The sequence below is a fragment of the Vibrio halioticoli NBRC 102217 genome (assembly GCF_000496695.1).
Classification (GTDB): Bacteria; Pseudomonadota; Gammaproteobacteria; order Enterobacterales; family Vibrionaceae; genus Vibrio; species Vibrio halioticoli.
The window spans coordinates 115,343-210,026 of record NZ_BAUJ01000005.1 but is presented as its reverse complement, the minus strand read 5'-3'; the positions used below and the strand labels follow the sequence as shown (position 1 = coordinate 210,026).

General features: G+C 41.9%; 81 protein-coding genes and 2 tRNA genes (1 of these 83 only partly in view). 43 read left to right on the top strand and 40 right to left on the bottom strand.

Annotation, left to right across the window (positions count from 1 at the left end; all coding sequences use genetic code 11):
- Positions 1-39: 39 nt before the first annotated feature.
- From VHA01S_RS03475 to lolB, 6 genes are all read right to left on the bottom strand, one after another.
- Positions 40-116: transfer RNA gene (locus VHA01S_RS03475), tRNA-Met, on the bottom strand.
- A gap of 384 nt (positions 117-500) precedes the next feature.
- Positions 501-1,592: a redox-regulated ATPase YchF gene (gene ychF / locus VHA01S_RS03470; protein ID WP_023402963.1), complete on the bottom strand. Its 1,092-nt coding sequence runs from the start codon at positions 1,590-1,592 to the stop codon at positions 501-503.
- A gap of 10 nt (positions 1,593-1,602) precedes the next feature.
- Positions 1,603-2,193 carry an aminoacyl-tRNA hydrolase gene (pth, locus tag VHA01S_RS03465; protein WP_023402962.1) on the bottom strand — a complete coding sequence of 197 codons (591 nt, stop codon included), beginning with the start codon at positions 2,191-2,193 and terminating at the stop codon, positions 1,603-1,605.
- Positions 2,194-2,424: 231 nt separating this feature from the next.
- Positions 2,425-3,372: a ribose-phosphate pyrophosphokinase gene (locus tag VHA01S_RS03460; RefSeq protein ID WP_023402961.1), complete on the bottom strand. Its 948-nt coding sequence runs from the start codon at positions 3,370-3,372 to the stop codon at positions 2,425-2,427.
- A 26-nt stretch (positions 3,373-3,398) separates the two neighbouring features.
- Positions 3,399-4,292 carry a 4-(cytidine 5'-diphospho)-2-C-methyl-D-erythritol kinase gene (gene ispE / locus VHA01S_RS03455; protein WP_023402960.1) on the bottom strand — a complete coding sequence of 298 codons (894 nt, stop codon included), beginning with the start codon at positions 4,290-4,292 and terminating at the stop codon, positions 3,399-3,401.
- A complete protein-coding gene (gene lolB, locus VHA01S_RS03450; protein WP_039970049.1) occupies positions 4,289-4,915 on the bottom strand; it encodes a lipoprotein insertase outer membrane protein LolB in 627 nt (208 codons plus the stop codon). The genes ispE and lolB overlap by 4 nt, the downstream gene beginning before the upstream one ends.
- A 114-nt stretch (positions 4,916-5,029) precedes the next feature.
- Here lolB and hemA point away from each other — a divergent pair, with 114 nt between their 5' ends.
- The 8 genes from hemA (at position 5,030) to ybaK (ending at position 12,568) form a co-directional block, all read left to right on the top strand.
- Positions 5,030-6,280, top strand: coding sequence for a glutamyl-tRNA reductase (hemA, locus tag VHA01S_RS03445; RefSeq protein ID WP_023402958.1), 1,251 nt, complete (start codon positions 5,030-5,032; stop codon positions 6,278-6,280).
- A gap of 17 nt (positions 6,281-6,297) precedes the next feature.
- Complete coding sequence (gene prfA / locus VHA01S_RS03440) at positions 6,298-7,386, top strand: peptide chain release factor 1 (protein WP_023402957.1); 1,089 nt, start codon at positions 6,298-6,300, stop codon at positions 7,384-7,386.
- 3 nt (positions 7,387-7,389) lie between these two features.
- The gene (gene prmC, locus VHA01S_RS03435) at positions 7,390-8,256 is read left to right on the top strand and encodes a peptide chain release factor N(5)-glutamine methyltransferase (protein WP_023402956.1); all 867 of its coding nucleotides are present in this window, start codon (positions 7,390-7,392) and stop codon (positions 8,254-8,256) included.
- Positions 8,247-8,630: a SirB2 family protein gene (locus VHA01S_RS03430; RefSeq protein WP_023402955.1), complete on the top strand. Its 384-nt coding sequence runs from the start codon at positions 8,247-8,249 to the stop codon at positions 8,628-8,630. Before prmC ends, VHA01S_RS03430 begins: the two co-directional genes overlap by 10 nt.
- Positions 8,631-8,633: 3 nt before the next feature.
- Entirely contained in the window at positions 8,634-9,443 is an 810-nt protein-coding gene (locus VHA01S_RS03425; protein ID WP_023402954.1) for a SirB1 family protein, read from the top strand.
- A gap of 24 nt (positions 9,444-9,467) precedes the next feature.
- Complete coding sequence (gene kdsA, locus VHA01S_RS03420) at positions 9,468-10,319, top strand: 3-deoxy-8-phosphooctulonate synthase (RefSeq protein ID WP_039970047.1); 852 nt, start codon at positions 9,468-9,470, stop codon at positions 10,317-10,319.
- A 115-nt stretch (positions 10,320-10,434) separates the two neighbouring features.
- Positions 10,435-12,081 (top strand): bifunctional UDP-sugar hydrolase/5'-nucleotidase UshA, encoded by a 1,647-nt coding sequence (gene ushA, locus VHA01S_RS03415; protein ID WP_023402953.1) that lies wholly within the window; start codon positions 10,435-10,437, stop codon positions 12,079-12,081.
- 13 nt (positions 12,082-12,094) lie between these two features.
- Positions 12,095-12,568 (top strand): Cys-tRNA(Pro) deacylase, encoded by a 474-nt coding sequence (gene ybaK, locus VHA01S_RS03410; RefSeq protein ID WP_023402952.1) that lies wholly within the window; start codon positions 12,095-12,097, stop codon positions 12,566-12,568.
- 127 nt (positions 12,569-12,695) lie between these two features.
- Here ybaK and rluF read toward each other — a convergent pair whose 3' ends face one another.
- Together rluF and smrA are read right to left on the bottom strand one after the other, a co-directional pair.
- Positions 12,696-13,718, bottom strand: a complete 1,023-nt coding sequence (rluF, locus tag VHA01S_RS03405; RefSeq protein ID WP_023402951.1) for a 23S rRNA pseudouridine(2604) synthase RluF — start codon at positions 13,716-13,718, stop codon at positions 12,696-12,698.
- Positions 13,719-13,735: 17 nt separating this feature from the next.
- The gene (gene smrA, locus VHA01S_RS03400) at positions 13,736-14,326 is read right to left on the bottom strand and encodes a DNA endonuclease SmrA (protein ID WP_373277880.1); all 591 of its coding nucleotides are present in this window, start codon (positions 14,324-14,326) and stop codon (positions 13,736-13,738) included.
- 409 nt (positions 14,327-14,735) lie between these two features.
- On the opposite strand from smrA, the gene VHA01S_RS03395 reads away from it, so the two are divergent.
- Positions 14,736-14,812 (top strand) — tRNA-Pro (locus tag VHA01S_RS03395).
- Positions 14,813-15,060: 248 nt separating this feature from the next.
- Entirely contained in the window at positions 15,061-16,056 is a 996-nt protein-coding gene (locus VHA01S_RS03390) for a transporter (RefSeq protein WP_023402949.1), read from the top strand.
- Between the two features lie 321 nt (positions 16,057-16,377).
- Here the strand turns inward: VHA01S_RS03390 and VHA01S_RS03385 are convergent, their stop codons facing one another.
- From VHA01S_RS03385 to VHA01S_RS03370, 4 genes are read right to left on the bottom strand one after another with little or no spacing between them, the layout of a single operon-like run.
- On the bottom strand, positions 16,378-16,920 hold the full coding sequence (locus VHA01S_RS03385) for a hypothetical protein (protein WP_023402948.1): 543 nt from the start codon (positions 16,918-16,920) through the stop codon (positions 16,378-16,380).
- 8 nt (positions 16,921-16,928) lie between these two features.
- Positions 16,929-17,612, bottom strand: a complete 684-nt coding sequence (locus VHA01S_RS03380) for a C39 family peptidase (RefSeq protein WP_023402947.1) — start codon at positions 17,610-17,612, stop codon at positions 16,929-16,931.
- An 8-nt stretch (positions 17,613-17,620) separates the two neighbouring features.
- Positions 17,621-17,944, bottom strand: coding sequence for a hypothetical protein (locus tag VHA01S_RS03375; RefSeq protein ID WP_023402946.1), 324 nt, complete (start codon positions 17,942-17,944; stop codon positions 17,621-17,623).
- 23 nt (positions 17,945-17,967) lie between these two features.
- On the bottom strand, positions 17,968-18,708 hold the full coding sequence (locus VHA01S_RS03370; RefSeq protein ID WP_023402945.1) for a hypothetical protein: 741 nt from the start codon (positions 18,706-18,708) through the stop codon (positions 17,968-17,970).
- A gap of 535 nt (positions 18,709-19,243) precedes the next feature.
- Here VHA01S_RS03370 and VHA01S_RS03365 point away from each other — a divergent pair.
- The 3 genes from VHA01S_RS03365 to VHA01S_RS03355 all read left to right on the top strand — a co-directional run bounded on the left by VHA01S_RS03365 (position 19,244) and on the right by VHA01S_RS03355 (position 23,997).
- Entirely contained in the window at positions 19,244-19,888 is a 645-nt protein-coding gene (locus tag VHA01S_RS03365; RefSeq protein ID WP_023402944.1) for a helix-turn-helix transcriptional regulator, read from the top strand.
- Between the two features lie 206 nt (positions 19,889-20,094).
- Positions 20,095-20,655: an outer membrane beta-barrel protein gene (locus VHA01S_RS03360; protein WP_023402943.1), complete on the top strand. Its 561-nt coding sequence runs from the start codon at positions 20,095-20,097 to the stop codon at positions 20,653-20,655.
- Positions 20,656-21,345: 690 nt separating this feature from the next.
- Complete coding sequence (locus tag VHA01S_RS03355) at positions 21,346-23,997, top strand: beta-N-acetylhexosaminidase (protein WP_023402942.1); 2,652 nt, start codon at positions 21,346-21,348, stop codon at positions 23,995-23,997.
- A 154-nt stretch (positions 23,998-24,151) separates the two neighbouring features.
- On the opposite strand, the gene VHA01S_RS03350 is transcribed toward VHA01S_RS03355, so the two are convergent.
- The 6 genes from VHA01S_RS03350 to VHA01S_RS03325 form a co-directional block, all read right to left on the bottom strand.
- Positions 24,152-25,474: a dipeptidase gene (locus tag VHA01S_RS03350; protein WP_023402941.1), complete on the bottom strand. Its 1,323-nt coding sequence runs from the start codon at positions 25,472-25,474 to the stop codon at positions 24,152-24,154.
- 107 nt (positions 25,475-25,581) lie between these two features.
- Positions 25,582-26,580, bottom strand: coding sequence for a helix-turn-helix domain-containing protein (locus VHA01S_RS03345; RefSeq protein ID WP_023402940.1), 999 nt, complete (start codon positions 26,578-26,580; stop codon positions 25,582-25,584).
- Between the two features lie 322 nt (positions 26,581-26,902).
- The gene (locus VHA01S_RS03340; protein ID WP_023402939.1) at positions 26,903-27,766 is read right to left on the bottom strand and encodes a hypothetical protein; all 864 of its coding nucleotides are present in this window, start codon (positions 27,764-27,766) and stop codon (positions 26,903-26,905) included.
- The gene (locus VHA01S_RS03335) at positions 27,763-29,430 is read right to left on the bottom strand and encodes an ATP-dependent nuclease (RefSeq protein ID WP_023402938.1); all 1,668 of its coding nucleotides are present in this window, start codon (positions 29,428-29,430) and stop codon (positions 27,763-27,765) included. Before VHA01S_RS03335 ends, VHA01S_RS03340 begins: the two co-directional genes overlap by 4 nt.
- 602 nt (positions 29,431-30,032) lie before the next feature.
- Positions 30,033-30,845 carry a DUF2057 domain-containing protein gene (locus VHA01S_RS03330; protein ID WP_023402936.1) on the bottom strand — a complete coding sequence of 271 codons (813 nt, stop codon included), beginning with the start codon at positions 30,843-30,845 and terminating at the stop codon, positions 30,033-30,035.
- A 264-nt stretch (positions 30,846-31,109) separates the two neighbouring features.
- Positions 31,110-32,162 carry a porin gene (locus VHA01S_RS03325; protein ID WP_023402935.1) on the bottom strand — a complete coding sequence of 351 codons (1,053 nt, stop codon included), beginning with the start codon at positions 32,160-32,162 and terminating at the stop codon, positions 31,110-31,112.
- Between the two features lie 1,168 nt (positions 32,163-33,330).
- Between VHA01S_RS03325 and VHA01S_RS03320 the strand changes: the two genes are divergently transcribed.
- Entirely contained in the window at positions 33,331-34,023 is a 693-nt protein-coding gene (locus VHA01S_RS03320) for an oligogalacturonate-specific porin KdgM family protein (RefSeq protein ID WP_023402933.1), read from the top strand.
- A gap of 100 nt (positions 34,024-34,123) precedes the next feature.
- Here VHA01S_RS03320 and VHA01S_RS03315 read toward each other — a convergent pair whose 3' ends face one another.
- Positions 34,124-34,948 (bottom strand): DUF2797 domain-containing protein, encoded by an 825-nt coding sequence (locus tag VHA01S_RS03315; RefSeq protein ID WP_023402932.1) that lies wholly within the window; start codon positions 34,946-34,948, stop codon positions 34,124-34,126.
- A gap of 624 nt (positions 34,949-35,572) precedes the next feature.
- Here VHA01S_RS03315 and gltX point away from each other — a divergent pair.
- The 8 genes from gltX to VHA01S_RS03275 all read left to right on the top strand — a co-directional run bounded on the left by gltX (position 35,573) and on the right by VHA01S_RS03275 (position 46,386).
- Positions 35,573-37,000 carry a glutamate--tRNA ligase gene (gltX, locus tag VHA01S_RS03310; protein ID WP_023402931.1) on the top strand — a complete coding sequence of 476 codons (1,428 nt, stop codon included), beginning with the start codon at positions 35,573-35,575 and terminating at the stop codon, positions 36,998-37,000.
- A gap of 463 nt (positions 37,001-37,463) precedes the next feature.
- A complete protein-coding gene (tig, locus tag VHA01S_RS03305) occupies positions 37,464-38,765 on the top strand; it encodes a trigger factor (RefSeq protein WP_023402930.1) in 1,302 nt (433 codons plus the stop codon).
- A gap of 111 nt (positions 38,766-38,876) precedes the next feature.
- Entirely contained in the window at positions 38,877-39,500 is a 624-nt protein-coding gene (gene clpP, locus VHA01S_RS03300; RefSeq protein WP_023402929.1) for an ATP-dependent Clp endopeptidase proteolytic subunit ClpP, read from the top strand.
- 71 nt (positions 39,501-39,571) lie between these two features.
- The gene (gene clpX, locus VHA01S_RS03295; RefSeq protein WP_023402928.1) at positions 39,572-40,849 is read left to right on the top strand and encodes an ATP-dependent protease ATP-binding subunit ClpX; all 1,278 of its coding nucleotides are present in this window, start codon (positions 39,572-39,574) and stop codon (positions 40,847-40,849) included.
- Between the two features lie 245 nt (positions 40,850-41,094).
- On the top strand, positions 41,095-43,446 hold the full coding sequence (gene lon, locus VHA01S_RS03290; protein ID WP_023402927.1) for an endopeptidase La: 2,352 nt from the start codon (positions 41,095-41,097) through the stop codon (positions 43,444-43,446).
- A 184-nt stretch (positions 43,447-43,630) separates the two neighbouring features.
- Positions 43,631-43,906, top strand: coding sequence for a non-specific DNA-binding protein Hbs (gene hbs / locus VHA01S_RS03285; protein WP_021714028.1), 276 nt, complete (start codon positions 43,631-43,633; stop codon positions 43,904-43,906).
- Between the two features lie 156 nt (positions 43,907-44,062).
- Positions 44,063-45,919, top strand: coding sequence for a peptidylprolyl isomerase (ppiD, locus tag VHA01S_RS03280; RefSeq protein ID WP_023402926.1), 1,857 nt, complete (start codon positions 44,063-44,065; stop codon positions 45,917-45,919).
- Between the two features lie 158 nt (positions 45,920-46,077).
- The gene (locus VHA01S_RS03275; RefSeq protein ID WP_023402925.1) at positions 46,078-46,386 is read left to right on the top strand and encodes a ComEA family DNA-binding protein; all 309 of its coding nucleotides are present in this window, start codon (positions 46,078-46,080) and stop codon (positions 46,384-46,386) included.
- Here VHA01S_RS03275 and rrtA read toward each other — a convergent pair.
- Entirely contained in the window at positions 46,381-46,926 is a 546-nt protein-coding gene (rrtA, locus tag VHA01S_RS03270; protein ID WP_023402924.1) for a rhombosortase, read from the bottom strand. The genes VHA01S_RS03275 and rrtA overlap by 6 nt on opposite strands.
- Positions 46,927-46,931: 5 nt before the next feature.
- Here rrtA and VHA01S_RS03265 point away from each other — a divergent pair, with 5 nt between their 5' ends.
- The gene (locus VHA01S_RS03265) at positions 46,932-47,594 is read left to right on the top strand and encodes a tRNA-uridine aminocarboxypropyltransferase (protein ID WP_023402923.1); all 663 of its coding nucleotides are present in this window, start codon (positions 46,932-46,934) and stop codon (positions 47,592-47,594) included.
- Here the strand turns inward: VHA01S_RS03265 and VHA01S_RS03260 are convergent.
- Genes VHA01S_RS03260 through VHA01S_RS03250 form a run of 3 tightly spaced genes read right to left on the bottom strand, consistent with a single transcriptional unit; the run spans position 47,591 to position 50,801 of the window.
- The gene (locus tag VHA01S_RS03260) at positions 47,591-48,904 is read right to left on the bottom strand and encodes an anti-phage deoxyguanosine triphosphatase (RefSeq protein ID WP_023402922.1); all 1,314 of its coding nucleotides are present in this window, start codon (positions 48,902-48,904) and stop codon (positions 47,591-47,593) included. The two genes, VHA01S_RS03265 and VHA01S_RS03260, sit on opposite strands and share 4 nt — an antisense overlap.
- 40 nt (positions 48,905-48,944) lie before the next feature.
- Entirely contained in the window at positions 48,945-49,532 is a 588-nt protein-coding gene (gene yfbR, locus VHA01S_RS03255; RefSeq protein WP_023402921.1) for a 5'-deoxynucleotidase, read from the bottom strand.
- A 54-nt stretch (positions 49,533-49,586) separates the two neighbouring features.
- Entirely contained in the window at positions 49,587-50,801 is a 1,215-nt protein-coding gene (locus VHA01S_RS03250) for a pyridoxal phosphate-dependent aminotransferase (RefSeq protein ID WP_023402920.1), read from the bottom strand.
- A gap of 225 nt (positions 50,802-51,026) precedes the next feature.
- On the opposite strand from VHA01S_RS03250, the gene VHA01S_RS03245 reads away from it, so the two are divergent.
- The 6 genes from VHA01S_RS03245 (at position 51,027) to VHA01S_RS03220 (ending at position 57,862) form a co-directional block, all read left to right on the top strand.
- On the top strand, positions 51,027-52,331 hold the full coding sequence (locus tag VHA01S_RS03245) for an isochorismate synthase (RefSeq protein ID WP_023402919.1): 1,305 nt from the start codon (positions 51,027-51,029) through the stop codon (positions 52,329-52,331).
- On the top strand, positions 52,328-54,058 hold the full coding sequence (gene menD / locus VHA01S_RS03240) for a 2-succinyl-5-enolpyruvyl-6-hydroxy-3-cyclohexene-1-carboxylic-acid synthase (protein ID WP_023402918.1): 1,731 nt from the start codon (positions 52,328-52,330) through the stop codon (positions 54,056-54,058). Before VHA01S_RS03245 ends, menD begins: the two co-directional genes overlap by 4 nt.
- Positions 54,059-54,931 carry a 2-succinyl-6-hydroxy-2,4-cyclohexadiene-1-carboxylate synthase gene (gene menH / locus VHA01S_RS03235; protein WP_023402917.1) on the top strand — a complete coding sequence of 291 codons (873 nt, stop codon included), beginning with the start codon at positions 54,059-54,061 and terminating at the stop codon, positions 54,929-54,931.
- Positions 54,932-55,010: 79 nt separating this feature from the next.
- Positions 55,011-56,006 carry an o-succinylbenzoate synthase gene (menC, locus tag VHA01S_RS03230; RefSeq protein WP_023402916.1) on the top strand — a complete coding sequence of 332 codons (996 nt, stop codon included), beginning with the start codon at positions 55,011-55,013 and terminating at the stop codon, positions 56,004-56,006.
- A 3-nt stretch (positions 56,007-56,009) separates the two neighbouring features.
- Positions 56,010-57,503 (top strand): o-succinylbenzoate--CoA ligase, encoded by a 1,494-nt coding sequence (gene menE / locus VHA01S_RS03225; RefSeq protein ID WP_023402915.1) that lies wholly within the window; start codon positions 56,010-56,012, stop codon positions 57,501-57,503.
- A gap of 158 nt (positions 57,504-57,661) precedes the next feature.
- Complete coding sequence (locus VHA01S_RS03220; RefSeq protein ID WP_023402914.1) at positions 57,662-57,862, top strand: hypothetical protein; 201 nt, start codon at positions 57,662-57,664, stop codon at positions 57,860-57,862.
- Between the two features lie 23 nt (positions 57,863-57,885).
- Here the strand turns inward: VHA01S_RS03220 and VHA01S_RS03215 are convergent, their stop codons facing one another.
- The gene (locus tag VHA01S_RS03215) at positions 57,886-58,812 is read right to left on the bottom strand and encodes a YeiH family protein (RefSeq protein ID WP_023402913.1); all 927 of its coding nucleotides are present in this window, start codon (positions 58,810-58,812) and stop codon (positions 57,886-57,888) included.
- A 242-nt stretch (positions 58,813-59,054) separates the two neighbouring features.
- Here VHA01S_RS03215 and VHA01S_RS03210 point away from each other — a divergent pair, with 242 nt between their 5' ends.
- The 3 genes from VHA01S_RS03210 to VHA01S_RS03200 all read left to right on the top strand — a co-directional run bounded on the left by VHA01S_RS03210 (position 59,055) and on the right by VHA01S_RS03200 (position 60,812).
- Positions 59,055-59,945, top strand: a complete 891-nt coding sequence (locus tag VHA01S_RS03210; RefSeq protein ID WP_023402912.1) for a Tim44 domain-containing protein — start codon at positions 59,055-59,057, stop codon at positions 59,943-59,945.
- A gap of 208 nt (positions 59,946-60,153) precedes the next feature.
- Complete coding sequence (locus VHA01S_RS03205; protein ID WP_023402911.1) at positions 60,154-60,396, top strand: GlsB/YeaQ/YmgE family stress response membrane protein; 243 nt, start codon at positions 60,154-60,156, stop codon at positions 60,394-60,396.
- Between the two features lie 107 nt (positions 60,397-60,503).
- The gene (locus tag VHA01S_RS03200) at positions 60,504-60,812 is read left to right on the top strand and encodes a YkgJ family cysteine cluster protein (protein ID WP_023402910.1); all 309 of its coding nucleotides are present in this window, start codon (positions 60,504-60,506) and stop codon (positions 60,810-60,812) included.
- Positions 60,813-61,083: 271 nt separating this feature from the next.
- Here VHA01S_RS03200 and pta read toward each other — a convergent pair whose 3' ends face one another.
- Together pta and VHA01S_RS03190 are read right to left on the bottom strand one after the other, a co-directional pair.
- Positions 61,084-63,216: a phosphate acetyltransferase gene (pta, locus tag VHA01S_RS03195; protein WP_023402909.1), complete on the bottom strand. Its 2,133-nt coding sequence runs from the start codon at positions 63,214-63,216 to the stop codon at positions 61,084-61,086.
- A 95-nt stretch (positions 63,217-63,311) separates the two neighbouring features.
- Positions 63,312-64,508, bottom strand: coding sequence for an acetate kinase (locus VHA01S_RS03190; protein WP_023402908.1), 1,197 nt, complete (start codon positions 64,506-64,508; stop codon positions 63,312-63,314).
- Between the two features lie 327 nt (positions 64,509-64,835).
- Between VHA01S_RS03190 and yfbV the strand changes: the two genes are divergently transcribed.
- The 5 genes from yfbV (at position 64,836) to malZ (ending at position 70,371) form a co-directional block, all read left to right on the top strand.
- Positions 64,836-65,288, top strand: coding sequence for a terminus macrodomain insulation protein YfbV (gene yfbV / locus VHA01S_RS03185; RefSeq protein ID WP_039970079.1), 453 nt, complete (start codon positions 64,836-64,838; stop codon positions 65,286-65,288).
- A gap of 321 nt (positions 65,289-65,609) precedes the next feature.
- Entirely contained in the window at positions 65,610-66,575 is a 966-nt protein-coding gene (locus VHA01S_RS03180; RefSeq protein WP_023402906.1) for an ABC transporter substrate-binding protein, read from the top strand.
- Positions 66,576-66,666: 91 nt separating this feature from the next.
- A complete protein-coding gene (locus VHA01S_RS03175) occupies positions 66,667-67,584 on the top strand; it encodes an ABC transporter permease (protein WP_023402905.1) in 918 nt (305 codons plus the stop codon).
- Positions 67,581-68,375, top strand: coding sequence for an ABC transporter ATP-binding protein (locus VHA01S_RS03170; protein ID WP_023402904.1), 795 nt, complete (start codon positions 67,581-67,583; stop codon positions 68,373-68,375). Before VHA01S_RS03175 ends, VHA01S_RS03170 begins: the two co-directional genes overlap by 4 nt.
- Before the next feature lie 154 nt (positions 68,376-68,529).
- Positions 68,530-70,371 carry a maltodextrin glucosidase gene (malZ, locus tag VHA01S_RS03165; RefSeq protein ID WP_023402903.1) on the top strand — a complete coding sequence of 614 codons (1,842 nt, stop codon included), beginning with the start codon at positions 68,530-68,532 and terminating at the stop codon, positions 70,369-70,371.
- A 116-nt stretch (positions 70,372-70,487) separates the two neighbouring features.
- Here malZ and dusC read toward each other — a convergent pair whose 3' ends face one another.
- Positions 70,488-71,444 (bottom strand): tRNA dihydrouridine(16) synthase DusC, encoded by a 957-nt coding sequence (dusC, locus tag VHA01S_RS03160; RefSeq protein ID WP_023402902.1) that lies wholly within the window; start codon positions 71,442-71,444, stop codon positions 70,488-70,490.
- A 144-nt stretch (positions 71,445-71,588) separates the two neighbouring features.
- Between dusC and VHA01S_RS03155 the strand changes: the two genes are divergently transcribed.
- Positions 71,589-72,191, top strand: coding sequence for a YecA family protein (locus VHA01S_RS03155; protein WP_023402901.1), 603 nt, complete (start codon positions 71,589-71,591; stop codon positions 72,189-72,191).
- Positions 72,192-72,291: 100 nt separating this feature from the next.
- On the opposite strand, the gene VHA01S_RS03150 is transcribed toward VHA01S_RS03155, so the two are convergent.
- From VHA01S_RS03150 to VHA01S_RS03130, 5 genes are all read right to left on the bottom strand, one after another.
- The gene (locus tag VHA01S_RS03150; protein WP_023402900.1) at positions 72,292-73,263 is read right to left on the bottom strand and encodes a TRAP transporter substrate-binding protein; all 972 of its coding nucleotides are present in this window, start codon (positions 73,261-73,263) and stop codon (positions 72,292-72,294) included.
- 27 nt (positions 73,264-73,290) lie between these two features.
- On the bottom strand, positions 73,291-74,598 hold the full coding sequence (locus VHA01S_RS03145) for a TRAP transporter large permease (protein WP_039970077.1): 1,308 nt from the start codon (positions 74,596-74,598) through the stop codon (positions 73,291-73,293).
- Positions 74,599-74,645: 47 nt separating this feature from the next.
- The gene (locus tag VHA01S_RS03140) at positions 74,646-75,158 is read right to left on the bottom strand and encodes a TRAP transporter small permease (RefSeq protein ID WP_373277879.1); all 513 of its coding nucleotides are present in this window, start codon (positions 75,156-75,158) and stop codon (positions 74,646-74,648) included.
- Between the two features lie 555 nt (positions 75,159-75,713).
- Positions 75,714-76,130 (bottom strand): RbsD/FucU family protein, encoded by a 417-nt coding sequence (locus tag VHA01S_RS03135; RefSeq protein ID WP_023402897.1) that lies wholly within the window; start codon positions 76,128-76,130, stop codon positions 75,714-75,716.
- A 52-nt stretch (positions 76,131-76,182) separates the two neighbouring features.
- Entirely contained in the window at positions 76,183-76,947 is a 765-nt protein-coding gene (locus tag VHA01S_RS03130; RefSeq protein WP_023402896.1) for an SDR family NAD(P)-dependent oxidoreductase, read from the bottom strand.
- A 706-nt stretch (positions 76,948-77,653) separates the two neighbouring features.
- On the opposite strand from VHA01S_RS03130, the gene VHA01S_RS03125 reads away from it, so the two are divergent.
- From VHA01S_RS03125 to edd, 3 genes are all read left to right on the top strand, one after another.
- Positions 77,654-78,661, top strand: coding sequence for a substrate-binding domain-containing protein (locus VHA01S_RS03125; protein WP_023402895.1), 1,008 nt, complete (start codon positions 77,654-77,656; stop codon positions 78,659-78,661).
- Positions 78,662-78,858: 197 nt separating this feature from the next.
- The gene (locus tag VHA01S_RS03120) at positions 78,859-79,362 is read left to right on the top strand and encodes a gluconokinase (RefSeq protein WP_023402894.1); all 504 of its coding nucleotides are present in this window, start codon (positions 78,859-78,861) and stop codon (positions 79,360-79,362) included.
- A gap of 1 nt (position 79,363) precedes the next feature.
- Entirely contained in the window at positions 79,364-81,151 is a 1,788-nt protein-coding gene (edd, locus tag VHA01S_RS03115; RefSeq protein ID WP_023402893.1) for a phosphogluconate dehydratase, read from the top strand.
- An 85-nt stretch (positions 81,152-81,236) separates the two neighbouring features.
- Here edd and dsbB read toward each other — a convergent pair whose 3' ends face one another.
- Together dsbB and nhaB are read right to left on the bottom strand one after the other, a co-directional pair.
- A complete protein-coding gene (dsbB, locus tag VHA01S_RS03110; protein WP_023402892.1) occupies positions 81,237-81,761 on the bottom strand; it encodes a disulfide bond formation protein DsbB in 525 nt (174 codons plus the stop codon).
- Between the two features lie 142 nt (positions 81,762-81,903).
- Positions 81,904-83,499, bottom strand: a complete 1,596-nt coding sequence (nhaB, locus tag VHA01S_RS03105; RefSeq protein ID WP_023402891.1) for a Na(+)/H(+) antiporter NhaB — start codon at positions 83,497-83,499, stop codon at positions 81,904-81,906.
- A 633-nt stretch (positions 83,500-84,132) separates the two neighbouring features.
- Here nhaB and fadR point away from each other — a divergent pair.
- The gene (gene fadR / locus VHA01S_RS03100) at positions 84,133-84,972 is read left to right on the top strand and encodes a fatty acid metabolism transcriptional regulator FadR (protein ID WP_023402890.1); all 840 of its coding nucleotides are present in this window, start codon (positions 84,133-84,135) and stop codon (positions 84,970-84,972) included.
- Between the two features lie 422 nt (positions 84,973-85,394).
- Positions 85,395-85,682 (top strand): hypothetical protein, encoded by a 288-nt coding sequence (locus VHA01S_RS03095; protein ID WP_039970040.1) that lies wholly within the window; start codon positions 85,395-85,397, stop codon positions 85,680-85,682.
- Positions 85,683-85,778: 96 nt separating this feature from the next.
- On the opposite strand, the gene VHA01S_RS03090 is transcribed toward VHA01S_RS03095, so the two are convergent.
- The 6 genes from VHA01S_RS03090 to VHA01S_RS03065 form a co-directional block, all read right to left on the bottom strand.
- Positions 85,779-88,886: an error-prone DNA polymerase gene (locus VHA01S_RS03090; RefSeq protein ID WP_023402888.1), complete on the bottom strand. Its 3,108-nt coding sequence runs from the start codon at positions 88,884-88,886 to the stop codon at positions 85,779-85,781.
- Positions 88,887-88,934: 48 nt separating this feature from the next.
- The gene (locus VHA01S_RS03085) at positions 88,935-90,437 is read right to left on the bottom strand and encodes a Y-family DNA polymerase (RefSeq protein ID WP_023402887.1); all 1,503 of its coding nucleotides are present in this window, start codon (positions 90,435-90,437) and stop codon (positions 88,935-88,937) included.
- Positions 90,434-91,108 (bottom strand): translesion DNA synthesis-associated protein ImuA, encoded by a 675-nt coding sequence (gene imuA, locus VHA01S_RS03080; RefSeq protein ID WP_023402886.1) that lies wholly within the window; start codon positions 91,106-91,108, stop codon positions 90,434-90,436. The genes VHA01S_RS03085 and imuA overlap by 4 nt, the downstream gene beginning before the upstream one ends.
- A gap of 218 nt (positions 91,109-91,326) precedes the next feature.
- Positions 91,327-93,546 (bottom strand): putative bifunctional diguanylate cyclase/phosphodiesterase, encoded by a 2,220-nt coding sequence (locus VHA01S_RS03075; protein WP_084309042.1) that lies wholly within the window; start codon positions 93,544-93,546, stop codon positions 91,327-91,329.
- Between the two features lie 74 nt (positions 93,547-93,620).
- Positions 93,621-94,550, bottom strand: a complete 930-nt coding sequence (locus tag VHA01S_RS03070) for a transporter substrate-binding domain-containing protein (protein ID WP_373277881.1) — start codon at positions 94,548-94,550, stop codon at positions 93,621-93,623.
- Between the two features lie 71 nt (positions 94,551-94,621).
- Positions 94,622-94,684 carry the final stretch of an aminotransferase class V-fold PLP-dependent enzyme gene (locus VHA01S_RS03065; RefSeq protein ID WP_023402883.1) on the bottom strand. It continues 1,368 nt past the right edge of the window, so only the last 63 of its 1,431 coding nucleotides appear in the window; the start codon falls outside the window, past its right edge; it ends in the stop codon at positions 94,622-94,624.

Below are 94,684 nucleotides of genomic sequence, written 5' to 3'. Positions count from 1 at the left end.
ATATTTCCTAATAACTCTCTAAAGAAAGCATTTAGGAAATGGTGGCTACTGCGGGATTTGAACCTGCGACCCCATCATTATGAGTGATGTGCTCTAACCAGCTGAGCTAAGTAGCCATTACCATATTGTCATTTCTCAACCCTGTTAGACAGTGTCGAGAACGGAGCGCATTATGCGTATATCACAGGAAAGCGTCAATAGTTTTTTTAAAGATTTCGCCAGTTATAGCCTGTTCGAACTTTTTTTAAACAAAGCGCCCTGTTTTTATGCAGAAAACATCTAATAATTCACAAAATTAGACAGTATGGAAATAGGTTTGATTAGCATTTAATCATAGAGGGTTTTGTGCCGGGCGAGATTAAAAAAATTGTTTTAATAATATTGAGCTGATAAAGAGCGGGGATTGAAATGTGTATGAATAAGGTAATTGTAACGCCAATAAAAAAGATCGCCGAAGCGATCTTTTTTTGCACAATCTTACCTGCTATCGAAGCGTAGAATTATACGTTGAAGCGGAAGTGGATAACGTCACCATCTTTAACGACGTAATCTTTACCTTCTAGACGCCATTTACCTGCATCTTTAGCGCCACTTTCACCTTTGAACTGGATGAAATCATCGTAGCCTACAACTTCAGCGCGAATGAAGCCTTTTTCGAAGTCAGTATGGATCTTACCTGCTGATTGTGGCGCAGTAGCGCCTACAGGGATCGTCCATGCACGTACTTCTTTCACACCAGCGGTGAAGTAAGTTTGTAGGGTAAGTAGATCGTAACCTGAACGAATCACGCGGTTTAGACCGGGTTCTTCAATGCCCATATCGGCTAAGAACTCAGCGCGATCTTCATCGTCTAGTTCTGCCATTTCTGATTCGATAGCCGCACATACAGGTACAACAACGTTGTTTTCTTTGGCTGCGTATTCACGAACAGCGTCTAAAAATGGGTTGTTTTCGAAGCCGTCTTCAGCCACGTTAGCAATGTACATGGTTGGCTTAAGCGTTAGGAAGTTTAAGTAACCTACCGCAAGTAGCTCTTCTTTGCTTAGCTCAACAGTACGAGCCATGCCGCCTTCAGTAAGAATTGGTAGCAGTTTTTCTAAAACAGCCAGTTCAAACTTAGCGTCTTTATCGCCACCTTTTGCTTTTTTAGCATTACGGTGCATTGCGCGTTCACAGCTATCAAGATCGGCCATTGCTAGCTCAAGGTTAATCACCTCGATGTCTTCGATAGGCGATACTTTACCTGATACGTGAACGATGTTTTCGTTCTCGAAACAGCGAACAACGTGTCCGATAGCGTCAGTTTCGCGGATGTTAGCTAGGAATTTGTTACCTAGACCTTCACCACGAGATGCGCCCGCAACCAGACCTGCAATGTCTACAAATTCCATTGTAGTTGGCAGAATTTTTTGTGGATTTACGATTTCAGCAAGAGCGTCTAAACGTAGATCTGGCACAGGAACAACGCCTGTGTTTGGTTCGATAGTACAAAACGGGAAGTTTGCCGCCTCGATACCTGCTTTGGTAAGCGCATTGAAAAGAGTTGATTTACCAACGTTTGGAAGACCAACGATGCCACATTTAAAACCCATGATTAAAACCTTATTCTGCTTTGAACGTGTGTAAGCGATTTTGTGCTTTAGTTAAACCGTCTTTTAGCAATATGTCTAAACTGCGGACGGATTCGTCGACTACGGCATCTAGGCATTCTTGCTCTTTGGCCGGGGCTTTGCCTAATACATAGCCCGCCACACGGTCTTTATGACCAGGGTGTCCGATGCCGATGCGTAGTCGGTAAAAATCTTTATTGTTGCCTAATTTGCTTATGCTGTCTTTTAGTCCGTTATGCCCACCATGACCACCACCTTTTTTGAACTTGCCGACACCTGGAGGTAAGTCTAGTTCATCGTGCGCAATCATTATCTCCTCGGGTTTTATTTGATAAAACTTAGCCAGAGCAGAGACTGATTTGCCTGAAAGGTTCATGAAAGTGGTTGGGATAAGCAAGCGAAGATCTTGGCCGTGGACCAAAATTCTGCCAGTTAAACCAAAAAACTTAGGCTCATTTTTTAGTGTCACATTATGTACTCGAGCTAATTCTTCGATTACCCAAGCGCCTGCGTTATGACGTGTTCTAGCATATTCAGGACCTGGGTTAGCCAGGCCAACAAGTAATTTAATTTCTTGGCTCAAGATTTAACTCTCGTAAATGTAGGTGACAACAAAAAGCGCGATATGATAGCACGCAATATTGGTAAGAGTAAAAAGTAAGTAACAGTAAAAAATCCCGGTGCTTAATAATAAGTACCGGGATTCTTGGAATTATTCTGGTTCTTAAGAACCCCATTCATACTCAAACAATCAGATGTTGAATATTGAATGACTTAACTTTTAGCGGCTATTGCTTAGCTTAGAAACTAAAAATTAGTTACTAAACATCGCAGAGATAGACTCTTCGTTGCTGATGCGACGAATCGCTTCAGCTAGCATGCTAGATAGAGTTAACTGAGATACTTTACCTGTTGCTGCCATTTCTTTGCTTAGTGTAATTGAGTCAGTGATGATCACTTGGTCAAGTACTGAGCTCTTAATGTTTTTCGCAGCAGTGCCAGAGAATACAGCGTGTGTTGCGTAAGCAAATACACGTTTAGCGCCACGCTCTTTTAGAGCTTCAGCTGCTTTACATAGTGTGCCACCAGTATCGATCATGTCATCAACGATCACACAGTCACGACCTTCAACGTCACCAATAAGGTTCATTACTTCAGAAACGTTCGCGCGTGGACGACGTTTGTCTACGATAGCGATATCAACATCACCAAGAGCTTTTGCTGTAGCGCGAGCACGTACAACGCCGCCTAGGTCAGGAGATACAACAACAGGATCTTCTAGGCCACGGTTTTTCATATCTTCAAGAAGAACTGGAGTACCGAAGATGTTATCTACTGGTACGTCGAAGAATCCTTGAATTTGCTCTGCGTGTAGGTCGATAGTTAGAACGCGGTCAACACCAACGTTAGATAAGAAGTCAGCGACTACTTTTGCTGTAATTGGCACACGAGCAGAACGCACGCGGCGATCTTGGCGAGCATAGCCGAAGTAAGGGATTACAGCTGTAATACGGCCGGCAGAAGCACGACGCATTGCGTCAATCATTACTACCAACTCCATCAGGTTGTCATTGGTAGGGGCACAGGTAGATTGAATGATAAATACATCGCTACCGCGAACGTTTTCATTAATTTGTACAGCGACTTCGCCATCAGAAAAACGGTCAACGACAGCATCACCTAGAGAAATATATAGGCGGTCAGCAATGCGTTGGGCTAGTTCAGGTGTAGCGTTACCAGCAAATAGCTTCATATCAGGCACGGTGGAAACCTCGAGGTTGCGTCCAGTTAATTGGGTAGTGTTTGGGCAGATAACTGCGCCAATGTCAGGTGCAAAGGAGAAATGTTGTTTCCTTGTGCAACAAATGCTGTTGTATTTTCGGGAAGTTGTCTTAATATGTTTTGTGCTTCTAATTGAGTATCAAACTCAGCAAAAACGCAAGACCCTGTTCCCGTCAATCTTGACGGCGCATATTGTAACAGCCAAGAAAGTTGCTTATCAACCTCTGGGTACAGTAAACGCACTATTTTTTCGCAATCGTTTTCGTAGGGGCTACTTTTTAGCTCTTCCCAACTGCGTTTTTGTGTATCTCTTGTTAGATTTGGGTGACAAAATATCTCAGCTGTGGAAATACTTTGGTTTGGTCTGACGACTAAATACCACTTTTCTTCTGGTTCAACTTTAGTCAAAGACTCCCCAACACCTTCGGCAAATGCTGCAAAGCCTTGCACAAATACAGGAACATCTGCCCCTAAACTTAGTCCTATCTTGGCTAAGTCTGGCAAAGATATATCAAGTTGCCATAAATAATTGAGCGCGACCAAGGTAGTAGCGGCGTTAGATGAACCGCCACCAATGCCGCCGCCCATAGGCAAGACTTTATTGATATGAATATCAGCGCCTAATGAATGGTTGGCAGCAGCTTCGGAGTTTTTAAGTACCGCTTCTTTTAATGCAACTGCCGCTTTCCAGATAAGGTTTTGTTGGACAGGAACACCTTCAAGTTCAGGGGTAACGGTGATTTTTCCACTATTGTTAGCGGTAATGGTGAGCTCATCACCAAAGTTAATAAACTGAAAAAGTGTTTGTAGATCGTGGTAGCCATTGTCTCGGCGTCCAGTGATGTACAAAAACAGATTTAGCTTGGCTGGCGATGGCCAGGTTGTGGTGCTGGTTATCATTGTATATTCCACTTACTGATAACAATGTTCAGTTTGATTGGGTCTCTCGAAAGGGTCATTTTGTTTGGTAAAATGAGGTCATTGGTTTCTTGATAGCTTTTATAATCCATCAACCAAGTCTGCCCACCGCGAGTTTGTTGTAAAGAGGCTAAAGTGCCATTCTCTGCAACTTCAAAGTGATCGGCTGCGGTTGGCTGTCCTTTGATCCAGTCTTGCATATAAACAATCGGTAAGCGCATGCCGGTTAATTGGTAAAACAAAAGATCGGCATCTTTATCAAAATAACGTTTTCCATGGATATCGGTTACTGTAGCGCCTTGCTCATCAATACTTAAATTGAGCACAGTCTTGCCTAAAAAAGTCGACAGTCGTAACTGGCTTTGTTGTGGCGATTGCTTCCAATGGAAGTTTAAACTTTGGCGTTGGGTAGGGTCGATATAACCGAGTTTTCCTGAAAGACTAAAATTGGTCAGTGTGGCAAGTTTTGCTTGATGGGTTTGATATTCGACACTGTGAGTCGGAACATGTTGCGTAGTCTCACAACCAAACAACAATAAAATAAGAAAGAAGGGTGTAAACCTAAGCAAGCATTTCAAAATAGAAGATGTTTGAGTGATTTGCATGTCAAGAATTAGAGCTCTGATTCAAGGTTTGAGCTAATGATACAATAAAGCCTCTTTTATTGCTGTAGTGCTTCAAGTAAAATTGCGTTTTTATTTTGTATGTCTAAGTAGTAAATGCCTTTATTGACCATAGGAATCAATCACAATACCGCTTCGGTGGAACTGAGAGAGAAAGTCGCGTTTTCTCCAGATAAGATGAGCGATGCCTTGCAGCAGTTACATTCTATGTCTGAGGTCAAAGGTAGCGTTATTCTATCTACCTGCAATCGTACTGAACTTTATATTGATGCTCCGTCGGCAAATAATATTGTCGATTGGCTTATCGATTTCCATCAAGTTAAAGATGATGACTTAAAACCTAGCCTCTATCATTACAGTGACGAAGAAACGATTCAGCATTTAATGAGAGTCTCATGTGGTTTAGACTCTTTGGTGTTGGGTGAGCCTCAAATATTAGGCCAAGTAAAACAAGCCTATGCCGACGCTAAAGAAAGAGGCGTGGTAAAAGGTAATTTAGATAAGTTATTTCAAAAAGCCTTCTCTGTTGCTAAGCGAGTACGTACAGAAACGGATATTGGCGGGAATGCGGTTTCCGTTGCTTATGCGGCTTGTACTTTAGCTAAACATATTTTTGAATCACTAGAGCGCTCTAAAGTATTATTGGTTGGTGCGGGCGAAACCATTGAGCTGGTTGCGAAACATTTATCCGATACCGGCTGTCATAATATGACGGTGGCCAACCGTACCCGCGAACGTGCGGCAGGTTTGGCGGCGCAGTTTAATGGGCAAGTAATCAGTTTAAGTGAGATTCCACAAACTTTAGTCGATACCGACATTGTAATAAGCTCTACCGCTAGTCCGTTACCCATTATAGGTAAAGGCATGGTAGAAAGTGCGCTAAAAACACGTAAACATAAACCTATCTTGTTTATTGATATTGCCGTGCCTAGAGATATAGAGTCAGAAGTCTCTGAACTCAGTGACGCTTATCTTTATACTGTGGATGATCTGCAAACCATTATTGATAAAAATATTGAGCAGCGCCGAGCCGAAGCGGTTCAAGCTGAAAAAATCATTGCCATTGAGAACAAAGAGTTTAAAAGCTGGTTACGTTCTCGAAAGGCTGTGGAAAGCATTAGGGATTATCGCCGCGCCTCAGATTGCGTTCGTCGCGAGCTGTTAGAAAAAAGCTTACAAGCGTTAAGCGTTGGTGGTGATCCAGAAAAAGTATTACTAGAGTTAAGCAATAAATTGACCAATAAACTCATCCATATCCCCACCAAATCGCTTCAAGAAGCGGCTGAGCAGGGCGCATTGGATGATTTAGCTGTAATAAGAAAAAGCCTTGGTCTTGAAGACCTATAACTATTTTTAAGAAGAATATGAAAGCATCGATATTAGTGAAATTGGAGACGTTAGTTGAGCGTTATGAAGAAGTGCAACACCTACTTGGTGATCCGGGCGTTATCGGCGATCAAAACAAGTTCCGTGCACTATCAAAAGAGTACTCTCAACTAGAGGAAGTCACCAAGTGCTTCCAAGCTTATCAGCAAGCTCAAGAAGATCTTGAAGCTGCGCAAGATATGGCTAACGAAGACGATCCTGAGATGAAAGAAATGGCTCAGGAAGAAATTAAAGATGCAAAAGCGAACATTGAGTCTTTGACCGATGAGCTACAAATTCTATTGCTACCAAAAGATCCTAACGACGAACGTAACTGTTTCTTAGAGATCCGCGCCGGTGCTGGTGGTGATGAAGCCGGTATCTTTGCGGGCAACCTTTTCCGCATGTACTCAAAATTTGCTGAGAAGAAAGGTTGGCGCGTAGAAGTCATGAGCGCCAATGAATCAGAGCAAGGTGGTTACAAAGAAGTGATCGCTAAAGTGTCGGGTGATGGCGTATACGGCACCATGAAATTTGAGTCTGGCGGTCACCGCGTACAGCGTGTTCCTGAGACTGAATCTCAAGGTCGCGTACATACTTCGGCGTGTACCGTGGCGATTATGCCAGAGATCCCAGAAGCTGAGCTTCCACAAATTAAAGCCAGCGATCTAAAAATTGATACCTTCCGTTCATCGGGCGCAGGTGGTCAGCACGTTAACACCACGGACTCTGCTATTCGTATTACTCACTTACCAACCGGCACAGTTGTTGAGTGTCAGGATGAGCGTTCACAGCATAAAAACAAAGCCAAAGCGATGTCTGTGCTGGCAGCTCGTATTACCCAAGCTGAAGAAGCTAAGCGTGCGGCTGAAGTGTCAGATACTCGTCGTAACCTGCTAGGTTCTGGTGATCGTAGTGACCGTATCCGTACTTACAACTACCCACAAGGGCGTGTATCGGATCACCGCATCAACCTGACCTTATACCGTCTAAATGAAATTTTAGAAGGTGATATGCAGTCACTGATCGACCCTGTGATGGCAGAACATCAAGCTGATCAGCTTGCCGCTCTATCTGAAAATAACTAAGTCGTGTCTTTACCTAGTGTACAAGAGTCGCTGAATTCAGCGACTCTGCGTTTACTTGAATTAGGCATTGATTCCGCAAAGCTTGATGCGTCGGTATTGCTGTGTCACGTACTACAAAAGCCACGCAGTTATTTGCTAACTTGGCCTGAGAAACTACTGACAGATCAGCAGCACCAAGATTTTAATGCCCTTATGCAGCGCCGCATTAATGGTGAACCCATCGCTTATATTACTGGCGAGCGTGAGTTTTGGTCATTACCTCTTAATGTATCGCCAACCACCTTAATCCCACGCCCTGACACTGAGCGTTTAGTCGAATTGGCTTTGGATAAAATCGGTACAGCTCCCGGTAAAGGGCTTGACTTGGGGACAGGTACAGGTGCAATTGCTTTGGCTTTAGCTTCTGAATGTCCGCATTTTGAGTTTATTGGCGTTGATATCCAAGATGATGCGCGCATTTTAGCGACTGGCAACGCCAACAAGTTGGGCATTAAAAATGCACAATTCTTACAAGGCAGCTGGTTTGAACCTGTGGTCAATGCAGGGCATTTTCAGATCATTGTCTCAAACCCGCCTTATATCGATGAGCAGGATCCTCATTTGGTGATTGGCGATGTTCGCTTTGAACCTGATTCGGCGCTGGTGGCGGCGGAGAATGGATTAGCAGACTTACGGCACATTGCTAAACATGCAAGAGATCACCTTGCCGATGGTGGCTGGTTATTGATGGAGCATGGCTTTGAGCAAGGCGAACAAACTCGACAAATATTATTGGATATGGGCTATCAGCTAGTATCTACCGAGCAAGACTACGCAGGTCAAGACAGAGTGACCTTAGGTCAATTTAAAGGAAGAAATGAATGTACGTAGCATTAAAAAATATCCACCTGATCTTAATTGCATTGAGTGCAGGATTATTTATCACTCAATACATTTTGATGGTGAGTAAATCACCGTTACAGAACAAGAAATTTATAAAAGTGACACCGCATGCCGTGAATGGTTTGCTCATTTTATCCGGTATTCTACTGTTACTTGTGACCGGTTGGGTTCCATTTAGACCGGGCTCTGAGTGGTTAACAGAAAAATTCACCTGTGTTTTAGCGTATATCGCATTGGGTGTATTTGCTCTAAAAATGGGTAAAAACCAGCTTCTACGCGGTTTTGCTTTCTTAGGTGCTTTAGGTTGGTTGTTAATGGCAGCTAAGATCGGCATGACAAAAATGCCAATACTTATGGGGTAAAAGATGTCAGATCTGTGGTTTAAAGGTCTCGATGATTTGGAATTAGTCGAAGGTGCTTTGCGTCTTTGTGCTCAAGTCGACCCTAGTGTTAATGCGACATGGGTAGAGTTACAGTTAGAAAAAATGCTTGATGAAGCGGAACAAGCTTTATCAAGAGAAACAAACGAAAAAGCGCGCTTTGATGCCTTATTGCGTCTTTTTTACCAGCAATGGGGCTTTAAGGGTGACTACGAGAATTACTTCTCGTCTGAAAACGCCTTTATAGAAAAAGTCCTAGAACGTAAAAAAGGCATTCCGGTTAGCCTTGGCGCTCTATTATTATTCTTAGGGCGTAAGTTAGGTTTTCCGATCAAAGGAGTGAGTTTTCCCACTCAATTCTTGTTGGTAGTTGAATGGACAAACGCACAACACGACTATGTAAACCCTTTTAATGGTGAGTATGTAGCGAAACATACTTTGCTATCTTGGCTTAAAGGCGCGGAAGGCAACTCAGCGATGCTAAAGCCAGAGCACTTAAAAGTGGCGGATACCTCGACCATTATTGGACGCTGGTTAGGCGTACTCAAAGGCGCATTGATGCGAGAGGAACGCTATACTCAAGCTCTAGCATGCAGTGATTTAGCATTGAGTTTAGTGCCAGAAGATCCGTACGAGATCCGCGACCGAGGCTTTATTTATCAGCAATTAGATTGTTTTCAAATTGCGCGTAAAGACTATGAGTTCTTTATTGAGAACTGCCCTGAAGATCCTGCGGCTGAGATACTTAAGCTACAGCTAAAAGCAATTAATGACGAGCCAGTGGTTTTACACTAGCGCTCAATAAAAAGAGAGATGGATATGGAACAAAAAGTCGTTCAGGTTGGTGATATTTCAGTTGCTAATGACAAGCCTTTTACGCTATTTGGTGGGATCAACGTTCTTGAATCTCGCGATCTGGCAATGCGTGCTTGTGAACAGTACGTAGAAGTGACCGATCGCTTAGGGATCCCTTACGTATTTAAAGCGTCATTTGATAAAGCAAACCGCAGCTCTGTACACTCTTATCGTGGTCCTGGCCTTGAAGAAGGGATGCGCATCTTTGAAGAATTGAAGTCTACTTTTGGCGTTAAGATCATCACTGATGTACACACAGAAGCGCAAGCTCAACCTGTATCGGAAGTGGTTGATGTGATTCAATTACCTGCTTTCTTAGCACGCCAAACTGATCTTGTTGAAGCGATGGCAAAAACAGGCGCCGTGATTAACGTTAAAAAACCTCAGTTTATGAGCCCAAATCAAGTGGGTAATATCGTTGATAAATTTGCTGAGTGTGGCAACGACAAGATCATCTTATGTGAGCGTGGCGCTTGCATGGGTTACGACAACTTAGTGGTTGATATGCTAGGTTTTGGCGTGATGAAAAAAGTGTCTAACGGTAGCCCTATCATCTTTGATGTGACTCACTCACTGCAAATGCGAGACCCAAGTGGCGCAGCCTCTGGTGGTCGTCGTGAGCAAACAGTAGAGCTTGCTAAAGCAGGTCTAGCTACTGGCATTGCAGGTTTGTTTATCGAAGCGCATCCAGATCCGGATAAAGCGCGTTGTGACGGCCCTTCAGCGTTGCCACTGGATAAACTTGAGCCGTTCTTGGCGCAGATGAAATCTTTGGATGATTTAATCAAAAGTTTTGCACAGATAGATATTAAATAGAGTTTCTACTCACAACTCTGTGATACTTTTAATAAAAACGGGCTTTGCATTCGCAAGCCCGTTTTTTTGTTGCTATTTTTTGCATACACATCTAATTGAATAGTAATGGTTGCAAATGAAATCACTCGTATTAGCAATAGCAGTAGGGACACTAGTCGTAGGTTGCGCCTCAGACGATATCGTGGTCAGTAATAATGATGACGTGCAAAAACTGACCATCCTACATACCAATGATCACCACGGTCGTTTTTGGCCAAACAAATACGGTGAATTGGGTATGGCGGCCAGAAAAACGCTGATTGATCAAATTCGTCAAGAAGTTGAATCTGAAGGTGGCGCGGTGTTGCTACTCTCTGGTGGTGACATCAATACGGGTGTACCAGAGTCGGATCTTCTGGATGCGGAACCTGATTTCAAAGGCATGACCTTACTGGGCTACGATGCGATGGCGATTGGCAACCATGAATTCGATAACCCATTATCGGTATTAGAAAAACAGCAACAATGGGCTAAGTTCCCGATGCTGTCGGCCAATATTTACGAAAAACAGAGCCAACAGCGAAAATTTCAGCCTTATCAAATGTTTGATAAAGACGGTTTAAAAATTGCTGTTATAGGCTTAACCACCGAAGACACCGCCAAAATAGGCAATCCTGAATATATCCAAGGCTTAGAATTTAGAGACCCTAAATCTGAAGCAAGACAACTGCTAAAAGAGATAGAAACTCGCGAACAACCGGATATTACCATTGCTGTCACGCACATGGGGCACTACCAAAATGGCCAACATGGTGGCAATGCGCCGGGCGATGTAGCCCTTGCTCGTTACTTGCCTGAGGGCGCACTTGATATGGTGATTGGCGGTCACTCACAAGAGCCTGTGTGTATGGAAGGCCCAAACTTGGTGAAAAAGAACTTTAAGCCGGGAGATGCTTGTCAACCAGACCAACAAAATGGCACTTGGATCATGCAAGCCTTCGAATGGGGTAAATACGTTGGGCGTGCTGATTATGAATATTCTGATGGTGAGCTAGAGCTTGTTCATTATGCGTTAGTACCGATTAACCTGACGAAAAAAGTGGAAGTGGATGGCAAAAAACAGCGCGTAATTGTTGGTGAAAAAATCGAAGCTGATTCAGATGTAGAAGACTTTTTAACGCCATACCAAGAGCAAGGGCAAGCCAAACTGAATGTGAAAATTGCGCAGTCCAACGGCAAGCTGGAAGGAGATCGTAATAAGGTTAGGTTTGAACAAACTAACTTAGGTCGCTTAATTGCTACCGCGCACATGCAACGTGCTAAAGCGGATTTTGGCGTCATGAACTCAGGTGGCGTGCGTGACTCTATCGCCGAAGGGGATATAACTTACAAAGACGTACTGACAGTACAGCCCTTTGGCAACATCATTACTTATGTCGATATGAAAGGATCTGAGATTTTAGATTACCTAAATGTAGTCGCGACTAAGCCAACCGACTCAGGTGCGTATGCGCAGTTCTCTGGTATTTCGATGACAGTGGCAAAAGATGGGGTGAAAAACGTCAAAATTGGCGGGAAAGTGCTAGAAGAAGATAAAATGTATCGCTTCAGTGTACCAAGCTTTAATGCCGCTGGTGGAGACGGTTATCCTGTCATCAAAGATCACAGCGGTTTTGTCAACACTGGCTTTGTTGATGCCGAGGTATTGAAGGAGTATCTTGAGACGAATAGCCCCATTGATATTAGAAGTTATGAATCTCGTGGGGAAATGACTTACGAATAGGACTAAGAAGATTATGACACCTGCGGTACGTTTATTGAAAAAGAACAAGGTTCCCTTTGAACTTCATCAATACAAGCATGACCCTAACCAACACAGCTTCGGACAAGAAGCCGTTGAAGCTACAGGAAAGCCTGCAGAACAGGTGTTTAAAACCCTTCTTTTCTCAGTGGATGGCACAGCCAATGGTCTTGGGGTTGCTGTCATCCCTGTAAATACTAAGCTCAATCTAAAATGGGCTGCTAAAGCCAACAAACTGAAAAAAGCCGCTATGGCAAATCCCGATCTTGCGCAAAAAGTCACAGGCTATTTGGTGGGGGGGATCAGCCCTCTAGCGCAGAAAAAACGCTTACCGACTTTTATTGACCAAAGCGCCGAAAACCTTGCCTCTATGTGTATTAGTGGCGGTAAACGTGGGCTGGAAATTGAGATTTGTCCTAAGCATCTGGCAGAGCAGGTGCAGGGGCGTTTTGTGAATCTTGGGGAGTAGGTAGAACTCACCCAATAAAGGTCAATTTTGCTTAACGGATGTATCTGCAAAAATAGTGACTTTCTATAACAACAATGCCCGAATGTTGAGTTCGGGCATTGTTGTTTTTATTGCATGCTAGGTTTAATTACTTCTTTAAACTCAACTTACCTTTGATGCGAGTCTTGCTCGGTTGCTCAGCAGAAGCAGGCTTTGTTTTGGGCATGACGTAGTGTTTGTTGCCTGATGGTTTGCCGCCTGAGGATTTTTGGCTTGCCGGCTTGCCATTTGGACGGTGCCTGCTTGGGGTGAACTTGCCATCAAACACTTGTTTTTGCTCATCACGGTTACGGCGCGCTCTAGAGGCTTGGTTTTCTTCTCGACTGTCGTAGAGTTTAGCGTCGGTGGCTTTTCTGATGCGTCGGCCTTTTACGTCTTTGGTGGACGCTTCTTCGGTGCCCACAGAGTCGCCACTTAGCTCAAGCAGTACTTTTACTTCATCATCGGTTAAGTAGCGCCATTTGCCGTTAGGGATGCCGTCAATGGTGATGTTCATGATGCGCACGCGGCGCAGTTTGAATACGCGGTAATCCAAAGCTTCACACATACGTCTTATCTGGCGGTTTAAGCCTTGAGTCAATACAATACGAAAGCTGTATTCTGATTCTTTAGTAATTTTACACGGCAGAGTGACGGTATCTAAAATGGATACGCCATTGGCCATCTTTTGCAAAAATTCAGGAGTGATGGCTCTGTCGACGCGCACTACATATTCTTTTTCGTGGTTGTTGCCTGCGCGTAAGATCTTATTCACGATGTCACCATCGTTGGTCAAGAAAATCAGTCCATCAGAGGGCTTATCTAAGCGGCCAATTGGGAAGATGCGCTCTTTGTGTCCAATAAAGTCAACAATGTTACCTTGTATGTCTCGCTCAGTTGTACACGTGATACCGGTTGGTTTGTTGAGTGCTATATAGATCGGCTTTTGTTTGGTTCGAAGTGATTTACCATCCACTAGAACTTCGTCCCCAGAGGTGACTTTGGTGCCCATTTCTGGGATTTGACCATTAATAGTCACTCGGCCTTGTTCAATCAGTCGGTCTGCTTCTCTGCGAGAGCAAAAACCCGTTTCACTGATGAATTTATTTAATCGCTTTGCGTTGTCGGACATAGTTCTCTCTGTTTGAGTTAACCAAGACGCTTTTGATGTCGTTCTCGATTCTCTAGTTTTTTTTCTGTGTTTTTTTTCAGCATTACATACACGGCGCCACTTCCGCCATGAAAGGTTTGAGCTGAATGCACACAGAGCACTTCATTAATTTGTTGTAGCCAAAAAGCCACGTAGCTTTTCATTAATGCCGGTGGCGTAGATTTATGACCTTTGCCATGCACAATGATTATAGTTCTGGCATCGAGCTTTAAGCACTGCTTGAGAAAGTGTACAACCTCGTCTCTGGCTTGAGTCAGGGTTCTGCGGTGCAAATCTAACTTAGCTTGGATTGGGTACTTACCCAGCCTTAACTTACGGTAGACACCGTCTTGTACGCCGCTACGTTTAAACTCAATAATATCGTCAGGCTTTAGCATTGGCGCATTATCAAGTGTTAGGTATTCTGGTAATTCTTCTTCAATACTCACTGCCGCTTTTTGTCTCAACAGATGATTTTCATCAACAGTGTGAGATTTTTTATGTACCGCAGTATCTTGAGGGAGAGGTTTTACATCGCCCATCATCTCCTGGAAGGAAAAATCGTTTTCAAATTCTTCAGACATAGACATCAAGAAATTGTTTGAGATAGGGAGATTATAATTGGAAAAAACGGAACGTCACTTAAAAAAGAAAAAACCGAGGCAATTCAAATTGACTCGGCGCAACAAATTAGCTGCAATGATCTAGTGAGGAGATACATCATTCATTGCTGAACGATTTCCCTATGTTAGATTGCTACAAAAATGCTGTAATGATCTAAATCAATTGTTGCTCGTATGTAATGAAAATATATATTTTTTTAATGTGTGCATGTGTATTGATGTGTGATAGGACGAATAATCGCCACTTGAAACCAACAAATGACAAATTATAAAATTAGGTGTTGCACAGGGAAAAAATATCCGTATTATACGGCTTCTCAGCAGGAAACAGTTCTTGTGGAGTAGTCATGAAGTGAAAACTTTATTGATGAAATCTCGGTGAATAGCGCAGCTTGGTAGCGCATCTGGTTTGGGACCAGAGGGTCGGGGGTTCGAATCCCTCTTCACCGACCATCTTTAGAAACCCCGCAACTTTGTTGCGGGGTTTCGTCGTTTCTGGCTACTTAAAACCCTACCTAAATATGATCTCTTTGTGATTCATTGACTTTCTCTTTCTAAGATTGGCCTGTTTTAACCGACTTTACTAGCATGATTTGCTCAATATGCTAGGGTGCCTTATCTGCTTATTTTTTGTGCAATAGTTGCTATACAGAGAAAACTTGTCTAAAAATTATACACCGTACGTAAGTAAGGATCTTGTAATGTTAGGCAAACTAAATCTTTGGTGTGGTGCTGCTTTACTGTGTGTAGGACCCAATATCTATGCTCAAGAGAGCGCAGAAGAGAAGAGTGATGTGACGTTAACTGTAGGTGATGTCATTGATAAGCCAGGGGTCTTGTCTCCTAAAGGAACGTGGTCATTAGAAGGTTCTTTAAGTTTTACGCAAAACTCATCCAACAGAGTTTCGGTAGTGGGTTACACCGTATTGCCCACGTTAATCGTAGGCCGCATAGAAGTCAGTGATGCGGATTTTGTTACCACTACCTTTGGTTTAACCGCTAGGCTTGGTTTGACCAATGCCACTGAGTTTGAAATTCGTTTACCGTATGTATACCGAAATGATCAGGTGGTTGTAAGGCCGATACAAGACGGATCGCCCGACGTGATCAATCGCTCAACAAGTGGCGGTGCGATTGGGGATCTTGAGGTGGGGTTGCGTCATCAATTTAATTTTAACACTACGCCATATTGGATAGGCGGATTACGCGTTAAAACTCGAACGGGGCGTTCTCCCTATGATATTGAGATAGATGAAAGCACCAATACCCTAAAAGAGGTTTCTACAGGCTCTGGGTTTTGGAGTATCGAGCCAAGTCTAACAATGCTTTATCCTTCCGATCCTGCAGTATTGTACGCCAATGTTGGGTATATCTTTAATATAGAAGACACAGTACAAATCGGCTCTGAAGAGCAGAAGATTGAGCTAGGGGATACGATTTCTATCGGCGGAGGAATGGGTTTTGCAGTAAATCCAGACTTGTCATTCTCTTTAGGTGTTAGCCACAAAACCATTTTAAAAAGTAAGGTCAACGGACAACAATCTGACGATGCCAAACTTCTTCATCTAGATTCTTTGACTATGGGCGTTAACCTTAAAATGAATGATCGCTCGTCAGTGAATATCAGTGCTCAAGCTGGATTAACGGAAGATACGCCAGACTTCCAACTTTCTTTAAGAGTGCCTTATTACTTCTAGGCTGATAGGTTGATAGCTTGATAGCTTGGTTCTAATCCACTGAGTTAAACCACAAATACAGGCAAACAAAATCTTTGTATCTTCTGCCCTAAAACGCGTTGAAGTAACGAGTTGGTTCCCGCATAAATTGTGCTGTGAGCATAGGGATTAGTGCGAACACACATGATAGAACTACAGTGAGGCATCAGTCGAGTAACTGATTCATTGGAAGGAAAAAGGCTTTATATTGATCTGCTGTGGTTACCGGATTTTTAAAACATGACTATAAAGGCTGCTTTTGAAAGTAGCTTTCACAACATTATTTTTATGCACGGTTAACCGTTAGTAGTGATGGTTGAGTAATGCCCCTTTAAGGCGAATATCGTCTCTTATTTGTTTGTTTACCCCTTCTACTCGAGCATCAATATCCACGACTGTATCTAACCCCAGCACACTATTATCGAGTGTATTCTGAATAATGTTAATCAGGCTAGGTGTAGAAATTGTTTGGCTTACGTAAGGTTGATCTGGCTGGCTATTTACATCTTCAACAATGTTTCCATCACCTGCTTTTACGATATTAATTAACCCAGAGTTACCTTGGGGAATAGCAGTGTTCGGTTTTGTTTCAGCGGTGAGTGTGCCATTTCTAAACACTAAATTAGCAATGGTGGTACGGTAGAATTTCTCTCCATTAACAGCAGCACTAATGCTAATGCCAATATCAACAATGTAGTCGTTTGCAAGTTGAAAACCACCGCGTAGCTCTGACAGTGCCGCATTATCTAAAATATATGCATTAGGCAGGTCTATTTCATCGGCGAGTGTTGGGGCGCTGTGCATCAAGCATAAGGCGCAAGCTAAAGCTAATTTCTGGCTTGTCATAGGTGCTCCTAGTAGTCTCCAGAAACCGGTAAGGTAATACTAAATATCCCTAGAGAGTCTCTTGATATCCCCGTATCTAAAGGGGAGGACTGATAGATGGAAAAATTATCATTTTGAATAAAGCTTTCTCTTCCTATATTGGCTTCACTACGAACTAATAAGATTAACCCTGAGTAGTAAGGTTGAAACTCTTCAATAGACATAATGAGTGTGCCTCGTGAAGGATCACCTAAAATAACCTTGTCTTTGGTTATTCCCTTGATTACAACAAAATGCATGTACCCCTCGAAGTTGACCAAGGTAATTCCAGGTACACCTATATCTCGTATTTTATTTAAGCTTAATTTAAAACCATCAGACTTTAAGCCAATAGATTGTAGATAGAACTTCATATCAAGGAGGGAAAACCCTTTTTTGTTGATCACCTCTTTATTGCCCTTGTCATACATGACTTTGAAAATCTGTTGTTCTTTTATCGGGCGTTGATAGTGGAAGTGTAAAAGTGATGCCAGTGCGGCAGAGCCACAACTGAAGTCATACTGTTGAAGATAGACATCGCCAAACAGAGTCTCTTTATAACTTTTTACAGGGACAGAGTAATTGGCTCTGTGGGGTAAAAAGTCAATAGCAAAAGTTGATGCTGAATAAATCAGCACCAACCCAACTAGACATTGTCGTATTATCTTTAACATGACATTTGCTACTTAATACTTAGGTTTATAACAGTTGAGTTCTGTATGAGCACGTTATTGCCGGTGTTTTGTATAACACTTGAAATACCAGAACTGTCTGCAAATGCACCTGAAGCCATTATGTTACTCCCACTTACTGTATTGTCGGCTACGTTACCATCTATAGCACCATCGATATCTGAAGTTAAACTAGTGACATCAAGCTCAACATGCTTTTGTCCCCTAGATTGCTCCATGATATCAATGGCGACTGCGGAGCTAGGTAGCGCGATTTCTTCAGCCTGTATAGAGAAGGTTAATATCAAACTTATTGTACACAGTGCCGAGCGCATCTTTACCTCCTAGCTAGTAAGGCTTAGTTGCCGTGAATACTGGCGTTGGTATTTACAGATTGTTGCACTAGTGAGTTTGCACCCGCATTTTGCGCAACCGTTGTGATACCCGCAATATCAGACATACCGTCGATACTGTTCGCTGTGCGTATGTTTAGCGCACCTGCTGTGCCATTAGAGCGTTTTTTCGAATAGCCACGTTGATCACTACCACCACTCATACCAAGCTCAACATCGTTATCATCTACTTCACCATTAAGCTCAGAGTTTGCTACAACAAAGTTAGCTTCGACGTTTAGCTCATATCGAGTATCAGTATTGAAGCTGTCATCAATTGTAAGGGTTTTACTTGAATCTGAATCAATATTGAAACTGTCAGCTAACTCTAGGCTTTGACTCGAGTCTCGATTGTAACTATCGGTATAGTCATCTTGCGAACTTGAATCTGAGTCAACTTTAAAGCTATCAGTTACACTCGCGTTGGTGCTGTTATCGTCGGTTTTAGTAGTGGTCGTAGTAGTGGTTGTAGTACTGCTGCTGTCATTAGCACTGTCAGACCATTGTCGGTTGTTATTACCGTCTTCAACATAGTTTTCAACGTCGTGTGAGGCTGATGTTGAAGGGATAGTTACGTCATCGGCTTGATCGCCACCACCGTTGCCGCCACCACCGTTGCCGCCACCGCCACCGCCACCAGCCAAGGCATTACCACTAAGTAAAACTGCTGCAAGCACTATCGCGATGTTTGTTTTGTATAGATTCATAATAAGTTCCCCGTTTCCTTTTTTATCCGTTGAGGGTTATTGCAAATACTGACGTACTCCCACTGCTCCTCGAGAGTTCTGAGATTATAGGTAAAGAAAAAAAGCGTGAGGGAGCGTCTAGCTGGCTTTGAGTGTGAAACTTCATTTTTGATTTTAAAAACACTTAAATATCAATTGTTTAGGTGTTAATTACGTAGAGGTTGCTTTGAGTATGAATAAAAGTGTTAAAAAAGGCTGAATAAAGATGAGTGCTATTAAAAGTAGTCGCTGTGTTTAAAAATAAGGTCTGACATTAGTTTGAAATTTACTCTAATAAAAACAGATTCTTAAAATTTAAATGATGAAAGTTTGCATAATAATTTAAGGTGCTAGGTACTACATTTGCAGGAGAATATGAGTAGGTAACTCAGCCTTAGGTAGGCATTTCATCTTTCTAAATTACCACCTGTAGACTATATTTCTGTATGAATAATCATCAACAAGGGATGGTGGCATCGCTAGTTATTTATTGAAGCCACTACAAATAGCACTACAGATGAGCTCTCGAAATGTAATGATCCTTGCGGAGAAGAGTCTCCAAACAAGCCTATTAGAAAAACAACTCACAGCTAGCCTTAATCTCAATGTTTTTACTTATCTTCCTGACGAGGCAATATCAAAAAGCCACAATTTAGTGGCTGATCTTGTTTTGATTGAATATGACTATTTACGCAAAATTAAGGACGAACGTGTATTGCCTGATTTTGACATGTTGAATTGGCCTTTAATGGTTCATGATGTACCGCCCGACGAGGTCGACGAAGATATTTTGCGTTGGAAGTTCTTAAAAGGGGTACTTTTAAAAAATGCATTAGTAAAACATATTCATGAAAGTATCGATTATATCTTTAGTGGTGGTTTGTGGTTGCCCCGTATTTATATGGAACGCTTAGTGCGTAGCTACCGCACCACCGACCTTTCCATAGAGCAACAAGATTCAGGGCTGACTTCTAGGGAAAAACAAATACTAGAGTTGCTGGCGTACGGAATTTCAAATCAACAGATTGCCTCTCGCTTATTTTTGTCAGAAAGCACGGTAAAAAGCCATATCTATAAGCTGTATAAAAAACTGAATGTGCATTCAAGACATGATGCGGTGAGATACGCTCGAATGAATGACTATTCGTTGACCAAATCCTAAATAATTAAAGCTATAAGAGAGGGCACCTTTGAAAGTTCCTTTGCGTAGTTTGAGGGGATGCGTACGCTTGACAGTAATCTTGATCACATTTTTTACTCAAAGATCGTTTTGCGACTACAATTAAATCAATGTTTTACGGTTTGATAGATAGCAAGGTCTAATATTAAATCAGATCTGGATGAAGCTTAAATAAGGATATGAAGCTAATGAATAAACGTTTTCTCACCGTCCCATTGATCTTGGCGTTTTCCTCGACAGCATTTGCCGCCGAGTCAGACAAGATCACTTTTTCTCATTTTTATGGCGGTATTAAGCTAGGTACAGCAAATTATGGAGATTTAGGTCCAGCGGTCACTGACGTTACAGGAGTCGATGACTCACCTTTTTCTTGGGGAGCTTATTTTGGTATCCAAGCGTTACCTTGGTTGGCGTTTGAACTTGGGTATCATGATTTAGGAGAGGCAGATTTAAAAGATGTTTCTGGTAGTTATGATGCGAAAACTTTGGATCTAACCGCCAAAGCTTCTTATGAATTTGCTGAGAAATTCTCCGTTTTCGGTAAAGTTGGTTTTCAAGCTTATGAATGGAATGCCAATGGTGAGAATGTTTATGAAGATGATCAAGGTTGGACGCCTCACTTAGGCGCAGGAGTTGAGTACCAATTCCATAAAAATTGGTCTGGAGCAATTGAGTACACTTGGTACAACGATATTGGCGGTCCTGATATTAATTACTATGGTGTCTCGGCTACTTATCATTGGTTCTAGCTTCTTTATCGAAGCTTGACTATCAACATAAATCTATAAAGTTTCTATTAGCACGCATTGGTTATTTACGATCAATGCGTGCTTTATTTTGTCTGTTTTTTGCTGCTTAAAGCCTCTTATCAAAGCGAAATGCTCAGTTTGTTTTATTTTTACGTGTTTTCTAGCGACCAAATAGCATGGTTATTTTTTGATGTGAATTTAGTCTTGTTGTGAAATGGTGCGTTCAATGACCACTACTTTAAAAAGGTTATTAAAGTTAGAGAGTTAATGGTTGTCTTGCTTTCCAATATCTACCTGAGGATGAGCTGAAGATTTATTCTATATTTTATAGAGAGTTACATTTATTAAGGTTTACTCTTTCGCTCAAAGATTTCTCTGAACCGTAATTGTGATCTCATCGCTATTTGTTGTTGATATCGATAAAAAGCACTTTTAACGTTTTTAACGTAGCCGTGTTGTTAATCACATTTTTGATATAAAAAAGTTGCATATAAGTCATGAAAAGTAACATTCAATAACAGTCCTGCTTTATTTTTACTTTTAAAAACAATGAGTTAAAATGATTTCGTTAATAAAAATCAGGTTTTTTGGCTCTAGCCACTAAATTTGCAATGAAAATTAACTCCCTTTAGATTGTAAAGAGTCCAATTTAAATCAACTTAAAAATTAAAATATAACAAGGGATTTACAATGCTGAAAAAGAGTCTTATTGCTACCTCTGTAATAACCGTGCTCGCTGGGTGTGTATCTATGAAGGATTCTCCTCAGGATACCGTTGATAAACTAGCGAATAATCTTGATATCAAATACGAAGTATTGACTAACCATGGAGCAAACGATGGTCTGAAGTGTCAAGACCTAGGTGCTGAATGGGCATCATGTAATCAAGTTAAGATGACGCTGACCAATGATGGTGAAGCAGTAGATTCAAAAGACTGGGCTATTTATTTCCATAGCATTCGTTTGATTCTAGATGTTGATAGCGATCAATTTAAGATCACTCGTATTACCGGTGACCTACATAAACTAGAACCAACCGATAAATTTGCTGGCTTTAAAGCGGGCGAAAGTGTGGATGTTGTCTTTACTGGCGAATACTGGCAGTTATTTGAAACTGACTTCTTCCCTGGCGCATTTGTTGCAGCCGACGATGCAACGCCAAAACAGTTAGTGTCTCTAAGCAACGTAGACATGACGGACTTTGTTAGCGGTCTTGAAGGCGACAACCTAAAACGTACTCCTGGCGATAACAATGTCTTTGCTACTGCAGCAACACGTTTTGATAAAAACAGCGACGTGAAAAAAGAAGATGTTTCAGCAGCTATCATTCCTGCACCTGCATACACTAAAGTAAAAGAAGGCACTTTAGATATCGCTGGTGGTTTGAAGCTAGATACAGCGGCATTCTCTGCTGATCAGGTACAAGCATTACAAACTCGCGCTGACCTATTAGGTGTGAACTTACAAGGTAAAACGCCACTTAAAGTGGCTATCGCGCCAGCTGAATTTAAAGGCGAATTCGCTAAAACAGGTGCATACACTTTAGATATCGATAAAGATCATGTTGAAATTAAAGCATTCGATGAAGCCGGTGCTTTCTACGCAATGCAATCTATCTTTGCTTTAGTGAACCTTGATGCACCAACGCAGCTTCCTCTACTTGATATCAAAGATGCTCCACGCTTTGATTACCGTGGTGTGATGGTTGATGTTGCACGTAACTTCCACTCTAAAGACGCTATCTTGGCAACGCTTGATCAACTTGCGGCGTACAAAATGAATAAACTTCACCTTCACTTATCTGATGATGAAGGCTGGCGTTTAGAAATTCCGGGTCTACCAGAACTAACGGATATCGGTTCTAAGCGTTGTTTCGACCTAGAAGAGAAAACGTGTTTGTTGCCACAGCTAGCATCTGGTTCTACGACAGACAACTTTGGCTCAGGACACTTTAGCCGTGCAGACTACCTAGATATCTTGAAGTATGCGAAAGCGCGTAACATCGAAGTTATCCCAGAAATCGACATGCCAGCACACGCACGAGCAGCTGTTGTTTCTATGGAAGCACGTTACGACCGTCTAATGGCAGAAGGAAAAGAAGAAGCCGCTAACGAATATCGTCTAATGGACCCGCAAGATACGTCTAACGTTACTACGGTTCAGTTCTACGATAAGAGAAGTTTCATTAACCCATGTTTAGATTCTTCATCTCGCTTTGTAGACAAAGTGATTACTGAAGTTGCTGCTATGCACAAAGAAGCTGGCATACCACTAACAACTTGGCACTTCGGTGGTGATGAAGCTAAAAACATCAAGCTAGGTGCTGGATTCCAAGACATTACTGCAGAAGAAAAAGTGGGCTGGAAAGGTAATATTGACCTAACAGTACAAGACAAACCATTTGCTAAGTCTCCTCAGTGTCAGGCGTTAATTAACAGCGGCGCAGTTAACGACTTCGAACATATCCCAAGTCACTTTGCGGAAGAAGTATCAAAACTGGTTGCTAAGCACGGTATTCCAAACTTCCAAGCTTGGGAAGATGGCTTGAAATACAGTGAAGGTCCAGAGTCATTCGCGACTGAAAACACTCGCGTAAACTTCTGGGAAACACTGTACTGGGGCGGCGCAACTAACGTTTATCAGTGGGCAGACAAAGGCTATCAAGTAATCGCTTCTAACCCTGATTACGTATACATGGACTTCCCATACGAAGTTGATGCAAAAGAGCGTGGTTACTACTGGGCGACACGTGCAACTGACACTCGTAAGATGTTCACATTTGCACCTGAAAACATGCCACAAAATGCTGAAACTTCAGTAGACCGTGATGGTAATGGCTTTGCGGCGAAGGGCGAAGTTGAAGCGAAACCTTTCCTAGGTTTATCTGCGCAACTTTGGTCTGAAACCGTTCGTACCGATGAGCAATATGAATACATGGTATTCCCTCGCGTACTGGCAGCTGCAGAGCGTGCATGGCATGCCGCTAGCTGGGAAAATGAGTACAAAGCAGGCGTTGAATATTCACAAGAAACTAGCCTTGTAAATAAAGATGCATTGCTATCTGATTGGACGCGTTTTGCCAACGTTATGGGACAACGTGAATTAGCTAAGCTTGAGAAAGCAGGCATCGATTACCGTTTACCTGTACCGGGTGCTGCGATTGTTGATGGCAAACTGGCTATGAACATTCAATTCCCTGGCGTTGCACTACAGTACTCAACTGATGGTGAGAACTGGGTAACGTACCAAGATGATCAACGTCCTGCTGTTTCTGGAGACGTTTGGATTAAGAGTATTTCAGCAAGTGGAGATAAAGAAAGCCGAGTTACACTAGTGAAGTAATAGAAATGTAGGGTGTTTACTTCCTTTTTTGGCCAGCACAAGTTGCTGGCCTTTTTTGTGTTTGCCGTTTGGAAAGATATAGAGAAAATAGCTTTAAAGCTGGGTGTTTTCTGACAGAGTTTTTGCCTAAATTCAGCTTTGACTGTAGCTTCTTTTAGTGATGATGAGCAAGAGCGTCGTGACTGTGCTCAGCATCAAGGTGTGCAACTTGCGCTTCTGCGTATTCGTCCCAAATTTGCTCATAAAGAGCTAGAACGTTTTCACCTAGGAAGCCTCGTACTTCAGGAATAGTCCAACCGTATTGCTCGTGAAGAACACGTGCTACCCCCCAACCTTGCTCGATAGTAATGTTTTCGGTAAGACCACTCATACCTGCTTCTGGCGCGTAAGTTTCAGTGTCAGGTAATAGTGCTGATACAAAGTCTTGGTAGTTGTGTAAGAAGTCTGTAGAAAAACAAGTCTTATCTTTACCGATAAGATTAGCAGTGTGCACTACGTGCTTTGCCATTGCTTCTGGAGAAGCGTCGCCTTCTGCATTTAGAAACATCCCCACACCTGTAGAACAAACCACACCGCCAGTGTTCGCTATTGCAATCATAGCTTCATCAGAAATATTACGACCAATTGGGTGCAATGCCTGTGAGTTTGAGTGAGACGCTATTATGGGTTTAGTTGAGTACTTGGCTGCATCAATAGCTGTTTGGCTTGAAGAGTGAGATACATCAATTAGAACGCCGTTTTCGTTAGCTGCTTTAATGAACTCTTTGCCTAGCTCAGTTACACCTTTGTCGTTATTAGTACCACCGCCTGCTAAAGCGTTGTCATCGTTGTATACAAAGTTCATTTGCATAACACCAAGGTCACGGTACTCTTTTACTTTCCCCATATCAGCGATAACGAAATCTGCACCTTGAGCGTGAGTGGTCAAAGACATTACACCCTCAGCCCAATTCTTGCGTACCTCCGCAACGGTACGAATGTGACGATAACCCATCTTCTCACCGTATTCAGCTGTTTGAATAAAGGTATCTCGTTCAGTTGTGATTTGTGATTTAGGGTTGTTGTAGTTAGACATGCTGCCTAAGGTTACCCCTGCTTTCTCGTTACGAGACCAAGCATCCTTTGCGTGCGCTTTGGTAAATGATTTAGCTCCTATTGCAGCTGGCAGTACAGTGTTAACGTAGACAGTGTCTTTCCCTAACTCTTCACGGAATGCTTCATCTTTAGCTGTATCTTCAGGAGAACGCTGATGGTTAAAAAATGTCGCCATGTACGCAGCTCGCGCATCTACTTGCGTTTGACTCTTACCTCGAGCGTTCCAGTACTCAGCTTTAACATCAGTATCGGATATGTACATGCCGGTTTCAGTGACGGTATAACCGGCTCCGTCTTGATCGTGAGTGTGCTCGAAAGGAATGTCGTGAGCCATTGAATCAAATGAAACCAGTAGTGCAGCTGCAATAATTGTCTTTTTCATAATGGATATACTTTTTAGGTTGCTTGCCTGAAGATGGCGCAAAATATATCAATATGCAGAAATAAAAATTATCTAATCACGCCACTAATTGCTGTAAAATCAATCAACTAGTGCTTCTTAATATGGTGCGTTCGGTATTGCTTTGGTGTTAAACCTTTTTTTAATTTAAAGAAACGGGTAAACGCAGATGGATTCGAATAACCGAGATGGTAGCTAATATCCGACACCTTTTGCTTAGAACTCACCAACAACCGCTTAGCTTCATCAAGAATGATTTTGTCATAGAGTGATGTAAAGTTTGTTCCCGCCTCTTCAAGTCGTCGTTGGATTGTCCGAGTGCTCAACTGAGTAATTTTGCTCAGTTTTTTTAATGTCACAACATCTTCTCCAAGATGAGCTAATACAACATATGTTAACGCGAGACTAAAATTCACATCAGTATTTTTAAATACAGACTCTGTAGAAGTATACGGACGTAGTTTTAATGGTAATTGAAGTACTTCATCTTCTACTTTAAAACCATAAAACTCTTGCCCTAGATACACGACAGGACAGGGTAAGCAAGTGGCGTCATCAATGTGTTGAGCATTGAAATTTCTCAGCGCCAATTGACTTGGCTTCCATTCCGTACCACTGAACTGAGCGATTAACTCTCGATATAGAAATAACCCATAGCTTTCAGTTAAAGGATATCGCGGCTGTTCTGAATAGGGCCTAGCGCACATAAACCAACTGCTACCCGCAAATGAACCAATGGTTAACGTTGTATCGGTCATGATATGAGTACACTGACGACAGTACGAAATAAGCGCCTGTTTTACCGTAGTACACTCATCAAACTCCATCATTTTAATTGCATTGACCGCATTTTTACGAGCTGACGTTAATGCCACATACTGAAACTGTTCTGACGTTAATTTAGGGACAATTAAATCCATGAAAGAAAATACAGACATCAAATTGATGGGTATTTCAGAGTGAGGGGAATAGTTGGATAGCAGCGTTTCATCTAGTTCTTGATGAATATCTACGTTTGCTTCAATTAGAGCCTCTCTAATTGATTGCCACTGTTCTTCTACTACTAACGACACATCGAGTTTGGTCATAATGTTTACTATGCCTTACTTTTAACCTAACACTATAATTTAGCACAGTAATTGAAGCTTCAAATGATGGTTTAAGCAAACAAACTTAAAAGAACAGGTCAATGTTCCTGTAGTAAGAGAGCTGTAAAATTTGTTCTAGCTTGAAAGGGGACACAAGTGTTTTAGAGCAGTGGCTCTAAGGCGCTATTGTCTCAAAGCTTGGTTTTGTAAAATGTCTCTGGACAGAAATGAGTCAGCGACTTTTCTAAATTAGCAAATAACGGATAACTACAAATATGGAAAGTCGCTTAAGTTGGTGTCCACTATTTATGGAGAAGATTACTTAGCGGGTTACCACATCATTGTGGCGTTCAACTAGCCAGTCATGTAGTTGAGGTGCGTTAAGAAGTCCGTGCACTAGTATTGAGTTCCAATTGTTTTTTGAACCTGTTTGCTCATCATAGCTTTCGAGTAAATCTTCTAGTTTTTCGACCAACTCATCCTTGTCTATTGTCCTTCGTCTTGAAATGCCTTTAACAACATTGGCAGGAAACTCTACAAGCGTATTCAGTTGTCCGCGTATCCACCCTTCTATATCATTTTTGATAACTACGTTCTTGGTATGATATTTAATCGATTCGATTTCAGGGTGGTTATCATCCACATAGCAGACTTTTGGTCGTATCAAACTGAAGTCGTTCGAATGAGTAAAGGTAGTTGTCAATATTCTTTCTTGAAGGCACGTATCAAAATACGGATGTAATATTCGAGCTTGTTTATCAGCGCGCCCTTTAAGAAGCCTACCTCGCTCACGATTACAACTGCATGCTGGAACTAAATTTGGTGAAAAAACTGACCATGCAGGATAATCTTCTTTCGGCAACAGATGGTCTAACTCCGTAGGCTTAAAACCACCACACATCGGGCATACTTCTGGTGAAGAATCTCGCAGACTTTCTATAAAATTTAATGACGTAGGAGGGCTTTTATAGTGTTTTCGCAATGCTGTTTGTAGATCCGCTGTAATGCCTACATTAGCGATATTCCAAGGGTTACCATTACTATTTGTGTAATCTACGTAAGCAGCTTCAACCAAATGAATCTGCTGTCTCAGGATAGGGTAACTAGTCTTATGGAGGTTCTGATTTTGTGCCAGCGTATGCAAAATACTAACATCTTGAATTTGAGGTAAGTTAAGTTTTTTCATTCGCTCAACATCTTATCTTGTAACTGTAACATGGCTGACATAGACAGCTCCCCCTCAAGCTTACTTTTTACTTCTTCAAATGACAGGCTTTTAACCTTGCTGAAAAGTTTCTCTGCCAATCTGTTATCAACATCTTCATCAAAAATAAACTGAGAAATCGATTCTATATCCGCTCCGAAAGTCCGTAGTCTAGGAGACACAATAGATATTTCATCTGACGCATTTTTGAGAAGAACATGAACTTGTTCGCGACTTATTTCCCTTACGAAATATGCAGAGTGAGTTGCAATAAGCGCTTGAGAGCCAGTATCTTCGAGCAATTGATCCAATAATCCTACAAAATCTGCAATCATATTGGGATGCATATGCGTCTCTGGCTCATCTAAAAGAACAAAAGAGCCATTTTCAATATAAAGACAACAAAGAAGAGCAAACTTTAGAAATGTAAGCTGTCCACTACTAAGAGAGTGTGAATCGTCTCCAATTTTGAGCTTAGGTTCAGCCCCCGTATCAATGCTCCCCCAATGTTCGAGAGACTCTTGTTCCCCACCCAGCTTGTTCAATTTAATTAATTGTAAATAACTTCCACTAGTTTTCTGAACCACAACCTTGTCTATAGGTATCGTATTTGATAAAGCTTCGATAAAAAGTTGCCATCTAGACTTGCTTCCTATTACTTCATCAGAGCGAACCAATTGGATGATCAATTCATTTATCGACCGAGATCTCTTCGCTCGACCATTTCTAGTTAAAGATAAACGACGGTAGTATAACTTTTGCGTAGCTACCCTTTCACCAGGAAAGGTATTTTGAGTTTCTCCTGGTGTCGCAATAGCAAGGAGCCTATTAATCATAGGGCGCCCTTTGCTATAACGATCGACTAGGGAAATAGAAGGGTCTTTATACTGGAGTGCGGCCCTACAAAATGACTTTAATGCTTGGCTCTTACCTAGCCCATTCTTTCCTATTAAAACGTTTATTCTTTTGGGTATGATGCTTTGATGGTCGTATTTTAAAGGGATTGTATGTTGATTCTTAAACCCGTCTAAAGAAAAATTTAGATCCAACTCTTGTGATATCCCACCAAAGATTTCATCTTGAACACCTGCTAACAAGCTGTCTGCATTATTGAATGCAAAGAACCCTTCGGAATGTCGTATGAATCCTAGTTGGAACACTTCAGACTTTGTTGCAGCATCAACCCATTTATCAGATGAATCCTTATGGAGCACCATGTCGTTAATCGCTTGTAAAACAACTTTTAATTGCTCTGAACCCAGAGCTTCAACAACCATGCGATAGTCAGCCATACTGGGTAGCATTGTAAAAAACTGCCTACTATCGATATAGGAGTTAAACCCCTCAGGATCTATTGAAAACCTCTTAGATAAGTTTCTCGACTCCTCATTCATTTCCTTGTGGGTTTTACTGTTTACTTGGTTTGAATCCAAAGACAGAAAGCCAATATAAGTACCAAAGGTAAATGTACTATCAGTTAGCGTGTTGAATACAGAACAGGTACATTTGATCTTAAATCCAAAGTCATTCCAGTTATCAAATGACGGATAGATCAAAGCTTCTCCAGGTAATACTGAAGCCCTCTTTAGACCAAATACTACTCTTAGTTTTTTATCACTTTCCATTTCAGAATATTCAAACTTCACAATATATCAACAATGTGAATATTATGAATCAAATATACTGCCTCAGTAAATATAACTTTTACAATTGGTTAAGAGTGGTAAGCCCCTTAATCCGCAGACTCCCACAAAGTATGAGAAAACGTAGGTCAAGCCACCTCACAGAGGTTTGAAATGTTGAGTGTGGTTGGCACGAATTAGGCAATTTGGTAAAACTCTATATCCTTAGATACTCCTAAGGTATGAGAAAAATAGGGCAAAATTACCTCTCCGTGGTCTGAAAGGTTGAGCGTCGCTAGCAAGGAATGGGGCATAAATGAGTTTACCAACACTCCCTGATTGCAAAGGAAAAGTACAAATTTTTAAGCCTAAGACGCTAATACTGAAGGAGCTTAATGTGCCCCTTCAGTATTAGCATCTTCAAAGTAGAGTCCCTTGAAGGAGTGTTGTTTAGTGGTGTCTGTAGTAACGGTATAAAGAGTGGCTATGCTAAGGACTATAGAGAGGAAGACAGTGCCAAATCACATATGGAAATGGCACTGTCGTCATGCACGTAGTTTGGGGGCGTGCATGTATTTATTACTGTATCGCCTTATATAAGCGCTAGTTTTATTATCAAGAGACGATTAACGCTCCAATAGCCACTTCAAGATGTCAATCTTTTCAGATTTAGTCGATTTTTCGTACCAGTAAGCCATCATTTCAGCTGGTTTTGAATCGCTAGCAAAAGCTGTTGTCACTTGCTCTCTGTTTTCAAATGCCCAGCTAGTAAAGGCTTTTTGTTGTTCTGCAGTTGCTTCGGCGTACCAATACTGCACCATTTCCTGTGCTTTTGATGTTGTTGCTACAGGTTCGGCTTTAACTGCTGGAGCTTGCATTTGTTGCGGCGCTTTTCCTGCAGTAAGTTTTGCTGTCTGGTGGATTGCATTAATGTACGCAGCAGGAATCGAAAATTGGGTTTTCATGGTGTTATTGCTTGATGCCAACACAAAATCTAAACCTTCAGTGGATGCCTTGCTAATGTCTTGATCACTAATAGGGAAGGTAAAGAATTGAGTTGCGGTGCAGTGCTCGTTACAACTGGATGCTGATTGTTGAGTTCGTTGTAGTGATAACTGTTGTCCGTTGTAGCTAACAGATTTGTATTCATCGTAGCTTTGAAAGTAACTCACATCCATTTGTATAAAAGAGGATAGGTTCGACTTTTCATTTAGAGGATAAACATCCACAACCTGCAAAGAGGATTTAAGAATAGTAGGGCCATTGATTGCCTTTGCTTCAGGCTTATATTCTTTACCTATGACTTTTACATGGTTCAATTGTGTATCAATACTGGCAATCGAGTTGCTAAAGTCGCTGGATGAATCTAGTGCTGTACACGCACCTAGAGCTAAGGGGATTAACGCAACAATCCAAGTTTTATTTTTATACAGCATCATAAATTCTCTTGTTTAACTGAATGAAAGTAACTAACTACTGGTTTTTTGTGAGCTCTCTATGACTGTTTAAGTGACCATTAATCAGAGGGCTACATGTATGCTCAATTTATTTCTGACACCCTTATATAAAGGGGGATAAAAGATTTTTTATAAAGTGTTTAGCCTCTTCCTTGGCATAAATAAAAAACGCTGACTTTAAGCCAGCGTTTTGATTTTATGTCAGTTACTGAGCCTTAATATAGGGCTAGCCTTCAGAAATGAGACTTAGAAGCCGTATTCAAGACCGAAGCGAGTAACAATATCTGTGTCTTTTTCTGCAGTGAAGTCAGAGCGAGCTGCAACACGTACATATGGTACGAAGCCGTTAATTACGCCCATAACCTGAACAGATGCGATGCTGTTTGCGTCATCTTGTTTAGTGCCATCTGTTTCTGAGTCAAAGTTAGCCGCGTAGCCTGCTTTGATACCTAGAGGACCATTCCACCATTGACCAATCACAGAGATAGAGTCTTGAGTTTGCTTGCCTAAAGTTACGTCAGCTTTGTTATCAACTTCTTCGTGTTTAAATGCTGCTGCGATACCAAATCCTGCTGGAAGACCTGCTTCAAAACCAACGATGTACGCTGAAGTTTCATCTAGGTTAGCACGAGTTGCCGCTTCTGCTGCACCCATTAGAGTTACAGTGCTGAAGCTATATTTAACATTACCACTGTAGAAGTATGAATCGCGAGTTGCGCTACCGCCGCCATTGTCGTTGTCGTCACGACCAACAGACGCTGCAAAAGTGAAACCGCCGTAGTTTGCAGAATCAAAACGAACTTGGTTTGATTGACGATCGTAGTGACCGCTGATGCCGCCCCAATCAAATGTTGCACCTAGACCTGGGTTAGAGAAAGGCCAGTCAACGATTTCATATAAAGGAGTAAGAACTCGACCCACACGAAGGTTACCCCAGTCGCCTGAAGCACCAAGGAAAGTATCACGGAAACCTAGAACACCGCCAGAAACGCCGCCGTGTCCCCAGTCAGTGTTATCAACATAACCAGATTCGATTTGCATTGTAATTAGGAAATTATCGAACATGTCTTTAGAAGCTCGGAAGCCAATGCGAGATTCGTTTTCTACCGCAAAGCCAGTGCTAGCATCTCTGTTGTCACCCACGTTGTAGTTAACTACAGAAATTGCAGCAACACCGTATGCTTGAACATTGAAATCAGAAATTATACCAACTTGGCTAGTTTCTGCTGCTAAAGCTGAACCTGATGCCAGAAGACCTGTTAATGCAATAGCGATAGCTGTTTTATTGCATACTTTCATTTGAAACTCCTTGTATGGATACAGTTTTTAATTGTTTCCTAACCACTTTTTATTTGGGGGTAGAGGTTATGGAAACATCTAATTTTGAACAGTTTGTAAACTCACGTATTTCTTTTGTTGTTTGTTGTTTATCAGTTTGTTCTGATGGAGTTATATTCGTTTCTGTTGTCTAAAAGTTCAATATAAACTTAATTTACATCTCGAAAAATGGGATGGAGTGCACTCTTTGACCAAAAGTGGGTTTTAGATCACTTTTTAAAATTGAACTTTTATTTGTTTTTAATTATTTGTCTTTTTTGTATGTAAGTGATTGATTTTGTGGGGTTATGGTTTTTGGCTTTTATGTTTAATTAGCTTTTATTAAAAAATCTCTATTAGCTTAAACCAGTGAAGTTATCGATATTAGTCTCGTTAAAGTTGCTTTTCAGGTTAAGAAATGTGACTTAATTCTCATTGAAAAATAAACTAAAGTGAAAAATTGAAGGTTTGATTATGTTTCTTATTTGTAGCGAGAACGGCTGTGTGAATGGATTCAATAGCTGAGCAAGGTTTTTTACTTGTGGGAATGTCTATGGGGACTTTTTGCCAATCAAAGAGTGCGTATCAGTAAGTGACTCTATTGTGTAAATTTTCAGTACCAGTGAGTTCGGGGGGAGTTTTGTAGGATAGGAATAACGGATTAATGTGACGTTAATCACCGTTTGGTTTTATTTTATCTAATAGAAACACAATGCATATAAAATCGATTTGATATAGATCTCACTCCTTTGTGCTTAGCACGTCATATTCTGTGAAATACTTCACTTTTAAATTAATTTTCAAATTATCTCTTTTATTTATTTCCACCTTAAGTTGTTGTTTAGTTTGAATTAAATAACTTATTAGTTTTTTATGATTATTCTGATGTGATACTGATCTCAGTGCAATTTCTGCCATTTTGATTTGTTGGAAAACACCCGCACAATTTCCCCTAAGTTATGGAGAACAAGGGTCTGTTTGAGGGTGTTAATGCTGGAAACAGTCACCGTAATAAACCGACATAGTTTTGCTTTGATCTCAGAAGGAAAGTTGAGCAACAGACTGTAAAACCTAAGCTAAGTATTTGAGTAGTGAACTTGAATAGTTAACTTGGGATAACCAACAAATAACGAAAAAAATAGGTATAACTATGAAAAAGATTATCGGATTAAGTGCGTTGGCATTAGTAATTTCATCCCCAGTATTTGCCTCTTCATATGTGACTGGCAACATTCAATTTCATGATGACGGCCGCATTCATGGCTCAAAATCGACTTCAACGCTAGAAGCTGGTCATACTTTCGACAATAGCTTGGGTGGTTTAACGCTTTATACTGAGTTTGACGGCATACAGTTAGGGGATATTGTTACAGAAAATGGTGGAGCTGGTAACACAACACCAGGAATCACTCTAGGTGGTGAGCAATCATTTAATATTACTGATCACTTTTGGGTTGCGGCAGGTTATCAACACTTGATGTCTGCAGGAGAGTCTATTCAATACCGTCCTTTAATTAAAATTGGCTATAACTTTGATAACGGACTTTCTATTAGCAACCGTACACGTGCGCACATTGATGCCACCGATTTAGACGCTGATACCGATTACCGAATGGATAACCGCATCGCTTATGACTTTGCAGATATGGATCTGGCTTTAAGCTATAACAACGTTTATATGATTGAAGCGGAAACGATGGATCACGAGATCCGTGCGACGTGGACACGTAAAGGCGTTCAACCTTATTTCGAGTTCCGTAGCCAAGCAAATGGGCTTGAAAATGCAGCGGGCAGCAGCTTAGTGAATAACGCCTTCGTCTTTGGTGCATCTTACGGTTTCTAATGGTGTATTCATTGTAACTAGCTCGAATAGCTCGAAGCGAGAGTAAGTACTAACATAGTGCCGGACTTACAATAGAAATATTAAGTCCGGCATTTTTATCTTAAAATTCTGCGCAAATCTCGTAAGAGGTGAATTTACGCATATTGATCACTCCGGTATCAAAGTACAAATATTGTCCCTTGATACCTAGCAGTACGCCACCCAGCTCAGGTGTCTTATCAAAATTTAAAGAGGTAATTTTGGTCGGATATTGGGTGACAGGGTAATCAATCTCCACCACCTCTGCATTGAGCTTTTCAATCGCATCTTCACCAAAACGTAATTGAAGCTCGGAGAGTTTCTCTTCAATTAATGGGATCAGCTCGTTAGCCTTTTGCTGTAAATCGATAGGTTGCGCTTTACCTTTTAGCATGTTGCGCCAGTTGGTTTTATCCGAAATAAACTCTGCTAACGCAATTTCAACTAACCCTGATTGTAGACGTGAACTGACTTTAAAAAGAGGCAGGGCTTGGTTGGCACCTTGGTCAATCCAGCGGGTCGGGATTTGTGTATGACGGGTGATACCTACTTTTATTGCCGTGGTATTCGCTAGATAGACATAATGCGGCACAAAGCAGTTATCTTCTCCCCATTGAGGCTCACGGCAAGTCCCCTGATCAAAATGACAGGTTTCTGGCTTCATTATGCACATATCGCACTTGGCAAGCTTCGTCATGCATGGATAACAGAAACCTTGTGAATAACTTTTCTTGGTCTTTTTACCACATTCTTGGCAATGAATATGACCAGTATGTTTGAGGATCAGTTTTTGCCCAATAAGAGGCATAAGATCTAACTGTTGATCATCTAATGGTAAGCGATAGCTAACTTGCCCATTTTCTAGGGAAGATGTCATTTTTCGAATATGACCTAAGAATTGAGTCATTCTTTGTGAGTTCCTTTTCTATCCAGTTTATTGCACATTTCCCTCTAGTATACCGAGTTAAATTTTACTGTAGTGAGAAAATTTCTCTAAAAAGTAGGGAGCTGTGAGTTATTGAATTGATTGAGTATTAATCGAAATAGATGTAAGTCACTATCGCTATAGTGTGATTTATGTCACGTAAATACATTGAATAGCGTCTAGTGTCATAATATTGAAATATTTACATTGTATCGGAGCGTAATGTGAACGATATTAAGAGTGGTTGTTAAATACTTATTACAAAAGGAAAGCCTATGCACCATAACACTGCAATGATCGAACACTCTGAGTTTGGCCTAATCGGTCGTATCGCTCTATTTTCTCTGGCTTCTCTAGTGGGTATTGTTGGCTTCGTTATGTAATGACGATTTAATGAGAACCAGATTCTCATGGCTCAACTCACTTTAAATGCTCACTTCATTACTATTGAATGCATTTAATGTTGTTTGCTTCTGCGAAAATGTCATTAATCTAAAGCTCTTTACCTAGATCCAGTCCCTTTCCGTTGTACATTTGCACTGCGGTGCTAAAATAGCGGCAAATTACACGCTTATTCAAGCGACTGGACTGTTAAAGGTAAATTCAATGACGGTAAAAACTCGTTTTGCCCCAAGCCCGACTGGCTATCTACACGTAGGTGGTGCGCGTACAGCACTGTATTCTTGGCTTTTTGCTAAAAACCAAGGTGGTCAATTTGTACTGCGTATCGAAGATACTGACCTAGAGCGCAACTCACAAGAAGCGGTAGACGCAATTCTTGAAGGGATGAAGTGGATGGGGTTGGATTGGGATGAAGGTCCATATTACCAATCTAAACGTTTTGACCGTTATAACGAATGTATTGATGTACTGCTCGCAGAAGACAAAGCATACAAATGTTACGCTTCTAAAGAATTGCTTGAAGAAATTCGTGAAGAGCAAGAAGCTAACAAAGAAATGCCTCGTTACGATGCTAATCACCCGAAAATTGTTGCTGCAAACGCGGCTGCAAAAGAAGGCGATGATTACGTGGTACGTTTCCGCAACCCTAAAGAGGGTAGCGTAATTTTTGATGACCAAATCCGCGGTCATATTGAAATTAGCAACAGCCAACTTGATGACCTTATCATTTGTCGTACTGACGGTGCACCAACTTACAACTTTGTGGTTGTGGTTGATGATTGGGATATGGGCATTACTCAAGTGGTTCGTGGTGAAGACCATATCAATAACACCCCTCGTCAAATCAACATTTACAAAGCACTAGGCGCACCAGTACCTACTTTTGCTCACTGTGCGATGATTTTGGGTGATGATGGCGCAAAACTGTCTAAGCGTCATGGTGCTGTATCCGTGATGCAATATCGCGATGAAGGTTACTTGCCAAATGCTCTAAATAACTACCTAGTACGTCTAGGTTGGTCTCATGGCGACCAAGAAATCTTCTCTGAAGAAGAAATGATTAAACTATTTAGCCTAGACGCCGTTTCTAAGTCTGCATCAGCTTTTAACACAGACAAATTGTTGTGGCTAAACAACCACTACATCAAGACTTCTGAGCCTGAATATGTAGCGAAATACCTACAATGGCACTTAGACCAACAAAACCTAAACACTGACAATGGTCCTGCAATCACTGATGTTATTCAGCTGGTGGGTGAGCGTTGTCATACATTGGTTGAACTGGCTCAGCAAATCCGCTACTTCTACGAAGACTTTAGTGAGTTTGAAGCAGGCGCAGCTAAGAAACACCTTCGCGGCGTAGCAAGAGGTCCACTTGAGCTAGCATTAGCAAAAGTAGAAGCACTGTCTGATTGGTCTACTGAGTCAATTAAAGAGGGCGTTATTGCAGCTGTTTGTGAAGAGCTTGAAATTGGCATGGGTAAAATCGGTATGCCACTTCGCGTTGCGGTAACTGGTGGCGGTCAATCTCCATCTGTTGATGCAGTAATGGCATTGATTGGCAAAGAGCGCGTTATCGCTCGCATTAAGCTGGCTCTAGAGTTTATTACAGCTCGTGAAGCAAACGCTTAACGCTCAGTTCATCACTTTGCAATTTAAATGATTTATAAACCGTTAACCTTGCCGTTAGCGGTTTTTTTATTTGAACAAGATCTCGTTTTTCAAACTTGAAAATCAATTTTGATTATTACCGTTGATTTTGCCGAACATGCCCCCATTGTATTGCTACGAGATATTCCTATTACAGGACTCTATCTACAATAATTGAAGAGGGTTTAGGCTCATCTCTCGACAGGGCAAGCCTATGTCGGTAGAATGTCGCGTCAATTTATTACTCTGAGGTCAATTGGAGATGTCTTAAATAAGGTATCGCTAATTGATTCGTTGTTACCTGATTACCTTACGTATTATGTAACAGCGGCACTCTTTTTGTATTTAGGTGCCTCTTTGGGGCACACACTAGGATGTTGTCACCTGTATTAAAACGGTGACGCTATGCTCAGGAAACTGAGCTTTTGTTGAGGTTTATAAAATAATGCAAGCTACTGTTGAAACTCTAGAAGGTCTTGAGCGCCGTCTAACTATCACTGTTCCTGCTGCTAACATTGAAGATGCAGTGACAGCTGAACTACGTAACATCGCTAAAAATCGTCGTTTCGACGGTTTCCGTAAAGGCAAAGTGCCTTTGAAAATGGTAGCGAAAATGTACGGTAACGCGGTACGTAACGACGTTATGGGTGAAGTGATGCAGCGTCACTACATCGAAACTATCGTTAAAGAAAAGATCAACCCAGCAGGTGCACCAACTTTCGCACCAGTAGACACTACTGCGGGTCAAGATCTTGTATTTACTGCAACTCTAGAAGTTTTCCCTGAGATCGAACTTAAAGGTCTAGAAAACATCGCTGTTGAGAAAGCAGTAGTTGAAGTTAAAGATGCAGACGTAGACAACATGATTGAAACTCTACGTAAGCAACAAGCGACTTGGACTGAAGTTGATTCAGCAGTTGAAGAAGGTTCTCGCGCAACTATCGACTTCGTTGGTTCTATCGACGGTGAAGAATTTGAAGGCGGTAAAGCTGAAAACTTCCCTCTAGAAATGGGCCAAGGTCGCATGATCCCTGGTTTCGAAGACGGTATCGCTGGTAAAACAGCTGGTATGGAATTTGAAATCGACGTAGCTTTCCCAGAAGACTACCACGCTGAAAACCTAAAAGGTAAAGAAGCTAAGTTCGCAATCAAAGTGAACAAAGTTGAAGCGCGTGAACTTCCTGAGCTAACTGACGAGTTCGTTGCTAAATTCGGCGTAGTTGAGGGCGGCATCGACGCACTTAAAGCTGAAGTTCGTAAGAACATGGAACGTGAACTTAAGCAAGCGCTTAAGAGCCGTATCAAAGAGCAAGCGATTGACGGTCTAGCTAAAGAGAACGACATCACTGTTCCTGCAGCACTTATCGAGCAAGAAATTGGCGTTCTTCGTCAACAAGCTGCTCAACGTTTCGGTGGCAACACTGACGCTGCTGACCAACTACCTCGTGAGTTGTTCGAAGAGCAAGCTCGCAAACGCGTAGTTGTTGGTCTTCTACTTGGTGAAGTTATCAAAGCAGAAGAGCTAAAAGCAGACGATGAGAAAGTGAAAGCACTTATCACTGAAATGGCTACAGCATACGAAGATCCTTCAGAAGTTATCGCTTACTACGAAAGCAATGAAGAAATGATGAACAACATGCGCAACGTTGCTCTAGAAGAGCAAGCTATCGACGCTATCATCGCTAAAGCTCAAGTGACTGAGAAAGAAGAGTCATTTGATGCAATTATGAACCAACAACCAGCTTAATGGCGTTTGGTCTGCGTAGAGGGTTGACTTTTTAGTCACTCTTCTACTAATAATGGTCCGTATGAGATAATCATTCGGGCCATTTGTTTTTAGGGATAGGGATATAACACTATGAGCTACCAAGAAAAAAATGTAATGTCGCCAATTATGGATGCACTAGTACCTATGGTGGTAGAGCAATCATCACGAGGTGAGCGTTCTTACGATATCTATTCTCGCTTGCTGAAGGAGCGAATCATCTTCTTGACTGGACAAGTTGAAGATCACATGGCCAACCTTGTAGTGGCCCAATTGTTGTTCCTAGAATCAGAGAATCCAGAAAAAGATATTTTCCTATACATCAACTCACCGGGCGGTAGTGTTACTGCGGGCATGTCAATTTATGACACTATGCAGTACATAAAGCCAAACGTAAGTACAGTATGTATGGGACAAGCATGTTCTATGGGCGCGTTTTTACTAGCGGGCGGCGCTAAAGGTAAGCGTTTTGCGCTACCAAGCTCTCGCGTAATGATTCACCAACCATTAGGTGGATTCCAAGGACAAGCGTCTGATATTCAAATTCATGCTCAAGAGATTTTGACTATTAAGAAAAAACTCAACACGCTTCTTGCTGAACATACTGGTCAGCCAATGGAAGTGATTGAGCGCGATACCGATCGTGACAACTTTATGTCTGCTGAACAGTCTGTTGCATATGGCTTGGTAGATTCAGTATTGTCTCGCGACAATTAAGTCGTCGGTTCAAGTTTTTTTGATGTAAACTTTAATAGATAAATTAAAGTTTAAAGCTAAGAGGTTAGCGAATGACAGATAAAAGCAAAGAGAGTGGCAAGCTTTTGTACTGCTCTTTCTGCGGTAAAAGTCAGCATGAAGTTCGCAAATTGATCGCGGGCCCGTCCGTATACATCTGTGACGAGTGTGTTGATCTTTGTAACGATATTATTCGTGAAGAGATCAAAGAGGCGCTTCCGAAGAAAGAGTCTGAGGATTTGCCGACTCCGCGAGATATTCGTGAACACCTTGACGAATATGTAATTGGTCAAGAATTTGCGAAAAAAGTGCTTTCCGTAGCAGTATATAACCACTACAAACGTCTGCGTAACGGCGATAAAACCGCTGATGGCGTTGAACTTGGTAAGAGTAATATTTTACTTATTGGCCCTACGGGCAGTGGTAAAACATTATTAGCTGAAACGCTGGCTCGTCTTCTAGACGTACCGTTTACCATGGCAGATGCTACCACATTAACTGAAGCCGGTTATGTGGGTGAAGATGTTGAAAACATCATTCAAAAACTTCTGCAAAAATGTGATTACGACGTAGCGAAAGCTGAGCGCGGTATTGTTTACATCGATGAGATTGACAAGATCTCTCGTAAAGCAGAAAACCCATCAATTACTCGTGATGTTTCTGGTGAAGGTGTGCAGCAAGCACTACTTAAACTGGTTGAAGGTACCATTGCTTCTGTACCACCTCAAGGTGGTCGTAAGCACCCTCAACAAGAGTTCTTGCAGGTTGATACTTCGAAGATCCTATTTATCTGTGGCGGTGCATTTGCCGGCCTAGATAAAGTGATCGAACAACGAGTAGAAACTGGCTCTGGTATTGGTTTTGGCGCTGAAATTCACGCTAAACACGAACAGAAGAGCGTCAGTGAAATGTTCAAACAGGTTGAGCCTGAGGATCTAGTCAAATATGGCTTAATTCCTGAGTTTATCGGTCGTCTTCCTGTAACTACAACACTGACAGAGCTTGATGAAGCGGCATTAATTCAGATTCTTAGCCAGCCTAAGAATGCGCTGACTAAGCAGTACGCTGCTTTGTTTGACCTGGAAGATGTAGAGCTAGAGTTCCGCGAAGATGCACTTAAAGCAATCGCTAAACGTGCCATGGAGCGTAAAACAGGTGCTCGTGGTTTACGTTCTATTCTTGAGAACGTGCTCCTTGAAACTATGTATGAACTGCCTTCAAAGACAGACGTCAGCAAAGTGGTTATTGATGAGTCTGTTATCAATGGCGAGTCTGAACCACTGATGATTTATGATGGTGGTGACAATCAGGCTGCGATTGCTGAATCATAATCGTTAACTCGATATAACAAAAAGCGAGCTTTGCTCGCTTTTTTTGTTTCTGATGATCTAAGCTAACTAATCAAGCGTAGTAACGATAGCCATCACTTAATGGTTTTTTGTGTTTAATTTTAATTAAATACAGTAAAACGAACACTATTTGACTAAGTTAAGTGATTCTTATTGTTACAGGTATTGATTCTATTTAAAGTGACCTTATATAAAGACCATAAGCCGAAAACGGAAGAGAGATAATTATGAACTTGGAGCGTTCCGAGCGTATTGAAATACCCGTGCTGCCATTACGAGATGTGGTCGTTTACCCACATATGGTCATTCCTCTGTTCGTTGGTCGTGAGAAGTCGATCAACTGCCTTCAATCTGCAATGGACAATGATAAGCAAGTTCTCTTGATTGCCCAAAAAGAAGCGGATACAGAAGAGCCGACCAAAGAAGATTTATTCCAAGTAGGTACTGTTGCGACCATTCTTCAATTGTTGAAGCTACCCGACGGCACTGTAAAAGTGCTGGTTGAAGGTCAACAGCGCGCAAAAGTTCACTCGATTCGCGAAGATGACTTCTTTGTGGCAGATGCTGAATTTCTGACTACCCCACAAATTGATGATAAAGAAGAAGAGGTGGTAGTACGCAGTGCTATTAACCAATTTGAAGGCTTTATTAAGCTCAACAAAAAGATCCCACCAGAGGTATTAACCTCATTAAACGGTATAGATGATGCACCGCGCCTAGCGGATTCAATCGCAGCTCATATGCCTCTTAAACTTGCTGAGAAGCAGCGAGTACTTGAAATCATTGACGTCAACGAGCGTCTTGAGTTCTTGATGGGCAGCATGGAGTCAGAGATTGATATCCTGCAGGTTGAAAAGCGCATTCGTGGCCGTGTTAAAAAACAGATGGAGAAATCCCAGCGCGAGTACTATCTGAATGAGCAAATGAAAGCGATTCAGAAAGAACTGGGTGATATGGACGATGCTCCGGATGAGTTTGAAGCACTGAAGATCAAGATTGAAGAATCTAAAATGCCAAAAGATGCTCGTGAAAAAACCGAGCAAGAACTGCAAAAGCTAAAAATGATGTCTCCGATGTCAGCAGAAGCGACCGTGGTTCGTAGCTACATCGATTGGATGGTAGGCGTGCCTTGGACTAAGCGTTCAAAAGTGAAAAAGAACTTAGCTAAAGCCGAAGAAGTTCTAAATGCCGATCACTACGGTCTTGAGCGCGTTAAAGAACGTATTTTAGAGTATTTGGCGGTGCAAACTCGCATTAATAAACTGAAAGGCCCTATCTTATGTTTGGTCGGTCCTCCTGGTGTAGGTAAAACCTCGCTGGGTCAGTCTATTGCTGCGGCAACAGGTCGTCAGTACACTCGTATGGCGCTAGGTGGTGTACGTGATGAGGCTGAGATTCGTGGTCACCGTCGTACCTACATTGGTTCTATGCCGGGTAAACTTATTCAGAAGATGTCTAAAGTTGGGGTTAAAAACCCACTGTTCTTGCTCGATGAAATCGACAAAATGTCTTCAGACATGCGTGGCGATCCGTCATCAGCACTGCTAGAAGTGCTCGATCCTGAGCAAAATAATGCCTTTAACGATCATTATCTGGAAGTCGATTACGATCTGTCTGATGTTATGTTCGTGGCAACATCGAACTCAATGAATATTCCGGGTCCATTACTGGATCGTATGGAAGTGATTCGCCTATCGGGTTATACCGAAGATGAAAAACTGAACATCGCCAAGAATCACTTGCTTGAAAAACAAATCAAGCGCAACGGTCTAAAAGCGCATGAGATTGAAATCGACGACTCCGCGATTATCGGTATTATCCGTTACTACACTCGTGAAGCGGGCGTGCGTAGCTTAGAGCGTGAAATTTCGAAGATTTGTCGTAAAGCGGTGAAAAATATCTTACTGGATAGTTCACTGAAACAAGTGGTGGTTAACCAAGATAACCTTAAAGAGTACTTGGGCGTGCAACGTTGTGATTACGGCAAAGCTGACGATCATAATCGCGTTGGTCAAGTGACAGGTCTGGCGTGGACTGAAGTGGGTGGCGATCTATTAACCATCGAAACTGAGTCTATGCTAGGTAAAGGTAAGTTGACTCAAACCGGTTCGCTAGGCGATGTTATGCAAGAGTCTATCCAAGCAGCAATGACGGTAGTAAGAAGCCGTGCTGACAAGCTAGGCATTGCACCAAACTTCTACGAGAAACGTGATATTCACGTTCACGTACCAGAAGGTGCCACACCTAAAGATGGCCCAAGTGCGGGTATCGCAATGTGTACTGCGCTTGTCTCTAGCTTGACGGGTAACCCAGTTAAAGCAGAAGTTGCTATGACAGGTGAAATAACCCTGCGTGGTGAAGTACTGCCAATTGGCGGTCTTAAAGAGAAGCTACTAGCGGCGCACCGTGGCGGTATCAAAACGGTTCTTATCCCTAAAGATAACGAACGTGATTTGGAAGAAATTCCTGAAAACGTGAAGAAAGATATCACGGTGAAACCGGTACAATGGATCGATGAAGTGCTAGCAATTGCATTGCAAAATGACCCAAGTGGGGTCACTTTCCAAGCGGAACAGTGATAAATAGCAAAAAATAGCATGTAAATTAAGCTGATAGGTATAAATTACTTGTCAGCTTTTTTATTGGACGCTACTTTAACAGTTGAGGCTATATCCCTTTCATACCAAGGGCATGGCTAGATTCATACAATAATGGAATTGACTTACTCTAAACTTCACATGAGTAGTAATAGGGGAATACATAGTGAACAAAACTCAGCTTATCGAAAAAATCGCAGACAACGCAGACCTATCTAAAGCTTCTGCTGGCCGTGCGTTAGATGCAGTGGTTGAAACAATTAGTGAAACTTTGCAAAGTGGCGACCAAGTTGCTCTAGTGGGCTTTGGTACCTTTAGTGTCCGTACTCGTGCAGCTCGTACTGGTCGTAATCCAAAGACTGGTGATGAGATTCAAATTGCAGAGGCAAAAGTACCTGCATTTAAACCAGGTAAAGCTTTGAAAGACGCAGTTAACGAATAATCTGTCTTCAAATCGTATCAGATAGCAAATTATCGCTATCAAACCCTGTATTTATGCGCATCCTACTGGTGCGCATTTCTTTTTCTGATATTATCGAGGCAAAGATTTTTAGAGCCTGAATAGTATACAGGCCACATTTCGGAGTTTCGCACTATTATGATGGAAAGATTACGCGAAGGCGTAAATAGCATAGCCGTTAAGATCATTCTAGGTCTGATCATTCTCTCTTTCGTTTTCACTGGCGTAAGTGGCTATTTAGGTGGCGGACACAGTTCTGCTGCAAAAGTGGGAAATACTGAGATTTCTCGTCCTGAGTTTGAACAAGCGTATCAAAATGAACGCAACCGAGCTCAACAACAAATGGGTGATTACTTTACAAGCCAACTGGGCGACCCTGCATTCGTGCAATCGTTCCGTCAGCGCGTATTGGATCAAATGGTCAACCAAATTTTGCTAGAGCAATACGCTGAATCTTTGGGCCTACGTGTTAGTGACCAAAAGGTACGTGAAGTGCTATTGAGCATGCCTCAGTTCCAAACTGACGGTAAGTTTGACCAACAAGTTTACCAAGCGGCACTTCGTCGTGGTGGTTATGACGCAGATAGCTTTGCGGAATACCTACGTAGTGACCTTGTTCGCCAAAAGATTTTGGGCGCTGTTGAACAAAGTGAATTTGTACTTCCACAAGAAGTGGCTCACGCTTCTGGTCTTTTAACTCAGACTCGTGACATTCGCACTATCACTATTCAACCGAGTGAAATGGCGAAAACAGTGGCTCCAACCACTGAACAGCTACAAGAATTCTATAAGAACAACCCAGCTAACTTTACTCGTCCTGAACAGTTCAAGATTTCTTATATTGAACTTTCTGCAGAACAGATGAAGAAAAGCGATTCTGTATCGGATAAAGACGCGCAAGACTTCTATGAGAAGAACATCGATCGTTATTCTACTCATGAGCAACGTAGCCTTAGCCACATCCTGATTCAAGATGAAGCGAAAGCAAAAGATATTCTTAGCCAACTAAAAGCGGGTGCAGACTTTGCAACGCTAGCTAAAGAAAACTCTGAAGATATTGGTTCTGCAGAAAACGGTGGTTCTTTAGGTCTGGTTGAGAAGGGTGTTATGGACCCTAAATTTGAAGCAGCAGCATTTGCTCTACAAAACGTAGGCGATTACAGTGATGTTGTTAAATCAGATTTTGGTTACCACATCATCAAGCTAGACGGACTGAAGAGTGCGCAAGCTAAACCATTTGCTGAAGTTGCGGCTGAAATTAAAACAGAAGTGGCTGAGCAAGATGCGGTTAACCGTTTCTACGAACTGCAAAACAAACTTGAAACAGTGGCATTCGAATATCCTGATTCTCTAGATGATGCTGCAGAAGCCGTAGGCCAAAAAGTGGTGACAACTGATTTCATCTCAAATGCAGATGCTCCAGCGATTCTTAAGTCGCCAGCGGTAATGCAAGAGCTACAAACCCCAGAAGTAAGCGAAGATGGTTTGAACTCTGCAGTAGTTGAAGTTGATCCTGAACATATTGTTGTTGTTCGTATCGATGATTCTCGCCCACAAACTGTACTTCCTTACGAAGAAGTTGCAGCGCAAGTTAAAGACCAATACCAACAAGTTGAAGGTCGTAAACTGGCGACTGAATTAGCGGATAAAGTAGTCACTACTCTTGAAGCTGGTGATGATTCAATCCTTGCGGCTAACAAGTTGAGCTTTAGCGATATTGAAACAGTGAACCGTAGTTCTGAACTATCACACACTGTGTATGCTATCCCTCATCCTAGCAAAGAAGCGCTGCACTACGCTAAATCTGTTGATGCCTCAGGTAACATTGTGGTTATCGAATTAGCGAAAGTGAACACTGCTATTGATCCTCAGTACAATAACCAAATTGGTCAGCAACTGAAGAGCGCTAACGTTCAACAAGATCTGATGGGCGTATTGCAAACACTGCGTAACAAGACTGATATCGAGTACTACATCTCTGAAGGTGCACAGTAGTTGATCATTCGTTGATACATAGTTTCACGGGCCGCATTTAGCGGCCCGTTCTAGTTTTAGTCCTGTCACATTTTCATTAAAACCGTTTTCTTCTAGGTTAGTCGATGAGGCTATGAGTTTGGCTCGTAGCAAATTTGATTGAAACAAAGGAGATAGGGATGACTTTTGCAAACTTAAAACGATATGTCAGCATCGTACTTTTAGCGTTACTGCCTTTTGCTGTGTATTCTGCGGAAGAAACAAAAAAAGCTGACCACTATGAAGGGATTGAGATAGAGGTAAACATCAATACCGCTTCTAGCCATGAGCTTGCGACTTTGTTACTGGGCGTGGGAGAAAAGAAAGCACAACAGATAGTAGCGTACCGAGAAGTGCACGGTGAGTTTAAACATGCTGATGATTTACAGCAAGTAAAAGGGATAGGGCAGGCGACCGTTGATAAAAATCGTTCGCGTATCAGATTATAGTTTTCTGAGTTTCAGTATCTTAGGGGCTAGCAATGCGATGGCTAGCCCTGTTATTGAACCAATCAGGTGTGATTCGGTAGACACCCTTGCATTTATCAACTCCGCGGTAGAAATCGATACCAGTCCGCTATTTTCCGCGGTGAGTTTTATGGCTAAACCGGCCAACAAAAACCAGCTGCTACGCTTACCGGCGGCGATTTCTTGATAAGCATACATAGCAAACAGTCCATGTAGCACGCCGGAAAGTCCGTAATAGATATTGGTATCGGTAAAGAGTAGCCCAACCCCAATGGCTATTGATAGAATTACGATAGCGCTAGCCAGTGGTTTCACTTTAGCTTGAAACAGGTGACAAATAACCCATAATCCAGCTAGATTCATTCCTAGATGATAAGTATTAGTGTGGGTGAAGTTTCCAGTAAGCAAACGCCACCACTGATGAGAGGCCATTAAGTCATGCTGCCAACGCAATGCTTCGGCAAGCGAAGGAATCATAAACACAGCTAAGATTAAGCTAAAAGCAATGAGGAATTTATACACGTTTTATGTCCCGATACTGTGAGCGATGTGGTCGCGCTAAGAAAGCCTGTCTATGCCAATGGATAGAAACGGTTGAAAGCTCTGTTGAAGTTGTCATTTTGCAGCACCCAAGTGAGGTGAATCAAGCGAAAGGTACCGCTAAAATTATTGAGTTATCTGTTTCACCCAGTCAGTTACTCGTCGGTGAAGATTTTTCGGATCACCCCAAGGTTAATCAATGGGTTTCTGAGCCTAACACATTGAATCTCCTTATGTACCCTTCTCCCGACTCTGTAGAGATCAATGCTGACTATTTATCTGCGAATCTCGCTTTGCATATGCCAAATCAAGGTAGCCAAAGTTTGGATGTGAAGACGCAGTGTAAAACTCGCTTGTTTCTTATTGATGGCACTTGGAAAAAAGCGTTTAAAATCTTTCAGCTTTCACAAAATCTGCATGCGCTTAATCAGGTACATTTACCCACTCACTTACAAGGCCGATACACCATTCGCAAAGCGCCTAAAGAAAACGCCTTATCGACCTTAGAGGCGGCCTATCATGCGCTAACGTTATTAAAAGCCTGCGATGCAACGCCTTTAATTACCGCTTTTGATAAAATGATTGAATTCCAAATAGCGCAATTACCCAGTGGTAGTTATGACAAGTATCTCGGCGGTCGTAATCGTTAACTGGCAAACATCTTGGAATGCAGTTTTTGCGCATAGCCATCAGTCATAGCAGAGATATAATCGCACAGCACTCTAAAGCCCTGATCTTGTTGATCTCTAGCCAGTTGCCATTTCTTCTTAGTGGCATCAGGAAGCAGACGCTCAGGGTCGCCGCTAAAGGCTTCAAACAAATCAATGATCACTTGCTGGCCTTTATATTCGATTAACTGTACCTCAGTGGCTTGAATCACATAGTTACTGACAAAGTCTTTAAACACTTTCAGTATCTCTAACATAGGCTCGTGTAAGGTGGCGTTATATCTAAGGAGTGGCTGGGCAAAGTTCGGCGTGGTGATTTCTTTGATCTCAGCGCTGGTGAGCAATGCATTGACTATGCTGCCAATGGCATCTTTACGTAGGTAGTGCTCACCGGAGAACAGTTTTTCGGTGAGTTGTTGTATTTCGCTCTCCATCCATGCATGTCCACTATGGGCAAGTTGATGTGCTGCAGACTCTAGCCACTGCGGCTTTGACACCAAGCCGAGTACGATGGCATCTTCCAGATCGTGCACCCCATAGGCAATATCGTCAGCCAGTTCCATGATGGAGCAGTCTAAGGATTTAAACTGTGTTTTCTTAGTCATAGAGCGCTGACCTGAATGGGGCTGTAATTGGCAAAATGCTTGTTTATCTTGCTCTGATAGTGGCTGTAGCACCCAATCAAAATAGCTTTGGTCAACATCAAATACGCCTTTAGCTGGCATCCAGCGACTGGCTTTAAGCTGTCTAGGGTTGTCAACGCCATCGGGAATCGAATCTCGCTCAACTCGGCTGAGTAAAGAGGGGTATTTTAATAGCCCAAGTAAGGTGCGGCGGCACAAATTCATACCGTGGTGTTGTGTGTATGGTTCTAACTGGCTGACGATGCGAAAGGTTTGTGCGTTGCCTTCAAATCCGCCATGTTCACGCATCATATAATTAAGCGCAACTTCGCCACCATGCCCATAGGGAGGGTGTCCAATATCATGGGCAAGGCAGAGCGTTTCTATTAAGCTGGTGGTGGGCAGTATTGAATGCAGGTCAGCGTGTTTTGATTGCAGCTGCGCCAGTATTCCTGAGCCAATTTGCGCCGCTTCTAAGGAGTGAGTTAATCGAGTTCGATGAAAGTCGTTACCTCCGGTGCCATGCACTTGGGTTTTAGCTTGCAAACGCCGAAATGCCGCCGAGTGTAGAACACGTGCCCGATCCCTTTGGTAAGGGTCACGGTGATCATTTAGACGTACTTTTTGTTCGTTATTAATGCGTTGTTGCCAGAGATTATCGACTTCCATGTGATTTAACTATTCGTCCTCGTTGTTTTAATTAAAACGATTAACTGATCTCGTCCAATGTTAACTCAAAACTGGCAGAAAAAGTTTTGAGGAAATAGCACATTTCAGGGGAATCTCTGTCTTGTAGTGTCTGCTCTAAACGTCGTTTAGCGGCGGCAAATTCGTGGTTGCCTGCTGACAGTTCTTCTAAACATTTAAGGTAGGCACAGATGCAATCTGCTTGCTTGACCAAGCAGTGCTCTTCTTCTGTAGCCTCACCGCTAATCAGAAAAGGTTTAAAATCTTCTACTAGCTCTTCTGGCACCATAGACAGTAGTTTTTCTTCCGCGGCGGCTTCGATTTTTTTGTATTCTTTCGCAATATAAGGATTGTAATATTTGACTGGGGTTGGCAGATCGCCCGTAAGCACTTCGCTGCTATCGTGATACATCCCCAATACAGCGATACGCTCAGGGTTTAATGTACCGTTGAATTTTTTATTCTTAATGATGGCTAAAGCATGCGCCACAAACGCCACTTGCAGGCTGTGTTCAGAAATATTCTCATTCGAAACCGAACGCATTAATGGCCAGCGTTGGATAAGCTTCATTCGGGCTAAGTGTGCGAAAAAATGGCTTTCTTTGTGCATGCTAATCATCCTTAAAGGTGTAAAAAAAGAGGCGCTAGGCCTCTTTAATATAAATTATTGTGTGTATTGAGTAATGAAACGCTCAAAGCGACTGATGGCAATTTCGAGGTCCTCTGCATAAGGCAGTGTCACTATTCTAAAGTGATCCGGTTTTGGCCAATTAAACCCTGAACCCTGCACCAGCAACACTTTTTCTTGTTGTAAAAAGTCTAGCACCATTTTTTGGTCGTCATGGATCTTGTAGATTTTAGGATCTAGTTTAGGGAAAAGGTATAACGCACCTTTAGGTTTAACACACGAAACCCCTGGTATTGAGGTGATCATGTCATAGGCTTTATCGCGCTGCTCAAGCAAGCGTCCGCCCGGTAATATCAGTTCATTAATGCTTTGGTAGCCACCGAGTGCGGTTTGCACCGCATGTTGCATTGGCACGTTAGCGCACAAACGCATTGAGGCGAGCATATCTAAACCATCCACATAGCCTTTAGCGATATGTTTTGGTCCACTAATAAACATCCATCCGCTGCGGAAGCCACAAATACGATACGCTTTAGATAGACCGTTAAATGTCACCATAACTACGTCATCGGCTAATGTCGCAATAGAGGTGTGCGTTGCACCATCGTAAAGGATCTTGTCGTAGATTTCGTCGGCAAAGATAATCAACTTATGTTGGCGCGCAATCTCAACGATTTGTAATAGAAAATCTCGGCTGTACACCGCCCCAGTAGGGTTGTTTGGGTTGATCAGTACAATGCCGCGAGTTTTAGGGGTGATCTTAGCTTTAATATCTTCAAGGTCTGGAAACCAATCGGATTCTTCATCACAAATATAGTGAACAGGGGTTCCGCCGGATAGGGATACCGCCGCACTCCATAAAGGATAATCTGGAGCAGGAACCAACATTTGGTCACCGTTGTCGAGCAATGCTTGCATCGCCATAACAATCAACTCAGACACACCGTTACCCATATAGACATCTTCAACATCTAACGACAGTAAGCCTTTCTTTTGATAATGCTGAACAACGGCTTTACGGGCAGAGTAAATCCCTTTTGAATCGCAGTAGCCTTGAGAGGTGGGTAGGTGTCTAAGTACATCAACTAAGATTTCTTCTGGCGTATCAAAGCCAAATGGGGCGGGGTTACCAATGTTGAGCTTAATTATTTTCTGCCCTTCTTCTTCCATACGCTTAGCATGTTTCAGTATCGGACCACGAATGTCATAGCATACATTATCGAGTTTTGAAGACATCTCGATATTTTTCATTGTCAACCCCTAGATTCAATCGGTGAGAATAGTATCAAATTACACTAAATTGATGTTTTTGAGTAGAAAAATCTATGCTTAAACAATTGAGTTATCAAGAATTACGAGCTTAAATTTATGTTTACTCTACAATTGTAGTTGTCTCGCTTGATTTGGCTAATCACTCGCTCTAGAGTAAGCCAATTATTCGGTAATCATAAGAGAAATAGAGGGTTAGAGGTCACATTGTCTTATTTTGCAAATGCTATAAAACAGCTCGCCCAGCATGTTGAAACTGCGCCGATTGACGCTTGTCGTATCGAGGTGCCAGTAGAGGAAGTGTGCGTTGATTCCGTTCTTCCTTGGATGGAAAATCAGCCTATTTTTCCAAAGTTTTATTGGCAGTCTAGAGATACCACAGAGGAGGTGGTCGCTTTAGGTCAAGCCCGAACGTTTAATGAAATTAATCCTGCTTATTCAATGCTTAACGAAAATCAACGCATTTGGGGTGGGTATGCTTTCCCCTATAAGAATAAGAAAGGACGTTGCTTAAAATCGTTCTTCTTTTTACCGCATATAGAATTGGTTCGCCGTAATCAAGATTGGTTCTTGGCGGTTAATTTAATGCAAGATAGAGACGCGGTGCGTCGTGCGGTACATCTGCTTAATAACGATACCTTATCTTTTTCAACCCCACTGCCTGCCGTTACAAAAGTGACGCATACCCCAGATCAAGCGTTGTGGACACGCAATGTTGATTTAGCGTTAGAATCGATAAGCAGCAGCGAATTGAAAAAAGTGGTATTGGCTCGCAAAACTACCGTCAAACTTGATTCGACTTTAAAAGGGGTTGAATTATTAGCCCTAAGTCGTGAGCAAAATCGTCACAGTTTTCACTTTTTATTGCAGCTAGAAGAAGGCCATTCTTTTATTGGTTCTACACCAGAAAGATTGTACAGCCGTCGCGGACAACTTATTGAAACAGAAGCGTTGGCAGGTACTATCGGCCGACACAGCAAACCGTCTCAGGATCTAGAGTTAGCCAACTGGTTGATTCATGACAAAAAGAATCTACAAGAAAATCAATATGTTGTAGATGATATTGTCGATAGCTTAGCCCCATTTTGCTCCAATGTTGAAGTTGAAGATGAAGCTCGTTTAGTTAAGTTACGTCGTGTACAGCATTTAAAAAGACATATTCAAGCCGAGCTATCTAAACACGCGGATAAAAGCAAGCTGTTACAAGCGCTGCAACCTACCGCTGCTATCGCTGGGTTACCGCGTCATCTAGCTCTTGAATTTATTGAACAAAACGAACCTTTTTCTCGATCATGGTACAGCGGTTCAGTGGGTTACATTAGCGATCAAAGTGCTGAGTTTTGCGTTGCAATTCGCAGTGCCATGGTGCAAGGCGACGATCTACACCTATTTGCCGGTGCAGGCATTGTGCCAGGCTCTGAAGCTGAACATGAGTGGCAAGAGCTGGATAAAAAAATGTCGACTTTATTAAGCCTAATTACCGAGCAAAGCGTGTTGGAACAAGCTTCATGAGCAAGCGACCATCACAGCAAATCTCTTTAAAACAACTTTCTCAAGCACAGATTAATCGAGTTTGGTCATCGGTATTGTTAGAAGAAGCGAGCCGATTTGGTGCTAAACACGTGTGTATTGCACCGGGATCTCGTTCTACGCCATTGGCATTAGAAGCCATAGAGCATAATGAGCTTGTGCTACACACTCATTTTGATGAACGCGGGCTTGGTTTTTTTGCGTTAGGTATTGCGAAATCGACGCAGCAACCTGTGATTGTTATCGTCACCTCCGGCACTGCGGTCGCTAATTTACTTCCTGCAGTAGTTGAAGCCAATCTCACGGGCGAAAAACTGATATTACTCACCGCCGACAGACCGGTTGAGTTAGTCGGTGTGGGTGCCAATCAAGCGATTGTTCAACAAGGGATATTTTCTACTCATGTCAGTAAAGCCCTAGCGCTGCCAAGCCCTAGTGCTGAGATTGATGTTGGTTGGTTATTATCTAAGTTTGATGAAGCATTAGCCATGCAAGCTCAATTAAAAGGGCCTATTCATATTAATTGCCCCTTTCCAGAGCCTTTGTATGTTGCCGAGAGCCCGCGATTAGCTGAAGTGAAAGAGCTTGCTGAATATTGGCTTTATTCAAAAAAAACATACTTAACACAAACCGTAAATGCGAACGATGATAGCGACACATTACTTCACTTTGTGCAGAAACATCGCCATGTTAAAGGGTTGATTATTGTAGGCAGGTTAGCATTTGAGAAAGCTCAGCAAGTTAAAGCCCTTGCAGAGCAATTAGGCTGGCCGATTTTGTGTGACCCTCAGTCAGGCATAAGCTCAGATTGGAGCTGTTATGATGTTTGGTTGCAAAACCAAACTAACCTACAACAACTTGCGCAGTGCGAAGCCGTGCTGCAGTTTGGCGCTAGACTGGTGTCAAAACGCTTACTCAGCTTTATAAAGCAAAAAGCAGTTGACGTTGATTTTAAACAATACGCATTAGTGTGTGATGAACCAGGGGAATTAAACCCCGATCATTTGCCAATGCAACGTTTTTCCGGAAAGTGGTCACTGCCTTTAAGTTTTGTTGAATCATCAGACAATGGTGGATGGGCTGACGGACTTAAAGCGGCACGTGTGATGGTGGTTGAAGAGACTCACAGTTTAATTTTAGAAACGCTTACCGAGCTTGAAGTTGCCACTAAATTACATGAGATCACCCAAGGCTATCCGCTATTTTTAGGTAACAGCTTAGGAGTGCGTTTAGTTGATATGGCCTGCGCCAACTTACACTGTGAGGTGTTTTCCAACCGCGGTGCATCAGGCATTGATGGCATCGTGGCAACTAGCGCCGGTGTTGGCGCCGGTTTGAATAAACCTACGTTGACATTTATTGGTGATACCTCATTACTACACGATTTAAATTCATTGTCACTACTAGCAAATAGTGGCGGTATTGTGCTGCTATTAAACAATGATGGCGGAGCCATTTTTGATATGTTACCCGTGGATGAAAACCATAAGCAGCGCCTATACCAAATGCCACATGCTTATCAATTTGCCCATGCCGCTCAGCAATTTAATATGGACTATCAGCGCCCAACAACATGGCAGCAATTAAAGCAAGCCATGACTGACTTTGAAGCAAATTCATCTCGTTCATTATTGATTGAGGTGGTCACTCCTGCAGGGCAAGCCTCAGCACATATTAAATCGCTCTGTTCAACAATTCAGGGGCTATAAATGCCCCTAAATATCCACTCAGGCAAGTCACTAAACTCTTCGCAACTGAATGCGCTTCGTCCCGTACAAAATAAGCCTGCATTACGTCTGTTATTTGTGCACGGCTTTTTAGGCAGCAGTCAAGATTGGCTGTCTCTGGTGGAGTATTTGCCTGCCACGTGGGATCTGTATGCTCTAGACCTTCCCGGACATGGCCGTGCTAGCGATATGCCTATCCCGAGTGATTTTGATGGTTTTGTTGAAAATATCTGCCAACAATTGCAGCGACTGCCCGATAGCCAAGCATTAGAAAATCCAGTGCCTGATGAGCAAGTGCCGGTGTTTTTAGTCGGTTATTCGCTAGGCGCTCGTTTACTCATGCACTTAGCACTTCAAATTCAGCAACGTAATATTGCCATTGCAGGATTTGTGTTGGAAGGAGGAAACTTTGGCCTACAACTAGGGTCAGAGAAACAGGAGCGTTGGCAAAATGATTGTCGTTGGATTGATCGTTTTGCACAACAAGCGCTTCCTGATGTATTGCATGATTGGTATCAACAGCCGGTGTTTTCTTCTTTAACCAGTGAGCAAAAATCTCGGTTGGTCGAGGAGCGCTCACGCAATGATGGTAAAGCGTTAGCGAAAGTCATGGCTGTGACGTCATTGGCTAAGCAGGAATATTTATTGCCCGAGCTACACTCTGCAGGGCAAAGCACCCAATACAAGATTTACTATGTTGTGGGAGAGCATGATGCAAAGTTTTCTCACTTGTACGCACAAAACAAAGTGCCTTATGAAGTGATATCAGGGGCTGGACATAACACACATAAAGAACAACCTCACATATATGCACAAAAATTGACACAGCTCTTATCCATTGCACAGACAAACTAGATATTATGCCCCTCGCATGATGCCGTCATTAACGTTGGGTTAAATGTTGGCTTAAATGTTGGCTTAGGAAATTATAATTATGAGAAAGGCAAGTTTATATCGTTATCAGCTTGAGATGGATAGCGGTGTTATTTTACGTGAACAAAAACTGACGAGTCGAGAAGGCTGGATAGTCGAGTTATCTGAAAACGATCGCATTGGTTATGGCGAGGTGGCACCTTTGATAGGGTTTAGCCACGAAACGATGGACCAAGCATTTGTAGAAGTGGTTGCTCGACTAAAGAAATGGACGCAGGGAGAAGAGTTAGACTGCCATTCTCCTTACCCTTCGGTTGCTTTTGGTTTATCCATGGCGCAATACGAATTAAATGGATTATTGGGCGCAGAAGGAAACTATCAAGCAGCTCCTTTTTGCCACGGCGATCCAGACGATCTATTGCCTGCATTAAATGCCATGCAGGGTGATAAAGTGGCAAAAATCAAGGTTGGCTTGTATGAGCCGATCCGTGATGGGATTTTAGTTAACCTATTTTTAGAAGCGACTCCAGACATACAGTTAAGACTGGATGCAAACCGAGTTTGGAACTTAGAGAAAGCCAAAAAATTTGCCAGTAAAATTAATCCTTCTTTGCGCTCCCGTATTCAATATATTGAAGAGCCGTGCAGTGCACCGGGTGACAGCTTAACGTTCGCCATAGAAACCGGCATTGCCATTGGTTGGGATGAAACCCTACAAAATGGTGTGATGAACCCAGACTTTGATCTTGAGTTTCTTACTGGCGCAAAAGCGATTGTGATTAAACCCATGTTAATTGGTAATCTGCAGCGCTGTATTCAATTGATAGAAAAGGCTCAAGCATTAGGGCTTATCGCTGTAATCAGCTCGAGTATCGAATCCAGTTTAGGGCTGTCTCAGTTAGCTCGTCTAGCGCATCAATTCACCCCAATGACCACGCCGGGTTTAGATACCTTACAGCTGTATAAAGAGCAGCTGCATACGCCGTGGCCGGGAAGTGAATTACCCGTCAGAAGTCTCAGCTCTCAAACCTTAGTTTGGCAGCAGAGCTCGGAATAAACTTTGCCGCTTAACACGCCTTTTTCTCATCAATCCCCACTTTGTTATTGGAGCGAATGCTCTGATAACAAAGCTATTGCAACTTCAACTTCAACACCAACTCTAACAACAGCGGTAAATGGCTGTGCTCTAGAATGTAATGATGGGCGCTATTCATGGTCAGAATTGACGAGTTATGTCACTAGTGTACGACAGCAATTGTTAGCAATGGGGTTAGGTGATAATGATGTGCTCATGTTGGTGACTGCGCACAGCTCATTGCAAAGTATTATCGTGTATCTTGCGGCACTAGAGGCCGGAATAGTGGTTTCGATAGTGCCTCTATTACCTAAATCTGAGCTTGTGAAGCGCCAAGCATTACTCGGTTGTTCATATTGTTATTTATGCCCAAGCGTGGAGCCAGAATTAACGGGTTCAATTGATACTATCTATTTAGAATTTACAACTTCTGACTATAGCTCAGAGGATTGTTCATCCTCTCATTCACATTTTTCAGTGTCGAATATCGCGAGTCTAATTTTTACATCAGGCTCAACGGGCGACCCTAAGGCAGTTGCGCACAGCGTGACAAATCATTTGGCTTCTGCCATTGGGTTACAGCAGCAATTTAGTTTTGATGCTTCTAGCACTTGGCTTTTGTCATTACCGCTGTTTCATGTTTCAGGTTTAGCGATAGTGTGGCGTTGGCTACTCTGTGGCTGTTGCCTGCGCTTAAAACAGGGCAAGGGATTAAACTTGCAAGGGGTAAGCCATACTTCGATGGTGCCAACCCAACTGCAACACGCATTACAACAAATAGAAGAAGGAACACTGCAAACGCCTTTAACATTACAACGGGTGTTGTTGGGTGGCGCTATTATTCCTCATTCGTTGGCAAATGCGGCGCGCAAGTATGGCATCGATACTTGGGCGGGATACGGGTTGACCGAAATGGCATCCACAGTGACGGCTAAAAGAGTGGATGAGGCGGATAGTGCAGGGCAAGTACTGGCTAAGCGTGCGATAAAAATTGATAATCAAACCATCTTAGTTGCGGGTGAGACCTTAGCGGTTGGCTATTGGCAGAAAGGAATATTATCCCCGTTAGCAATGCATGATGGCTGGTTTGATACTAAAGATCTTGGTCGTTGGCAAAATGATGAACTGGTCATTATGGGGCGAGCGGATAACCTGTTTATTTCTGGCGGTGAGAATATCCACTGTGAAGAAATTGAGCGGGTACTAATCAAACATTCATCGATTATGCAGGCATTTATTGTACCTGTTGTTGACCCAACATTTGGTCATAGACCAGTGGCGCTATTGGCATTGTCGCAAGGCGCACTTAACGGCGAGTTAAAGCGAGAGCTCAACGAGCTTTGCTTATCCCATCTACAAAAATTCAAATGTCCTATCGATTACCTACCGATACCGAGCACCTTATTAAATCAAGGAATTAAGGTTTCTCGATCTAAACTCAAAAACTGGTTATCAGAGCAACACATCGAACGTTTCTAGCGCATCTATTATAACGAAAATTCACAGTTTCAATTTTTATAGAATCATTTAGTTATGATATAGAGCAAAACGGTTTTTCTCAAAGCACAACGATAGCGTCATAATCCTAACCAATGAACAGGGTAATTAATTTACCAACTGATATAACGGAATGGACTATGTATTTTCTTTGGGCGTTGGTTGCAGCATGTTTAGGCGTAGCGATAGCGGATCATGGCTTGCTAGGATCAATTGCGCAGGCGCTGGGTTTTGCGTTAGTGGTGGGAATAGCATTTAGCCAAAGTGGTAAATCGGTAAAGAAAAGCAGTGACTGGCTACTGTCGAGAGTAAAGCCAAGTCACTATGATAAGGTGTTATAGGAAATAAGCGGTCTACTTGCCTATCAATGTAGAAGCCACAATAAAGTCCCGACAGAAATTGTTAACCATAAGCCGACACCAAATAATAAGGGTTTAACCCCAGCCTCTTTCACTTGCTCTAATGAAATAGCAGAACCAATCAAAAATAAACAAGCCACCAAGGTTTGTTTTGCCACCGAAAAGGTCATGTGATAAAACGCATCAAATTGTGGCAATAAATCACTAATAACCACTGCCGCAATATATAAGAAGATAAAAGTCGGTACTTTTATTTTGTGTTCTTTTCCTTTACCAAAATACCAAGCACTGCCAATGGTTACAGGAATAATCCACAAAGCACGAGCCAGTTTCAGTGTGGTTGCAGTACGCAGTGCTTCTTCACCGTAAGCACTGGCAGCGCCTACCACTGATGATGTATCGTGAATCGCAATTGCCGCCCAAACCCCAAAAGTGTGCTGATCTAAATTTAAAGCATGCCCAATCACCGGAAAGACAAACAGCGCAATGGAGTTAAGAATAAAGACAGTAGCAAGCGCTAAACCCGTTTGATTGGCGTTAGCATTAATAGCAGGCGATACGGCTGCGATGGCGCTTCCGCCACAAATAGCGGTGCCACTTGAAATGAGATAACCGGTTTTCTTATCTATGCCCAGTTTAATCGCTACCCATGTACCGAGCAGTAAGGTAACGAAAATCGTGGTCATGATCAGACCTATGCCATTGGACGTTGCTTTAAAGGCTTCTGCTAGAGAGATGCCAAAGCCTAAACCGATAATAGAATAGCTCAGTAATTTTTTGGTCCATTTTGCGATAGGTAAGTGAGTAGGCACTAATCCTAGTTGAGACAAAATTAAACCTAAAATTAATGCAGATGGAGACTGCAATAAAGGTGTAAAGCAAAGGACGAGCACAATAAAAAATGGGATGTGCTTTTTAGTAAATAACGACATAGGATTAGCAATCTTTAAATTTGCGCTTATGATAACTATCTCAAGCTAAATACACATAATTAATGTAGGGTTTAGCACTGATTGTTCTATTGAAAACACTGTATATGCTATCTGGTGATTAAAAAGAGTGTGATGCAGTGCTAGATTGCAATAAACTTTAACAACTCTATGTGCAAACTCTGTTCATTTATTCGATGCTAATAGGTAGTATTGCACTGACTCATAAAAATCAAAGAGAGATTATGAAACGCATTTTTTCGATTATGGCTGTATTGCTAGTATCAGTAGCTATGGTGTATGCACCTGTTACTGAAGCAAAGCGATTTGGCGGTGGTAAATCTTTTGGTAAGAGCTTTAAAACGGCTCCGGCACCGAAAGCAAAACCAACAAACACTAATTCTTTAAACAATAAAGGCACGCAAAATCCAACTAGAAAAGGCGGATTAATGGGCGGTCTTATGGGAGGCTTACTTGCGGGTGGTCTGCTAGCGGCGTTTTTTGGCGGGGCGTTTGAAGGTATCCAGTTTATGGATATTCTTATTATCGGTTTGATTGCGTTTTTTGCCTTTAAATTCTTGCGCGGTATGCTGGGAGCAAAAGCAGGCAGTATGAATCAGCAGCGTCCTGCGTATTCAAATGGCCCTCAAGCAAGCAATACTCAATTTAGACAGCAAGAGTCACAATCGTTTACTGAGCCAACATCAGGCGCAGCTGCGTCAAATACTGGCTTTGGTAGCTCTGCACATTCAGATGTGCCACATAACTATCCACCGGGTTTCGACCATGCCGCTTTCGTTAACGGTTCACGTGAACATTACCGTATTTTGCAAGGCGCATGGAATCACAATGAGTTAGAAACGATTCGTGAATACGTATCGACAAGCTTGTTTGATGATCTACAATCGGAGCGTGCTTCACTGCAAGGTGAACAGCATACTGACGTTATGTATGTAGACGCTGAAATTGTACGTGCCGATTACGACGCGAGCAAAGCGCAACTTAGCTTACAGTTTACGGGTCGCTACCGTGACACAGTAGAAAATGTAGAAGAAGACATCAGCGATATCTGGCACCTTGAGCGCGATCTTACTCAGCCAAATGCACCTTGGTTGATTGTAGGTATTCAAGTGTAATCTCTTTTGCAAAGCAAATATGAATGTAAGGTCGGAACTGAGTTCCGGCCTTTTTTTTGCTTGCTCGATAACTTTGATTGATATGAATAATTAGAATTCAATAAACAGAAATGCTTATCAGCACGTATACTTTATTGCACTCAGTGGGCAGAGGAATAGCGATGTTTTCCTTCGCACATATTTAAAAAAAGTAAGAGGTACAAAGTATATGAACATTATCCTATTTTTGTTGATCGGTGCGGTTGCAGGTTGGTTAGCCGGTAACTTTATGAAAGGCGGTGGCTTTGGCGTGGTTGGCAATATTGTGGTTGGTGTTTTAGGTGCTGTCGTTGGTGGAACGGTATTTAACGCTATTGGCTTAGCCGCAGGTGGCATTATTGGTTCTTTGGTTGTGTCGACTGTTGGCGCAATACTGCTACTGTACATTGTTGGCTTTATTAAGAGACTTTAATCCCCATATATCAATTATTACGATTGGTATTTCGCGTCTTCTAGTGAGCGTATATTGTTTAGTGTAAATGACGTACTATATGCTCACTTATCTTGATATAGACCCTTATGACTAACATCCCAATCAAACAAATCTCTGAAAAACAGGTGAACGAACCTAAAGTGGCGTGCAGTACTTGCTGTGCCAGTTGTTGCCGTTTAGAAGTGATGATCATCACTGATACCGGAGTCCCAGAAGAACATATTGCTACCGATAAATGGGGCGGGGAAACCATGTTACGTCTAGAGGATGGGTGGTGCTCAGCGGTAGATAGGGACACTATGTTGTGCACGATTTATGAAAATCGCCCTTGGATTTGTCGAGAATTTGAAATGGGTTCTTATGAGTGTCGTAACGAATGGGAAACTCGTAATTAGACGTTATACCAATCGTACTAAATAACTGATCATTCTAGCTTGTTAAAATGCTCGATAACGGCGTTAGAATTTTTGATTGTAGAATAACTACTTATCGAAAAATTCTGCCTTGTTCTCGAGCATTTTTCCTGCGCTAGTTCTGATCACTTACTTAGTGTGATTGGTATTAATTATTACGATTGCTTATATCATTATTTGTGTAGCGCAACAGATAAAAAAAGGCCGGTATTTAAAAATACCGGCCTTTGTCATTTTAGTTAGTGAGCAACGATTATTGAGTTGCTTGAATTGCTGTTAGAGCAACTGTGTAAACGATATCGTCTACTAGTGCGCCACGAGACAAGTCATTTACAGGTTTGCGCATGCCTTGCAGCATTGGACCGATAGATACTAGGTCTGCTGAACGCTGTACCGCTTTGTAAGTTGTGTTACCAGTGTTTAGGTCTGGGAATACAAATACAGTCGCTTTACCTGCTACAGGAGAGTTAGGTGCTTTAGAAGCTGCTACGTTCTCCATGATTGCTGCATCGTACTGTAGAGGACCGTCGATCACTAGATCAGGACGTTTCTCTTGAGCAAGTTTAGTTGCTTCACGTACTTTATCTACGTCTGCGCCTTTACCTGACTCACCAGTAGAGTAAGAAATCATAGCAACACGAGGGTCGATACCGAATGCCGCTGCAGAATCTGCAGATTGGATAGCGATTTCAGCCAATTGCTCTGCTGTTGGATCTGGGTTGATTGCACAGTCACCGTATACCAATACTTGATCAGGCAGAAGCATGAAGAAGATTGAAGAAACGATAGACGCATCAGGTGCAGTCTTGATGATTTGGAACGGAGGAACGATAGTGTTTGCTGTAGTGTGAACTGCACCAGAAACAAGACCGTCTACTTCGCCATTCTCAAGCATCATAGTACCTAGGAATACTGAATCTTGTAGCTTCTCACGAGCAACAACTTCAGTCATGCCTTTCTTAGAGCGAAGCTCTACAAGACGTGCAACGTAGTTTTCACGTACTGCATCAGAATCGATGATTTCAACGCCAGCGCCTAGCTCAACACCTTGTTGTGCTGCAACGCGACGGATTTCGTCAGGGTTACCAAGAAGTACACAGTTAGCGATACCGCGCTCAGCACAGATAGCCGCAGCTTTAACTGTACGTGGCTCATCACCTTCTGGAAGAACGATACGCTTGTTAGCACGACGAGCAAATTCAGTTAGCTGGTAACGGAACGCTGGTGGGCTTAGACGACGAGATGCAACAACACCTTCAGTTAGAGTATCAATCCAAGGACCATCGATGTGGCTTGCAACGTGTTCGTTAACGAACTCGATACGCTCTTTATCATCGGCTGGTACTTCAACGCTGAAGCTTTGTAGGTTCAGAGAAGTCTGCCAAGTGTTACCTTGCGCTTTGAAGATAGGTAGACCTGATTCAAATGCTGGCTGACATAGACCACGAATTTCTTCAGGGATGTCATAACCGCCAGTCAATAGGATTGCACCAATTTCAACGCCGTTCATTGCTGCAAGAGCTGCTGCTACGATTACATCTGGACGGTCTGCTGAAGTAACAAGCAGTGAACCTGGTTTGAAGTGCTCAATCATGTTTGGTAGAGAGCGTGCACAGAAAGTGATGCTCTTAATACGACGGCTAGAAATTTCGCCTTCGTTGATGATATCAGCGTTTAGGTGTTTAGCCATATCGATAGCACGAGTAGCGATAAGCTCTACACTCCAAGGCACACAACCTAGTACGCGTACTGGGCTAGTGTTGAAGATTTCCATTGCTTGGATATTCGCTTGTTGAGCCGCATCAGAATCATCAAAGATTTCAGATAGGTCAGGGCGAGTACGGCCAGCTTCATCCACAGGAGCGTTAAGTTTGTTGATGATAACGCCAGAGATGTTTTTGTTTTTCTTGCCACCGAAGTTAGATACTGCCACTTCGATACGCTCTTTAAGTTGAGATGGGTTGTAAGTGCCTGGAGTAGCAACAAACACGATCTCAGCGCCAAGAGTTTTAGCAATTTCTTCGTTCACTTGGTTAGCAAACGGGTGCTTACGAGTAGGAACAAGACCTTCAATCAGGGTCACATCTGCATCGTTAATTTGGTTGAAACGCTCAACGATTGTTTCTAGCAAAACGTCAGTTTGCTCGTTACGGATAAGCGCTTGCGCTTCGTCCATTGGCGTTGGAGTACCAATCTTAATATCGTTGTTTGATTTAAGAATAGTAGATGTTAGATCTGGTTGGTTGCCACCAGTACGTGGCTGAGCGATAGGTTTGTAAAACGAAACGTTTACACCTTTGCGCTCCATAGCGCGAATAACGCCCATGCTAACACTAGTAAGACCAACACCGGCGCTAATTGGGACAAGCATAATGGTACGAGACATAGTCTGAAGACCTCGAAATGTATGAAAAAGTCTCAGCTGGGGGAACAGCTGAACCAAAAGTAAACAGGTGAGGAAATCCTCACCTGTTTAATTAATTAAAGACCAGCTAAACGTGCTGTGTCTTCTGCAATAACTAGCTCTTCGTTAGTAGAGATAACCATTGCTGGGATGCGGCTGTCAGTAGCAGTGATAGTACCTTCGCCACCGAAGCGTGCTTTAAGGTTTGCTTCACTGTCGACTTGAATGCCGAAAATGCCAAGACGGTTTAGAACCATCTCACGAATAGGAGCAGAGTTTTCACCGATACCACCAGTGAATACGATAGCGTCTAGACGACCTTCTAGCGTTGCTGTGTAACCGGCAACGTATTTCGCTAGGCGGTGACAGAATACGTCCATCGCACGAGTTGCTTCTTCTTTCTTGCCGTAGTTGTCTTCAACGAAACGACAATCAGAAGTTACTTCTGTTAGACCTTGTAGGCCAGACTCTTTAGTTAGCATAGTGTTGATTTGATCCACTGTGTAACCTAGAGAGTCATGTAGGTGGAAGATAACAGCTGGGTCGATGTCACCACAACGAGTACCCATTACTAGACCTTCTAGAGGAGTAAGACCCATAGAAGTATCTACACACTTACCGTTTTTAATTGCACAAACAGAAGCACCGTTACCTAAGTGACAGTTGATGATGTTTAGTTCGCTTTCCGGCTTACCTAGTTGCTTAGCTGTTTCGCGAGCAATAAATAGGTGAGAAGTACCGTGCATGCCGTAACGACGGATGCTGTGCTCTTTATATAGGCTGTACGGAAGCGCGTATAGGTACGCTTCTTGAGGCATTGTTTGGTGGAAAGCAGTATCAAATACAACTGACATTGGTAGAGCAGGGAATGCTTTTTGCGCTGCTTTAATACCAACGATAGCGGCAGGGTTGTGAAGAGGCGCTAGAGCTGCACAGTCTTCGATACCTGTAACGACGTCTTCAGTTACTAGCATTGATTCAGTGAATTTTTCACCGCCGTGAACAACACGGTGGCCAACAGCACCAAGCTGCTCTGATAGTTCAGGTTTAGAAGCTAGGATAGTGTCTACGATAAAAGTTAAAGCTTCATCGTGTGCTGCACCATTACCTAGTGCTGCTTCGTGTTTGCCGTCCAATTTCCACTTAATACGTGCTTCAGGAAGGTGCAGGCACTCTGCAAGACCAGTAAGATGCTCTTCACCGTTGTCCGCGTCAACGATGGCGAATTTAAGAGAAGAACTACCGCAGTTTAAAACTAAAACTAGCTTTGACATGTTTGTTTCCTGTATTTCATCTGATTTCTTCAGAAAGAATGAATTTAGTCATTATGAGTAGTCACATATTCGATGTAGGATGCTACTCAGTTTCAATTGCAACAATTTCCCTTTGTTGACCGTATTACCTTTCAGGATACGTTTTCAATCCTTGCTAACTGGCCTCTCTCTCGCCTAATATGTAGTTAAAGGCGAAGCTATAGATGAGACGCTGACAAGGATAGCGATAATAGGCAAATATAACAAAAAAAATTGAAATTACTTTATCATTTATCAATTTTTTATGTTTATTTTTTAATTTTTAAAATAATTTTTAGCGATTTAGTCATGGTTGGAAAGATTGGAATGTTTCATAGATTGAGAGATGGGCAGATGTACATGGATCTGTGGCCGATGAGAAAAGAACTCTCGCCTATGTTCCCAGAGCATCGCGTAATTACGGCGACTCGATTTGGTATTCGAGTGATGCCTGCAGTTGCGGCTATCAGCGTATTAACTCAATTTACTTTTCATAATGGATCCGGCTTACCGCAAGCTATTGTGGTGGCACTGTTTGCGATTAGTTTACCTATTCAAGGCTTTTGGTGGTTAGGCACGCGTTCAAACACACTTTTGCCGCCGAGTTTAGCCAATTGGTATCGTGAAATTCATCAAAAAATCTTAGATTCTGGCACCTTGCTTGAACCGCCTAAAGCTAAGCCTCGCTATAAAGAGCTCGCACAACTGTTAAATAGAGCCTTTAGACAGTTAGATAAAACCGTTCTAGAACGCTGGTTTTAATTCCTTTTACTCCTCGCTCCTACCATTTTGTTAAATGAACGTAATCCCTCGAGGTTACGTTCAATGATTTCCCTCGCACTAAATCTTTAATCTGCCGTTACATTCCCTTTTGTGACATTTCTTTAACATCCTGATAAATACGAGAGATAAATCACATTCTTTACTTTTATTTTACATCTCATACTGGTAATAATGGATCTCTAGAGTTTTAAGTGAAACCAGTTTCACTTTTTAGTCTGTCATGGAATTGAATGATGGATATGACTTAAGTACAGAAATGGATGTCAAACTCAGCTTTGTTTGCTGAATCAAGGAGTGAATATGAAAGTAAATAAGATGATTGTTACCGCCTGTCTGGTGGGTGCAACCTTGCTATCAAGTGCCAGTGTCATGGCAAAAACAGCCAAAGTAGCCGTATCGCAAATTGTTGAGCACCCAGCTTTGGATGCCACGCGTCAAGGTCTGCTAGATGGCTTAAAAGCAAAAGGCTACGAAGAAGGTAAAAATCTAGAGTTTGATTACAAAACCGCGCAAGGTAACCCTGCGATTGCGGTGCAAATAGCACGTCAATTTGTCGGTGAAAATCCAGATGTATTAGTGGGCATCGCAACGCCAACCGCACAAGCATTGGTTTCTGCTACTCGTGACATTCCAGTGGTGTTTACGGCAGTGACTGACCCTGTTGGCGCAAAACTGGTTTCTCAGTTAGAACAGCCGGGCAAAAACGTAACGGGTTTATCTGACTTATCACCGGTTGCTCAGCACGTCGATCTGATTAAAGAAATCCTACCAAACGCAAAAACCATTGGTGTGGTGTACAACCCAGGTGAAGCCAACGCGGTGAGCCTTGTTGAGCTATTAAAAGTGGCAGCCAAAGAAAAAGGCTTAATGGTGGTTGAGTCTACAGCGCTAAAAAGTGCGGATGTACTCTCGGCAACTCAAGCTATCGTGTCTAAGGCTGATGTGATTTACGCACCTACCGACAATACCGTAGCCAGTGCTATAGAAGGCATGTTAGTTGCGGCAAATCAGGCGAAGAAACCGGTATTTGGTGGCGCAACTTCCTATGTGAAAAAAGGCGCAATTGCTAGCCTAGGGTTTGACTACTACCAAGTCGGCGTGCAAACCGCAGATTATGTAGCGGCTATTTTAGACGGTAAGCAACCGGGTTCTCTGGACGTTAAAATCGCTCAAGGTTCTGATCTGGCCATTAGTGAAACGGCTGCGAAAAAGCTCGGAATTACTATCCCTCAGTCTGTCGTGGCACGCGCGACCGAAGTTAACTAAATAAATGGGCCAGCCTTAATCGGCTGGCTTTTAGTTTTACGGTATGTATTTGTAAGAACATTTATTTTTGGTATTTGGCAGAGGAGTATGTATGTCTGCTTTTGCATTTTTTGGGGCGCTAGAGTTGGGCTTAGTCTATGGCCTTGTCGCACTGGGCGTTTACCTGACTTTCCGCGTTTTAGATTTCCCTGATCTGAGTGTTGATGGCTCTTTTCCAATGGGAGCTGCGGTGGCGGCAACCGCTATTGTTGCTGGAGTAAACCCTTGGCTAGCAACCGGTATGGCCATTGTTGCGGGCGGTGTTACTGGGTGGGTGACGGCTTTTCTAGCGGTGCGTTGCGGTATTTTACACTTGCTGGCGTCCATTCTTACTATGATTGCCGCTTTCTCTATTAATATCCGCATTATGGGCAGACCTAACATCGCTTTGCTCGGTGAAGAGACTATTTTGACGCCATTTGAGAGCGTTGGTGACCCTATGCTAGTGCGCCCTATAGTAGTGGGCATCTTAGTATTGCTAGCGGCGTTTTTTATTGTGCGTTTACTCAATAGTGATTTTGGGCTTGGATTACGAGCAACTGGCGTAAATGCGCGTATGGTGCGAGCTCAAGGTGGAAGCACTTCGTTTTATACTTATTTTGGTTTGGCATTATCCAATGGTTTGGTTGGCTTTGCCGGCGCTTTGTTTGCGCAAACCAATAGCTTTGCTGATGTGACATCCGGCGTAGGTACCATAGTCGTAGGTTTAGCAGCGGTAATCTTAGGGCAAACATTAATCCCTGGACGTAAAATCTGGGTGGCAGTGGCGGCGGTAATTGTTGGCTCTGTGCTATATCGATTGGCGGTGGCGTTTGCGTTAAGTTCAGGAATGTTTGGTCTGCAAGCGTCCGATCTGAACTTAGTGACTGCTATTTTGGTGGCAGTGGCATTAATTGCTCCTAAGATGAAAGCCAAATACAAAGCTAAGCAACAACTTCAACAAGCACGCAGTGATAAGGAAGTGGCATGATTGAGTTAAAAAATATTCAGGTCACTTTTAATCCGGGCACTATCTTAGAAAATAGAGCTCTGCGCGGCGTGGATCTTGTGGTGCCAGAACATGAGTTTTTGACCGTAATTGGCTCTAATGGGGCCGGTAAATCAACCCTTTTGGGATCGGTGACGGGGGAGACACCTATGGTTGGCGGTAGCGTTATTATCGACAACCTTGATGTCACTCGTCGCAGTGTCGATCAAAGAGCCAGTTTATGTGCGCGCGTGTTTCAAGACCCTTTAGCTGGCACTTGTGGCGATCTGACTATCGAAGAAAATATGGCATTGGCGTATCGCCGTGGGCATCGTCGAGGTTGGAATTTAGCGCTGTCGAGTAAACGCCGAAAACTCTTTCAAGATCGCATCGCCATTTTGGGCTTAGGTTTAGAGGACAGGCTTGGTGATAGCATTGGGCTACTTTCAGGCGGTCAAAGACAGGCAGTGAGCTTGGTTATGGCAACTCTATCGGACAGTAAACTGCTGCTGCTTGATGAGCATACTGCCGCGCTTGATCCGCGCATGGCGGCATTTGTGATTGATTTGACTAAGACGGTAGTCAAAGAGTTTAATCTCACCGCAATGATGGTGACGCACTCAATGAAGGACGCTTTAGCCTGTGGCGATCGCACTGTGATGTTGCACCAAGGAGAGATAGTCTTGGATGTGGCAGGAGAGCAACGAGCAAATATGGGAGTGCCTGACTTGCTTGAAATGTTTAGTAAGGTTCGAGGTGAAGAGCTTTCAGATGATGGCTTACTGCTTAGTTAACCAGTTGCCTAGTAAACCCATTGCTTAGGTAACCAATAATTCGTCTTTACATCGCTACAAAGCGTGATCTTACTTATATATGCAGTGGGTCACGCTTTTTTATCGACGAATAATTCTCTAATTTGTGGGCAATTGGTTCCGTTTCGGAGTTCGTATGCAAAGCCCATTTCTTTTCCATCCTCAATCCGGCTGTCACCTCAAGTTTGATGGCACTCATTTAACCGCTACTTTGTATGTTGAACCATTTAATGATGTTCAACAGATCGTGGTTAGGCATGAGCCTGATAACGAGCAGGCTTATGTCCCTATGTTTCAAATAAAAGAAACGTTATTGGGGCGACTTCAAGTATGGCAAGCTCGCTTCCCGATCAATGAAGACAGAGATGTTACTCACTACGTATTTAAGGTTCAAACTCGCACAGCGCAATATTGGCTTGATGCTAGAGGGGTTTCTAAGCGAATTCCAGCAAAGGAGTACCATTTCAAATTTAATGCCCGTCATCGTCCGGCGCCGTGGGTACAAAGCCAAGTGTTCTATCAAGTGTTTCCTGACCGATTTTGCAATGGTAACCCTAAAATAGGGGTGGAGAGTGGTGAGTACAGCATTAAAGATGGCACTATTCCAACCATTAAATCGGATTGGGGTGATGCTATTGAAAATAACGATTCAATGTCAGTGCAGTTTTTCAATGGCGATATAGTAGGGATTCATTCCAAGCTCGATTACTTACAAGATTTAGGCGTGACCACTTTGTATCTTAATCCTGTGTTTAGCTCTTTGAGCAATCATAAGTACGACACGACGGATTATTTTAATGTCGATCCACATATTGGTAATAACGAAGAACTTGCAGAGTTATGTCAAGAGGTGCACCGCCGTGGCATGCGTATCGTGTTAGATGCGGTATTTAATCATACGTCTGCGGAACATCCTTGGTTTGATAAGAGTGGTAAAGGGGAGTGCGGGGCTTACCATAACCTAGATTCGAAATATCGTGAGTATTATTTTTTTGATGGTCAGTCGCAAAATTACGAAGCATGGAATGGCGTCCAAAACCTGCCAGTTTTGAATTTTGAACATCCTGAAGTACGCGACTATATCTATGATTCTGACTCCGCGGTGATCAAGCATTGGTTACGTCCACCGTACAGTATTGATGGTTGGCGATTTGATGTGATTCATATGCTAGGAGAGGGCAAGGGTGCTTACCACAATGCACACTATGTGCAGGCATTTCGCAGCGCAACTAAACAAGAGAACCAAGAGGCATTGGTTCTTGGTGAACACTTCTTTGAAGCAACATCATGGCTGCAAGGAGATCAAGAAGACGGTGCAATGAATTACTATGGGTTTGCCCATCCAGTACGTGCGTTTTTTGTTAATCAAGATATCGCTTATGATCCTATCTCTTTGACCAGTGGCGAATTTCAACAGTGGTTATTAGAAGCGAAAGCTAAGCTTCCTTGGCACAATCAATTGGCGCAGTTAAATCAATTAGATAGCCATGATACGGCACGTTTTATCACTTTGTTGAAAGGGAATGAAGATAAAATGCGCCAAGCCGCCTTATTCTTGATGGCTTATATCGGTGTTCCTTGTCTCTACTATGGAACGGAAGTCGGTCTTGAAGGTGAAAACGATCCTGATAATCGACGTTGCTTTCCATGGGAGCGTGTTGAAAGCTCTCAATGGGTACCGTTCTTTAAGCAGATGTTGGCTTTAAGACACCAATATAAAGCGTTGCAAAGTGGAGACTTGCTGTTTTTTGAAAGTCGAGATGAGCAAATAGCTTTTGCACGATGTTATGGCGAAGAACGCCTATTGGCTGTGTTCAATACGGGTGATAAAACCGGTGAGATTCGAGTGCCTGTGTGGCAATTAGGCATAGAGAAGGGGGTGGCCAAAAGCGTACTTTCTCATCAAAAAACACGAATAGAAAAGGGCGAATTGGTTCTTTCTCTTACAAGCCGAGGCTGCGATTTGCTCAAGTTATAATTGACGATATGACAGAATAAAAACGACCTTTAATCGCAATGAATAAAGGTCGTAAGATAATGGTCATACTGCTGGCTAAGAAATCTAGTAGTTAAGAAACCTAGTGGTGAAGAAATCTAGGCGCTGATGAGTAATTCTTGTTGATAGCGCTGAATATAGTCCACGATAGGTTCAGCGGTATTGAACTTGCGAATATTGTGAAATAACTCTTTTGCTTCAGGGTATTGCTGACGCAGGTACGAGAACCATTGTTTAACACGATTCGGGTAATAGAGCCCTTTATCGCCTTTCATTTCGTATTCAGAGTATTTCAATAGTAAAGCGACTACTTCCACCCATGGCATGACCGCATGGTTGTGTTTGACTACATTACCAAGGTTGGGCACATTGAAAGAGCCACGACAGACCATCAAAGAGTCAATGCCCGTGGTTTCTTGGCAACGTTGACCATCGGCGTAGTTCCATATTTCACCATTGGCAATTAATGGCATTTTGGTGTGTTGGCGAATTTTTTGTAAATAGTCCCAACGAATTTGGTCGGCTTTATAACCGCCTACTTTAGTGCGAGCATGAATGGTGAGTTCACTGGCGCCGGCGTTTTCAACAGCGTCCACAATTTCAAAGCAGTCATCAGGGTTTTCCCAACCCAGACGAATTTTTGCGGTCACAGGGATCTCACTGGGCACTGCGGCTCGACAAGCATTGATGATTTGATACATCAGCTCTGGCTCTTTTAATAAAACCGCACCACCTTTACTTTTATTGACCAGACGAGCCGGACAACCAAAATTAAGGTCGATACCCGCCGCACCTAGGTTATAGGCCTTAAAGGCATTTTCCGCCATCCACTGTGGATGCTGACCTAAAAGTTGCAGATGCACGGGCGTGCCCGATTTAGTTTTTGAGCCTTGCAGCAGTTCAGGGCACAGCTTGTAGAAGGAGCGATCCGGTAACACTTGGTCGCTGACACGAACGAATTCGGTGACACATAAGTCAAAGTCGTTGATATCAGTAAGGATTTCTCGCATTAGATGATCGAGAACACCCTCCATAGGGCCAAGTACAAGACGCATTATTGATTCTACCTTTGTGTGCAAGAGGCGGGATTTTAGTGGGTTTTGAGTAAAATGTCACCGACAAATATAGCTAACCGGCAGTAGTGTAGAAGCTGAAGTCATTTTCACTCATACTATAGAAAAATTAGTAGAGTACATTTTATGAGTGATTTAATTAATCTCCCACCACAGATACAAGAAAGTCGCTATTTTTGGGAAGGGGCAATACTGGCCGCAAACCTGACTGTCAAACCTTTAGAGCCGGAAGCATGGGCACAGGAATTGTGTGGCGAGGGATTTATTGAGGCAAGACCGACGATTGTTGAACACATCAATGCTCAGTATGCGCACTTAAAAGCCAATCAATATTCGGCGCTTGAGCTGACCGAAAACAATACAGAGCATTTAGCCGACTTAGCAGAAGGTTTTCTGTCTGTTTGGCCTATTGTTGAGCAAGAGTGGCAACCTCTTGAACTGAACGACGGCACAGCCAGAATGTTATCGGCATTGCTGACCACCTTGTCATTGCTGGTGGACGAAGAGCAAACACATGCGCAGATGAAGCAAGCAGGCTATACCGACCTTCCACAACGCGTTGATTTGCAACCGCAACTGGATTTGATGATTAACGAAGTTGCACAAGCGGCGGATGAGTTGATGGTGGGTAACAAAAGCCAAACGCTAAACCCTTATAAAGACGTAGGGCGCAATGACATTTGTCCTTGTGGCAGTGGAAAAAAGTTTAAAAAATGTTGTGGCGCTTAATGGTGGGAAGAGATTCGGGTAATATCATTGATTGAGTTTCGGTAATGGTTATGAGGTTTCCCATATCCATTACCGATATCCGTATTATCTATATGCCGAGTTAGTAGCTTTGAAGTTCGTTAAGAATTTGCACTAAATCTGGGTTATCTTTCTTGAATTTATCGTAAACGCTAGAGACTTTGCCTTGAAACGCAGCAACGTCAACGTTCACAATTTCACCACCATTTTTGGTGATTTCACCTTTTGCGTAATCAGAGTATTCATCCCACGCTTTATCTTGAACCGCTAAGGTTTCTTTGGCTATTTGGCGAATTGTTGCCTGGTCTTCTTTAGAAAGGCCGTTCCAAATTTCACTAGAAACCACAAGTAAGTCAGGGATCATAGTGTGCTGATCTAAAGTATAATATTTGGCAACTTCATACTGACGAGTTGAGAAGTATGTTGGAATATTATTTTCTGCGCCGTCCACTACACCTTGTTGTAATGCTGAGTAAACTTCACCAGATGAGATAGGTACAGGACTCACTCCAAGTGCTTTCATTGTATCGATATCGATAGGAGAGTTTTGCACACGGATTTTTAAGCCCTTAAGATCTTCTGGTTTAGTTATTTTTGTTTTGGTATAAAAACCGCGAGAGCCACTAGATAAAAAAGCTAAACCAATAAATCCATCTTTTTCTGATGATTGCAGGATCTCTTGCCCAACTGGGCCGCGTAAAATGCGTTTTGAGTCGGCTTCATCTTTATATAAGTAAGGCAAAGACAACACTTTATACTCAGGCGAAAATGATGCGGCTAAACCACCACCCACTTTAGCAAATGCTAAGGTGCCATTTTGAACCATCTGCAAAGTAGACTCTTCATTCCCTAGTGTTAGGTTTGGGTAGACTTTAACTCGCATACTTGTTCGTTTTGTCACTTCTTTAGCAAACCAACTTAATGATTTATGTACTGGGTGATCCAGTGGCATAGCGTGAGCCAGTTTCTGCGTTCTGGCGGATGCATTAAACGACATGGATAACAACACTAATCCAGCGCATGATAATAAGGTACTTAATTTTATTATTTTCATTTTACTTTCCTAATTAAATTTAAAGGTTTAATAACCAGCTAGTCGAGGAAGCCACATAGTTAAATTTGGAAACGCGGTAACTATGATTAAGGCTAAGATGATCAGACAATATATAGGTAATAGTTTTGGTACAACATCACCTATTTTTCTATTAGAAACACTACATCCAACAAATAAAGCTGTTCCAACTGGTGGAGTACAAATACCAATAGATAAGTTAAATACCATCATGATACCGAAGTGAATAGGATCCATACCTAAATGAATACCAATAGGTAAAAGAATTGGTGTGAATATCAATATAGCAGGAGACATATCCATAAATGTGCCTACAACTAAAAATATAATATTCATTGAAATTAAAATTATGATTGGGTTGTCAGACAGATTAAGAATAAAGTCAGCGATATATTGAGGAATATCAGCATTTGACATTGCCCAAGACATAGAGCTAGACGTTGCTATCATTAATAAAACAATAGAAGTAATAATGACACTGTCGATCACGATAGGTGTTAATTTCTTGAATTTTAGTTCTTTGTATATGAAACCAAGAACCAAACTATACACAACAGCAATTGCGGATGCTTCTGTTGCAGTGAAAATACCACCAACAATGCCACCCATGATTAAAACAACCATGAATAAGCTAGGAATTGCTTCTAAAATCACTTTATGTGCGCTTTTAGTCGATGTTACTTTATCTTGTGGAACATTGTACTTTTTACCGAACAGTAGTACCCCAGCCATTACCGCTAGACCCATTAGTATCCCAGGGAAATAACCCGCTAAGAACAAGTACTGAACAGAGGTGCCACTTACCAATGCATATAAGATCAATACATTTGAAGGTGGGATCAGCAAGCCTGAAGGACAAGAAGCAATGTTGACAGCGGTAGAAAAATCTTTTGGGTATTTTTTTTCATTTTGTAACTCACCCATAAGGCCACCTACAGCGGCAGCGGACGCTGTAGCAGAGCCAGATAGAGAGCCGAACATCATATTAGCAATTACGTTAACATGACATAGCGCGCCGGGTAGGCGACCACCAAGTAGCATAGCAAAATTAATAAGTCTTTTAGCTATGCCTCCTGAATTCATGAGATTCCCTGCAAATATAAAAAAGGGCAGAGCTAATAGTCCAAAATTATCTAGCCCTCCTAGCAACTGTTGCGAAGCTAAGCTAGCAGATTTCTCTATTGGAAAATCAATGAATATTGTCAATAAAGAGGCTAAACCAATACCAAATGCTATTGGCATTCCTATGACAAGAAAAACAAATAAAGAAGCAAATAAAACTATAATCGGTAGTAGATCATAAATAGCATCGGGCATTACAGCAAGATAATGGTCTGTGAAAATTAAATTTAGCAGTGTCATAACTAATTACCCATTCTTTGACTATACATATCATGTGATAGTTTCATAATGTCGTTTACAGCAAATAGATTTATTAGTACACCAGCGATAGGAGCAACTAAATAAATATATCCCATTGGTAGATTTGAACCAAATACACTTAATGTTGGAGATACTTGATTATATTGAAGAGTTCTCATTACGACGCTAGAGCCGCCATAGATTAAAACTAAGCTTGAAAATACAATAACCATTAGGCTGATCATAATCGTTAACAAGTTTTTGTTTTTTACTTTGGTAATCAATAACTCGATAGCAAGGTGGCGCTTTAACGAATAAGTATATGCTCCCCCTAGGATACCAATCCAAATTAATAGGTATCTAGATAGTTCATCGGTAAAGGTTGATGGAGAATTTGTGAAAAAACGAGTGAACACCTGCCAAACAACAGTTGCTACTATTAACCACATTAAAACTACTAGGAGCCGACCTAGTATCTTTGTTATTTTATCAATGATGTATGAAAATAAAGACACCCACATATTCCTTTTGATAATTTACAGGTTAATTCAATATTTATCGCCATATAGTTACAGCGTATTGTCCAATGGAGAATTTGTTACAAAATGCTTCCAATGAGCTTATGTTATGCGTAACACTGTTGCGAGAAAAGCTTATTTTGTGAAAAGTGAGGCACAAGTCATGAAATTTATATAGATATTGAAATGTATTGCTTAGTCTATTTTTTAATTACGAAAGCAGCTAAATAGATATATGTTTAAAAATAATATGAAATCAGTCGGATAATACATGGTTATCTTCTGCTATATATGAAATTATTAATTCCACATATATACTTTTAAAATTATTAACTTTTATTTTTAGAGTATTTACTTAAATGTATTGTTTACGTCTTTAATTTATTTTTAGAGGGGTAGAACGGATTTATTACAGTGTGACTGGAGGTAAGGTGTTGATTTTATTGGTTGTTTTCGCGCGATTAGCATAGGATGTGGTGAGGAGATAGATTATCTGACTTAATGATTATTGGTCGGAAATTAAGCCAGATATGACATGATAAACGGTGGTTTTTATTTTACAGCACCGACGGTCAGCATTAGATTTGCAAAGCGACGAGTCTCACCTGTAGCAATAACTAATAAAGTGTTTGGTGATTTAGCTGTCGAATAAAAATCTTCTCTTTCCTGAAACTTCATCTCTGTTCCTTGCGGAAGAATACGGACATATTCAGAGTGGATAGTGTTATCAAAATCATCAGGCCATGCCATCATGGATGTAGATTCAACATTAATTAATTGAATAACGCCGTTGAGCACATCGGTAGCATTTAGCATATCTGGTGCAAAATTTAGATATATAATTTCAGATCTCGGGTTTGAATTTATTACGAATGAATAATTGCTATCAGCAATTAGAATTTGAGTTTTGTGTCCACATTTCGCGAGTATAGACAGTAACTCAGGATGGATGATGCTCGATTTTATCATAGAGAGATTCCTAAAAAATGGCGCAGATAATAGCTGCGCCATTTGCTTTAAATTACATGCGGTATACGCCACCATTAATGTCTAGCGTAGCGCCAGAAACAAAACCGTTATACTCAGAAGCCAAATAGGTGATTGCTTTCGCAACATCTTCTGATGTACCAGCGCGACCTAGAGGAATACCACGAACAGTCTCTTCTGCAGATTCTTTTGTTGTGTGTTGGTCGTGGAAGCGCGTACCTAAAATAAGGCCAGGAGCAACGGCATTCACACGAATACCAAATTCACCAAGTTCAGCCGCAAGTGAACGAGTCCAAGTAAGAACAGCACCTTTGGTCATAGAGTAAGTCAATGAACCTGAGTGACCACCAGAACGACCTGCAAGGGAGGCTAGGTTTACGATACTAGCGCCTTCGGTGTTTTCTTTTAAGTAAGGAAGAGCGGATTGAGTCACGTTTTTCATGGTGGTCATGTTTACGTCAAACACGGTTTGCCAGTAGTCAGATTCGATTTCACCAAGCCATTTGCGCGCAATAATGCCACCCACATTGTTGATAACAATATCGATACCACCAAGAAATTTAGCCGCTTCATTAACACAAGCAATAGTGTCATCTTCATTGATGAGGTTGGCAAATCCAAAACTGGCTCTTTGTCCACGAGATTCAGCGAGTTTAACTAACGCTTCAACGCCTTCAGTACCACTAAAGTAATGAGCAAAAACGTCACATCCAGACTCAATCAGTGCTTTGGCTGTTTCATAACCAATCCCTTGCTCAGCACCTGTAATGAACACTTTCTTGTTTTTTAAACTTCCCATTTTAGATCCTTAATAGAGTTATTCGCGGTCTTAGATACCTGCAAGTTAAAGGGCTAACTCTAACTTGCTGTAAACCGGTCCCAATATGCGCTTTAAAAGAAGAGCGACTAATACCAATCGTACTAAATAACTGGTCATTCTAGCTTGTTAAAATACTCGATAACGGCGTTAGAATTTTTGATTGTAGAATAACTACTTATCGAAAAATTCTGCCTTGTTCTCGAGCATTTTTCCTTCGCTAGTTCTGATCACTTACTTAGTGTGATTGGTATAACTAGTGCTCTTTTCTTTTTGTTTAGTCATAGGTTCGCGTGATTAGCTATTTCTATGATTTATATGGTTCTTTTTGCTTATTTTGGTTTTGAAGTTACTTAATGTTATCGGTAACTATTTGCGCCTAGTATAAATAATCAACGACATAATACAAACATTCATTGTAAAAACGTGAGCACGATCAAAGTACTAAAGTAAAGTACCAATAAACATTAGCTTACACTTTATGGGTATTTCCTATGACTAACGCTATGTTTTTTGGGAAATAAGAAAGGGTTTAACTCGATCTTTTCTTGAATTTTACAACCCAATGAGTTGGATTATTTTTAGTTATGTATCCATTAATATTGTGCGTTGCCTCTACTATTGTAGAGTTAACTTAAACTACTTTTTATGTTACTGTAACAACAGTTTTTTATGTAGGCATTAGATAATGAGTGACAATAAGCGGAAGCCTCGAGCGACACTACAAGATATTGCAGATCGTGTAGGCGTGACCAAAATGACGGTGAGTCGTTTTATGCGTAATGAAGAATCAGTATCAGTGAAGACCCGAGCCAGAATCAAGAAAGTGGCCGAAGAGCTGGGGTATATTCACAACCGTGCCCCAGCTTTGTTATCGAAGTCTTCCAGTCGGTCGATTGGCGTATTGCTTCCTTCATTATCTAACCAAGTATTTGCAAAGGTCGCTCAGGGTATTGAATCAGTGACAAACAGACGTGGCTATGAGGTGTTATTAGGGCACTATAGCTATGAAAGTGAAATCGAAGAAAGAAAAATAGCGACACTGTTATCTTATCAAGTTGATGGCTTAATTTTGACGGGTACAAGTCATACTAAAAAGACATTGAAGATGCTAGAAACCGCAGGTGTTCCAGTGGTTGAAGCGATGGAACTCCCTGAATCACCTATTAACATTGCCGTTGGGCTTGATCATAGGATGGCGGCTTATGATGCTGTTAACTTGATGATAAATAAGGGAAAAAAGAACATTGCTTACTTTGGTGCTCGACTAGATAGCCGTACTAAGTTGCGTATGGAAGGTTATGATGAGGCCATGGTTGAAGCGGGTCTTGAAAAAAATCATTTCTTAACGTCAAGTCGTTCTAGCTTTACGATTGCGCGTGATCTATTAACTCGAGCTTTAGATGATTGTCAGTATCTTGATGGCATATTTTGTACCAATGATGATATTGCAATTGGTGCTATTTTAGCTTGCCATGAGATGGGAATTGCCGTTCCAGAACAAATCAGTGTTGTTGGCTATAATGCCTTTGATATTGGTCAAGCTATTACCCCAAAATTAACCAGTGTGTATACACCAAGGTATGAAATTGGTGAGCTCTCCGCTGAACTATTGCTAAATGCAATCGAAGGTAAAGAGCCTGAAAAACGTGTTCACGATCTCGGATATACCATCACTAATGGTAAGAGTTCCTAATATCCTATGAGTGATTTTGCCCCGTAAATTGTGCTCGAAATCACTCTTTTCACCTCAAAGCCTCACTTCTTCCCTATAATATATTCACAAATAACAAAGTTACATGTACCATGTTACCCATAACATAAATAATGTTACCGATAACACTTAATATTGCTTATTGAGTCCATGACCAAAAGCTTACTGAAGAGGTTTAAATGGAAGGTAAAAGCATTGTAATTATGGGCGTTTCCGGCTCAGGTAAATCAACCATTGGTGAGCTTCTTGCTGCTAGATTGTCAGCCAAGTTTATTGATGGCGATGATCTACATCCAAAATCCAACGTTATCAAAATGTCCTCAGGAATCCCACTCAACGATGATGATCGTACTCCATGGTTAGAAAGAATTAACGACGCTATTTTTAGCATTTACTCTAAAAATGAAAGCTGTGTCTTTGTTTGTTCTGCATTAAAGAAAAATTATCGTGATGCGATTCGCTGTGGAAATGAGAAAGTACGATTTATTTTTTTAGATGGTTCTCAAGAGTTAGTCCTTAAACGAATTCGTATGCGAAATAGTCATTTCATGAAATCTGACATGCTAGCCAGTCAATTTGCCATTTTGGAACAACCAGTGGATGAGGATGACGTAATTACTATTGATATCTCTATGTCGATAGAGGAGATGTTAGATGATATTTGTATTCGCTTAGGGGTATAGAATGAACAAGGTAGTTAAACAAGTAACGGAAAATCTTATCGAAAGAAGTCGCCAGACTCGCAGCGAATTCTTAAACCGAAGCCGCTCTCAAGCAGCGCATGGTAAAAATCGCGCCGGTCTTTCTTGCGGTAATTTAGCGCACGCTGTTGCGGCTAGTTGCAATAAAGAAACCATACTCAATTTGGTTAATTCAAATGTGGCAATAGTAAGTGCCTATAACGATATGGTTTCAGCTCATGAACCTTATCGTCATTTCCCCGATATCATTAAAGGTGCACTGACTAAGTTAGGTCATTCTGCGCAAGTGGCTGGTGGGGTTCCTGCTATGTGTGATGGCATCACACAGGGGCAAGATGGCATGGATATCTCATTGTTTTCCCGAGACTTAATTGCTCAAGCGACGGCAGTATCTCTGAGTCACAATGTGTATGATTCAACGTTGCTATTGGGTGTGTGTGATAAAATCGCCCCTGCAATGCTAATGGGCGCAATGTCGTTTGCGCACTTGCCAACCGCATTTGTCCCGGTAGGACTTATGTCGACAGGTATTAGCAACGAGGAGAAAACCAGTGTTCGTCAGAAGTATCTGGCGAAGGAAGTGGGTATTGAAACGCTGCAGAAAATGGAGTGCAGTGCTTACCATTCTCACGGAACATGCACCTTCTACGGAACCGCCAATACAAACCAACTCGTTTTCGAAGCTATGGGTTTGATGCTACCGGGTTCTGCGTTCGTACCGCCGGATAGTCAACTTCGACAGTTATTAACCGAAGAAGTCGCAGTAAAAGTGGCTTCCTCTACACTAGGTTCATCAAACTATCGTCCTTTGTATGATGTGGTGACTGAGAAAAATATCATCAATGGTATCGTTGCGCTGCTCGCCTCTGGAGGGAGCACCAACCATACTATTCACATGGTGGCGATTGCGCGTTCAGCGGGGATTTTACTTAACTGGGATGACATTAGTCAGCTTTCAGGCGCAGTACCTTTATTGGTGAACGTCTATCCAAATGGCTCAGAGGACATGAACGCATTTCATCGATCTGGAGGCGTACCTGCATTGCTGAAACGCTTAAATGAAGGTGACTTCTTAAATCGAGATGTGCTGACCTCTTTTGGTCAGTTTAATGATCAGTTTAAAACGCCGTATATTGAAAATGACCGCTTATGTTGGAATGACAGTCAAGGCAGTAATAATGGTAGTGTCATCGCGTTAAGTGGCGAGTGTTTTCAAGAGACTGGGGGCATTAAAGTCTTAGATGGCAATATTGGTCGCTGCGTGATCAAGGTTTCTGCCATTGCAAAAGAGTGTAGAAAAGTGAAAGCGCCAGCCAAAGTCTTTACTTCGCAACACGATGTCGAAAAAGCTTATCAAGCAGGAGAGCTTAATCAAGATTGTGTTGTCGTGGTCTCGCATAATGGCGCTGCGTCTAATGGTATGCCTGAGCTGCATAAGTTGATGCCTATTCTAGCCAATGTGCAAAAGGCAGGCTTTAATGTCGCCTTGATTACCGATGGTCGATTGTCAGGCGCGTCGGGTAAAGTGCCTTCGGCTATTCATATGTCTCCAGATGCGGCTAGAGGCGGTGCTATCGCACTTATTCGTGATGGCGATATAGTGAGTTTAGACTGCGAAACAGGAAGCGTGAATAACCTATCGGATGTGACAGGTCGTGAGGCGCTGAAAGTGGATACAGAGAGTCAACAGTTTACTTTTGGGCGTAACTTATTTGTACTGGCGAGAAATAATGTTTCTTCGGCGGAGGAGGGCGCAAGCTTTATTGTTTAGCTGGCCCACTGAGTCTGATTCATGCATAAAAAACGGGAACTGATGATGTCAGTTCCCGTTTTTATTTTCTTAATACTATTAGTGCCTAAATACGATTTTTCTTTAAGCCAACCACTTGTAGTAAGGTAAATAGAGTAGCAACCACAAGACTTGCTCCAAAAATAATCACCAGCCATTGTGGCATGGATAAGTCTAAAAATGTCCAAACGATTTTGCTACAAGTACCAGTCGGTAGGAACATCCACGGAACCCATTGATCAAGGGGTGCCCAACTTGGGAAATTGACAAAAATATCGCAGGTATTAAAAGGAGACGGATCAAATTGGTAGCTCACATGCTCTAGAGCCAGTGATAAACCTTTGGCACTGGCCGCAATCCAACCGACTAATCCTAAGCCACGCAGAACGGAGTTTTTAGGTTGGCATAGGCCGACCACACCCGAGACTGCAATTCCCAGCATTGCTACGCGCTCATAGATACACATCACACAAGGTGAAAGTAGCATCACGTGTTGGAAGTAAAGAGCGCAAAGCTCGAAGGCGACCATGGCAATAATTAATAACAGCCATGAAGTGCGAGAGCGAGAAAATTGGTATAAGTTCTCGAGCATGAATCTATTTCCTTATGTGTACATCTATATATGCGCAAAAAAGCCAGCGAGGACTGTCGTTCGCGCTGGCTAATAACAGTAAGTTCTTTTTACCCCTTTAAAGGTGGCAAATCAATAGAGTGTTAATAAGGGAATAAGTTCCCTAATGATGCACTACAGAACTTGATACATCGATAAGTTGCATGGGTGGATCGGTAATCCAGCCGTAGTCCATAAAAGTTGCAGTCATCGGTTCTAAGAAGAACATAATACCGATCATTCCCACTAGAGCTAAAACAACGGTATATGGAAACGCCATAATAACCATTCGGCCATAAGAAAGGCGAATTAATGGTGCAAGAGTTGACGTAAGTAGGAATAAAAATGCCGCTTGACCGTTTGGTGTTGCCACTGACGGTAAATTGGTACCAGTATTGATAGCCACGGCAAGAAGGTCAAATTGTTCACGGTTAATTACCCCGTGCAGTAAGGCCTCTTTAACCTCATTGATGTATACCGTACCGACAAAGACATTATCGGAAATCATGGACAGTACACCGTTGGCGAGATAGAACAGAACTAACTGTGTTCCTTGATCTTCTACGGCCAATACTGCGTCGATTATAGGTTCAAAAAGGTCTTGCTGAATGATAACGGCAACAATGGCAAAAAAGACGGCTAACAATGCAGTAAAGGGTAGGGCTTCTTCAAACGCTTTGCCTAATGCATGCTCTTCGATGATGCCGGTAAAAGAGGTGGCTAAGATAATGACCGATAGCCCGACTAAGCCGACTGCCGCCACGTGAAAAGCAAGACCAACAATAAGCCATATTGCAATTGCGCCTTGAATCCATAGTTTGGCGATATCCTGTTTGGTGCGACTCTTTTTCTCTTCTTCGTTGTAATCTTCGAGAATTTTTCGTACTTGAGTTGGCAACTCTGATCCGTAGCCAAATATTTTCAGTTTTTCGACCGCAACGGTGGTGAGCAATCCCGTAACCAAAACGGGTAAGGTAACCGGCAACATGCGGATGATAAACTCGCCAAATAACCATCCGGCTTGATCGGCTATGATCAGGTTTTGAGGTTCACCAACCATTGTCATAACGCCACCAAGCGCCGTACCTACGCCAGCGTGCATAAGCAGTGAACGTAAGAACGAACGGTATTCGTCTAGATCATCACGAGTAAGCTCGGTTAAATGCCCATCTTGAGTATGGTCGTGTTGAGTACCATGACCTTTTCCTGAAACAACTTTATGGTAAATTGCATAGAATCCAACCGCCACACTGATCACTACCGCGATAACGGTTAAAGCATCTAAAAATGCAGATAAGAAAGCGGCTGCGGCACAAAAAGCAACGGATAACAGTGCTTTAGATCTAATGCCTAATAGGATTTTGGTAAAAATAACCAGTAGTAGCTGCTTCATAAAGTAAATGCCCGCCACCATAAAGATCAGCAGTAACATTACTTCTATATTGGCCACCAATTCATGTTTCACCATTTCAGGAGTGGTCATGCCAATTGCCACAGCCTCAATCGCCAGTAGTCCTCCGGGTTGCAATGGATAGCACTTGAGCGCCATTGCCAGAGTAAATATGAATTCAATGACGAGTAGCCAACCAGCAACAAACGGGTCAACTAGAAAGAAGACAAATGGGTTAATGATTAAAAAGGCCACTATGGCTAGTTTGTACCAGTCTGGGGCTTTTCCGAGAAAGTTTTTGACGAAGGCGTTTCCTTGGCTCAAAGGCATGGTGCTTCTCTCTTAAAAGTATTTAAATCTGATCGAGTCGGTTCTATACGACCTATCCATGTGACAATCGGATTTAGCAGGTGGATAAGCTTACGGTATATTTTTGGGTGAGATATAGATTGAAATTTAGCGTGTAGAACGTGTTTCGTTCTCAGTTTACATTCTGTAACACTCACTTTGTTGGCGCAATATTTACTCTAATCACTTGGATAGTCAATCAATTAGTGTGATTTACATCGTGTTTACAGTAAAAAACCATATAAAGTGCAGTTCATATGTAAGTTGCGTGTTTTTAGTGATGCTTTGGTTATATAAGGCCAATATTATTGTATGAGAAATAATATCGGTGCATAAGTTGATGTTTTTAAAGTGCTAATCAGAAAGCTAACACTAACCCATAATAAGAAAATGGTGGCATATGTGTGGGTTGTTGATTTAGTTCATAGGATGTTGAGCTTAGTTTCATTAAAAAAAGGGCATTTATTATTTTTTCAGGCAATGCAGAGTCTGCAAGGTGAATTCAACACAGAATGAGTAATATTTCATAGCGAACGGTTCACTGGTTTTTGTAATTTTAGATTAGGTGGTATGATGAGTTATATTTAGTGAATTTTAAGTTGGAACTTCCAATCTATGGTTATTAAGGCTAAAAGCCCAGCAGGCTTCGCAGAAAAGTACATTATTGAAAGCATTTGGAACGGACGATTTGCTCCAGGTTCTATTTTACCCGCTGAGCGTGAGCTATCTGAACTGATTGGTGTAACACGAACCACCCTCAGAGAAGTTCTACAAAGACTGGCGCGTGATGGTTGGTTAACCATTCAACATGGTAAGCCGACCAAAGTGAATCAATTTATGGAAACCTCTGGTTTGCATATTTTAGATACATTAATGACATTAGATGCTGACAATGCCACTAGTATTGTAGAAGATCTACTTGCCGCTCGAACTAGCATCAGCCCTATCTTTATGCGTTATGCATTTAAAGTGAACAAAGAGCAATCTGAAGCGACCTTGCGACGTGTTATCGAATCATGTGAGGCTTTGATGCAAGCGGATTCGTATAGTAGCTTTATGGACTCTTTCCCATATGCTGGGAAAATCGCGCAAAACATCAAAGAAGACAATGAAAAAGATGAACAAAAGCGTGATGCGATCTTAGTGGCGAAAACGTTTAATTTCTATGATTACATGTTGTTCCAACATTTAGCTTTCCATTCTGGAAACCAGATTTATGGTCTGATCTTTAACGGTTTAAAAAAGCTGTACGATCGAGTGGGTGCTTTCTATTTCTCAAGCCCTGTTTCACGAAATCTTGCACTTAATTTTTATAAAGACTTATTGTCAGTATGTGAAGACGGCAATCGTGACCGTATCGCCGCTATCGTGCGTCAATACGGTATTGAAAGTGGTCAGCACTGGAATGAAATGAAGGTGAGTTTGCCAACCAATTTCACTGAAGATGACAGTTAAATAACGATTTACTAACGCGTATATTGTTTGTTAGGACAGATATTACTAGCAAGTACTCGTTGTGATTTCCTAAAAGCCCTGCATTATTTGTAGGGCTTTTTGCTGTAAGCGTGATTGAATGTTTTAGTGATCCATTTTTGAATGTGCTTGGTATAAACAATGACATGAAAGAATTTTTGCATCGGCAAGGTCTGTTTAGTTATCTCTGGCACACTCATCTTTTTAAGGTGGTTGTCGGTTGAGATGTTGCTAGCGATAGTTGTTTGATTTTTGTGAAGATTTTCCTAGCGTGCGTACATCCTTAGATGAATATTTGCTAAAAAGAAGTAGAAACAATAATCACTCTACGTTTATTTATTGTTAACTTGCAACTAAAATCTAAGGGCGTTCCTAGCTTTAATGAGTTAACTGAGGGCGTTTATATGAACCTTAAAACTGGCTTTATAACCATTTCTATAGTGGCGTTTTCACCGTTTGTTTTTGCTCAAGATAAGGTGTTTAACGATTTTTCTAACGACAGTCAGGCGATTTCTATTGCAGAAAATCGCAGTGGCACAAGTACAGATAGAGGAGTTCAACAACTTGAGTCTAAGAGTATGCAAGACCAAGGTATGCTCGAAGCTTATGAAAATAAATCAATGGATAGTCATATGGAAGGAGTCATGGATGGCAAAAAACAGCGTACACGAATTCATCATAAACGGGCTTAATAGCCCATTGTATCGAGTTCTTATTTAAGCCGCTTTGTGACGATAAAGCGGCTTTCTGTCTTTTGATGAAATGTATTGTGTAAAATAAAGATTATTCTAATGAAAATCACGAGAACGACTGGCTAGTTGTGATAACTGATCACTGATGTCAATTAACTGACCTGCAATAACGTGTATGACGTCTCCCTCTTTTTCTATGATTCCTTTTACTTTTAGTATCTTAGCCGTTAAATAGCTTTTCTTTTGTGCTCTGGCGGTTGCTTGCCACACCACCACATTTATGTTGCCAGTATCATCTTCTAAAGTGAAAAAGGTAATCCCTCCAGCGGTATGAGGTGATTGTCTGCCAGTGACCACACCGACTACCGTGACCATTGATTGATGAGGTTGGTGGATCAATTGATTTTGTCGAATGAACTTACCTAACTTATTCTCTTTTTCGAGCAGGGTAATGGGGTGTTGGTTTAGGGATAGTCCAGTGGCGGAATAGTCCTCGATTAATGCTTCGTAATCATTGGTTTGAAAGGTATAGCCATGTTTAATTGGCTCGTCTTGTCTTCGGTTAAATGATGGCTGGTTAAACAGTGGTAGATCTTCAACGGAATCCATTAATTGCCAACGAGTGGAATAGCGATCACCAGTAAGCGCATACAGTGCATTAGCGGAGGTAAGAGCATGCAACTGTTGCCGATTGATGCCAATATTTTTGATTTGCTGGATATGAGTAAACCCTTTGGTTGGACGTGCTGCCAGCAGTTGCTCTCGGCTGTTTTGAGAGAGTCCTTTGATCAGTTTTAAACCCAATTGAATACTACTTATATTATTGTTTCTGACTATGCTGTGCTCGTCATTAGATTGGTTGATACTGATGGGGTGCACATTAACGCCATGTCGTTTGGCATCTTGTAATAGCTGGTTAGATGAATAAAACCCCATTGGCTGACTATTGAGTAGGGCTGTGTAAAACTCGGCAGGATAGTAGCATTTGAGCCAAGCAGAGCAATAAGCAAGCACAGCAAAAGAGGCGGAGTGACTTTCCGGAAACCCATACTCACCAAAACCACAAATCTGTGCAAATATTTGCTCGGCAAAGCTCTGCTCATAACCACGACAGAGCATCCCTGAAATTAACTTATCGCGAAACTTAAATAAATCGCCATTTTTTTTCCAAGCAGCCATAGCGCGGCGCAGTTGGTCGGCTTCACCACCACTAAATCCTGCCGCCACCATCGCCAGTTTAATGACTTGTTCTTGAAATATAGGTACGCCTAAGGTTCTTGAGAGGACACTTTCGACCTCTTTAGAAGGGTACGAAATGGCTTGTTCGCCATTTCTGCGCTTTAAGTAAGGGTGAATCATATCGCCTTGTATCGGGCCCGGTCTGACAATGGCAATTTGAATGACTAAGTCATAATAACAACGTGGTTTAAGGCGCGGTAACATGCTCATTTGAGCTCGTGATTCTATTTGAAAAACACCTATAGTGTCGGCCTTTTGTAGCATGGCATACACATTTGGATCGTCTTGTAGGCGTGTGATATCAGCAATACTAAGTTGTCGTTGATGATGACGTTCAATTAACTGAAAACAACGTCTGATGGCACTTAGCATTCCTAAAGCAAGTACATCAACTTTTAGTAACCCTAAACTCTCTAAATCATCTTTATCCCACTGGATAATAGTACGCTCAGGCATAGCAGCGTTTTCTACTGGTACTAATTCATATAAGGGACCAGCTGAAATAACAAAACCGCCCACGTGTTGCGATAAATGGCGAGGAAAGCCGATGATTTCATCGACCAATTGTATAAAGAGCTGTCCTTTTAAAGAATCGGGCTTTAATCCCAGCTCATAAATTTGTGCTTGCCAATTTAAACCGACATCACGACGGTTAATGTTCTTTATGAAAAAGTCGAGCTGAGTTTCATCTATGGCTAATGCTTTACCTACTTCTCTAATGGCACTTTTTAGCCGATAGCTAATGACGGTAGCGGCAAGAGCTGCTCGCTCACGTCCATATTTTTGATAAATATATTGAATCACTTCTTCACGACGGTGATGTTCAAAATCTACATCAATATCGGGCGGCTCATTGCGCTCTTTACTAATAAAACGCTCAAACAGTACTGAGATTTGTCTAGGATCGACTGAGGTGATTTCTAAGCAATAACACACCACAGAGTTTGCTGCAGAGCCTCTACCTTGATACAAAATCTTCTTTTGTTTGGCAAACATCACCACATCATGAATGGTTAAGAAAAAATGGGCGTAATTAAGCTCATCAATGAGTTTGAGTTCTTTATCTATGGTGATCTGAACGTTTTCAGGAACTCCATGAGGAAACCGCAGTTGTTTACCTTGATTGACCAAGTGACATAAATGGGCAAATGGCGTTACAGAGTCAGGGACGATTTCGGCAGGATATTGATAGCCTAAACTGGCCAAATTAAAACAACAGCGACTGGCGATATTGTGGGCTTCTTCTAGCCACTCCTTACGGAAGAGTTTGCTCAATTTAGGTTTATTACGCAGGGTTCGCTCTGCATTGGTCAGTAGGTGCTCACTTATGCTTGTTACCGTGGAATTATGTTTGATTGCGACAAGAGTGTGTTGCAGTGGAAGACGAGTGGCGTTATGCATCAATACCCCGCCACAGGCAGTGATAGGAATGGCGTACTGATGGGCTAGCTTTTGATTATATTGTAAGTATTGCTTATCTGTATTGGTGAGGTGTCTTTGTAACCCCAACCACACTCGCGCGCTGTGTTGTTTAGTTAACCACTTTGCCCATTGGTGGTCATATTCTTTCATCTGTGGCACCCAGATAATAAAGCAGTGCTTAATAGATAAAACATCCCATTGTGATAGTGAATACTTACCTTTATCACTACGCCTGCGCGCGTTAGTGATGATACGAGCCAACTCAGCATAGGCTTGTTGGTTTGGACACAACAGTACGATCTGACACTCTTGATCTAACCAAAACATACTACCGACGATAAGCTTGATGTTAAGTTGCTTATTCTTAATTGTAGTATGCGCTCTAACAACGCCAGCTAAAGAGCACTCATCGGTTATAGCCAGCGCTGAATAGCCCAGAAAGTCAGCTTGTGTAATGAGTTCTTCGGGGTGCGAGGCTCCGGTTAAAAATGAAAAATTACTCTGGCAAAAAAGCTCAGCATATTTAACTGTAGACATGTTCATTTTAGATACACACTACCGTTGAATGGCTCAATATGTATGGATAAGACATTAGCTAAACACTCCTTGAATAAACCATTCCTTGGCTGGGTTTTTGTATATCCATAACCAGCGACCAGTGTGTTCTCTTGCCACAAAGTAATCTCGATTAATCGAATTGCCATCCCACCATCCGCTATGAATACGCTCTGGACCTTGGATGATTTCAACTTTGCTATGAAGAGGTTTAGGTTTGGAGTAGATAAAGCTAGGGCGGCTGAGCTTTGTTTGTGTGGTGTGTTTTTCTGGCTTTGAAAAAGCAGGGATATAAGTGCTACTAATTTCAGGTCTAGGATCGTGATTAGAGGCAATACCTTGTACTGCGTCTTTGCCTAGCTTGGCTTGTAATAAGGAAAGTAGCTCTAAAGGTGATGTTTCCCCCGTGTGCTGATCAAATAGATCAGTGTTGGTCGCCGGTGTTTCTCCCATACGTATCACTTGTAAGCGAATCGACAAAATAGGTGAACTGATCTGAGTCGATTCAAGTGTTAGTGTAGACAGTGCTAGCCACTTATCAGAAAGATAATCACCAATGGCGGAATAGAAGGTGATTTCCTGCAGTGATTGATCCCTTTGGTAAAGGCTAAGCTGAATTTCGTAAGCCACTTTATCTCTGAGCTTTAAAAAGCTTTCCATTTGTCCTAATAAGCGGGTTAATGGTGCGATTAAGCAATGCGTATGTTCGATTTCATATAATAAATTAAGGTGCTGATTAAAGTGAGCGGGCGGATGATAATACTGTACCGGGTGCTTAAATTGACCGAGTAGTCGCCCCACATAGTTGACGACTTGGATATCAAAGCGGCGTGCAATGTCCGTCATATTGAGAGCAGTAAGTTGCGTTAAATTATGTACACCAATACGAGCGAGCTTCTCGATATTTGCTGCGCTAAGTTCGGTGGCAATAAGTGGGCGCTGTAAAATGGACTGCTCAATTACATCTGGGTCATCAGTGATACGATCACAGTGAGTTTCGGCTAACAATTTGGCTGCAAGTGGCGAGAATGCGGTCGCATAATGATAGTGCAGATGCAGTTGATTAAGGTGTTGTGAGATAGTTTTCCAGTAACTATCGAGGTTACGATATAGGGTTAACATATTGGAGACTTTCAGTAGCAAGCCTTGCTCTGTGAATAGCGTAATGTCAGAGGTATACACATATAGCCATTGTGCAATTTGCTGTAATGTATCCATTTCTATTTGTTGTTGATAAGGAAATACTTGCAGCTCAGCGCACAGTGAAGCGGCGCTACCTAACCCCATTCCTAATTTTATGCCTTTATCAGAAGCGGCTTGATTGAGTTGTATGATCTTGTGTTGATCAACTATACAAATAGCGGGGCTGTGCTTTGGCTGGCTGTGTATAAGTTGATGGTGTAAAGGTTGATTGTTAAGCTCATTTTTTGCTTGAGGATCGAACGCAACTTTAGAGCTTGTAGCGGAATCTAAAGTCGAGTCAGCAAACAGCGTATCTAATTGCAGTTTTGGAAAATGGATATACAACCAAAGATTCATGCGTGCTGCCTCTTGTGTCGAGGGAAAGGAATGACTTGGTGTAAAGGTTTTTGAGTACAAAGTTGTGGCCAGCGATGGCTTAAATCGACAGTAAAGGCTTGTTGTTGCCATCCTCCGCGGCGTTTAATGACATTCACTTTAATGCCGTTTTCTGTTGCGTTGAGTTGTACGCTAAGAGGAATAGGTAATGAGCAACTATTTTGGCGGTCGAGATTAAAATGTACGTTTAATGCTCGGCCTTTTTCAGCCGCAATTTGTAAACGCCTTGCTTGATGAACTTCAAGCTGTGGGTGCCATAAGCACACACAGGCGCAACTGCCGCTTTTTAAGCATTGCTCGGCGGCCCATAAGTCGTGTTTTGTGCTGTTTATAACTAAGACATTGTGAGGCGCGATGCCTTCGGCTTCAAAATAATGAGCACATGGTAGTGCAGGTGGGTTAATCAATACTAAAGTGCGATCTTGAACAGTAGATTGCAACATAGGTGTTAGTAAACGCAACTCACCAATACCAAATTCAGATTGGATCTCCATGAGCCCCATTTTGGGAAAACCTTCTAGCTGTTTATCCCATTCACTAAAGTAAGAAGCTTGGTTAATTAAAGGGATACTTTGCTCTGAACCCTTCCAAATCAATTGCTTACGTTGTAATAAATCAATAATATTTTGCATAATAAATACCTGTATATATATACAGTATATTTAACTTTGCTTGAGACGCAAGTTACAAAATAGATCTACGTATAAATCGCACTGACAAAACTATATAAATGCATGAGCGCAAAGAGTGAGAGTGGCATTAGAAGAGGAGGAGAATCGAGAGCTTGAAAGTGAAGATACTGCAGGCATTAGGTAAAACACCTAATGCCTAACAGATAAGGACGAACACCTTAGGTAACGTTTGGATTATGTTGTAATAAGAGCGCCTCAAAGTCTTCTTTAGAGAGTGCTTTACTGTAGTAATATCCTTGGGAAAATTCACAATGCTGTGTTTTTAAATAGTTTTGATCCCATTGAGTTTCAACACCCTCTGCAACCACTTTAAGTCCAAGAGCTTTTGCCATAGCAATAATGGCGTTGACCAGTTCTTGCGAAGAAGGGTTGGTTTCCATATCCTGCAGGAACGAACGATCGATCTTTAACTTACTGAACGGAAATTTCTGCAGATAACTCAACGCTGAATATCCAGTACCAAAATCATCAATAGAAAAGTGCGCGCCAATTCGTTTGATTTCTTCTAATATCTGCACAGTTTCGATGTTGTTGTTAAAGAGTAAGCTTTCCGTAATTTCAATATCGAGTAAGTTGGCATCTAAGCCTGAATTACTCAGTGCAGTTAAGATAGTTTCAATTAATGAGTCTTGTTGCCTAAATTGAGCCGCAGAAAAGTTTACAGCAATGGAAAGCGGTTGAATGGCTTGCCATTGTTGAGCTTGGTGACAGGCTGTATGTAGCGCCATATGCCCTAACTTATGGATAAGCCCATTTCTCTCTGCAATGGGAATAAATTCATCTGGCGGTACAAAGCCAAGTTTGTCATCCCACCATCGCATTAAGGCTTCAGCGCCGGTGATTTTTTTACTTTCTAGATCAATAATCGGCTGATAGTAGATCTCTAATTTATTATCGTTAATTGCTTGACGTAGCCTAGCATCAATATCCAAGCTTCTTTGTACATCGGTATTCATGCTTGCTTCGTAGAAGCTAAAGCCATTTCGACCTTCTTTTTTTACTCGATACATCGCAATATCGGCATGTGCCATTAGCTCTTCTGTCGTTTTACCATCTTGAGGGTAAATGGACATACCAATGCTGGTGGAGATAAAAAATTGACTTCCGTTAAGCTGAAAAGGTTGTTCAAAGATAGTTAACAGCTTAGAAGCTAAAGTTTGAGCTTCTTTTTCAGAGTCTAAGTTAGGGATAACCAGTAAAAATTCATCCCCTCCAATGCGCGCAACAACATCTGTTTTTCGTACCGATTGGCGCAAACGTTTGGCTGTTTGTACTAGCAGTTTATCGCCCGCTAAGTGTCCTAACGTGTCGTTGATTTGCTTAAAGTCATCAAGGTCAATGAACATGACTAAAACATTCACATCATCTCGCTTGGCTTGTAACAAGGCATGCTTCAGTTTTTCATCGCCTGATTTTCGGTTAGATAAGCCAGTTAAAATATCGTGACTGGCTTGATAAGCCAGTTCCTTTTCAAACATTTTACGTCTGTCTATCTCTGTTTTAAGGCGGTGGTTCTGTCGTGTTAATACTGCTTGTTGGCTATGGGTTTCTTCAATTTTAGTGGTGAGTACTAAGTTGGTATTGTTAATACGCAAAGAGTAATACAGGCCAAAAATAACAGGTACTGCCAAGAAAGAGAGTGCGATGGTAAACCAAGTTGAAGTTATGATCTGGCTTTCTGATATTGGTGCAAACCATGCATGTATATTAAAAGGGGTATTAGCCACTTTCTTATTAAAGTACAAAGTATTTGAGCGGTAACTTGCTGAGGAATCAAAAGTGTCCCAAATAGGTAATGAGCCTGCATCTGTTGATAGTGAGAGTCGGCTATTACTGAGTTGGTATTCTTGAGTGGTTAGCAGATTAATAATGGCCGTTGTTTTTATATCACCGACGACAATTCCGACCAGTTCACCGTTTAAGTAAACGTTTTGCAGTGCTCGAATAGTGATATGACCATCTTTTGCCACAATATCGATTTTATGGTCGATGGTTTGCATTGTTTGAAAGGGAATACTGTCTATATCAAACGGAATTTTGGGATTGGAGTCTGCAATAATGTTTGAATTGAAACCTACCAATAGCATGCGATCGAATTTAGCATTTTCATGTAGATGCTGGTTTGGTGTGGTATGGCGAATCAAATTACGACGTAACTGAAGCAAGCTTGATCCTAGTCCATATTGCATGGACATACCGGAAGCGAGGTTCGCAAAAAACGTATACGTGGTTTTATGTTGAGATACTTCACGAATTTCTTTACTTGCTGTCTCAAAGAAGTAACCAATTGATTCTGAATAAATTGTAACATTCAAATTCAATTCGTTTAGCTGTGACTCTTTGAGACGATTTTGCCCTGCGTTAGTGACTATAATCATTAAAAGCAAGTAAGCGCCTAGAAGAAATCCTCCCATAAGAATTGCATTTCGGCGATTTAATCTAGGCTTCATGTTCATGAATCGTTACTTTTGTGAGCCTCAAAGTAGTCACTGTAATAATAAAAGACGGAAGGATAATATTTTTCAACTAATTGATTGTAAGTACCGTTACGTCGAATCTCTCTTAAGTAGTCATTAAAAGCTTCGCGTAATTTTGGTGAGTCTTTTCTAAATCCCGCAGCCATAAACTGTTCTTCAGAAATTGGACCGATAACTTTAATTTCGCCAGGCCATTTTTCTAACGCAATAAGAGTATCCGGAACATCGAGCAGTGTGTTATCTGCATCATTATTTAATATTGCTGGCACCATCTCATTTAATTTACGCGCCTTCTCTGGAAGAATGATATTGGCCCCAGTTTTGTATAGATCGTACAAGTTAGGGTCTAGGCATGTCTGCTCCATAGCTAACACATTTTGACCTTTGAGCAATGCTTTCACGGTATTAATGTCTTTATCTACACTATTACTCGGAGAAATGGGCTGTAGTTTTGAATCAACGCGAGAAATTAACCATACAGCAGAAGGGAAGTAGTCATCAGAGAAATCCAACAACTGCTCTCGCCATGGAAGAATGGTTGCACCATTGGCTATTACATCACCTGTAATCGGCACTGTTTTACCGTACTGTATGACGTTATTTTTATAAATGGCTTCTTTTCCTGTGAGATCGCCAAAAGCGCTGTTCCAAGTGCTTGGAACAAATTGGTATTCAACACCTAAGTATTTAGCAAAGCCTTGTATAAGCTCAACATCTAAGCCCTGTGCGGTATGGAGGCCACCTGTATTGATATAATTAACAAAGTTGGCGTAAGGGATGCCAATGTGGCGAATTACACCTGCTTTTTTGACATCGGCTAAGTCATAAGCATAACTTGGCTTGATAACAAATAATAAAGCGATGCAAAGACTCTTTATAATGCTGAATATGGTCTTTGTTTTGATCATTGCCTTCGTCCTTGAGATATAAAGTAGGGCTTACATTAGCAAGTAAGCCCTAGACTGTTAAGCAAATATTAAGCCATTCGTTTGTACAAATGTGCCATCGCTTTCACTAGACCCGTTACATCATCTTCATC

Bases quoted from the DNA above. Each gene is read 5' to 3' on its own strand.
- ychF (WP_023402963.1), bottom strand. From the start codon at position 1,592: ATGGGTTTTAAATGTGGCATCGTTGGTCTTCCAAACGTTGGTAAATCA.
- ispE (WP_023402960.1), bottom strand. From the start codon at position 4,292: ATGATAACCAGCACCACAACCTGGCCATCGCCAGCCAAGCTAAATCTG.
- lolB (WP_039970049.1), bottom strand. From the start codon at position 4,915: ATGCAAATCACTCAAACATCTTCTATTTTGAAATGCTTGCTTAGGTTT.
- hemA (WP_023402958.1), top strand. From the start codon at position 5,030: ATGCCTTTATTGACCATAGGAATCAATCACAATACCGCTTCGGTGGAA.
- prfA (WP_023402957.1), top strand. From the start codon at position 6,298: ATGAAAGCATCGATATTAGTGAAATTGGAGACGTTAGTTGAGCGTTAT.
- VHA01S_RS03430 (WP_023402955.1), top strand. From the start codon at position 8,247: ATGTACGTAGCATTAAAAAATATCCACCTGATCTTAATTGCATTGAGT.
- VHA01S_RS03425 (WP_023402954.1), top strand. From the start codon at position 8,634: ATGTCAGATCTGTGGTTTAAAGGTCTCGATGATTTGGAATTAGTCGAA.
- kdsA (WP_039970047.1), top strand. From the start codon at position 9,468: ATGGAACAAAAAGTCGTTCAGGTTGGTGATATTTCAGTTGCTAATGAC.
- ushA (WP_023402953.1), top strand. From the start codon at position 10,435: ATGAAATCACTCGTATTAGCAATAGCAGTAGGGACACTAGTCGTAGGT.
- ybaK (WP_023402952.1), top strand. From the start codon at position 12,095: ATGACACCTGCGGTACGTTTATTGAAAAAGAACAAGGTTCCCTTTGAA.
- rluF (WP_023402951.1), bottom strand. From the start codon at position 13,718: ATGTCCGACAACGCAAAGCGATTAAATAAATTCATCAGTGAAACGGGT.
- smrA (WP_373277880.1), bottom strand. From the start codon at position 14,326: ATGTCTATGTCTGAAGAATTTGAAAACGATTTTTCCTTCCAGGAGATG.
- VHA01S_RS03390 (WP_023402949.1), top strand. From the start codon at position 15,061: ATGTTAGGCAAACTAAATCTTTGGTGTGGTGCTGCTTTACTGTGTGTA.
- VHA01S_RS03385 (WP_023402948.1), bottom strand. From the start codon at position 16,920: ATGACAAGCCAGAAATTAGCTTTAGCTTGCGCCTTATGCTTGATGCAC.
- VHA01S_RS03380 (WP_023402947.1), bottom strand. From the start codon at position 17,612: ATGTTAAAGATAATACGACAATGTCTAGTTGGGTTGGTGCTGATTTAT.
- VHA01S_RS03375 (WP_023402946.1), bottom strand. From the start codon at position 17,944: ATGCGCTCGGCACTGTGTACAATAAGTTTGATATTAACCTTCTCTATA.
- VHA01S_RS03370 (WP_023402945.1), bottom strand. From the start codon at position 18,708: ATGAATCTATACAAAACAAACATCGCGATAGTGCTTGCAGCAGTTTTA.
- VHA01S_RS03365 (WP_023402944.1), top strand. From the start codon at position 19,244: ATGAGCTCTCGAAATGTAATGATCCTTGCGGAGAAGAGTCTCCAAACA.
- VHA01S_RS03360 (WP_023402943.1), top strand. From the start codon at position 20,095: ATGAATAAACGTTTTCTCACCGTCCCATTGATCTTGGCGTTTTCCTCG.
- VHA01S_RS03355 (WP_023402942.1), top strand. From the start codon at position 21,346: ATGCTGAAAAAGAGTCTTATTGCTACCTCTGTAATAACCGTGCTCGCT.
- VHA01S_RS03350 (WP_023402941.1), bottom strand. From the start codon at position 25,474: ATGAAAAAGACAATTATTGCAGCTGCACTACTGGTTTCATTTGATTCA.
- VHA01S_RS03345 (WP_023402940.1), bottom strand. From the start codon at position 26,580: ATGACCAAACTCGATGTGTCGTTAGTAGTAGAAGAACAGTGGCAATCA.
- VHA01S_RS03340 (WP_023402939.1), bottom strand. From the start codon at position 27,766: ATGAAAAAACTTAACTTACCTCAAATTCAAGATGTTAGTATTTTGCAT.
- VHA01S_RS03330 (WP_023402936.1), bottom strand. From the start codon at position 30,845: ATGATGCTGTATAAAAATAAAACTTGGATTGTTGCGTTAATCCCCTTA.
- VHA01S_RS03325 (WP_023402935.1), bottom strand. From the start codon at position 32,162: ATGAAAGTATGCAATAAAACAGCTATCGCTATTGCATTAACAGGTCTT.
- VHA01S_RS03320 (WP_023402933.1), top strand. From the start codon at position 33,331: ATGAAAAAGATTATCGGATTAAGTGCGTTGGCATTAGTAATTTCATCC.
- VHA01S_RS03315 (WP_023402932.1), bottom strand. From the start codon at position 34,948: ATGACTCAATTCTTAGGTCATATTCGAAAAATGACATCTTCCCTAGAA.
- gltX (WP_023402931.1), top strand. From the start codon at position 35,573: ATGACGGTAAAAACTCGTTTTGCCCCAAGCCCGACTGGCTATCTACAC.
- tig (WP_023402930.1), top strand. From the start codon at position 37,464: ATGCAAGCTACTGTTGAAACTCTAGAAGGTCTTGAGCGCCGTCTAACT.
- clpP (WP_023402929.1), top strand. From the start codon at position 38,877: ATGAGCTACCAAGAAAAAAATGTAATGTCGCCAATTATGGATGCACTA.
- clpX (WP_023402928.1), top strand. From the start codon at position 39,572: ATGACAGATAAAAGCAAAGAGAGTGGCAAGCTTTTGTACTGCTCTTTC.
- lon (WP_023402927.1), top strand. From the start codon at position 41,095: ATGAACTTGGAGCGTTCCGAGCGTATTGAAATACCCGTGCTGCCATTA.
- ppiD (WP_023402926.1), top strand. From the start codon at position 44,063: ATGATGGAAAGATTACGCGAAGGCGTAAATAGCATAGCCGTTAAGATC.
- VHA01S_RS03275 (WP_023402925.1), top strand. From the start codon at position 46,078: ATGACTTTTGCAAACTTAAAACGATATGTCAGCATCGTACTTTTAGCG.
- VHA01S_RS03265 (WP_023402923.1), top strand. From the start codon at position 46,932: ATGTCCCGATACTGTGAGCGATGTGGTCGCGCTAAGAAAGCCTGTCTA.
- VHA01S_RS03260 (WP_023402922.1), bottom strand. From the start codon at position 48,904: ATGGAAGTCGATAATCTCTGGCAACAACGCATTAATAACGAACAAAAA.
- yfbR (WP_023402921.1), bottom strand. From the start codon at position 49,532: ATGCACAAAGAAAGCCATTTTTTCGCACACTTAGCCCGAATGAAGCTT.
- VHA01S_RS03250 (WP_023402920.1), bottom strand. From the start codon at position 50,801: ATGAAAAATATCGAGATGTCTTCAAAACTCGATAATGTATGCTATGAC.
- menD (WP_023402918.1), top strand. From the start codon at position 52,328: ATGAGCAAGCGACCATCACAGCAAATCTCTTTAAAACAACTTTCTCAA.
- menH (WP_023402917.1), top strand. From the start codon at position 54,059: ATGCCCCTAAATATCCACTCAGGCAAGTCACTAAACTCTTCGCAACTG.
- menC (WP_023402916.1), top strand. From the start codon at position 55,011: ATGAGAAAGGCAAGTTTATATCGTTATCAGCTTGAGATGGATAGCGGT.
- VHA01S_RS03220 (WP_023402914.1), top strand. From the start codon at position 57,662: ATGTATTTTCTTTGGGCGTTGGTTGCAGCATGTTTAGGCGTAGCGATA.
- VHA01S_RS03215 (WP_023402913.1), bottom strand. From the start codon at position 58,812: ATGTCGTTATTTACTAAAAAGCACATCCCATTTTTTATTGTGCTCGTC.
- VHA01S_RS03210 (WP_023402912.1), top strand. From the start codon at position 59,055: ATGAAACGCATTTTTTCGATTATGGCTGTATTGCTAGTATCAGTAGCT.
- VHA01S_RS03205 (WP_023402911.1), top strand. From the start codon at position 60,154: ATGAACATTATCCTATTTTTGTTGATCGGTGCGGTTGCAGGTTGGTTA.
- VHA01S_RS03200 (WP_023402910.1), top strand. From the start codon at position 60,504: ATGACTAACATCCCAATCAAACAAATCTCTGAAAAACAGGTGAACGAA.
- pta (WP_023402909.1), bottom strand. From the start codon at position 63,216: ATGTCTCGTACCATTATGCTTGTCCCAATTAGCGCCGGTGTTGGTCTT.
- VHA01S_RS03190 (WP_023402908.1), bottom strand. From the start codon at position 64,508: ATGTCAAAGCTAGTTTTAGTTTTAAACTGCGGTAGTTCTTCTCTTAAA.
- yfbV (WP_039970079.1), top strand. From the start codon at position 64,836: ATGGTTGGAAAGATTGGAATGTTTCATAGATTGAGAGATGGGCAGATG.
- VHA01S_RS03180 (WP_023402906.1), top strand. From the start codon at position 65,610: ATGAAAGTAAATAAGATGATTGTTACCGCCTGTCTGGTGGGTGCAACC.
- VHA01S_RS03175 (WP_023402905.1), top strand. From the start codon at position 66,667: ATGTCTGCTTTTGCATTTTTTGGGGCGCTAGAGTTGGGCTTAGTCTAT.
- VHA01S_RS03170 (WP_023402904.1), top strand. From the start codon at position 67,581: ATGATTGAGTTAAAAAATATTCAGGTCACTTTTAATCCGGGCACTATC.
- malZ (WP_023402903.1), top strand. From the start codon at position 68,530: ATGCAAAGCCCATTTCTTTTCCATCCTCAATCCGGCTGTCACCTCAAG.
- dusC (WP_023402902.1), bottom strand. From the start codon at position 71,444: ATGCGTCTTGTACTTGGCCCTATGGAGGGTGTTCTCGATCATCTAATG.
- VHA01S_RS03155 (WP_023402901.1), top strand. From the start codon at position 71,589: ATGAGTGATTTAATTAATCTCCCACCACAGATACAAGAAAGTCGCTAT.
- VHA01S_RS03150 (WP_023402900.1), bottom strand. From the start codon at position 73,263: ATGAAAATAATAAAATTAAGTACCTTATTATCATGCGCTGGATTAGTG.
- VHA01S_RS03145 (WP_039970077.1), bottom strand. From the start codon at position 74,598: ATGCCCGATGCTATTTATGATCTACTACCGATTATAGTTTTATTTGCT.
- VHA01S_RS03135 (WP_023402897.1), bottom strand. From the start codon at position 76,130: ATGATAAAATCGAGCATCATCCATCCTGAGTTACTGTCTATACTCGCG.
- VHA01S_RS03130 (WP_023402896.1), bottom strand. From the start codon at position 76,947: ATGGGAAGTTTAAAAAACAAGAAAGTGTTCATTACAGGTGCTGAGCAA.
- VHA01S_RS03125 (WP_023402895.1), top strand. From the start codon at position 77,654: ATGAGTGACAATAAGCGGAAGCCTCGAGCGACACTACAAGATATTGCA.
- VHA01S_RS03120 (WP_023402894.1), top strand. From the start codon at position 78,859: ATGGAAGGTAAAAGCATTGTAATTATGGGCGTTTCCGGCTCAGGTAAA.
- edd (WP_023402893.1), top strand. From the start codon at position 79,364: ATGAACAAGGTAGTTAAACAAGTAACGGAAAATCTTATCGAAAGAAGT.
- dsbB (WP_023402892.1), bottom strand. From the start codon at position 81,761: ATGCTCGAGAACTTATACCAATTTTCTCGCTCTCGCACTTCATGGCTG.
- nhaB (WP_023402891.1), bottom strand. From the start codon at position 83,499: ATGCCTTTGAGCCAAGGAAACGCCTTCGTCAAAAACTTTCTCGGAAAA.
- fadR (WP_023402890.1), top strand. From the start codon at position 84,133: ATGGTTATTAAGGCTAAAAGCCCAGCAGGCTTCGCAGAAAAGTACATT.
- VHA01S_RS03095 (WP_039970040.1), top strand. From the start codon at position 85,395: ATGAACCTTAAAACTGGCTTTATAACCATTTCTATAGTGGCGTTTTCA.
- VHA01S_RS03090 (WP_023402888.1), bottom strand. From the start codon at position 88,886: ATGAACATGTCTACAGTTAAATATGCTGAGCTTTTTTGCCAGAGTAAT.
- VHA01S_RS03085 (WP_023402887.1), bottom strand. From the start codon at position 90,437: ATGAATCTTTGGTTGTATATCCATTTTCCAAAACTGCAATTAGATACG.
- imuA (WP_023402886.1), bottom strand. From the start codon at position 91,108: ATGCAAAATATTATTGATTTATTACAACGTAAGCAATTGATTTGGAAG.
- VHA01S_RS03075 (WP_084309042.1), bottom strand. From the start codon at position 93,546: ATGATTATAGTCACTAACGCAGGGCAAAATCGTCTCAAAGAGTCACAG.